This is a genomic window from Citrobacter sp. NCU1, from assembly GCF_010231475.1.
Taxonomy (GTDB): domain Bacteria; phylum Pseudomonadota; class Gammaproteobacteria; order Enterobacterales; family Enterobacteriaceae; genus Citrobacter_D.
This window is the reverse complement of record NZ_NRDO01000013.1, coordinates 56138-138537: the sequence shown is the minus strand read 5'-3', so window position 1 is coordinate 138537 and position 82400 is coordinate 56138. Positions and strand designations below refer to the sequence as shown.

The following is an 82400-nucleotide window of genomic DNA, read 5'->3' as shown; positions in this document are numbered from 1 at the left end:
TCATCATCACGTTCTCCGGATTTAGGTCAGGAACGTGTCAACGCTATTCAGGATGGGTCACAGTTAAAACAAAAGCCCCGCAAATGCGGGGCTTTTTGTATCGATGTGGTCAATGTGTGGACATTGATAGAAATAAATCCATTTATTTCATTAAGTTAGAACAAAAAAATACGCCTGCGTAAGGGAGATTACGCAGGCTAAGGAGGTGGTTCCTGGTACAGCTAGCATTTATGGGTTATGTTTTTCAGCGGATGGATAATACCCTTAATAAACGAAGCGGTATGTGATCGGTTTCTAAAAATCATTCCATCATGAAAAAATAACATGAATTAATTACTTAGCATGCGGGTTACGTGTGGATTCACCGGCAAAATTACGCATTAACAATGCATAGTTAAGGTCGATATCCTGCGGGATTGGCATCCAGACCGTGTAGCCGTCACCCGGTGCAACAGGCATTGCTTCGCCTTTGGCATTTTCCAACTGCTCAAGGTTAAAATTCACATTGCCTTGTGGCGTCATCAGTTCGAGGCTGTCGCCGACGGTGAATTTATTCTTCACGAGTACCGCTGCCAGTTCACCTTTACGCTCGCCCGTAAACTCACCGACAAATTGCTGACGCTCCGAAACGGAGAATCCATACTCGTAATTCTGGTAATCATCATGCGTGTGGCGACGCAGGAAACCTTCGGTGTAACCACGATGCGCCAGGCCTTCCAGCGTTTCCAGCAGTTGCGGGTCAAATGGCAGACCAGCTGCGGCATCATCAATGGCTTTGCGGTACACCTGTGCGGTGCGCGCGCAGTAGTAATAAGACTTGGTACGACCTTCGATTTTCAGCGAATGAACGCCCATCTGCGTCAGGCGTTCAACGTGGGCGATGGCGCGCAGATCTTTCGAGTTCATGATGTAGGTGCCGTGTTCGTCTTCGAACGCCGTCATGTACTCACCCGGGCGCTGAGCCTCTTCGATCATGAATACTTTGTCTGTAGGCGCGCCAATACCCAGCGTCGGTTCAACGTTCTGGACAGGGATCGGTTCGTATTTGTGGACGATATTGCCGACCGCATCTTCTTTCCCTTCCTGCACGTTGTATTCCCAACGACAGGCGTTGGTGCAGGTTCCCTGGTTCGGGTCGCGCTTGTTGATGTACCCGGAAAGCAGGCAGCGGCCAGAGTAGGCCATGCATAACGCGCCATGAACGAAGATTTCAATCTCCATTTCGGGCACCTGATTGCGGATCTCTTCAATCTCTTCCAGCGACAGCTCGCGGGAAAGGATCACGCGGGTCAGTCCCATCTGCTGCCAGAATTTTACCGTCGCCCAGTTGACGGCGTTCGCCTGAACCGAGAGGTGAATAGCCATTTCCGGGAAGTGCTCACGAACCAGCATGATGAGCCCAGGATCGGACATGATCAGAGCATCCGGCCCCATTTCCACCACCGGCTTCAGGTCGCGAATAAAGGTTTTCAGCTTCGCGTTATGCGGGGCGATGTTAACAACCACGTAGAATTTTTTGCCAAGCGCATGGGCTTCATTGATGCCGAGCTGCAAATTTTCGTGGTTGAATTCATTGTTGCGCACGCGCAGTGAATAACGCGGTTGACCCGCATAGACAGCATCTGCGCCATAAGCGAAAGCGTAACGCATATTTTTCAGCGTTCCCGCCGGGGAAAGGAGTTCCGGTTTAAACATAGTGTTCTCGTTCTGATGACAGGTCAGATCCGTCCCAGCGAGTGAGACGGTTAGGGGAGTGCCCCCACTTTAAGGGCGGGCATTGTATCGCTAGCGGGCGTGCGAGTAAACGGCTACACCATCGGGTTAACCTGGCCTGGCAATTCCGAGGCCGGGATACGCACGGTGTGCCAGGTATAACGCATGCGTTTCCAGCGCGTATCGAAATGCACCTTGTAGAGGCAATCTCTGACTATCTCATTATCGGGATACAGCGTGTCGGCAAAGTAGGCCCAGCGAGCACTTTGCTTTATATTAAACAACCGCTTATCTTGCTTGTTACCGTACAATCGCGCGAGCGTCACCATTGCCTGAAGCGTGCCTTTGTTCGCTTCCTCCAGGAGCAGATCTAAATAAGAATGCGCCAGCGTCAGATCGGTAGCTTCAAAAATGTTGAGCAGGAACAAATCTTTAGCCTGTTCGTGGCCCAGTTGATGCGCCTGCCAGAGATTATCGAGGAGATTTTTTTCGTAGACTGCCCATTTTGCGGGATCGTCATCTTCCATGCACAGTCGCTGATGACAAATCGCGAGACTGAAATAAATATCGCGTAAATCTGCTTCGTACTCGCTATATCCACCATTGGCGATCAGACGCCAGGGCGCGCTGTCGCGCTGGGCGATGTGGTCGAGCAGAATCTGTGCGGCGTGCTGATAATGCTTTAGCGCTGTGCGGGTTTGATAAGGCACAAGGGTGCCGTTGTCCCGATTGTTATATTCATCCGCCAGCCATTGAAGCGTGCCGGGAATATTACGCTCTGCGCCAACTTCCGCCAGCGGTACGCAATATTCAGGACGGTTGAGCCAGCCGAAGGAGCGTATGGTCCATTTCCAGGTCGCGCTATGTTGTATCGATGAAACCCGATCCAACCATGCAGCGCCTGATTCTGGATTTTTCTCAAAGCCAAACAGTCCCGCATACTGGAAATAACCGCGATAAATCACGGCGGCCCAACCTTCAGCGCACTCTGAATTCTGACAAATAAAATTATAGATCCAGTGGCTGTTGGGAAATTCACGTAGCGCAAACTTCAGGGCCTGATAAGTGAAGTAATTGTCTAACTTCTTTTTCTCCATGACTGCGTGTTGAATGCAGCCCCAGAGCGCCTCTTCATCGTCTAAATCGTCATAGCAGTTAAGCAGCCACCCCAGCGCATTGTGGCGATCTTCCTGATTCCGGGCATGGCAGGCCACGGCTTGCGCTTTCGCGAGGGTTTTGGTTCTGATCTCAAGCTCTTCAATCTCTTTGATGCTCAGGTCGCGATACTCATCCCACCAAATCAGCAGCTCCAGGTGTTCGCGCTCGCTATCCGAGAGATGAGCACAGGCCGCAGACGCCAGAAACGCATGAATCTCTTCATGGGTGCCGTTCCAGCGTGGCATGCGAAACGGAAGATACTCGTCCAGCGCAGAGTACGCTGTTGGGAAAATCTTCAGACATACCGTGATCCAGTATTTGAGGCTGAAGTCATCCTCGGCGGTCAGCAGCACGGACGGTCGCGGCAAAGAAGGGCAAACGGCGTTATCCAGCGACAAACCGGAATGGGCCATCAGTGCATCAATTTCCTGCGGCGAGCGCTGATGGTATGTGGCAAGTTTCGGAACGCCTGGGGTGCCGACGGTCTCGTTACCTTGCAGATAATCCGCCATCCAGTCGGGGAAACCGAATACCTGCGCGTTGGTGTTGGCGAGTGAGGCGGCCATCCACTGGCGCGGATCGCAGTCGATGGCGTTGATTGCGGCGATCATCATCTGTTCATTGCAGGCACTGGCGCACACCCACATGGCGTGGGTCGTGTCGCGCGCCCAGCCGTAGCTACGGTACAACCAGGCACGGTGGTTCCAGTATTGTGCTTGCGCAAGCCAGGCGTGCGTGGAACGCGGGCGCGCGTTTTGCCAGGCTTTGATAAGTGCGAGGCCTTCCGGTCCGGCTTCAACGAGCGGTTCCAGATCATAGCGGGGGTTACACATCTGCGTCCAGGCGAGGAAATAGCGTTTTTCTGCGTCGCGGGAGGTGAAGCTTTCCGTCAGCGCATCGTTGAACAGCGCGTCCAGCTCATCGTAGCGCGCATGGCGCAGGTAGCTGGCGATATCGGCGATGAACCACTCCCGTTGCCCGCTGTTTTCCGCCATTTTCTGGTAACACATTGTCGCGGTAGCATTGAGTACGCGATCGTTCAATTCCATATGTTCGTCTCTCAATTGAGTTCAAAAATTTTAAAGGTATTCCACGGCAATTCTCGCCAGTGGCTAAGTGGATCGTCCAGATATTGCATGACTTCCTGGAGATCGCGTCCCGCGATTGTCGTCGGTGTGTGGTGGAGTTCCAGCCATATCTGGCGCGCGCGAACGTAAGCGGTAGCGTAATCTTCCCAGCTGTGAAAACAGTCCTGGGCGCGCTGGGCGTTGAGGAATAAAACCAGCCATGCTTGCTCGCTGCTGCACCAGCCGAGTCCGGCGATGCAACGCGTTAAAAAGGCCGTTCGCGCGCAGTCGAAAGCCAGCGCGTCACGCACCTGTCCCCGGGCGGCTAACTGATCATAAAACCCGCGTGGCGTTTTACCGACACCGGCAGGCCAGCGCTGTAAAATATCGGCAACCTGCTGGTGTAGCGTCTCTTCGCGCAGATTTTCCGCCAGTCCCAGCTCTTTTTTCACCTGTTGCGCCAGGTGTTGGCGTTGATGCTCATCAATTGGCAATGCCAGCGTGACGTCTTTCGTTTTCAAACCGTTGCGTAAAATAAGAATGTCCGCCAGCGCCAGCGCCCATTTGCGTCGACGGGTGTCGCGGCGTCGTTCTGCCAACCGCGCGTGTTCTTGCGCCTGCGCGGTGGGGGCTTTTCTTCGCGCCGCTTTTTTGCATTTCCAGAGAATCACCAGGATCGCGACCAACAGTGAAAGGAGTAGATGCAATGTCATTTCCTCTCGTCGGTGGTTAAATAGCGGGTGGTTTGCAGCGTGACGCTTTCAATTTCAAACGGTTCGCAGGTGGTGTTTTTTCCGGCAATGGTGGGATGCCACAGTTGCTGTGGGTACAACATTTCGGCTGCTGTTGCGACCATCGGGTCGATCGTCCGTAGCTGGTGCAGTTCGCCCGGCGCGCTGTGTAGCAGCAGCCACTGCAGCGCGATAGGCGGGTCCGGGACGTGTCTCAGTAAATGGAAATTGTTATGTAACACGCTGAGCAGAAAACCTTCATCGTGGATATCGGTAATGAATTTCCAGCCTTCATGGTCCGGCGTTTTTTCGTAAACAATCCCCATGCCTTCGCAGTCGGCATGGCGTATCGGTTGCGGTGCGACGTGTCGCAGTAAACGCAGAACATCGGTGGCGTATTTTTTCACCGGATGGCGGTTTTGTTTGCCTTTGATCTGCTCGATTTCCAGTCCGTCACGCTTTACCTGCATGCTAATGGTGACATGAGGAATATTATTTTCGTCGCGCAGGCTAAACAGGCGCATTGCCCCCTGTTCAATTTGCCTGGCGTAGTAGTCACCGTAGCCGCCGGCCAGGGTGTTGTTATCCTGAAATTGCCCCACGCAGTGCTGCATGTGCCAGGATTCATAGGCCATTTCGCAACGTAGCGCCGGATGCATAGCATCAAATTCAACCAGCGTCCCGCAGGTCACGCTGAGCACTTTTTTTAGCACTTCCTGGGTAGCAGGATGCCAGCCTTGCTGACGGCGGCGCTGCATTTTTGCATGTTCCGCTTCGCGCATCGCCAGGGCGGTAAAACAGTTGATACGCTGCAACTTGCCTGCCAGTCGGGTCTCATTTTGACGGGAGAGAGACTCCACCAAATTACGCTCCGTGGCGTGCAATTGTGGATGTTGCGGGTCGAGGTAGTAGAAGGTTGCGCCGCCGGTAAGTTTTGGCGGCAACCAGTCGGGCATGTCAGTTTGCGCACCGAACCAGGTGGCATAATCAAGCGCGTTTCGAATGGGGGAAACGAGGGGAAAACTGCCGATAGCCCAGCGATAAAAGTGGTTGGTCAACCAGCGGCGAATGTCTTCGCTGTCACCGCGCTGTTCACTGCGCGAAGCAATGGTCGCCATCACATCGGTGGAATTGATGACATTGCGGGGCTGGTATGTTTTAACGCTATCTGCACTCATGGCTTTCCCTGCCTGGTTTGGGAAGGTCAGTCAACGCGCAGATAACGCCCGTCGGCGCTGACGTTAGCACCAAAACCGCATTGGATGGGATCGTCTGTTTTCACGTCGATCGTGTCGGGCGAAACGGTTAACGAGATGTCACAATGGATATAATCGCCTTCTCTGAGCGCGATGACGCCGGCATTGTTTTTTAACGTGACCTTCTCTGAGAACTCGCCCATATTGGGACCGTAATATATCGCCATCATGCCAAAATAATAGCCCTGAAAATCTACCTGGTAGTCGGATTTATTTTTCAGCGGTTTTATGCTAAGCGTTTCCCAGGTGCTCAGCCCTACGTAATTCCAGTATTCGCCCGCTGCAGTTGAGGGGGTGGGCAGCGCCGCCAGTTTGTCTTTGATCAGTCCCAGATTGTAAACAGACTTGCGATCGTCAGGTTTGATCATCAGCCAGGCCCGGGCTTTACGCCACTCGCCCTCGCGCATCCAGGTGAGCGCAACGTTGTTGTAGGCTGTGGCTCTGGCTTTGTCGTCAAGTTGGCAGCCTTCGCTCCAGATCACCTGCTTTTCAAACGCGGCACGCGCGTTGGCGTAGTTTTTCGCTTTGTAGAATTGTTCGCCCTGACGGGCATAGTCGGGGATTTTTGCGCAGTCGGCGGCAAATTGTTGCTCGGAGATTTCTGCGTGAGCGATGCCGGAGATCAGCAGAAGCAGTAAGGCGCTATTTCTTATACCCATGATATCTATGACAATCCCTTCGTCCGGGTGAATGATATTATGCAATCCTACAGGCATCCGCTTCCCAGCGATAGCCAACACCATAGACGGCGCGAATAAATGACTGCTCGGCGTCCAGAGATTCCAGCTTACGGCGAAGGTTTTTGATGTGACTGTCGATGGTACGATCGGTCACCACACGATAATCGTCATAGAGATGATTAAGCAGTTGCTCGCGAGAAAAGACCTTGCCCGGCTCGTGCGAAAGGGTTTTCAGTAAGCGGAATTCGGCAGGCGTTAAATCAAGCATTTTACCGCGCCAGGAGGCCTGAAAGCGGCCTTCATCGACAATCAGCGGGCTGTCGGCGTCCAGTTGTTGCATCTCTTTGTGCGGGCGACAACGGCGAAGAATGGTTTTGACGCGGGCGACGACTTCACGCGGGCTATAGGGTTTGCAGATGTAATCATCGGCGCCAATTTCCAGCCCCAGCAGTCTGTCTATCTCTTCAATTTTGGCCGTCACCATGACGATCGGAACTTCAGAAAAACGACGGATTTCCCGACACAGGGTTAAACCGTCGGTACCGGGTAACATGAGATCCAGCAGGATTAGATCGGGCGGTGTTTGATGTACGTAAGGCAGTACCTGATCGCCGTGACCGATCAGGGTCGGCGCATAACTTGCGGCGCGCAGATAGTCGATCAGCAGTTGCCCCAGTTTGGGTTCATCTTCCACAATCAAAATACGTGGCGTGTTTTCATCAATGGGTAACTCAGTCATACATCCCTCTGTATATCGCGTTCCAGCGGTAATTCTACTGTAATGCTCACCCCGCCAAAAGGCGAATGGGCGGCGCGGATGTGGCCATTATGCGCCTGCACAATGTTGACGCAAATCGCCAGTCCCAGCCCCGAACCGCCACTGGCGCGGTTGCGGGAGCCCTCCGTTCGGTAAAAACGTTCAAACAGCTTCTGCAACTGTTCGTCGCTGACCCCGGGGGCGGAATCCGCAAAGGTCAACAGCAACGACTTGTCGTGTTGCTCAGCGGAAATATGCAGACCACCACCGCTATCGGTGTAACGCAGACTGTTTTCCAGTAGATTATTGAACAACTGCATCAGGCGATCCCGGTCGCCAAACACGTAGACGCTGTCTGGTAAAGAGAGCTGTAACGTCAGCCCCCGACTGGCGAAACGCTCGCGAAACGCACCGCCTGCGACTTCCAGAAGCGTAATAAGATCAACCGGGGTTTTCTGGTACGCCAGTGCGCCTTCATCAGACATCGACAGCTGATGCAGGTCGTCTACCAGTTTAGTTAATGTGCCGACTTCGGCCTGTAACGACGCCACCGACTCCGGCGTGAATTGCCGCACGCCATCCTGAATCGCCTCCAGTTCACCACGCAGAACGGCCAGCGGTGTGCGCAGTTCGTGAGAGATGTCGGCCATAAAATCGCGGCGCATCTGCTGATTTTTTTCCAGCGTGCTGGCGAGCTGGTTAAAGTCCTGCGCCAGTTTGCCCAGTTCATCTGCGCTGGTGGAGGCTACGCGGGTGGTGAAGTCACCGGCAGCCAGCTTGTGCGTGCCTTCCACCAGCCGTTTCACGGGCGCCAGCAGTCCGCGCGCCAGTGAAAAGGTCGCCAGCGCTGCCAGCAGAGTGGATAACGCCACAATCAGCCAACTGGTTCGCCGCTGTTGCTTATCAAAATTAATGTCGGTATTGCGCGTTAAGCGTTCGACAGGGGAGGCGATGACTGCGCCAACCTCCATCCCATTCACAAGGATGGCCCGCCGCGTGCCGTCGGGGGGAACGGGCGCTCTGGGGCCGACCAGAACTCTGGCATTTTGGTCGACGACCCAAAACTGGGTGCGCCAGCCGTGTGGGGGCATACCTGGGCCGGGTTTGTCATCGTCATTATCATGTTCTAAAGAGCGCAGGATCTGGAACACAAAACGATCGTTGTTGCGTAAAAATCGCCAGTTGCCATGTAACTGGTATTGCTCGCCCAATGCGTCGCTCAGCAGTTGCAAACGTTGCTCATTGCCCTGTTTGATGTAGTCAATAAATCCGCGCTCGAAGCTAATGCGTACGGCCCAGTGCATGGTGATGAGCAAAACAATGCAGGTGGCGAAAATAGCCAGAAACAGTTTGCCGGTGATACCGGGTCGCCAGAATTTCATTACAGACTCCTTTTTCGCCGCGAAATGACCGTGTTTTTGTGTGTGTCGTCAGGTACCCTGGAAAAAATAATCGCCGGGAGTGCAATGATGAACGCCATGCAAATCCAGCTGTACATAAAGACGGTTTGCGTTGCGCCAGCCTCTACGGTGAGGTGTTGTTGACCGAACATTCCCAGCAATAACCCGGCAATGGTTACGCCAATACTCATCGACAACTGCATGATCATTGACAACAAACTGTTACCGCTACTGGCTAAATCGTCCGGAAGATCTTTCAGCGTCAGGGTGTTCATCGAGGAGAAACGGGTTGAGTTAACCATCCCTTGCAGGAACAGGACAAACGGCAGGATGTAATACCAGCCCAGCATCGCCGTGGTCATAAACAGCAGACTGACCAGTGCCAGGCCGAGCGTGGTGGCGACCAGTACGCGGCGGTAGCCAAAGCGGTTGACCACCTGCACCACTACCCGTTTCATCCCCATACTGCCCAGCACCATTGGGATCATCATAAGCCCGGCATGGAAGGGCGAGAAGCCCAGACCAATCTGTAAAAATACCGGGGTCATGAAAGGGAGCATGCCACTGCCGATGCGTCCGGTGAAACTGCCAAGCAGACCGAGTGAAAAGGTGTTCGTGCGGAATAAGTCGAGACGAAACAGGGCGCGCGCATTGTTCTTTGCATGTCGAAGATACAGCAGGATGGCCACAATACCGGTGGCGATGAGTCCCGCCAGCGCGGCGTGAGAGATCCCCGAGCCTTTGCCGCCATCAAGCGCCAGGGTGAGGAGCGCCATGCCGACGGCCAGCAGAAGAAATCCGGAGAGATCAAAACGCCGCGTTTGCATTGTATAGTTTGGCATCAGCAGCAAGGTGGCGATGGCACCGGCGATCCCAACGGGAATGTTGATCAAGAAAATCCAGTGCCAGGAGGCGTACTCCACCAGAATGCCCCCTAATGCCGGGCCGAGCAGCGGTCCAATTTGACCGGGCAACGTCACGAAGGTCATGGCGGCCATGTATTGTTCGCGCGGGACGATTTTCATCACCGTTAACCGACCGACGGGCACCATCATTGCGCCGCCAACACCCTGTAGCACACGCGCCATCACCAGTTCATTGAGGGTGTTGGAAGCCGCGCAAAACAGCGATCCCAGCGTGAACAGGATGATGGCGGAAAAGAAAATGTTACGTACGCCGATTTTGTCCGCCAGCCAGCCACTGGCGGGGAGCATGACGGCGACGGTCAGCACATACGACACGACAACCATGTGCATATGCAACGGGCTTTCCCCAAGGCTTTTCGCCATTGAGGGCAGCGCGGTGTTCACAATCGTGGTATCCAGCGACTGCATAAAAAAGCCGAATGCCACAATCCAAAGTTGCCAGCGAGTGCTGTCAGGAAGTTCAGTCATGTTGCTCTGCCGGGACGGTGTTACTGTTTCTGCGCAAAAAACGCAGCCGCAGGCGGTCAAAAAAGAGATACACCACTGGGGTGGTATAGAGCGTCAGAAGCTGGCTCATGATAAGCCCCCCCCACAATCGTAATCCCCAGCGGCTGGCGCAACTCTGAGCCGTCTCCGCCTGATAGCACCAGCGGCAGTGCGCCAAATAACGCCGCCAGGGTGGTCATCATGATCGGGCGAAAACGGAGTAAACAGGCCTGAAATATCGCCTGCTCCGGCGTCAGATTGCCGTTTCTTTGCGCTTCCAGCGCAAAATCGACCATCATGATGGCGTTTTTCTTCACAATACCAATTAACAGCATGATCCCTATCAGGGCAATGAGGCTGAACGGGGCATCAAAAAGTTCCAGCGCCAGCAGCGCGCCGACGCCAGCGGAGGGGAGTGTGGAGAGGATGGTCAGCGGGTGAACATAGCTTTCGTATAACATCCCCAACACAATGTAGACCGTGGCGATCGCCGCCAGGATCAGAATCAGCTGAGCGTTCATGGTGTCCTGGAACACCTGTGCTGTTCCGGCAAAACTGCCGCGAACCGTGGAGGGCACACCAAGCTGTGTCATGGCGCGGTTGATTGCATCGGTAGCCTGGGAAAGCGACGTCCCGGTCGGCAGGTTAAAAGCAATGGTCGAGGCGGCAGATAATCCCTGATGATTGACCGACAGCGGCGCGTTAGCGGGCTGCCATTTTGCAAAACTCGAGAGCGGGATCGCTTTCCCGTCGTTGTTAATCACGAACATTTTATCCAGCGCGCTGATGTCCTGGGTATAACGCGGGTCTACTTCCATCACGACTTTATATTGGTTCATCGGCTGATAGATGGTCGAAATTTGCCGCTGACCAAAGGCATTGTTCAGTAAACTGTTCGCCGCCTGAACGTCGATACCCAGCCGTGACATTGTGTCGCGATCGTAGACAAGCGCCATCTCTGCGCCGTTGTCCTGCTGGTCGGAGTTAACATCAGCCAGTTGCGAAAGTGAGGAAAGCGATTTACGAATTTTGGGCTCCCATTCGCGCAGCGCCGCCAGGTCATCGGATAGCAACGTGTACTGATAGCTGGCGTTGGCCTGACGTCCCCCGACGCGGATATCCTGCACCGCCATCAAAAACAGATTGGCGCCGGGCTCTTTTGCCAGTTTGACGCGCAGCCTGTCGATGACCTGCTGAGCGGTTTCATGCCGATCATCGCGTGATTTCAGCGTGATAAACATCATGCCGCTGTTGACTCGCGAACCGCCGGTAAAACCGGTGACGTTATTCACCGCCGGATCGTCGCGGATGATTTTCATAAAGTCTTCGAGTTTACCGCGCATCGCCTGGAACGAAATGCTCTGGTCAGCCTGAATGCCGCCCATCAAGACCCCGGTATCCTGTTCAGGGAAAAAGGTTTTCGGGATCGAAATATAGAGCCAGATATTTAGCGCGATGGTGCCAAGCAGAACAACGCCCACCAGACGGGTATGTTTTAACACCCACTTCAGCGAGTTGCCGTAGCCCTGTTGTAACGCGACCAGCAGACGTCCAAAACCTCGCTTACGCGTCTGCTCGCGCGCTTTACCTGATGTGAGCATCCAGCCGCACATCATCGGGGTCAGGGTCAGCGAGACGAGCAGTGAAATCCCGATAGCCACCGACAGCGTAACGGCAAATTCGCGCAGCAGCCTGCCGGGTAATCCGCCCATCAACAGCAGCGGTAGAAAAACCGCCACCAGCGAAAGACTCATGGAGAGCACCGTGAAGCCCACTTCCCGCGTTCCCTGTAGCGCCGCCTGTAAGGGTTTCATCCCTGCTTCAAGGTGACGGGAGATGTTTTCCAGCACCACGATGGCGTCATCGACAACAAAACCGGTCGCAATGGTTAACGCCATCAGTGACAGATTATTCAGACTAAATCCGCACAGATACATGGCGGCGAAGGTGCCAATCAGCGAAACCGGTACGGCGACGGCAGGGATCAGGGTTGCACGCCCGGAACGCAGGAATAAAAACACCACCAGTACCACCAGGGCGATGGAAATGATGAGCGTCTGTTCTACCTCTTCCAGCGAGGCCCGAATGGTCGGAGAGCGATCCTGGGCGATGTGTAAGTCGATGGAGGCCGGGATCAGCGTTTGCAGATCAGGAATTTTCGCCCGAATACTGTCCACCGTCTGAATGATATTGGCTTCCGGCAGTTTGCGGATCATCAGCAATATCGCCGGTTTCGCGTTGGTCATCCCGGCATTACGCACATCCTGTACCGAGTCGGTGACCGTGGCGACATCCCCCAGGCGCACGGCCGCGCCGTTGTTGTAATGAATGATCAGCGGTTGGTATTCCGCGGCTGTTTTCAGTTCATCATTGGTCTGTATCTGCCAGCGCTGGTGCTTACCGTCGAGCGCGCCCTGGGGTTTTCGCACATTGGCATCACTGATGGCGGTACGTACATCGTCCAGCGAAACGCCCTGATTGAACAGCGCCTGTGGATTCAGACCAACGCGCACGGCGGGTAACGAACTGCCGCCAACGTCCACATCGCCCACGCCGTCGATTTGGGCGATGGTTTGGGCAAGCTGCGTTGAGGCGAAGTCATACAGTTCGCCCTGGGACCAGGTATCCGATGTTAGCGTCAGGATCATTATCGGCGCATCAGAGGGATTGGCCTTGCGGTAGGTCGGGCGGCTGGGCATGCCACTGGGGAGTAAACTTTGTGCCGCGTTGATCGCCGCCTGCACGTCACGCGCCGCGCCGTTGATATCCCGGTCGAAACTAAACTCAAGAATAATGCGCGTGCTGCCCAGTGAGCTACTGGAGGTCATTTCAGTAACGCCGGCAATGCGCCCCAGCGAGCGTTCCAGCGGCGTGGCGACAGAGGAGGCCATTGTCTCCGGCGAAGCGCCCGGCAACGAGGCGCTGATCATAATCACCGGGAAATCGACCTGCGGCAACGGCGCCACCGGCAACAGCCGGAAGCCCAGCACGCCGCACAGCGTAATTGCGACAGCGATCAAAATGGTGGCAACCGGCCGATAAATGAAAAGGGCGAAAAATTTCATTTACGCTTCCTCTTCCCGGCGCGAAAAGCGGTTTTTCATCGACAGCGATAAGCGGTCAAACAGCAGATAAATGACGGGCGTGGTGAACAGCGTCAATACCTGGCTGACCAGCAGACCGCCCACCATGCCAATGCCCAGCGGACGGCGCAATTCCGCCCCGACGCCGGTACTTAACATTAACGGCAATGCCCCTAATAATGCCGCCAGCGTTGTCATCAGGATCGGGCGAAAACGCAGTAAACACGCCTGGAAGATGGCGTCCTGTGGTGTCATGCCCTGTTCGCGCTCAGCGGCCAGCGCAAAGTCGATCATCATGATGGCGTTTTTCTTGACGATACCAATCAGCAAAATGATGCCAATGATGGCGATAACATCCAGTTCACTGCCTGCAATCATCAATGCCAGTAGCGCGCCGACGCCTGCCGTTGGCAGCGTGGAGAGAATGGTGATGGGGTGAATAAAACTTTCGTACAACACGCCGAGCACGATGTACATCGCCACCACTGCCGCCACTATAAGCCAAACGGTATTGCCCAGAGCTGCCTGGAAGGCGAGGGTGCTGCCCTGGAATTGGGTGGTGATATCCGCAGGCAGATTGAGCGTTTTTTCGCTGTCCAGAATCGCCTGTACCGCATCGCCGAGCGCATAGTCGTCCGGCACGTTAAAGGAGATGGTGGTGACCGGGAACTGATCGAGATGGTTAATGGAGAGCGGAGCAAAACGCTGGCCGATACGGGCGATAGCGCTGAGCGGCACAATACCGCCGTCGCGACTGGTCAGACGCACGGAATCTAACGCCGCTAACCCCGGCGTGTTTTCAGTGTCGTGTTCGAGGACCACGCGATACTGGTTTGCCTGGGTATAAATTGTCGAAATCAGTCGTTGGCCGAACGCGTTATACAGCGCGTTATCGACATCCGCCATGCTGATCCCCAGGCGGCTGGCGCTGTCGCGGTCGACATTGACATACGCCACCAGGCCTTTGTCCTGCCAGTCGCTGCTCACGTCTGAAAGCTGCGGCAACTGCTGCAGTTTCGCCACCAGCGGCGGGACCCAGGTACTTAGCGCATCCAGCGATGTCGCCTGTAGCGTGAATTGATACTGCGTGCGGCTCACCTGGGTATCAATGGTGAGATCCTGCGTCGGCTGAAGATAGAGATCCACACCCGGCATAGTGTCGACCGCTTGCTGCAGGCGTGAAATGACCTGCGAAACGCGATCGTCACGCTCATCCAGGGGCTTCAGGTTGATTTGCAGACGGGCGCTGTTCAGTGCCGGGTTGGTGCCATCCACGCCGACAAATGCGGTCAGACTTTCGACGGCAGGGTCTTTGAGAATGAGGTCGGAAACCTGCCGCTGGCGTTGCGCCATGTTGGCGAACGAGCTGGATTGCGGTGCCTGCAGCGTTCCCTGAATAATGCCGTTATCCTGGATCGGGAAGAAACCTTTCGGGATAAACACCCACAACATCACGCTCAGTAGCAGCGTGCCCAGGGAGACGCTGAGCGTCAGCCAGGGATGATTGAGCACTTTCGCCAACAGATGACCATAACCGGCAATAATGCGGTCAAACAGTCTTTCTGAGGCGCGGGAGAAACGGTTTTGCTTACGCAATGATTCCTGGCTCAGCATCCGCGCGCACATCATTGGGGTGAGCGTTAACGACACCACGGCGGATATCAGAATGGCGACCGCCAGCGTCACGGCAAATTCGCGAAACAGTCGCCCGACAATATCGCCCATAAACAGCAGCGGGATGAGTACCGCAATCAGTGAGAAGGTTAACGAGATAATGGTAAAGCCGATCTCGCCCGCCCCTTTAAGCGCGGCGGCCAGCGGTTTCTCGCCTTTTTCGATATAACGCGAAATGTTTTCGATGACCACAATCGCGTCATCCACCACAAAACCGGTGGCGATAGTGAGTGCCATCAACGTCAGGTTATTGATGGAAAAATCGAGAAAGACCATCACGGCAAAGGTACCGATCAGCGACAGCGGTACGGCGACGCCGGGAATAATGGTGGCAGGAATATTGCGCAAGAACAGATAGATAATCATCACCACCAGCGCAATGGCCAGCATCAATTCGAACTGGGTATCGGTTACCGAGGCGCGAATATTGGTGGTGCGGTCAGAAAGTACCGTCACCTTGACCGATTTCGGCAAACTGTTGGTCAGTTGCGGCAACATCTGGCGAATACTGTCTGCGGTTGAGATAATATTCGCGCCTGGCTGACGCTGCACATTCATCACGATGGCTTGTTCTTTATTGGCCCAGGCACCGAGCCAACTGTTTTCTGCACCCTGTTCAACGGTCGCGACATCGCCCAGGCGTACTGGCGCGCCGTTTTGATAAGCAATGATCAACTGGCGATACTCATCAACGGACTGCATCTGATCGTTGGCGGAGAGCGTGACCGCGCGAGTGGGGCCGTCAAGACTGCCTTTCGCCGAATTGACGTTCGCGCCGGTGATGGCAGTGCGGATGGTCTCGCTGGTCAGCCCCAGCGCGGCAATAGCCTGAGCATTCAGTTTCACGCGGACGGCCGGGCGTTGTCCCCCTGAAAGCGTGACTAAACCAACGCCGGAAACCTGCGAAATTTTTTGCGCCACCCGTGTTTCGACCATGTCTTCTACCTGCGTCATCGGCATGGCACCAGAGGTCACGGCCAGGGTCATAATGGGCGGGTCTGCCGGGTTAACTTTGCTGTAAACCGGTGGGTTAGGGAGATCGTCCGGCAGCAGATTGGTCGCGGCGTTAATGGCGGCCTGGACCTCCTGCTCGGCGACATCCAACGGCAGTGAAAGCTGAAACTGTAGTGTCACTACCGATGCGCCGCCTGAACTCTGCGACGACATCTGTTTCAGCCCCGACATTTGCCCGAACTGGCGCTCAAGGGGGGCGGTGACGGCGGAGGTCATCACATCGGGGCTGGCGCCAGGATAAAGCGTCACTACCTGAATCGTCGGATAATCCACTTCGGGCAATGCGGCAACGGGCAAGAACCGATAGCCGATAATCCCGGCCAGCAGAATCGCCACCATCAATAACGTTGTGGCGACGGGGCGCAGAATAAACAGGCGGGAAGGGCCGCCCGTTCTGCCTGGCGGTAACACCTGCATCAGGAGTTCGCTCCTTTTTTGCCATATTCTCGCGTGGTGGCTTTGCCGTCAGTTGCGGTTGTGGATTGCGCGTCCACCACTTCAACTTTCGCCCCTTCCGTCAGACGGTCAATTCCGTCGGTGACGACACGATCGCCGACGGACAATCCGGCGCTAATTACTACTTTCTGGCTGTCCTGAATACCGGTTTTCACCTGATGTTTGCTGACCTTGTTTTCGTCATTCAATACCCAGACAAAATGGCCTTCGTTACCCATTTGTACGGCGGCAGTGGGGATCACCACTGCATTGTGCTCGGTATCTACCAGCATTCGCGCATTGACAAACTGATTTGGGAACAACGTATCATCCTGATTTTTAAAGCGTGCTTTAATTTTAATGGTGCCGGTGGTGGCATCAATCTGGTTGTCCAGACTCAGCAATATCCCTTCGCTCAGCTTGTGTGAGTTGGTGCGATCCCAGGCCTCAACCGTGACGGGTTTCCCCGCTTTTTGCGCCTGCATCACCGTGGCGATATCGCTTTCCGGCAGGGTAAAAATCAGATCGATAGGGTGTGTCTGAGTGATAACGACGATCCCGGTGGTGTCGCTACTGGAGATCTGATTACCGATATCCACTTGTTTCAAACCGACGCGACCGTCAACCGGTGCCGTAATACGGCTCCAGTCAAGCTGGAGTTGCGCGCTGGCAACGCTGGCTTCATCAGCCTTAATTGTTCCCTGCGTTTCACTGACCAGCGCCTGCTGGGCGTCCAGCTCCTGACGGGAAACGAGATTGGTTTTCGCCAGTTGTTGAAAGCGCGCCAAATCACGACGGGCATTCGCCAGAGTGGCGTTGTCTTTTGCTAACTGTCCTTGAGCCTGCGCTAACGCAACCCTGAACTGGCTGGGATCAATTTCCGCCAGCAGATCGCCGGCTTTGACTTGTTGTCCTTCCTGAAAGTGTAGCGCTATCAGTTGTCCGTCCACGCGGCTGCGCACTGTCACCGTATTGGCTGCTGTCACAGTTCCCAACCCGGTCAGATAGCGTGGCACCGCTTGTTCTACGGCAATTGCCGCCTGAACCGGCGCTAATGGGCCAGAGCGCATACCGCGTCGGCCCTGGCCTGCGGGGTGCTGTGTGTGGCCGGTGGCGCCCGGCGTGGTTCCCGTTGTTTCGCCACGGTTGTGCCAGAACCAGACTGCGGAAATGGCCGCCACAGCGACCACCATAGCTATCACCCAGCGGGATGTGTTACTGCCTTTCATCGTTATAAGTTTTTCATCCTGAAACGTTTCGCGGAATGATACTAGTTTAGCTATCCAACAAGGGAGAATAATGGAGGAATTATGAAACACGGTCTGGATTTGTCTGAATGGCGACGGGCTTTGCGAGGGGTTACGCAACAATTATCGGCAAAAATAGAGGGCGTAGGATATTACGTTAAAGTGACGGCACGGCGAAGGAGGTAAGCCACTCATTTCAGCAGGACGCTGAAACGGGAAAGCCCCTCCCGAGGAAGGGGCCTTAAATAAGGAAAGGGTTATGATGCGGCTAGTCATCATACTGGTGATACTCTTAGTTATCAGCTTGCCAGCATACTAAGACACCAGGGGGAGGGGGAAAACCTCTCCCTTACCCTCACTCCTGACGTTAAGCGTTGGCAACGATAAAGTCAATCCACTCGCGGTTGAGCTTGCGAGACAGTTAGCGAAAAACCACGTCCGCCCAGCGCGCCAGACCGGCGGTGACAGAACCAAAATCATCGCCCCCGGCAATCGGAATTCCCGGTAACTGTTCGGCCAGTGCTTTCCTGAGCAGCGGTGAACGTGCGCTGCCGCCGGTCAGGTAAATCACATCCGGTTTTTCCTGTGCGTTATCCAGCGCCAGTTGAACCTGTTCCAGAATCCTTGCCAACGGTTGATTCAGCGCCGCTTCCAGCCCTTGTTGGCTGATCGCCGCTGCGAGTTCGTCGCTGATGAAAGGCAGCGACGTGGTGACATGGGGCTGTTCGGAAAGCGCAATTTTGCTCTCTTCCGCACTGCGTACCAGGCGATAGCTCAGACGCTGACGCCAGACTTTGAGCAGCAGCGCGACTTTGTCTGCGTCACGCGCGTCACGCACCAGATCGTTAAGTAAGCGACCGTTGGCGGTGCTGTAAAAATCACTTTGCGCAGGGACATCGTTGATGGCGACGGCATTCCACCACGGCAGAATCGGCAGCGCGATGCCTTTTTCTGTTTCTCCCCCCATACCGAGCAGCGGCATCAGGTTTTTAAACGCCAGTGCAATATCGAGATCGTTACCGCCAACGCGACAGCCGCTGTGGCCGAGCAGGCTGGTTTCACGATCGGCGCGTTGATGCCACTGTGGGCCCATCAACAGCAAGGAGCAGTCCGTGGTACCGCCGCCGATATCCACAACGAGAACCCGTTTTTCTTCGGTCAGTGTGGCCTCATAATCCAGCCCTGCGGCAACAGGTTCGTACTGAAAAACGACCTCCTGAAACCCTGCACGTTTTGCCGCACGTTCCAGAATCCCTTGCGCCTGGGCATTGGCGTCGTCCCCGCCTAACCCCTGAAAGTTGATCGGGCGACCTATGACCGCCTGCGTGATCGATTCCGGCAACTGATGCTGTGCCTGATGACGGATGTGCAGCATCATGGCGCAAACCAAATCCTCGAACAGCGCAACCTGCTGCGGCTTAAGTCCGCTGGCACCTAGGAACGATTTGGGCGATTTAACGAAGTAAACTTCTTCAGGATCGTCAATGTACTGGGCCAGAGAGCCGAGTCCAAACTGTACGCTTTCCGGGTGGACATCAATGTCTTCTTCACGGTTATAGCGCATCGCGCGACGCAACAAGGCCTGCGTTTCGGTATCCGTTGCCGGGACATCGTGATGGCGGTACAACCATTCACTCACCGCTTCGCGCGTCGGGGCGCAAAGCATCGAGGGCAATAGCGTGCTGTTATTTTCCATCCGGAGCAGGCGTGGTTGCCCGTCTTGCATAACGGCCACTGAACAGTTCGCCGTACCGTAATCAAAACCAATGAACACTGAAAAATCCCCATGCCAGTGAAGAAGGGGCGTGACTTTAACGAAATGTTGCCGTCCCGACAACTGGAATATGAAAGCAAGGCGTAACGCGGATAAACCGTTTATGCTGAAGACTCACGATTAGAGGAGTCGCAATGTATACCCTGAACTGGAAACCGCCGTATGACTGGTCCTGGATGTTGGGTTTTCTCGCCGCGCGTGCGGTTGATGGCGTGGAAACCGTGGGCGCGTCGTCCTACGAGCGAAGTCTGGCTATTGGAGAGCATCGGGGGTTGCTGACCGCGCTGCCTGACCTTCAGACACATACGTTGCAGATTACCCTGAGTCCGGGTTTACAGCCCGTCGCAGCGGAATGTCTGGCGAAAATCGAGCGACTCTTCGATCTTCGCTGTAACCCATTACTGGTGAGCGATGCGCTTGGCGAACTGGGGGCTGCTCGCCCAGGGTTACGCCTGCCTGGCGCGGTTGATGCGTTTGAGCAGGGCGTGCGGGCGATTCTGGGACAACTGGTCAGTGTGGCGATGGCCGCTAAACTGACCGCGAAAGTGGCCCGCCGTTATGGCGAGACGCTGGAAGATGCTGCGGAATATGTCTGTTTTCCCGGTCCTGAAACGCTGGCTGCTGCGGATCCGCTCGAACTTAAAGCTCTGGGGATGCCCCTCAAACGCGGTGAAGCGTTGATCCATCTGGCTCAGGCGACGCTGAATGGCGCATTAGCGGTCACGCCGCCCTCTGACATCGAACTCGGCGTCAAAGATCTACAAACGTTTCCCGGTATTGGTCGCTGGACCGCCAGTTACTTCGCGCTGCGCGGCTGGCAGGCAAAGGACATTTTTTTGCCAGACGATTATCTGATTAAACAGCGCTTTCCCGGCATGACGCCCGCTCAGATTCGGCGTTATGCCGAGCGCTGGAAACCCTGGCGCTCCTACGCGTTGTTGCATATCTGGTATACAGAGGGCTGGCAGCCGTCAATTGATGGCGAAATAGCTGGTGTTAAGTAGTTGATCCAATGGCTGAGCGTTGGCAATGATATCGCCATAAATCAGGTCAATCCCGATGCCGGAAAGCGCATCCATGATAACGGGCGTCTGAACCGGGCCGACAAGCGTTTTGATTCCCAGCCGCTGTGCATTCCCCTGGATGATTGAAACCAGCATTTCGTCCATCAAATTACCGTGCAGGCTGGTTGCGAGTTCGCTTTCAAGCAGCAGATAGTCCGCCATGTGCGCAGTCAGATGGCTGAAGATCTCCAGATCACGACCGACCTGGCTGAACATTATCCGGCATCCCGCCTGGCGCAGTTTTTGAATCGCAGAAGCGGTCTGTGTTGGATGTGTGATCATAACATCGGCTGGCACAACCAGATGCAGCAGACGCGCCGGGAGCGGGCTGTGTTCAAGGTGGGTCAGCAATTCATCGATTAAGCTCGTGCTGCTTAACCCGGCTGCGGAGAAGGGGAGGGCGACGCTCAGCCCCTTGCGTGCAATCGCCGGGGCCGCATGATGGAAAAATTCATGCAGTACGCGGCGATCCAGCGCATGATTGAGTGCCGGGTCGACCAATCCCGCGCGGAAGGCCTGCTCTTCCACGACGTCGCCTTCACGGGTGTGCAGGCGTAGTGAAATCAACCAGAAACTGCATGTTTCAGGGATCCGCGGTGATGCCACTCCCTGTGCAATCATCAACAAAGGATGGTCTTTAATCATTTGCGACTGCTCATCCAGCGACATCATTCCCCGTTCTTTATGCGTCTCTTGTTGCTGAGGTTCATACACGGTGACGCGACCACGACCATTGTTTTTGGAGGCGTAACAGGCGATATCCGCCTGTGACATGACGTCCGTTACCAGATAATTGCGTTCGTCAATCCGCGTTATCCCGGCGCTGGCGCCTATACGGTGTAAACGCCCTTCCCACATAAAGTGGTAATCGTTGATGGCGTTAATCATTCGCGTTGCGATGAAACGGGCGCTTTCGATATTACAGTCAGGCAGTAACAGTCCAAACTCATCTCCGCCCAGACGCGCCAGCATGTCGCTGGAACGGATCATACTGAGCATCAGCGCCGAGATTTCACGTAATAGCGCGTCACCGGCGGCATGGCCTGCACTGTCGTTGACGGCTTTGAAACGGTCAAGGTCAATAAAGATCAGGGCGTGACGTTGGTGGGCATCGCGAACGGTTTGCAACAAACGCTTCAGGTGGTTTTCGAAGCTGACCCGGTTCGCCAGGTGGGTCAGGGCGTCATGGGATGCGCTGTAACTGAGCTGGCGCAGCATTTTACGCGATTCAGTGACGTCCTGAATAACCAGTACTGACCCAATATTGCCGCCGTCCAGCGTACTGAGTGGGGTAATGCTGTAATGGATATCGTAGTTGCCGCCGCTACGACAATGCAGCACCACATCCTGCTCAATCGCGGAGCGGGACATATCCGCACTGTAGATGTTTTCCATTAATGGGCCGTTGTCGCCAAAGGTAATGCGCAGCACGGTCAGTAACGGCACACCCATTGCGTCATTTTGCTGCCAGCCGCTCATCTTCTCCGCCACCGGGTTCATAAAGGTAACGTTCATGTCGACGTCAATACAGACAACGGCTTCTCCGATGGAGTCCAGCGTAATGTGAAGGCGCTCCTTTTCCTGGTATAGCGCTTCGTTCAGTTGCTTCACTTCGGTCATGTCCATATTGATGCCGAGTAAGCGTTCCACTTCGCCGTCTTTATTCAAGACCCGGTTTGCCAGTGAGCGGATATGCCGGATTCCGTCTTTTACCGTAATACGGAACTCCAGTTTGAAGGGGCGACGGGCAGCAAGCGCATCGCGGATCTCTTTTTCAGCATGATCGCGATCTTCAGGCAACACGCAGTCATACCAGACTTGCCAGGTGGGTTTTACGTGTGGAGGAATTTCATACAGTTCAAACATCCGCTTATCCCAAAGGTAGACATCAGACTGCAATTCCCACTCCCAGATACCAATACCGCCCGCTTCATTTGCCAGGGTAATCCGTTCCATCAGGCGCTTGTTGACCCATTCGGTTTGTTTCAGGTCGTTGATATCTTCAATCTGCGCAATAAAGTAAAGCGGAGTGGTATCGCTATGGCGAACCAGCGAGACCGTCAACAGCGCCCAGACCACTTCTCCCTCTCGGGTGTAGTAGCGTTTTTCCATCGAGTAGCTGTTGATCTCGCCGCGAACCAGCATGTTGAGCTGTTCAAGATCGTTATTGAGATCTTCCGGCCAGGTCAGTTGCTGGAAAGTGAGCGCGCGTAGCTCATCCTGGCTATAGCCAAGAAACTGGCACAACGCTTTGTTCGCTTGTAGCCACTGGCCTTCAGTACCCACCAGTGCCATGCCGATGGCGGAGTATTCCATGGCGTTGCGAAAGCGCGCCTCGCTTTCAGAAATGTGTTTACGCTCGGTGCGAAACGCATACATCACCATGGTCATTACATTGGCAGGAATCAGAATCATGACAAACGGCAGCCAGGGGACGTTCGCCATGATGTGGGCTTTGGGCGTTGAGAGCAGCGATGGATCGACGGCCATCATTAATGACACCATCATCACCGTCGCGAGAAAGATCAAAAAGGCTTCCACACGTGGCAGACGTACCGCGCTCCACATCAGCAACACGATGACGCTGGTAAACGGCCACGGCAGATACTGCATTGAGAGCCAGCTCAGCACCAGCGTGACGGCCAGCGTCAGCAACGTTTCAAGCAATACGCGCGGATCCCGGTGGCGCAGCAAGTAATGCAGTTTAAACAGCAAACCCAGGGGAACCAGCGCCAGAGCACCGATTGATTCAGAAAGAACCCAAATAAGAAATGCTTCCAGGTGCGCGCTTTCAGGCACCAGCAACCAGACAAGGAGTCCACCCACCAGAGGCGGAATCACCGCGCTGCCTATCGCCAGACGGATCCAGTCGCTCAGGTTTTGTAATGGGTTATACCAGGGCAGGAGTTTACGCAGCAATATTGCGCCGATAACGGCTTCGAAAATGTTAATTGCGGTATAGGTAAAGTTCAGCGAAACGTTAGGGAAAAGCAGTAATGCCGCGCCGAGACTGCCAAGCGAACAGGAGAGAGCAATACCCGGCCACATGCGCCCCGCGTGACGGTAAAACGCCACTGTCATAATAGAGGTGGGGAACCACAAAGGGGCCAGCTGTGTACCAAAACGCGATAATTCGAGCGAAAACAGCGTAAAGATAAAGGCCACCAGGCCTAAACTGATCAGATGCAGTATAGGATGAGCCAGGGTAACTAAAACATGTTGGAATTGTTTACTCATTACCACGTTATCCGAATAGCCCGTACCGTCACGGAACACCCGGACGCGTCAGTTGTTATCTGTGGTTATGCTAGTACAAACAATTCACCTTTTATAGGTCAACTGTTCATAAAATGACGCGATTAAGTTAATAATTCCTTACTGTTGGAAATAATTTTCCAGCCTGATTTAAAGTTGACCGTTTTAATTTGCGAAAGGGAAAGCGCGGGGGGTAATTTAGCAGCCGCTGCGCCATCTGCTATCTCGACTGGTATCGCGCGCCTGAAATCCCTATAATTGCCGCGTTTGGCGTTTCTACGCCGCCCTCCCTAACATCCAGGTTAATCAGGTCGCTAAATTTATGACTGATCAGTCTCATCAGTGCGTCATTATCGGTATCGCAGGCGCGTCCGCTTCCGGTAAAAGTCTCATTGCCAGTACCCTTTATCGTGAGTTGCGTGAACAAGTCGGTGATGCACATATTGGCGTTATTCCCGAAGACAGCTATTACAAAGATCAAAGCCATCTGTCGATGGAAGAGCGCGTAAAAACCAACTATGACCATCCGAATGCGATGGATCACAGCTTGCTGTTTCAACATCTGCAAACGCTCAAACGCGGCTGTCCGATTGAACTGCCAGTGTATAGCTATGTTGAACATACCCGTATGAAAGAAACGGTTCGTGTTGAACCGAAAAAAGTCATTATTCTGGAAGGCATTTTGCTGCTGACGGATATGCGGTTACGTGAAGAGATGAACTTCTCTATTTTTGTCGATACCCCGCTGGATATCTGTCTGATGCGCCGCATCAAACGCGACGTCAATGAGCGCGGTCGTTCTATGGATTCGGTCATGGCGCAGTATCAGAAAACCGTACGTCCGATGTTCCTGCAATTTATCGAACCGTCTAAACAGTATGCCGATATTATCGTGCCGCGCGGCGGTAAGAACCGCATCGCTATCGATATTCTGAAAGCGAAAATCAGTCAGTTCTTTGAATAAGCCCAGCGAATTGTGTACCGTTCAGTGATAACCTGGTTCGCCCTTGATGCACCAGACGTCAAGGGATTGATGCTCAAAAGGAGAAAGCACCATGCGTTTGTGTGACCGAGATATTGAAGCCTGGCTGGATGAAGGCCGTTTGTCGATCAACCCGCGTCCTCCCGTAGAGCGCATCAACGGCGCGACAGTCGATGTGCGCCTGGGCAATAAGTTTCGCACTTTCAGCGGCCATACAGCCGCGTTTATCGACCTGAGTGGTCCTAAAGCTGAAGTGAGCGCCGCGCTGGATCGTGTGATGAGCGATGAAATCGTGCTGGATGAAGGCGAGGCCTTTTTCCTGCATCCTGGCGAACTGGCGCTGGCCGTGACCTATGAATCTGTTACGCTACCGCCGGACCTGGTGGGATGGCTGGACGGTCGTTCTTCGCTGGCGCGTCTGGGGTTGATGGTGCACGTGACTGCGCACCGTATCGATCCCGGCTGGTCGGGCTGTATTGTGCTGGAATTCTACAATTCCGGGAAATTACCGCTGGCGCTGCGCCCTGGCATGTTGATTGGCGCACTGAGCTTCGAACCGCTTTCCGGTCCCGCGGCACGCCCTTACAATCGTCGTGAAGATGCGAAATATCGCGATCAACAAGGCGCTGTTGCCAGCCGGATTGATAAAGACTAAGCCTGTTCCGTTCCATTGAGGATAGCATGAGACGATTTCTGACGACGCTGATGATCTTACTGGTCGTGCTGGTGGCCGGTTTTTCTGCGTTAGTTATGTTGGTCAATCCAAATGATTTCCGCGCGTATATGGTGCAGCAGGTTGCTGCCCGTAGCGGATATCAACTTGAACTGGATGGTCCACTGCGTTGGCATGTCTGGCCGCAGCTTAGCATTCTCTCCGGGCGGATGACCTTAACGGCGCCGGGTGCAAGTGAGGCGTTAATTCGCGCTGACAACATGCGTCTTGACGTCTCTTTGTGGCCGCTTCTGAGTCATCAGCTCAAGGTTGAGCAGGTGATGCTGAAAGGGGCGGTGATCCAACTGACCCCGCAATCGGAAGCGATGCCCATTAAAGACGCCCCGATTGCACCAAAAGACAATACATTACCGGATATCGCCGAAGATCGCGGCTGGTCGTTTGATATCGCCAGTTTACGCGTGGTAGACAGCGTACTGGTTTTCCAGCATGAGAACGATGAGCAGGTCACGGTGCGCGATATCCACCTGCAAATGGAACAGGATACCCAACATCGCGGTTCGTTCGAGTTTTCCGGACGCGTCAATCGCGACCAGCGCGATCTGAACCTCGCCCTCAATGGTACGGTTGATGCGTCTGATTATCCGCATAATCTGGCGGCTTCAATTCAACAGTTTACCTGGCAATTGCAGGGGGCCGATTTACCGAAACAGGGGATTCAGGGGCAGGGGCAATTACAGGCACAGTGGCAGGAAGAGGAAAAAAGACTCTCTTTTAGCCAGCTCAATTTGACCGCTAATGACAGCACGCTGACCGGAAAAACAGAGATTACACTCAATGATAAACCGCAATGGGTGATTGACCTCCAGTTTGGCAAACTGAATCTTGATAATCTTCTCCCGCCCACTGAAGAGGTGGTGGGTGCAAATGGTATTACGCAGCAAGGGCAGAGCCAGCCAACGCTCGCGAGACCGGTTATCGCATCGCGAATTGATGAACCGGCTTACAGTGGCTTGCACGGTTTTTCTGCTGACATTTCGTTGCAGGCTGCCGATGTGCACTGGCGGGGGATGGAATTTACCGATGTCGCTGCCAAAATGTCGAATCAGTCAGGGCTGCTGAATATCGAAACGCTACAGGGGAAACTTGATGGCGGACTGGTTTCGCTACCGGGTGAACTGGATGCACGGGAGCAAGAACCGCAGGCAGTGTTTCATCCCCGTCTTGAGAATGTTGAGATTGGAACCATTCTTAAGGCCTTTAATTACCCCATCTCTCTGACCGGGAAGATGTCGCTGACCGGGGAGTTTTCCGGCGCGGATATTGATGCGTGGGCATTTCGTCACAGCTGGCAGGGTCAGGCGCATGTCGAAATGAACGACACGCATATGGAAGGGATGAACTTCCAACAGCTGGTGCAACAGGCTGTGGAGCGGAACGGGGGCGATGTACAATCACAACAAAGCTTCGATAACGCGACGCGTCTGGATTACTTCCAGAGTGATGTCACGCTCAGAAAGGGTGAATTGACGCTCGACGATATGCAGGGGCAATCTTCGCTTCTGGCGCTTTCCGGGAAAGGGATGGTGGATCTTATCGATCAGACCTGTGACACGCAGTTCAACATTCAGGTACTCGGCGGCTGGACAGGGGACAGTAAACTGGTCTCGTTCCTGAAAGAGACGCCGGTTCCGCTCAGGGTTTACGGGAATTGGGATTCACTGAATTACACCCTGCAGGTAGACCAGGTTTTGCGTAAACATATGCAGGATGAAGCGAAACGTCGTCTCAATAACTGGGCGGATCGCAATAAAGATAGCCGCAACGGTAAAGACGTGAAGCAGTTGCTTGATAAGATGTAACCCTTAACCGGATGGCCCCCATTTTGCGGGCCATCCGGTTTCCATCACACCTCGTAGTCCAGATCGTCCTCATCATGGCGCAGTGGAATCAACTGAACCTTTTGTACCCGATGGCTTTCAACCTGTAGCGTTTTCAACAGATAATCGCCAACCTGAACTTCTTCACCGGGTTTCGGTACTCGTTGTAGATATTCCATCAGCAGCCCGGCGATAGTGTGATATTCACGTTTTTCGTCCAGCGGCAACGGGACATATTGCACAAGGTCTTCCAGCGGCATATGACCATTGGCGGTCCAGGAGCCGTCCGGGTTCTTCTGAATGTCGTGACGGGCGTCGATCTCCTCGACTTCATTGGGCAGGTTTCCGGCAATCGTCTCCATGACATCACTGAGCGTGACAATCCCTTCGACAGAACCAAACTCATCCACCACAAAGGCAAAGTGAGTACGCGCGTTACGGAACTGCTCCAGGGCGGGAAGCAACGGCAGCGTTTCCGGGAACACCAGCGGCTGGCGGATCAGCACCCGCAGGTCGAGCGGCTCGCCACGCAGCGATTGCTGCAACAGATCGATGACATGCACCACGCCAAGTAGATCTTCTTGCTCATTTTCTGCGGTGACCACCAGACGGGTATGTTGATTTTTTTCCAGCAAGGCGCGGACTTCTGCTTCGGGCGCGCTGAGATCAATATGCTCAATATCGTGACGCGAGGTCATGATACTGCTGACCGTACGTTGGTTCAGGTTCAGTACCCGCTCAATCATCCGCCGCTCTTGCGGATTGAAAATTTGTTGGTTGCCGTGATCTGCCAGCATTGAGGCGGTTTGCGCATCCAGTTCGGCGTCTTCTTTTTGTCCGCTCAGCAGGCGCATGACCGCCTCGGTGGTACGTTGGCGCAAGGTATGGTTCGCAGAGAGAAAGCGACGGCGGTTAAAAATAGCCAGTTGGTTAAGGGCTTCAATCATCACCGAGAACCCGATGGCGGCGTACAGATAACCTTTCGGAATGTGGAATCCAAACCCATCAGCCACAAGGCTGAACCCGATCATCAACAAGAAGCTGAGACACAGAATAACGATAGTGGGGTGGCTGTTCACAAAGCGCGTCAGGGACTTGCTGGCGAGCAGCATGAGACTTATGGCGACAATCACGGCGGCCATCATGACGGCAAGGTGATCGACCATTCCCACGGCGGTGATGACCGAATCGAGCGAGAAGATGGCGTCCAGTACCACGATTTGCGCCACCACGCCCCAGAATTTCGCCCCCTTCCGCTGCGTGGGATTATCGCTGTCTTTCCCCTCCAGCCTTTCGTTCAGCTCCATCGTGGCTTTAAACAGTAAGAAGAAGCCGCCAAACAGCATAATCAGGTCACGAGCGCTGAAACTCAGCTCATGTATGCTGAAGAGTGGGGTGGTCAGCGTGACCAGCCATGAGATTGACGCCAACAACAGCAGGCGCATGGTCATTGCTAACAGCAGCCCGGTGACGCGCGCGCGGTCACGCTGCGCAGGAGGCAGTTTTTCTGCGAGGATAGCAATAAAGACGAGGTTATCAATGCCGAGGACTAACTCAATCACTATAAGCGTGACAAGTCCGGCCCAGATTGACGGATCGGCAATCCATTCCATAGTAAACGTAATACCCCTGGTTATATGACAATTGTCACAATTCGATCATGGATAAAGCTGGGCCAAATTGCAATGCCGTAACGCGATTTCTCTTCCTTTATATCTAAGGGCGGCAGCGAAAAATTGACGTCAAAATAACCATCCTATTTTTACGGAGAAAGCATAGAGTACGGAATTATATTTAGGAAATATCGCAGGTGGCTGGTCGAAATTAATATTGTCAACATCAATAAAATCCTAAAATTATAAAAATTAAGCCTTAATATTAATCTTAAAAAGAGTGAGGTACAGACTAGTTACCTTGCCTGCTATTACGTTAGCTGCAACAATTCCAGCAACATTAGCAATAAGCAATAAAAATATTCTTCAGCGACGAAGCAGATGCTGTCGGGTGTTTATTATTTTCCGCGCAGCTGTTCCGTTGGCAAGAATTTGAAAATAAAGAGGATTGTAAAAAACCAGGTGAATCAGTGTATTGGTAGCTAAAAAGCCAGGGGCGGTAGCGTGCCTGGTTGCCTGAAGACGCGCCTCAATTATTCTGTCAATAGCCTGTGGACGAAAGCCGATTTTTTAGGACTGATGCCAGTTAAATTTTTATTCAATTAACTGCAATGTAAATATGAACAGGTAACGTCGCTATTTAAATTGCACAGGATAATTACTCTGCCAAAGTGATAAATAATCAATGATGAAATCCAAAATGAAATTGATGCCATTATTGGTGTCGGTAGCCCTGATAAGTGGCTGCACAGTACTTCCGGGCAGCAATATGTCTACGATGGGTAAAGATGTCATCAAACAACAGGACGCTGATTTTGATCTCGACCGAATGGTGAATGTCTATCCGTTAACCCCGCGTTTGGTTGAACAATTACGCCCGAGACCTAACGTGGCGCAACCCAATATGTCGTTAGACCAGGAGATCGCCAGCTACCAGTACCGGGTCGGTCCTGGTGACGTGCTGAATGTCACCGTCTGGGACCACCCGGAACTGACCACGCCAGCAGGGCAATATCGCAGCTCCAGTGACGCCGGTAACTGGGTGCAGCCGGATGGCACCATGTTTTATCCCTACATTGGCAAAGTCAGCGTGGTTGGAAAAACGCTGGGAGAGATCCGCAGTGATATTACCGGGCGCTTAGCGAAGTACATTGCTGACCCGCAGGTGGACGTTAATATCGCCGCTTTCCGCTCGCAGAAGGCGTATGTCTCCGGGCAGGTGAATAAATCGGGTCAGCAGGCGATCACCAACGTTCCTCTGACCGTCCTCGACGCCATTAACGCTGCGGGAGGGCTGACGGACGCCGCCGACTGGCGCAATGTGGTGCTGACTCATAAAGGGCAGGAACAGCGCATTTCCCTGCAAGCGCTGATGCAAAACGGCGATCTCAGTCAAAACCGACTGCTTTACCCTGGAGACATCCTGTTTGTACCACGCAACGACGATCTGAAAGTCTTCGTGATGGGCGAAGTGAAGAAACAGAGCACGCTCAAAATGGACTTCAGCGGTATGACGCTGACCGAAGCGCTGGGCACTGCTGAAGGCATCGACCTGACGACCTCCAACGCCAGCGGCATCTTTGTGATTCGTCCGCTGAAAGGTGAGGGCGGGCGTAACGGCAAGATTGCCAATATCTATCAGCTTGATATGTCCGATGCCACCTCGTTGGTGATGGCGACGGAATTCCGTCTGCAACCGTACGACGTGGTGTATGTCACGACCGCGCCGGTGGCCCGCTGGAACCGTCTGATCAATCAGTTGCTGCCGACCATTAGCGGTGTCCGTTACATGACGGATACGGCCAGCGACATTCACACCTGGTAATCGTCATGTTTAACAAAATATTAGTGGTTTGCGTGGGGAACATTTGCCGTTCCCCAACAGCAGAACGTTTGCTGAAAAGTTATCACCCCGCGTTGACGGTGGAATCTGCCGGTTTAGGGGCGTTGTCTGGCCACGGCGCCGATCCGTCGGCATTCAGTGTCGCGGCGGCGCATAACCTCTCTCTGGACGGGCACTGCGCGCGTCAGATTTCCGGGCGCATGTGTCGTGACTACGACCTGATTCTGACCATGGAGAAACACCATATTACCCGGTTGTGCGAGATAGCGCCGGAGATGCGCGGCAAAGTGATGCTGTTTGGTCATTGGGATAGTGAACGTGAAATACCCGATCCGTATCGCAAAAGTCGTGATGCGTTTGAAGCGGTGTACTCACTCCTTGAACGGTCTGCCCGCCAGTGGGCGCAGGCACTGAATGCAGAGCAGGGAAAACAATGACAGAAAAAGTAAAACAGTCTGCGGCGCCGGTCACGGGCAATGATGAGATTGATATCGGTCGTCTGGTGGGGACCGTGATTGAGGCGCGCTGGTGGGTTCTTGGCATCACGGCAGCGTTTGCGCTGTGCGCCAGCATCTACACCCTCTTCGCCACGCCTATCTACAGTGCCGATGCGCTGGTACAAATTGAGCAAAATAACGGCAACTCACTGGTTCAGGATATTGGCTCGGCGCTGTCAAATAAACCGCCAGCGTCAGACGCCGAAATCCAGCTTATTCAGTCGCGCCTGGTACTGGGAAAGACGGTGGACGATCTGGATCTTGATATCGCCGTCACCAAAAACAGTTTTCCGCTGTTTGGCGCCGGGTGGGATCGCCTGATGGGGCGTCATAATGACACGGTAAAAGTGACCACGTTCACCCGCCCAAAGGAGATGAATGAGCAGGTATTTACCCTGCACGTACTGAGTGACAAAACGTACGAACTGACCAGTGACGGCGGTTTTAGCGCCCAGGGCCAGGTGGGGGAGTTGCTGGGCAAAGAGGGGGTTACCCTGAACGTTAGCGCGATTCAGGCCGCGCCAGACAGCGAATTCACGGTGACGAAATTCTCTACCCTGGGGATGATCAATACGCTGCAAAACAACCTGACGGTGACGGAAAACGGCAAAGATACGGGCGTGTTAAGCCTCAGTTTTACCGGGGAAGACAGAGAGCAGATCCGCGACATTCTCAACAGCATCACCCGCAACTATCTGCAGCAAAATGTTGCGCGCAAATCCGAAGAGGCGGCCAAAAGCCTGGCGTTTCTGGCAAAACAGTTACCTGAAGTGCGTGGTCGTCTGGATATTGCTGAAAACAAACTGAACGCCTTTCGCCAGGATAAAGATTCGGTCGATTTACCGCTGGAAGCGAAAGCGGTGCTGGATTCGATGGTCAACATTGATGCCCAGTTGAACGAACTGACGTTCAAAGAGGCGGAAATCTCCAAACTCTACACCAAAGCGCATCCGGCTTACCGCACACTGCTGGAAAAACGCAACGCGCTGGAAGAGGAAAAAAACAAGCTGAATGGCCGCGTGACGGCGATGCCGAAAACGCAGCAGGAAATTGTGCGTCTGACCCGTGACGTGGAGTCCGGTCAGCAGGTTTATATGCAACTGCTGAACAAACAGCAGGAGCTGAAAATCACGGAGGCCAGCACGGTAGGCGATGTCAGGATTGTCGACCCGGCCATCGCGCAGCCCGGTGTGCTGAAACCGAAAAAAGCGCTGATTATTCTCGGCAGTATTATTCTCGGCCTGATGCTTTCCATCGTTGGCGTTCTGCTGCGCGCACTGCTTCATCGTGGGATTGAAAGCCCGCAGGTGCTGGAAGAGAACGGGATCAGCGTCTATGCCAGTATTCCGCTATCGGAGTGGCAAAAAGCACACGATAACGTCAAAACCGTGAAAGGCGTTAAGCGCTACAAGCAGAGTCAGTTGCTGGCGGTGGGCAATCCCACTGATCTGGCGATTGAAGCGGTGCGTAGCCTGCGTACCAGTCTGCACTTCGCCATGATGCAGGCACAAAACAATGTGCTGATGCTGACCGGTGTGAGTCCTTCCATCGGCAAAACATTTGTCTGCGCCAACCTTGCGGCGGTCATCAGCCAGACTCATAAACGCGTACTGCTGATCGACTGTGACATGCGCAAGGGCTACACCCATGAGCTACTCGGTACCCATAACACGAATGGGTTGTCCGATATTCTGGCGGGAAAAGGGGAGGTAGCCAGCAGCGCGAAACCGACCTCCATCTCCCATTTCGATCTTATTCCGCGCGGACAAGTCCCGCCGAACCCCTCCGAGTTATTGATGAGCGAACGTTTTGGCGAGCTGATTCGCTGGGCCAGCGCGAACTATGACCTGGTGCTGATTGATACGCCGCCCATCCTCGCGGTGACTGACGCTGCGATTGTGGGGCGTCATGCCGGTACCACGCTGATGGTGGCGCGTTACGCCGTCAACACGCTGAAAGAGGTGGAAACCAGCCTGAGCCGCTTTGAACAAAATGGGGTTCCGGTCAAAGGCGTGATCCTCAACTCCATATTCCGCCGGGCGTCCGGATACCAGGATTACGGTTACTACGAGTACGAATACACATCGGACTCAAAATAAAAAATCGTGAGTGGCCTGCTAATTCAGTAGGCCTGATAAGCAAAGCGCCATCAGGCATAGCTGCCGGATGGCGGCGTAAACGCCTTATCCGGCCTACACGCTGTGCCGTCAGGTAATACTTCTTGGAAAATGAGCATGAAAACAGACAACCCATTGATTTCAATTTATATGCCAACCTGGAACCGGCAACAGCTCGCCATCCGGGCGATTAAATCGGTATTGCGCCAGGATTATCGTCACTGGGAGATGATCATCGTGGATGATTGTTCCGCCTCGTGGGAACAGTTGCAGAAATTTGTGGCAGGGTTGAACGATCCGCGTGTGCGTTATATTCACAACGACGTCAACTCCGGTGCCTGCGCGGTGCGCAACCAGGCCATCATGCAGGCTCAGGGTGCCTACATTACCGGGATTGATGATGATGATGAATGGACGCCGAACCGTCTGAGCGTCTTCCTTGAACACGCGCATCAACTGGTGACGCACGCCTTTTTATATGCCAACGACTATGTCTGTGAAGGGGAGGTCTACTCACAACCTGCCAGCTTGCCGTTGTACCCCAAATCGCCGTACTCGCGCCGCTTATTCTACAAACGCAACATTATTGGCAACCAGGTGTTTACCGGGGCGTGGCGTTTTAAAGAGTGCCTGTTCGATACGTCGCTTTCGGCAGCGCAGGATTACGACATTTTTCTGCGCATGGTCGTCGAGTATGGCGAACCGTGGAAAGTGGAAGAGGCGACGCAAATTCTGCACATCAATCACGGCGAGATGCAGATCACCTCATCGCCGAAAAAATTCTCCGGCTACTTTCACTTTTACCGCAAGCACAAAGACAAATTCGACAAGGCCAGCAAAAAATACCAGTTGTTCACGTTGTATCAGATCCGCAACAAGCGCATGACATGGCGCACGTTGCTGACGCTCCTTTCCGTGCGCAACGGCAAACGTCTGGCTGACGGACTGCGGGGGCGCTAAGCATGCTGGAAGATTTACGCGCAAACAGCTGGAGTCTGCGTCCGTGCTGCATGGTGCTGGCGTATCGTTTCGCCCATTTCTGCTCCGTCTGGCGCAAAAAGAATGTACTGAACAATCTGTGGGCAGCCCCGGTACTGGTGCTGTATCGCATCATCACCGAAGGTTTTTTCGGTTATGAAATACAAGCTGCGGCCACCATCGGCCGCCGATTCACCATCCATCATGGTTATGCGGTGGTGATTAACAAACACGTGGTCGTGGGCGACGATTTTACCCTTCGCCACGGTGTCACTATTGGTAATCGCGGTGCTGACAATATGGCTTGCCCGGTGATTGGCAACGGCGTGGACCTGGGCGCCAATGTCATTTTGCTCGGCGGCATCACCATTGGTCATAACGTGACGATTGGCGCAGGCAGCGTTGTGCTGGACACCATCCCGGACAATGCGCTGGTGGTGGGGGAGAAAGCACGCGTGAGGGTCATTAAATGAAGATTCTGCAATTTAATGTTCGACTGGCGGAAGGCGGTGCGGCGGGCGTGGCGTTGGATCTTCACCAGCGCGCGCGGCAAAAAGGGCTGACCTCTCGCTTTGTCTATGGTTATGGCAAAGGCGGCAAGAAAAGCGTTAGCCATCACAACTACCCGCACGTCATGCAGCACACTCCGCGTCTGACCTCAATGGCGAACCTCGCGCTGTTTCGTTTGTTCAATCGCGACCTGTTCGGCAATCTGAATAATGTGTACCGCAGCGTCATCCGCACCCCGGGTCCTGTGGTGCTGCATTTTCATGTGTTGCACAGCTACTGGCTGAATCTTGCTGAGGTGGTGGCGTTTTGCGAAAAGGTCAAACACCACAAACCCGACGTGACGCTGGTGTGGACGCTGCACGATCACTGGAGCGTCACCGGGCGTTGCGCGTTTACCGACGGTTGTGAGGGGTGGCGGTCAGGCTGTCAAAAATGCCCAACACTCAGTAACTATCCGCCGGTCAATGTCGATCGCGCGCACGAACTAATCGACGAAAAGCGCCAGTTGTTTCGCGAAATGCTGGCGCTGGGCTGCCAGTTTATTTCTCCCAGCCAGCATGTGGCAGAGGCCTTCAGTAGTCTGTATGGCGCAGGACGTTGCCGGGTCATCAATAACGGTATTGATGTGGCAACCGAAGCGATTCTCTCAACGTTGCCCCCGGTCGTTGAAACCCAGGGGCGTCCGAAAATTGCCATCGTCGCGCACGACTTACGTTATGACGGCAAAACAAATCAACGGTTGATACGCGAGCTGATAGCGCTGGGCGACAAGGTGGAACTGCACACCTTCGGTAAGTTTTCGCCGTTTGAAGGGGCAAACGTCATCAACCACGGTTTTGAAACGGACAAAGGGACGCTGATGAGCGCCCTCAACCAGATGGATGCGTTGCTGTTCAGCTCCCGGGTCGACAACTATCCGCTGATCCTCTGCGAGGCGCTGTCCATCGGCGTCCCGGTTATTGCGACCCACAGCGAGGCCGCGCGGGAAGTCTTGCAAAAATCAGGGGGGAAAACCTTCTCTGAAGAGGAGGTAATGCGGCTGGCGCAACTGAGCAAATCCGCGATCGCGAAGGCGGTATTCGGGAGCACGCTGGCCGCGTTTCGTGAACGCAGCCGTGCGGCGTACAGTGGAAACCAGATGCTGGAGGAGTATGTCTCGTTCTATCAGAATCTGTAGTTATCTGCTGCTGCCGCTTATCTATCTGCTGGTTAACGTCAAAATTGCGCAGCTGGGTGAAAGTTTTCCCATTACTATCGTCACCTTTTTGCCGGTTCTGCTGTTGTTGTTTGTGGAACGCATCAACATAAAAAAATTGATGATCGCGTTAGGCGCAGGGGCAGGGCTGACGGCGTTTAACTATCTGTTTGGTCAGTCGCTGGATGCCAGCAAGTACGTGACGTCAACCCTGCTGTTTGTCTATATCGTCATCATTATTGGCATGGTCTGGAGCATTCGCTTCAAAACGATTTCACCGCATAACTACCGTAAGATCCTGCGCTTTTTCTACCTGGTGGTGGCGCTGGTGGTACTGCTCGCCGCGGCTGAAATGGCGCAGATCATTCTCACCGGCGGCAGCAGTTTAATGGAAGGAATTTCGAAATATCTTATTTACAGTAATAGCTATGTTCTGAACTTTATTAAATTCGGGGGCAAGCGAACCACAGCACTGTATTTCGAACCCGCATTTTTTGCTCTGGCGTTAATCTCAATTTGGCTCAGTATCAAACAGTTTGGTATCAAAACACCTAAAGCTGATGCTATGATTCTGGCAGGGATAATATTATCAGGATCGTTTTCAGGAGTAATGACGTTTATTCTATTTTACTTACTGGAGTGGGCATTTCAGTATCTGAATAAGGACGCGATAAAGAAAAAATTACCACTGGCGATAATCTCATTAGCCGTGTTTTTGGTCGGTTTGATATTTGCATTTCCTTACATCTCGACCCGCCTCGGTGATTTAGGTACTGAAGGCTCATCATCCTATTATCGTATTATCGGTCCGTTAGTGATGGTGGGTTATTCGTTAAGCCATATTGATGGTGTTATCAGATTTGGCTCACTTTATGAATATGTTGCATCATTCGGAATTTTTAACGGTGCAGATGTCGGTAAAACAATAGACAATGGGTTGTATCTGCTGATTATTTATTTTTCCTGGTTCGCAGTGTTATTGACGCTGTGGTACATGTGGAAAGTCTTAAAAATGACATTAAATGCGTTTGGCGATAATCAGAATTTTCGGGTGCAGCTTTATCTTTTTACGCCGGTGTCGCTGTTTTTTACCGGTTCGATATTTAGTCCGGAATATGCATTTTTAATTGTGTGTCCGTTTATTTTGCGCAAAGCGCTTAGCGTCTGAGTCATCGGGCGCAATGTTACGAGGTCATTCACATGTTGCTCAGTATTATCACCGTCGCCTTTCGTAATCGGGAAGGTATCGTCAGAACGCATGCGTCGTTAGCGCATCTGGCACAGGCGAAGGAGCTCAGCTTCGAGTGGATCGTGGTGGATGGCGGTTCCAACGACGGAACCCGGGAATTTCTCGAAAATCTGAACGGGGATTACCACTTACGCTTTGTCAGCGAGCCGGATAACGGTATCTATGATGCGATGAACAAAGGGATTGAGATGGCGCGTGGTCGCTTTGCGCTGTTCCTCAACTCTGGCGATATCTTTCATCCACAGGCCGCCCGTTTCGTCCGCCAGCTGCAATCACAAAAAGATGACCGGATGATTACCGGTGATGCGCTGCTGGATTTTGGCGACGGTCATAAAATAAAACGTAGTGCGAAACCCGGTTGGTATATTTATCACAGTTTACCGGCGAGTCATCAGGCAATATTTTTTCCGGTGAGCGGTCTGAAAGTCTGCCGATATGATCTGCAATATAAGGTTTCCTCCGATTATGCGCTGGCCGCCAGGATGTATAAAAACGGATACCCCTTTAAAAAATTGAACGGTCTGGTGTCTGAATTTTCAATGGGTGGGGTGTCCACGACGAACAATCTGGAATTATGCCAGGACGCGAAAAAAGTGCAGCGCCAGATATTACGCGTGCCGGGTTTTTGGGCCGAATTATCATGGCACTTACGCCTGCGCACAACGGGTAAAACGAAGACCTTATATAACAAAACGTAAATATAAGGAGATGTGATGCAGGATCTCAGTGGTTTTTCTGTACCAAAAGGGTTCCGGGGCGGCAATGCCATCAAAGTGCAATTATGGTGGGCGGTACAGGCGACATTATTTGCGTGGTCGCCACAGGTGATGTATCGCTGGCGTGCTTTTTTATTACGCTTATTTGGCGCGAAAATCGGAAAAAACGCAGTAATTAGACCGTCAGTGAAAATTACCTACCCGTGGAAATTAACCCTGGGCGATTACGCCTGGGTTGGGGATGACGCAGTTTTATATACCCTGGGTGATATTACGATAGGTGCGCATTCTGTTATTTCGCAGAAAAGCTATTTGTGCACCGGGAGTCACGATCATCGCAGTCAACATTTTGATATTAACGCCACACCGATTGTGATTGGCGAGAAGTGCTGGCTGGCGACGGATGTTTTCGTTGCCCCTGGCATCACCATCGGCAACGGCACCGTGGTTGGTGCGCGCAGCAGTGTTTTTACGTCGCTACCGGCAAACGTGATTTGTCGTGGCAATCCGGCAGTGGTGATACGCGAACGCGTTCAGGCTGAATAATTTCTACTAAGTACAGAAGGAAAACAGACATGTCAAAAGTCGCTCTCATTACTGGCGTCACCGGGCAGGACGGTTCTTACCTGGCGGAGCTTCTCCTGGAGAAAGGTTACGAAGTGCACGGTATCAAGCGCCGCGCTTCGTCGTTCAACACCGAGCGTGTGGATCACATCTATCAGGATCCACACGCCAGCAACCCAAAATTCCATCTGCACTACGGCGATCTGACGGACTCCTCCAACCTGACGCGCATTTTGCAGGAAGTGCAGCCCGATGAAGTCTACAACCTGGGGGCGATGAGCCACGTCGCGGTGTCCTTTGAATCGCCAGAATATACCGCTGACGTCGATGCGATGGGGACGCTGCGTCTGCTGGAAGCGATCCGCTTCCTCGGTCTGGAAAAGAAAACGCGTTTCTATCAGGCCTCCACCTCTGAGCTGTATGGCCTGGTGCAGGAAATCCCGCAGAAAGAGACCACGCCGTTCTATCCGCGTTCGCCGTATGCGGTCGCCAAACTGTACGCCTACTGGATAACCGTCAACTACCGTGAATCCTACGGGATCTACGCCTGTAACGGCATTTTGTTTAACCATGAATCGCCGCGCCGTGGCGAAACCTTCGTGACCCGCAAAATTACCCGCGCGATCGCCAATATCGCCCAGGGGCTGGAGTCGTGCCTGTACCTTGGCAATATGGACTCCCTGCGTGACTGGGGCCATGCCAAAGACTACGTCAAAATGCAGTGGATGATGTTGCAGCAGGAGAAACCGGAAGACTTCGTGATCGCCACCGGCGTGCAGTACTCCGTTCGTCAGTTTGTTGAAATGGCGGCAGGACAATTGGGGATCAAACTGCGTTTCGAAGGGGAAGGTGTGGACGAGAAAGGCATCGTTGTCTCGGTGACCGGTCATGATGCGCCGGGCGTTAAGGCCGGTGATGTGATTGTGGCGGTTGACCCGCGTTATTTCCGCCCTGCGGAAGTGGAAACCCTGCTGGGCGATCCTTCCCGCGCACACCAAAAACTGGGCTGGAAGCCGGAAATTACTCTGCAGCAGATGGTGTCAGAGATGGTCGCAAACGATCTGGAAGCGGCGAAGAAGCACTCACTGCTGAAATCTCATGGTTACGAGGTTGCCATCGCGCTGGAGTCCTGAGGATGATGAAACAACGTATTTTTGTGGCGGGCCATCGCGGGATGGTGGGCTCCGCCATTGTCAGACAACTGGAACAGCGCGGCGATGTGGAACTGGTATTGCGCACCCGCGACGAGCTGAATCTGCTGGATAGCAAAGCGGTGCAGGCGTTCTTTGCCGACTCGCGCCTCGATCAGGTGTATCTGGCGGCGGCGAAGGTGGGCGGTATTGTGGCGAACCACACGTACCCGGCGGATTTCATTTATGAAAACATGATGATAGAGAGCAACATCATCCACGCCGCGCATTTGCATAACGTCAATAAGCTGCTGTTCCTCGGCTCATCCTGCATTTATCCAAAACTGGCGACACAGCCGATGGCGGAAAGCGAATTGTTGCAGGGGACGCTTGAGGCGACTAACGAGCCGTACGCCATCGCCAAGATTGCCGGAATCAAGCTGTGCGAGTCCTATAACCGCCAGTATGACCGTGACTATCGTTCGGTAATGCCGACCAATCTGTACGGTTCGCATGACAACTTCCATCCGAGCAATTCGCACGTGATCCCGGCGCTGCTACGTCGTTTCCATGAGGCGACCATGCAGAATGCGGCGGATGTGGTGGTGTGGGGCAGCGGTACGCCAATGCGTGAGTTTCTGCACGTGGATGATATGGCGGCGGCCAGTATTCATGTTATGGAACTCGACCGCGAAGTCTGGCAGGAGAATACCCAGCCGATGCTGTCGCACATCAACGTCGGTACCGGCGTGGATTGCACCATTCGCGAACTGGCGCAAACCATCGCGAAGGTGGTGGGCTACAAAGGCCGCGTGGTGTTTGACGCCACGCAACCGGATGGCACCCCGCGTAAACTGCTCGACGTCACCCGTCTGCACCAGCTTGGCTGGTATCACGAGATCTCGCTGGAAGCGGGCCTTGCCAGCACGTACCAGTGGTTCCTTGAGAACCAGCACCGGTTTCGGGGGTAAGCATGTTTTTACGTCAGGACGATTTTGCCACCGTGGTGCGTTCCACACCGTTGATTTCCATTGATTTGATTGTGGAAAACGCGTGGGGAGAATTTCTGCTGGGCAAACGCCTCAACCGGCCCGCACAGGGCGACTGGTTTGTGCCAGGTGGTCGGGTGCAAAAAGATGAGCCGCTGCACGCGGCCTTCGAACGCCTGACGCAGGCTGAACTGGGCTTACGTTTACCGATGTCCGCAGGCGAATTTTATGGTGTCTGGCAGCACTTCTATGACGATAACTTCTCGGAAGAGGCCTTCTCGACCCATTACGTTGTGCTCGGTTTTCGATTACGCGTTCAGGAAGCCGACCTTCCGTTACCGGATGCCCAGCACGATGCATACCGTTGGATGACACCCGCGGCGCTGCTGGCAAGCGATGACGTACATGACAACACTCGCGCCTATTTTATGCCGGAACGCCAGGCCGGGGTGCCGGGCTTATGAAAATTTTGGTGTACGGCATCAACTACTCGCCAGAACTGACCGGCATTGGTAAGTACACCGGCGAGATGGTGGAGTGGATGGCGCGTGAAGGCCATGAGGTACGGGTGATCACCGCACCGCCTTACTATCCACAATGGAAAGTCGGCGAGCGTTACTCCAGCTGGCGTTACCGCCGGGAAGAGGGCGATGCCACCGTTTGGCGCTGCCCGCTGTACGTGCCAAAGCAACCGTCAACGCTGAAGCGCCTGCTGCATTTGGGTAGCTTTGCGCTGAGTAGCTTTTTCCCGTTACTGGCGCAACGGCGCTGGAAGCCGGATCGCATCATTGGCGTGGTGCCCACGCTGTTTTGCACGCCGGGAATGCGTCTGCTGGCGAAACTCTCCGGCGCACGCACGCTGTTGCATATTCAGGATTACGAAGTGGACGCGATGCTAGGACTCGGTCTGGCGGGAAAAGGTAAAGCGGGGAGAGTGGCGAAACTGGCGACTGCTTTCGAACGCAGCGGCCTGCATCATGTTGACAACGTCTCCACCATCTCCCGCTCAATGATGAATAAAGCGCAGGAGAAAGGGGTGGCGGCGGAGAAGATCATTTTCTTTCCAAACTGGTCGGAAGTGGCCCGTTTTCGCGACGTTTGCGACGACGATGTTCGCACACTGCGCGCACAGCTTGAACTGCCGCGTGATCGCAAAATCATTCTCTACTCCGGCAACATTGGCGAAAAACAGGGGCTGGAAAACGTGATTGAAGCCGCTTTTCGTTTGCGCGAACAGCCGCTGATGTTTGCGATTGTCGGTCAGGGCGGCGGCAAAGCGCGGCTGGAAAAAATGGCCCGCGAACGCGGCCTGAAGAACATCAAATTCTTACCGCTTCAGCCTTACGCCGCGTTACCTGCGCTGCTGAAAATGGGCGACTGCCATCTGGTGGTGCAAAAGCGCGGCGCGGCGGATGCGGTTCTGCCCTCCAAGCTCACTAATATTCTGGCGGTGGGCGGCAATGCGGTGATTACCGCAGAAGCCCAGACCGAACTGGGTCAGCTCTGTGACAGCTATCCGGGCATCGCCGTTTGCGTGGAGCCCGAATCGGTCGACGCGCTGGTGAGCGGCATTACGCAAGCACTCGCGATGCCTGAAAACAACACGGTGGCACGTGACTATGCCGAACGCACGCTCGATAAAGAGAACGTGTTACGTCAATTTATTGCAGATATTCGGGATTAAATAATGAATCAGACCAAACTCTATCCGGTCGTGATGGCGGGTGGCTCCGGTAGCCGCTTATGGCCGCTTTCCCGCGTACTTTATCCAAAACAGTTTTTATGCCTGAAGGGCGATCTCACGATGTTGCAAACGACCATTTGTCGTTTGAACGGCGTGGAGTGCGAAAGCCCGGTGGTGATTTGTAATGAACAACACCGCTTTATCGTCGCGGAACAACTGCGACAGCTGAACAAGCTGACCGAGAATATCATTCTCGAACCGGCAGGGCGTAACACCGCCCCTGCAATTGCGCTGGCGGCGCTGGCGGCAACCCGCCACAGCCCGGAGAACGACCCGTTGATGCTGGTGCTGGCGGCCGATCATGTGATTGCCGATGAAGAGGCGTTCCGTACAGCGGTGCGTAATGCCATGCCGTATGCCGATGCGGGCAAGCTGGTGACGTTTGGGATCGTGCCGGATCTGCCGGAAACCGGCTATGGCTATATTCGTCGCGGCAATGTCACTCCGGGTAAGCACGATGCCGTCGCGTTTGAGGTCGCGCAATTTGTCGAGAAACCCGATCTCAAGACCGCGCAGTCGTGGGTGGCGAGCGGTGACTACTACTGGAACAGCGGGATGTTCCTGTTTCGCGCAGGGCGCTATCTGGAGGAGTTGAAAAAATACCGTCCCGATATTTTTGACGCCTGTGAGAAAGCGATGAGCGCCGCTGATCCCGATCTTGATTTCATCCGCGTGGAGGAAGAGGCGTTCCTCGCCTGTCCGGAAGAGTCGGTGGATTACGCGGTGATGGAACACACGGCGGATGCCGTTGTTCTCCCTATGGACGCGGGCTGGAGCGATGTGGGGTCGTGGTCTTCGCTGTGGGAAATCAGCGCGCATACGGCGGAAGGCAATGTCCACCACGGTGATGTGATCAGCCACAAAACCGAGAACAGCTATGTGTATGCCGAATCCGGCCTGGTCACCACGGTGGGCGTGAAGGATTTGGTGGTTGTACAGACCAAAGATGCTGTGCTGATTGCTGACCGTAACGCGGTACAGGATGTGAAAAAAGTGGTGGAACAGATCAAAGCCGACGGGCGGCACGAGCACCATATTCACCGCGAAGTGTACCGTCCGTGGGGCAAATACGATTCCATCGACGCGGGTGACCGCTACCAGGTGAAACGGATCACCGTGAAGCCGGGCGAAGGGCTTTCCGTTCAGATGCACCATCACCGCGCCGAACACTGGGTTGTGGTGGCGGGTACCGCAAAAGTCACCATTGATGGTGATATCAAACTGCTCGGTGAAAACGAGTCTGTCTACATTCCTCTGGGCGCGACCCACTGCCTGGAGAATCCGGGAAAAATTCCGCTCGATTTAATCGAAGTGCGCTCCGGTTCGTATCTCGAAGAGGACGACGTGGTGCGGTTTGAGGATCGCTACGGGCGGGTGTAGGCCTGATAAGACGCGTAGCGTCGCCATCAGGTAATGACCGACGGATAGCGCCGGGTCACTACCCGGCAAATAACGACAAAGATAATTTTTGGCCATTAACGGGTCAGGGCTAACTGTTGCCTGAAGAAGGGTAAAAACATGACGAAATTAACCTGTTTCAAAGCCTACGACATTCGCGGCAGGCTGGGCGAAGAGCTTAACGACGAGATCGCATGGCGCATTGGTCGCGCATATGGCGAATTCCTGAAACCGAAAACGGTCGTGTTGGGCGGTGACGTCCGTCTGACAAGCCAGGCGCTAAAGCTGGCGCTGGCAAAAGGGTTGCAGGATGCCGGCGTTGACGTACTGGACATTGGCCTGTCCGGCACCGAAGAGATCTATTTTGCCACTTTCCACCTCGGCGTGGACGGCGGTATCGAAGTGACGGCCAGCCACAACCCGATGGACTACAACGGCATGAAGCTGGTGCGCGAGGGCGCCCGGCCAATTAGCGGCGACACGGGGCTGCGCGATATCCAGCGTCTGGCCGAGATCAATGACTTCCCGCCGGTGAACGACGCGAAGCGCGGCAGCTACAAACAGATTTCCCTGCGTGACGCTTATCTCGATCACCTGTTTGGCTATATCAATGTCAACAACATCACTCCGCTGAAGCTGGTGATTAACTCCGGCAACGGCGCGGCGGGGCCGGTGGTGGATGCCATCGAAGCCCGTTTTAAAACGTGCGGCGTGCCCGTTGAGTTCATCAAAGTCCACAACACGCCGGACGGTAACTTCCCGAACGGGATACCGAATCCGCTGTTGCCAGAGTGTCGTGCGGATACCCACAACGCGGTGATTGAGCATGGCGCAGATATGGGCATTGCGTTTGACGGCGATTTCGACCGCTGCTTCTTCTTCGACCAGACAGGGCAGTTTATTGAGGGCTACTACATCGTTGGCCTGCTGGCAGAGGCGTTTCTTGAGAAGCATCCGGGCGCAAAGATCATCCACGATCCACGCCTTTCCTGGAACACCGTTGATGTGGTGACGGCGGCGGGCGGCACGCCGGTGATGTCGAAAACCGGTCATGCGTTCATCAAAGAACGGATGCGTCAGGAAGATGCCATCTACGGTGGTGAGATGAGCGCCCATCACTATTTCCGTGATTTTGCCTATTGCGACAGCGGGATGATCCCGTGGCTGTTGGTGGCTGAACTGGTGTGTCTTAAAGGACAGTCGCTGGGCGAAATGGTGCGCGACCGGATGGTGGCGTTTCCGGCAAGCGGGGAGATCAACAGCCAACTGGCAGAGCCGGTATCGGCGATGGGCCGCGTTGAACAGCACTTTGCGGGCGAGGCGCTGGCGGTGGACAGAACCGACGGCATCAGCATGTCGTTTGCCGACTGGCGTTTCAATTTGCGCTCGTCAAACACCGAGCCGGTGGTGCGCCTTAACGTTGAATCGCGTGGCGATATACCGCTGATGGAAGCGCGAACGCGCACTCTGCTGGCGTTGTTGAATCAGTAATGTCAGTGCGTCTCTTATCCAGTCAGGGAATGGCTGGATAAGAGCTAAGAACAGGAACAACGATGACAAATCTAAAAAAGCGCGAGCGAGCCAAAACCAATGCATCGTTAATCTCTATGGTGCAACGCTTTTCAGATATCACCCTCATGTTTGGCGGGCTGTGGGTCGTCTGCCAGGTGAGCGGCTTGCCATTTCTGTATATGCACCTGTTGGTGGCCTTAATTACGCTGGTGGTGTTCCAGATGCTGGGAGGCATCACGGATTTTTACCGCTCCTGGCGCGGGGTCAAAATTTCGACGGAACTGGCGCTGCTGCTGCGCAACTGGACGCTGAGCCTGGTGTTTAGCGCCGGTTTAATCGCTTTCAATAACGACGTTGAGAACCGTCCTGCCGTCTGGCTGGCGTGGTATCTGCTCTCCAGCGTTGGGCTGGTGGTCTGTCGTTCGTTGATTCGTTACGGGGCAGGCTGGTTGCGCCATCGTGGTTACAACAAACGGCGGGTGGCGGTGGCGGGAGATTTGCCTGCCGGTCAGGCGTTGCTGGAGAGTTTTCGTAACGAGCCGTGGCTGGGTTTTGAGGTGGTCGGCGTATATCACGACGCGAAACCGGGCGGCGTGTCATCGGACTGGGCGGGCAATCTGCGACAGCTGGTGGACGATGCCAAAGCGTCACGCATCCATAACGTTTATATCGCTATGTCGATGTGTGATGGCGCACGGGTGAAAAAGCTGGTGCGAGAACTGGCCGACACCACCTGCTCGGTGATTCTGATCCCTGACGTTTTCACTTTCAATATTTTGCACTCCCGCATCGAAGAGGTGAGTGGCGTGCCGGTTGTACCGCTGTATGACACGCCGCTCTCGGGCATCAATCGGCTGCTTAAACGTGCCGAAGACATTGTGCTGGCGTCGCTGATTTTGCTGTTGATTTCTCCGGTGCTGTGCTGCATTGCGCTGTCGGTCAAGCTGACGTCTCCCGGCCCGGTTATTTTCCGCCAGACGCGCTACGGCATGGATGGCAAACCAATCAACGTGTGGAAGTTCCGATCCATGAAAGTGATGGAAAACGATGCGGTGGTCACCCAGGCAACGCAAAACGATCCGCGCGTCACCCCCGTGGGTAACTTTCTGCGCCGCACATCGCTGGACGAGTTACCGCAATTTATCAACGTGTTGACGGGCGGCATGTCTATCGTGGGGCCGCGTCCCCATGCGGTGGCGCACAACGAGCAGTATCGCCAGCTTATCGAGGGTTACATGCTGCGCCACAAGGTGAAACCGGGCATTACCGGCTGGGCGCAAATCAACGGCTGGCGCGGTGAGACTGACACCTTAGAGAAGATGGAAAAGCGGGTTGAATTTGATCTTGAGTACATCCGCGAATGGAGCCTGTGGTTTGACATCAAGATCGTCTTTCTGACCGTGTTTAAGGGCTTTGTTAACAAAGCGGCTTACTGAGGAACGATCATGAGTTTACGCGAAAAAACCCTCAGCGGCGCCAAATGGTCGGCGATGGCTACCGTGGTCATTATCGGGCTGGGACTGATTCAGATGACGGTGCTGGCGCGGATAATCGACAACCATCAGTTTGGTCTGTTAACCGTTTCACTGGTGATTATTGCGCTGGCCGACACCCTCTCGGACTTTGGCATCGCCAACTCGATTATCCAGCGTAAAGCGATAAGCCACCTCGAACTGACCACGTTGTACTGGCTCAATGTCGGTCTGGGAATAGTGGTGTGCGTGGCGGTGTTTCTGCTTAGCGACGTGATTAGCAATGTGCTGAATAACCCCGATCTGGCGCCATTAATCAAAACCTTGTCGCTGGTATTTGTGGTTACCCCTCATGGGCAGCAGTTCCGTGCGCTGATGCAAAAAGAGCTGGAATTCAACAAGATTGGCATGATCGAAACCAGTTCGGTGCTGGCGGGGTTTACTTTTACGCTGGTCAGCGCCCATTTCTGGCCGTGGGCGTTAACCGCGATCCTCGGTTATCTGGTCAACAGCGCGGTCCGTACGCTGCTGTTTGGCTATTTTGGCCGCAAAATCTATCGTCCCGGACTGCACTTTTCGCTGGCATCCGTCTCGTCGAACTTACGTTTTGGCGCGTGGCTGACGGCAGACAGCATCATCAATTATGTGAATACCAATCTCTCAACCCTGGTGCTGGCGCGCATTCTTGGCGCAGGCGTGGCGGGGGGATACAACCTGGCGTACAACGTGGCGGTTGTTCCGCCGATGAAACTCAATCCCATCATCACCCGCGTGTTGTTTCCCGCATTTGCCAAAATTCAGGACGATACCGAAAAGCTGCGGATTAACTTCTACAAGCTGCTGTCGGTGGTGGGGATCATTAACTTCCCTGCGTTACTTGGCCTGATGGTGGTGGCGGACAATTTTGTGCCACTGGTCTTTGGCGAGAAATGGCGCGGTATCGTTCCGGTACTGCAACTGTTGTGCGTGGTGGGATTGCTGCGCTCCGTTGGTAACCCGATTGGCTCGCTGCTGATGGCGAAAGCGCGCGTCGATATCAGCTTCAAATTCAACGTGTTCAAAACGTGCCTGTTTATTCCGGCGATTCTCGTCGGGGGGCATCTGGCAGGCGCTATTGGCGTCACGCTGGGCTTTCTGCTGGTGCAAATCATCAACACGGTGCTGAGTTATTTCGTGATGATAAAACCGGTGCTGGGCTCCAGCTATCGTCAGTACATCCTGAGCCTATGGCTACCGTTTTATCTCTCTTTACCGACGCTGGCGCTGAGTTATGGCCTGGGCGTTGCGTTGCAGGGGCATCTGCCGCTCGGCGTATTGCTGGCAACGCAAATTGCGGCGGGCGCGCTGGCCTTTGTCGTGATGATCGTGGCGTCGCGCCATCCGTTAGTGGTGGAAATAAAGCGCCAGTTTTGTCGCAGCGAAAAAATGAAAACACTGCTACGCGCAGGATAAAGCTCAAACATGATTAATGGGATACAAATGAAACTACTCATACTTGGCAACCATACCTGCGGCAACCGTGGCGACAGTGCGATTTTACGCGGCCTGTTGGATGCGGTTCATCGGCTGGAACCCGACGCGGACGTCGACGTGATGAGCCGTTATCCGGTGAGCTCTTCCTGGTTACTCAATCGTCCGGTGATGGGCGATCCTATCTGGTTGCAAATGAAGCAGCACAACAGTGCGGCAGGCATGATGGGACGGGTGAAAAAAGTGCTGCGCCGCCGTTATCAACATCAGGTTCTGCTTTCGCGCGTCACGGATACCGGCAAGTTGCGTAACATTGCGATTGCCCAGGGCTTTACGGACTTTGTCCGTCTGCTGTCGGGCTACGACGCGATTATCCAGGTTGGCGGATCGTTTTTTGTCGACCTCTACGGCGTACCGCAATTTGAGCATGCGCTGTGTACCTTTATGGCGAAAAAACCGCTGTATATGATGGGTCACAGCGTCGGCCCGTTCCAGGACGAACAGTTCAACCGACTGGCGAACTATGTTTTTGGACAGTGTGACGCGTTGATCCTGCGCGAAGCGGTAAGCCTTGAACTGATGAAGCGTAGCGACATCACGACGGAGAAAGTGGAGTCCGGCGTGGACACCGCGTGGCTGGTGGAGCGCCACCATGAGGATTTTGAACCGGCCTACACGGTGCAACACTGGCTGGATGTAGCTGCGACGCAGAAGACGGTGGCTATCACACTGCGCGAACTGGCGCCGTTTGATAAACGTCTGGGCACCACTCAGCAGGCCTATGAGCAGGCGTTCGCCGGGGTCGTGAATCGCATTCTGGAGAAAGGGTACCAAGTGATTGCACTCTCAACCTGTACCGGGATCGACAGCTATAACAAAGACGACCGTATGGTGGCGCTGAACTTACGCCAGTATGTCAGCGATCCGTCGCGCTACCACGTGGTGATGGACGAACTGAACGATCTGGAGATGGGAAAAATTCTTGCCGCCTGCGAACTGACTGTGGGAACACGTCTGCACTCCGCGATTATCTCGATGAACTTTGACACCCCGGCGATTGCCATCAACTACGAACATAAGTCGGCGGGGATCATGCAGCAACTGGGGTTGCCTGAGATGGCCATCGATATTCGCCATCTGCTGGATGGAAGCCTGGAAACAAGGGTTGCCGATACGCTGGGGCAGTTGCCGGAGCTGAACACGCGCGTTTCTGCCGCCGTGACGCGTGAGCGTGAACAGGGGTTGCGCATGGTCGAATCGGTGCTGGTGCGCATCAGGGAGGGAAAATGAAGGTCAGCTTCTTTTTACTCAAATTCCCGCTGTCCTCGGAGACGTTTGTGCTTAACCAAATCACCGCGTTTATCGACATGGGGTTTGAGGTAGACATTGTCGCGTTGCAGAAGGGCGATTTGCGCAATACCCACGCGTCATGGACGAAATATGGCCTGGAAGCCAAAACCCGCTGGTTGCAGGATGAACCGATGGGACGCCTCGCAAAACTTCGCTATCGCGCAATCAAAACGCTGGCGGGACTGCATCGTGCGCCGACATGGAAAGCGTTAAACGTTTCCCGCTACGGTGCCGAGTCGCGCAACCTGATCCTTTCCTCTATTTGTGCTCAGGTCACGACACCGTTTGATGCCGATGTCTTTATCGCCCATTTTGGGCCTGCCGGGGTAACGGCGGCGAAACTGCGGGAACTTGGGGTACTCAAAGGCAAGATAGCCACCATATTCCACGGCATTGATATCTCGAGCCGGGAAGTGCTTAACCACTATACGCCCGAGTATCAGCAACTGTTTCGGCGCGGTGATGTAATGCTGCCCATTAGCGATCTCTGGGCTGCGCGCCTGAAAGGGATGGGTTGTCCGCCGGAGAAAATCGCGGTTTCACGGATGGGCGTGGATATGGCGCGGTTTACCCATCGACCGCTTAAAACGCCCGGTATGCCGCTGGAGATTATCTCCGTTGCCCGCCTCACCGAGAAAAAAGGGCTGCATGTCGCCATTGAAGCCTGCCGTCTGCTGAAAACGCGCGGCGTGGATTTCCGTTATCGCATTCTGGGGATCGGTCCGTGGGAAAGACGCCTGCGCACACTGGTCGAACAGTACCAACTGGAGGATGTGATTGAAATGCCCGGTTTTAAACCCAGTCATGACGTAAAAATAATGCTGGATCAGGCCGATGTTTTTCTGCTGCCTTCGGTCACGGGGGCAGACGGGGATATGGAAGGTATTCCTGTGGCGTTGATGGAAGCGATGGCGGTCGGTATTCCGGTTATCTCGACGGTGCATAGCGGGATCCCGGAACTGGTGGAAGCCGGGAAATCCGGCTGGCTGGTGCCCGAAAACGATGCCCCGGCGCTGGCCGAACAACTGGCCGCATTCAGCCGAATCGATGGTGATGCGCTCCGACCGGTGGTGCAACGCGCTCGTGAAAAAGTTGAGTCTGATTTTAACCAGCAGGCGATCAATCTTCAGCTCTCCAGTCTGCTGCAAACGCTATAAATTGAGGTTGTATGCCAGAGAAGACACTCTCCCGACGTACCTTTCTGACGGCAGGCTCCGTTCTTGCCGCACTCCCCATCCTCCATACTCCGCTTGCCCGCGCCGTTGAACCCCGAAAGACCGTCAATATCCAGGAATATAATCCGCAGGACTGGGTGGCTTCGTTCAGACGCGCGTTCGACGACGCGCAAACTGTCGTGGTGCCTGCCGAAATGGTCTGCAAAAACATCAATACGGGGATTTTTATCCCGGCCGGTAAAACGCTGCATGTGGTTGGTCGGCTAAGCGGCAACGGCAGAGGCCGGTTTGTGCTACAGGATGGCTGCCAGGTCACAGGGGAAGGGGGCGGTAGCCTGCATAATATCACGCTGGATGTGCGCGGTTCGGACTGTGTAATCAAAGGGATTGCCATGAGCGGCTTTGCGCCGGTAACCCAGATTTATATTGGTGGCAAAAAAACGCGGATTATGCGCAATCTGCTCATTGATGACATCACGGTGACGCAGGCGAACTATGCCATTCTGCGCCAGGGATTTCATAACCAGGTTGACGGCGCGCGGATCACCCACTGCCGTTTCAGCGACCTTCAGGGCGATGCGATTGAATGGAATGTGGCGATCAACGATCGCAATATTCTGATTTCGGATCATGTCATTGAACGTATCAACTGTACTAACGGCAAGATTAACTGGGGGATCGGCATTGGGTTAGCGGGAAGCACCTACGACAACAGCTACCCGGAAGAACAAACGGTGAAAAACTTTGTGGTGGCGAATATCACCGGCTCAGATTGTCGGCAGCTGATCCATGTTGAGAATGGCAAACATTTTGTCATTCGCAATGTGAAATCCCGGAATATCACACCGGATTTCAGTAAGAAAGCAGGGATAGATAATGCCACTGTGGCAATATATGGTTGTGATAATTTTGTAATCGATAATATTGATATGGTGAATAGTGCTGGAATGCTAATTGGCTACGGTGTGGTCAAAGGTCGATATTTATCCATCCCGCAAAATTTCAAATTGAATGATATTCATCTCGATAATACTCATCTTGCCTGGAAGCTACGCGGAATCCAAATCTCTTCCGGAAACACGACCTCGTTTGTGGCGCTCACTAACATTGTGATGAAGCGGGCGACGCTGGAACTGCATAATAAGCCGCAGCATCTTTTTTTGCGTAATATCAATGTGATGCAGACGTCAACCATTGGGCCGGCGCTGAAAATGCACTTTGACCTGCGCAAAGACGTGAGAGGGAAGTTCATGGCCAGGCAGGACACGCTGTTGTCGCTGGTCAACGTGCGTGCGGTGAATGAAAAGGGGCAGAGTTCGGTAGATATCGACAGCATCGATCACCAGGTGGTCAATGTTGAGGAGATCAATTTCAGATTACCGGAGAAGGCGCGGTAGTTTTATGTACATTCCTGAAAACACATCTCTATTCTTCAGATTATGGCTACTGCATTCTGTGGATAAGCGGCGTAACATCTGCAACAGAGCTGCCATGTAATTCATGCTGGCTAAAACATGTCAAAGAGCTATAATTCAGCAACCATTTTACAGGTGGATGAAATAATGATTAATTTGAAAGCAGTTATTCCGGTAGCGGGTCTGGGTATGCACATGTTGCCAGCCACCAAGGCAATCCCCAAAGAGATGCTGCCGATTGTCGACAAACCTATGATTCAGTACATTGTCGACGAGATTGTGGCTGCTGGGATCAAAGAAATCCTCCTGGTCACTCACGCGTCCAAAAACGCGGTCGAAAACCACTTCGACACCTCCTATGAATTAGAGTCGCTGCTTGAGCAGCGTGTAAAACGCCAGCTGCTGGCGGAAGTACAGTCCATCTGCCCTCCGGGCGTGACGATCATGAACGTGCGCCAGGCTCAACCTCTCGGTTTGGGTCATTCCATTTTGTGCGCACGCCCGGTTATCGGCGATAACCCATTTGTCGTTGTATTACCTGACATTATTATCGATAACGCCAGCGCTGACCCACTGCGTTATAACCTTGCTGCTATGGTGGCCCGCTTCAATGAAACCGGTCGTAGCCAGGTACTGGCGAAGCGCATGAGAGGTGACCTTTCAGAGTATTCTGTTATCCAGACGAAAGAAGCACTGGATAATGAAGGTAAAGTGAGTCGCATCGTTGAATTCATCGAAAAACCGGATCAGCCGCAAACGCTCGACTCTGACCTGATGGCGGTGGGACGCTATGTCCTCTCTGCGGATATCTGGGCGGAACTCGAAAAAACTGAACGAGGTGCCTGGGGTCGCATTCAGTTGACTGACGCCATTGCAGAACTGGCGAAAAAACAGTCTGTTGATGCAATGCTGATGACCGGTGACAGCTATGACTGCGGCAAAAAAATGGGTTATATGCAGGCATTTGTGAAGTATGGACTGCGTAACCTGAAGGAAGGACCAAAGTTCCGTAAGAGCATTGAGATGTTGCTGAGCGAATAAAACGCGTCGGTCTTTTGGGCGTAGCTAAAAGTATAAAATGATAACGGCAGAGAACATCCCAGGCAGCGGTGCTGTTGCTAATTGGATGTTTCTGCCGTTTTGCTTTATGAAAACAAAGTAAAATCAATGAGTTAAACGGTAAAAAATCATCAGGAATTTGTCGAATTTTCCTTGTTTCCGAATGCGTTTGGTAAGACAATTAGTGTTTAAATTTTTGAGAGCTCTGTCTGAAACGGCGCGGCTTGTAAACGTCATTTTGAATGTACGCAGTGCGCTGGTAGCTGTTAAGCCAGGGGCGGTAGCGTGCATAAATACCTCGCAATTTAATCCTGGATCAGCAGATTGAATGCGTATCTACAAATGCAATTCGGAATAAAACGTGAAAATACTTGTTACTGGTGGCGCAGGTTTCATTGGATCTGCCGTTGTTCGTCATATAATTAAAAATACGCAGGATACCGTCGTTAATATTGATAAGTTGACCTATGCCGGTAATCTTGAATCACTTACTGATGTTTCAGATAGTGAACGTTATTTTTTTGAACATGCGGATATTTGCGACTCAGTTAAGATGGAACGTATATTTGTGGAGCATCAGCCCGACGCCGTAATGCATTTGGCTGCAGAAAGTCATGTTGACCGCTCTATTACAGGCCCGGCTGCATTTATTGAAACGAATATCGTGGGTACCTATACATTACTGGAAGCCGCGAGAAAATATTGGTTTTCATTAACCAGTGAGAAAAAAGCGGCTTTCCGTTTTCATCATATATCTACTGATGAGGTGTATGGCGATCTTCCGCACCCGGATGAGTTAGCTCACAACGAGAAACTTCCACTGTTTATGGAAACGACGGCCTACGCGCCAAGCAGTCCTTATTCTGCATCGAAAGCCTCCAGCGATCATTTGGTTCGTGCGTGGATGAGAACCTATGGCCTGCCGACTGTTGTCACTAATTGCTCAAATAATTATGGTCCTTATCATTTTCCGGAAAAATTGATTCCGTTAGTCATCTTAAACGCGTTGGAAGGTAAGTCCTTACCGATTTATGGCAAAGGTGATCAGATTCGCGACTGGCTGTATGTCGAAGATCACGCCCGCGCGCTCTATACCGTGGTGACTCAAGGTAAAGCGGGGGAGACCTACAATATCGGGGGACATAATGAGAAGAAAAACCTTGATGTTGTACATACCATCTGCGACCTGCTGGATGAAATAGTGCCGAAGGATGCGTCCTATCGTGAACAAATCACCTATGTTGCCGACAGACCAGGCCATGATCGTCGTTATGCTATTGATGCTGATAAAATTAGTCGCGAATTAGGCTGGAAACCCGAAGAGACGTTTGAGAGCGGCATCCGCAAGACAGTGGAATGGTACCTTGAGAATACACAATGGGTCGCGAATGTTAAAAGTGGCTCATATCAGACGTGGATTGAGCAGAATTACGAGGGGCGTCAGTAATGAACATCCTTTTGTTTGGTAAGACAGGACAGGTGGGGTGGGAATTACAACGTGCCCTGGCGCCTCTTGGCAACCTGATTGCCCTTGATCTTCATTCAAAAGATTTTTGCGGTGATTTTAGTAATCCAGAAGGTATTGCTGAAACAGTCCGGAAAATTAGTCCCGATGTGATTGTTAATGCGGCGGCCCATACTGCAGTTGATAAAGCTGAAACAGATCGCGAGCTATCCGAGTTATTGAATGCGCGCAGCGTAGAAGCGATTGCAAAAGCGGCTGCCAGCATTGGCGCTTGGGTAGTACATTACTCTACCGATTATGTCTTCCAAGGTAACGGCGAAACGCCATGGCGTGAGACCGACGCGACAGCTCCACTGAATGTGTATGGCGAAACTAAACTTGCGGGTGAACAGGCCCTGCAAAAGCATTGTGAAAAGCATCTTATTTTCCGTACCAGTTGGGTATACGCAGGTAAAGGCAATAACTTCGCCAAAACGATGTTGAAACTGGCAAAAGCGCGTGAAGAACTTTCTGTCATTAACGATCAGTTTGGTGCGCCTACTGGCGCAGAACTGCTGGCGGACTGTACGGCGCATGCGATTCGTGTGGCATGGACTAAACCTGAAGTGGCAGGGCTTTATCATCTGGTTGCAAGCGGTACGACAACGTGGCATGACTATGCGGCGCTGGTATTTGAAGAAGCACATAAAGCGGGTATTGAGCTTGCGTTGAACAAGCTGAATGCCGTGCCAACAAGTGCTTATCCTACCCCGGCGAAACGTCCGGCAAACTCGCGTCTGAATACAGAAAAATTCCAGCATAATTTTGGCTTAACGCTACCTTCCTGGGAAAAGGGCGTTAAGCGCATGCTGGAAGAGCTGTTCACAACAACTTCAATCTAACATATTACTTTTAATGCCCCTCTGAGGGCATTTTCTGTTTGAGAAAGCAAAATGAAAACTCGTAAAGGTATTATTTTGGCTGGCGGTTCGGGTACGCGTCTTTATCCGGTAACGATGGCGGTAAGTAAACAGCTGCTGCCGATCTATGATAAACCGATGATTTACTACCCGCTGTCTACGCTGATGCTGGCTGGCATTCGCGATATTCTAATTATCAGTACGCCACAGGATACGCCTCGCTTTGAGCAGTTGCTCGGTGATGGCCGCCAGTGGGACCTTAACCTGCAGTATAAAGTTCAGCCAAGCCCGGATGGTCTTGCGCAGGCCTTTATCATTGGTGAAGAGTTTATTGGTCAAGATGATTGCGCTCTGGTCCTGGGCGACAATATCTTTTACGGTCACGACCTGCCTAAACAACTGGCAGCAGCAGTTAATAAAGAGAGTGGGGCCACAGTATTTGCCTATCATGTTAACGACCCAGAACGTTACGGTGTGGTTGAGTTCGATAAAAACGGCACGGCAATCAGTCTGGAAGAGAAGCCTCTGGAGCCGAAAAGTAATTATGCGGTAACCGGGTTATATTTTTATGACAATGACGTTGTAGAAATAGCGAAGAGCCTGAAACCGTCACCGCGCGGTGAACTCGAAATCACGGATATTAACCGTATCTACATGGAACAAGGCCGTATGTCTGTTGCCATGATGGGACGCGGCTATGCGTGGCTAGATACGGGCACACATCAAAGCTTGATTGAGGCAAGTAATTTCATTGCCACCATTGAAGAACGCCAGGGGCTGAAAGTTTCTTGCCCGGAAGAGATTGCCTACCGTAAAGGGTTCATTACGGCTGAGCAGGTAAAAAAACTAGCAGAACCGCTAAAGAAAAATGCGTATGGACAGTACCTGCTGAAAATGGTCAAAGGTTATTAAGCATGAATGTTATAAAGACTGATATTCCGGATGTTCTGATTTTTGAACCAAAAGTATTTGGTGACGATCGAGGTTTTTTCTTTGAGAGCTTCAGTCAAAAAATTTTTGAAGAGGCTGTAGGTCGTAAGGTTGATTTCGTTCAGGATAACCACTCGAAATCAAGCAAAGGAGTACTGCGTGGTTTGCATTACCAGAAAGCGCCGCATGCTCAAGGGAAACTTGTTCGCTGTGTAGTAGGTGAGGTTTTTGATGTTGCGGTGGACATTCGTAAGGATTCTACGACCTTTGGCAAGTGGGTTGGAGAGAATCTTTCTGCTGAGAATAAACGGCAATTGTGGATTCCGGAGGGGTTTGCTCATGGTTTTTTTGTATTGAGTGAGACAGCAGAATTTGTATATAAAACTACTAATTACTACCATCAGCAAAGTGACTGTGGGATTCGTTGGGATGATCCTAACATTAGCATTGAGTGGGGCAATACAGGCAATGTTATTTTATCAGAAAAAGATAAAAAACATAAGTTCTTAACGGACCTGTATTAATTGTAAAAAGAGTGCTTTAAATGAATAAAAAAATTATTGCGTATTACTTACCTCAATTCCATGAAGTTGCAGAAAATAACAAATGGTGGGGAGTTGGATTTACCGAGTGGACTCTCCTAAAGAGAGCAAAAAAATATTATAGCAAACAAGTAATCAGGAAGCCTACAACATTAGGCTATTATGATTTATCTGACCCGGAAGTTATTGAAAAACAGTTTTCATATGCTAAAGAGCATGGTGTGAGTGCTTTTTGTCTGTGGACCTATTGGTTTGGTAATGGTGATATGTTATTGCAAAAACCATTGGAAAATATCTTAAAATATAATTCCAATGTTAAATATTGTATTGCGTGGGCAAATCACACATGGTGGAACAAAACCCTAGGTCGATTGTTAAAAGAGCAAAAATATCTTGGGGAAAATGATTATGAAAGTTTTTTTAAATATATGCTGCCCCATTTTAAATCTGATAATTACTATAAGGTAAAAAATAAACCTCTCGTCACAATATTTGATCCTAAATCTATCCCTGATTTGGGGGGGTTTATTTCATTGTGGAATAAATTAGCGATCCAAAATGGATTGGATGGTATATATTTCATCGCAGAGCAAATGAACGAAGAAAGACCTGAGTTAAAGTATTTCGATGCTTATTTAGACTCTTCACGAATGTTTGAAAATCGATCATTTATACAAAAAGTTCGCGAAAAATTAGTTAGGCGCCATAATTTTACATTTTTAGGGCCTATCAAATATAAATATTCTGATATGATCGAAGGAAAATGGAGGAACAAAAATCCAAAATCGAGTAAGGAAATTCCAGTCATTTTTGCTGGATGGGATACCACCGTTCGTCATGGTAACAAAGGTGTTATACTTGATCGTTTTAGCTGTGAGAATTTCAGAGAAAACGTTAATGGTGCTCTAAATTATAATAAAAACCAACAATTTGTTTTTTTAAAATCATGGAACGAATGGGCTGAGGGGAATACAGTTGAGCCTGATGATTACTTTGGGGAGGATTTGGCTGGCATCATTAAAAATGAAGTAAGTCGTTTAAAATGAGAAAGAATATACTGTATCTTTATTTAGTTCAAATATCAAATTATGTTATTCCTATTTTAACTTTGCCATATCTACTCAGGGTTCTCGGTGCTGATGGATTTGGAAAGCTAATGCTGAGTCAGGCGCTAATTCAATACTTGATCCTTATTACGGATTTTGGATTCAACTTCAGTGCAACAAAAAAGATAGCTCAGTCGAAAAATCAAAAAGAAATAGATAAAATATACACAAATACATTAACTGCTAAAATTATCCTTCTGGCCCTATGTTTCATAGTGTATGCCATATCAGCATGTTTTATAGAGCTATTTGATGGAATAAGATTCGTAACATCAATATTATTTCTCATGGTAATTGGTAATGTTTTTTATCCTATATTCTTATTTCAGGGTATAGAGAGAATGAAGAGTATCGCTTGGGTTAGCATTGTATCTAAGATATTTATGTTCATCGGGTTGATACTTTTCGTACATCATGAGAATGATTTATTGTCGGCTGCGCTGGTATTTGCTGTTGGAGGTTTGCTACCTGCAGCTTTCAGCTTAAGTATCATAAAAAAGAAACAGTATGTAAAATATAATGGGTTCAAACTTAGAAAAGGAATAAAAGAGCTTAAAGACAGTTGGCCATTGTTTATATCCCAAATATCAATTACTTTTTACTCAACCTTTAATATCATTCTTCTCGGCTATTTGTTTACGCCTACAGTTGTAGGCTATTATGCAGCAGCTGATAAACTGAGAAATGCAGTGCAATCAATATTTCAACCAGTGCAACAAGTTGTATTTCCGAGAATTAATAAAGAAAGAAATGAATATAAAAATAACATCATGAAATTTGGATTAGCCTTTGTATTGTTTTCATTTTTTATAGCATTGAGCATTTTCTTTTTAGGAAAACCAATATCGTTGGTGTACTTTGGTTCAGCATATGAAACTTCTGCTACATTATTTAAATGGATGTCTATTCTCGTTCTTGTAATTTCGGTTGCAATTGTTGTGGCTCAGTGGGGATTGATTAGTTGTGGGTATGAAAGAGTACTTACAAAAATTTATATTTTTGGGGCGGTCATTCATCTCTGCTATTCACCATTTATTGTTAAAACATATGGTATATACTCTATGCTAGGCTGTGTTATCTTTACTGAGACTATTGTTACAATGCTCATGATTACTTTTTTCATTAGTAAATGGAAAGATATAAAATAGTTAATATTTGGAGTCGTCGTGATATCTATCATTATTCCATGTTATAATACTCTCCAGTTTCTTGAAGTTAACTTGGAACGTGTTATTGATTTTGCAACTTTTTGTCGTGGTGAGATTATAATTATCGATGATGGAAGTGAACAGGATATTCAAGGCTTTATTAAACATAAAAATAATGCTGCACTGATCTATCATAAGCAGAAAAATAAAGGGGTTGCATCGGCCAGGAATAAGGGTATTTGTTTGGCAAAATATGAGACACTACTTTTTTTAGATAGTGATGATACTTTAGATTTCGAATTATTAAAAAGCAAGACTCACGAGTTGTTATGTAATGACTTTTCTTACTGGGGTGCAAAAAAAATATTCCCGAACGGTGCGGATAAATTGTATCCAACTAAGAAAAAAGACTCGGTATTTGAATTGTTACGCTCACTCTTACAGCGCGAGCAGCAAATATTTATGGGTGGTTTTTCTGTTTCCAAAAAAATTGCTGAAACTGTGCTTTTTGATATTAAGTATAAATACGGTGAAGATCTGAAATTTATTTTTGAATCTATTGTGAAATCAAAGACGATATTTATGATTGACGCTCCCTTGCTAAATTATGTTCAACACGCTGCCTCTGCGATAAATAATTTTAATGATCAGCGATTTGATAGTCTACACGCAATCTCCTCCATAAACTTTGGCATTTTTTCTGAAGAACTAAATGATTCTATCGAGTATTTATTAAAAAAAGACAGGATTGTAATACTTAGAACGCTATCAATTAGTAAACCTTTAAAGGAAATTATAAATTACTCTCGCCACAATGTTGATATGAAAGAGGTTGTCAAACAACACTTTGGAGGGGGGGCTGCGGCAGTTGTCCGAATGCTCATATATATTATTTCATATAAATTCTATGTTTTTATGCGTGATAATTGCAAAAATAAGATATCTCTAATCAAGGGATCAAAAGTGTGAGTGTATATCTTATATTTTTATTTTTTGCTATGTCCCTTTGTGGTTTTCGAATCAAGCATTATGCCACAAATAGTTATTTTCACCCCTTTGAGTTACTAGGATGGGTTACGATAATTTGTTTCTCTGGTTTTAGGTATGGGATTGGTACAGATTATTATAGCTATGAGTCAATATTTTATTCCATAGAAAGAGGTGGTGCGTATAATGAATCATTGGAATTGGGATTTAAGTTATTAGGGGCTTTATTTCCGAATAGCCAAGATGGTTTTTTTTGTTTTTTATTTGTGTTATCGTTGATCACTAATATTGTATTTCTTATAGCGCTATATAGAGAAAATAAAAAGTTATCTGAGAATATTAAATTATTGGGACTGTTGTTGTTTTTCCTGAGTAGCACTTATTTTTGGCCATTTAATGGAGTTAGACAGGGGATAGCATGTGCTTTTGTTGCTTATTCATTAAAATACATTTATGCAAGAAGCTTTATTAAATTTGCTATATGTATTCTTATTGCATCGCTTTTCCATAAATCTGCATTGTTGGTTGTTGTTATTTATTTTTTGTACCCAATACGTATACCACACTTATTTTATTTGTTTGCAGTATTGACATCAATTATTATTCACCAAGTTGGTGTTGTTAGTTTTATTGGGGAAATACTGCTGCCTTATTTAGGTGATAAATATGCAAGGTATATTTATAACCCTCTCGATTTTGGCGGCTCAGGCTTAGGTGTTTATGTTTATGTCCTAATATTTCTAGTTCTATGGAGTGCGAGAGGTATTTTGAGCAAAAACCTACATAAGCATTATGATATTTTGAGGCGGATAGATTTTTATTTACTTTTATATACCATAGGGATAATATTAAGGATATTTGCTTTGGATAACCTCATTTTTGTAAGGTTTGCATATTACTTTACTATTTTTGATATGTTTTTTATTCCTTATCTAATATCTCAATTTAAACGACCTTCGAACCGAATAGTGTTATCTATATTCTTTTTATTTGTGTATTTTATATTATTTTTAAATTCAATAATGAATTCTAATGATTTATTGCCGTACGAGAGTATTCTCTTAAGATAATCAGGATCAGGAACGTTTCATGAAAAAAATTGCCATAATCTTTCCTTTTGCCAGAGAAAATGGAGCTTGCCGTGTGCCATGTGAACACTCTCAAATGTTTGTAAACGCTGGTTATCAAGTGGACTTAATCGTTCGTGACTCTGATTCTGTTTTCCCATTTGCAGGCAATTTGATTAACTTAAACATCAAATCACGAAAAGGCATTTTAAAAGCAGTTACTTATATTGAATTATTATATAAAGTAAATAAAATAAAAAAACAAAATAATTACGATATCTCAATAAGCCATATCCCTCATTGTGATCTTATAAATGTATTAACTAAAAGAAAAGAAAAAACAATTACGACAGTTCATATTAATAATGAAAGAAGATATTCATTTATCTCGAATGGTTTATTGGGATTCATTCTTTCACGTTCTGATCATGTAGTTGCAGTTTCGAGTAAGTTAAAATTAAATTTGTCCTTGAAATATGGTAAATATAAAAATAAAATCGTAAATATTTATAATCCAGTCAATATAAGAAAAATAAAACAACTATCTGAATTACCAATTGATGATAATTTACCTTCTCCGGGCTTTATAATTAATATTGGACGCTTAGATGTTCAAAAAGGGCAGTGTTACCTTATTAAAGCTTTTGCAACTTTACTTCATAATTATCCTAGATTCGATAATCTGAAGCTTATAATCATAGGTGATGGACCATTGAAAGAGCAACTGACTAATCTTATCAAAGAAATTGGGGTTGAAGATAAGGTACTTTTAGTTGGTTTCAAAGAAAATCCTTATAACTACTTAAAAAACGCAAAAATGTTTGTACTAACCTCATTATATGAAGGTTTTCCTTTGGTTCTTCTTGAAGCTATGGCATGTGGTACTCCTATCATTTCTGCTGCGTGCGAAACGGGGCCGTATGAGCTCCTGCATGAATCAGATGATAGCCTTTCCTGCGGTGTTTTAACTCCTGACTTTGCTGTTGCTGAGAGTGGTAAGGCGTTTGAAGTAGATGACTTGGTTAACAATCTATCTGACAAGATGGCTGAGTTGCTCAACTCACCTGTTTCTTCAAGCCAACTGGTTTTAAATGCAACGGCCAAAGTTCAAAGATTTGCACCGGAGGAAATTATGAAGTATTGGGAAAATCTGTTTGGTGATAATAATGGAAAATAAAAACAAATATCTTCTGTATCGAGCTGTTCGTGTTATTAGAGGTGTAATGAGTTCTATTTATTACTCATTTTTTAGTATTAGCCGAACTAAGACGATTATATTTAATTCTGCATGTAATGAAGAATTTACATGGAATGCAAAAAGTCTTTTTCTTAATGGTATGCAACGATTTCATGAGCTAGGGTATAAAACTTATTTTGTAATCGATAACGACAAAGAAAGATTAAAACTTAAAAAACTATATGGTGATTATTTTATAACATCTAAGAGTAAAACTGATAATAAAATAATATTAAAATCGGCTGTATGGGTTTTAAGTACTCTTGAAACGCCTTCTTCTGGTGTGTTTTTGAATCGTAACCGCTTCGTTTATCACTTGGGGCATGGTACACCGATAAAAAATATTGGATTGATGGAGAGGAATGTATCCACCCCCAAAAGGATATTTTATTTTCTGAATAAATCTAACATTAGTGTTTTTTTGAGTACTTCATCGTTTTTTTTAGAATATATGTCTAAGGCTTTTGGCGTTAAAAAAGAACGAATAGTTATTGCTCCTCAACCCCGTATAGATGACTTCATTTCGAAAAGAGAACGTGGTTTAATAAAAAAGGTCACAGGCTATAAATATATTCTTTACGCTCCTACTTGGCGGCATTACTCAGACACAAAACTTTTTCCATTTCCCGATTTTGATTTGGACTCCTTTTCAGAAAGATTAAAAGCAAATAAAATTATTATTCTGCTACGTTTGCATCCTCGTTTCGAAAATGATAGTAAGCCTTATCTTTGCGATAATATTATTTCTTTTGATTCTAAAAAATGCCCTGATGTTTCTGATTCGCTTTGGGAGGTTGATGGCCTGATTACTGACTATTCAAGTATATATTGTGACTATTTAATATTAAATAAACCTGTTGCATTTATACCCTACGATAGAGATTTGTATGAAAAAGAAATAGGTTTTTCAACAGATTACGATGCTATTACCACTGATATGAAACTCAAAACCGTTGATGATTTTTTTAATTTCATTTCAAGGTTCGATTCTTTTGATTTTGAAAAGTATCAGTCAACCCTTAGCGGAAAAATAAATTTTTGCCCTGATGGTGTTAGTGCAACTGAATACAATGTTCGATTTATTGACGGAGAATATAAAAAAAGATGGTTAATGTGATTACTTTTGGCACGTTTGATGTTTTCCATATTGGGCATGTTAATATCTTGGAGCGTGCTGCGGCATTGGGTGACCGGCTGATCGTGGGAGTTTCTTCAGATGATTTAAACTTTTCTAAAAAAAATAGATATCCTATTTATAGTGAAGTGGAAAGAATTAAAATTATTTCTTCGCTCAAATTTGTGGATGAGGTTTTCTTAGAAGAGTCCCTTGAGTTGAAGGAACAATACATAAAAGAAAAGAATGCAAATATACTAGTGATGGGGGATGATTGGAAGGGGCGTTTTGATCACTATAATAGCATCTGCCAGGTAATTTACTTCCCACGAACACCGTCTATATCTACCACTGAAATCATTGAAATTGTCAAAAGCAGTCGATAGCACCATGTGGTAATACATTTTACTTTATGCTCTCAGTCCATCTGAGTTAACATCTAGGCCACGTTCAAGCCGCGCATACGTCGCGTGGTGACCACACCTGACAGGAGTATGTAATGTCTAAGCAGCAGATTGGCGTCGTCGGTATGGCAGTGATGGGGCGCAACCTTGCGCTCAACATCGAAAGCCGTGGTTATACCGTCTCCGTTTTCAACCGCTCCCGTGAAAAGACCGAAGAAGTAATTGCCGAGAACCCAGGCAAGAAACTGGCGCCTTACTACACGGTGAAAGAGTTTGTTGAATCCCTTGAAACGCCTCGTCGTATCCTGTTAATGGTGAAAGCCGGCGCGGGTACTGATGCCGCTATCGATTCACTGAAACCGTATCTGGACAAGGGCGACATCATCATTGATGGTGGCAACACCTTCTACCAGGACACCATTCGTCGTAACCGCGAACTTTCTGCCGAAGGTTTCAACTTCATCGGTACCGGTGTTTCCGGTGGTGAGGAGGGCGCACTGAAAGGGCCTTCTATCATGCCCGGTGGTCAGAAAGAAGCCTACGAACTGGTTGCACCGATTCTGACAAAGATCGCAGCCATTGCTGAAGATGGTGAGCCTTGTGTAACTTATATCGGTGCTGATGGTGCGGGTCATTATGTGAAGATGGTGCATAACGGCATTGAATATGGCGACATGCAGCTGATCGCTGAAGCCTATTCCCTGCTGAAAGGCGGTCTGAACCTCAGCAATGAAGAACTGGCTAGCACCTTTACCGAGTGGAACAATGGTGAGCTGAGCAGCTACCTGATCGACATTACAAAAGATATCTTCACCAAAAAAGATGAAGAAGGTAAATACCTGGTTGATGTGATCCTCGATGAAGCGGCTAACAAAGGTACCGGCAAATGGACCAGCCAGAGTTCACTCGATCTCGGCGAACCGCTGTCTCTGATCACCGAGTCAGTGTTTGCGCGCTACATCTCCTCGCTGAAAGATCAGCGTGTGGCGGCGTCTAAGGTTCTGACAGGACCGAAAGCGCAACTGGCTGGTGAGAAAGCGGAATTTATCGAGAAAGTTCGTCGTGCACTGTATTTGGGGAAAATCGTTTCCTACGCTCAGGGCTTCTCTCAGCTGCGTGCTGCCTCTGACGAATACAACTGGGATCTGAACTACGGTGAGATTGCGAAAATCTTCCGCGCAGGTTGTATCATTCGTGCCCAGTTCCTGCAGAAGATCACTGATGCCTATGCAGAGAATGCAAACATTGCAAACTTACTGCTGGCACCGTACTTCAAGAATATTGCTGATGAATACCAGCAAGCGCTGCGTGACGTCGTGGCTTATGCGGTTCAGAACGGGATTCCTGTGCCGACCTTCTCCGCTGCTGTTGCCTACTACGACAGCTATCGTGCCGCAGTTCTGCCTGCTAACCTGATCCAGGCGCAGCGTGATTACTTTGGCGCACATACTTATAAACGCACTGATAAAGAAGGTGTTTTCCATACCGAATGGCTGGAATAATACTGAAATTATGTATGCGTGAGCCCGGTTTATAGCCGGGCTTTTTTTTGTCTTTAATCTGATTGATTTATTTTCATTCCTTAATACTAACTTAATAAATACCGTTTATTCTGATAAAGAAAATCCGAAATGTTTTCGCCTTCATTGACACAATATTCACTCAGGCGTTAAAACTTTTAAATCTTATCAGGGTGTCAAACATCGTGATTCATATATTAAGTTAATTCTGAGAGTATGAAATGAATATCACCATTTCTGGTACCGGGTATGTTGGCCTGTCTAATGGTCTACTTATCGCCCAGCATCATCAGGTAATCGCATTAGACATTATCCCTTCACGTGTCGAAATGCTAAATGATCGGACATCTCCTATTGTTGATAAAGAAATTCAACATTTTTTGCAGTCTGTTGATATTCACTTCGAAGCTACACTGAATAAAATATATGCCTACCAAAATGCTGATTATGTCATTATTGCCACACCGACTGATTATGATCCCAAAACAAATTATTTTAATACATCCAGTGTAGAGTCTGTTATCCAGGATGTCTTAGATATTAACCCGGATGCTGTTATGGTCATTAAATCAACAGTGCCTGTTGGTTTTACAGCAGCAATGTCTAAAAAGTTTAGTACTCAAAATATCATTTTCTCTCCCGAATTCCTGCGCGAAGGCAAAGCCCTCTACGATAACCTGCATCCTTCACGGATTGTGATTGGTGAACGCTCAGAACGTGCAGAACGGTTTGCAGCGTTGTTGCAGGAAGGAGCTATCAAACAGGATATCCCCACGCTTTTTACCGATTCTACAGAAGCAGAGGCAATTAAACTGTTTGCCAATACCTATCTGGCTATGCGTGTGGCTTACTTTAACGAGCTTGATAGTTATGCAGAAAGTTTAGGTCTTAACACGCGACAGATTATTGAAGGGGTGTGCCTGGATCCCCGAATTGGCAACCATTACAACAATCCATCATTTGGTTATGGTGGCTATTGCTTGCCGAAAGATACCAAACAACTTTTGGCGAATTACCAGTCGGTGCCAAACAATATCATTTCTGCCATTGTGGATGCCAACCGCACACGTAAAGATTTTATCGCTGATGCGATCCTGGCAAGGAAACCGAAGGTGGTGGGGATTTATCGACTGATAATGAAGAGTGGTTCCGACAATTTCCGTGCATCCTCTATTCAGGGGATCATGAAGCGCATCAAGGCCAAAGGGGTCGACGTCATTATTTACGAACCGGTCATGCAGGAAGACGCATTTTTCAACTCCCGACTTGAGCGAAATTTAACCACCTTCAAACAGGAAGCGGATGTGATTATTTCTAATCGCATGGCAACTGAACTTCAGGATGTCGCGGACAAAGTGTATACCCGCGATCTTTTCGGCAGCGATTAACTCAATTTAATCAGGGCTAAAACAGCCCTGATTGCCTATCAAAAACATTCAAATAATATGAAATTTTTATCAATTATCCTATGGCTTTCACGATGTTTATGACTACACTATTTCGAGCTTAAGCCTTTTCTCGTTAGGATATTGATAAGAGTGGATAATCACAACCTCGCTGGGCGCAGTAACGATCCGGAACAAATTGATTTAATTGACTTAGTGATGCAATTGTGGCGCGGGAAGGTAACGATCATCGTTTTTGTGATTGTTGCTATTGCGCTGGCTGCGGGTTATCTGGCCGTAGCGAAGGAGAAATGGACGTCGACAGCGATTGTGACTCAACCCGAAGTGGGGCAAATTGCCAGTTATAACAATGCGATGAACGTATTGTATGGTAACAATGCACCTAAAGTCAGTGAGATTCAGAGCGGATTTATCGGTCGTTTTAACACGACTTTTTCAGCATTGGCAGAAACGTTAGACAACAAAGAAGAACCAGAAAAATTGACCATTGAGCCTTCGGTGAAAGGTCAATCGTTGCCGCTGGTTGTCTCTTATGTGAGTGATTCTGCTGAAGGTGCCCAACGTCAACTGGCGGAGTATATCCAGCAGGTTGATGAGAAGGTGGCGGAAGAACTGGACGTTGACCTGAATGACAACATTAAATTGCAGACAACGACCTTACAGGACTCGCTGAAGACACAGGAAGTGGTGTCTCAGGAGCAAAAAGAGTTACGTATTCAGCAAATTAAGGAAGCGCTCAAGTTTGCGACTCAGGCCAATATCGCCAAACCGCAAATCCAACAGACTCAGGATGTCACACAAGACAGTATGTTCCTGCTGGGCAGCGATGCGCTGAAGTCAATGATTGAGCATGAAGCGACACGCCCGTTGGTCTTTTCGGCAAACTATTATCAGACGAAGCAGAACCTGCTGGATATTGAAAAGCTGAAAGTAGACACTTCCGCAATTCATGCCTACCGCTATGTGATGAAACCGACGCTGCCGATTCGTCGCGACAGCCCGAAACGTGCAATTACGCTGGTGTTAGCTGTGTTGCTGGGCGGAATGATTGGTGCGGGTGTCGTTCTGGGGCGTAATGCGCTGCATAACTACAAGCCGAAAGCACAATAATTTACAGCTATGTCGGATAGTGTTGAGCTTAGTCCTGATCGCTTGCCAATATCAGAGCCTGGTTAAATCAAGATCTTTATCTTTCTGGTGACTTTAACCTGAGCCATGTCATTTAATGACGGATATTATGCCCTCTCATGATGATATTCTCTGAACCAGATGTTGAGTTTGCCCTGTGCATCTTCCAGCGATTGGACTGACCCACCTCAGTAGACATTTCCTGTCCTCACGACAAGGCCTGTTCAAAGGCCTCCGGACTGACGCCGTCGAGATGAGTGTGGCGCCGGACCCGGTTGTAGAAGACTTCAATGTAATCGAAGATATCGGCCCGGGCCAGATCCCGGGTTTTGTCGATCCGTTTTCTGATGTGTTCTTTTTCAGTGAACTGAAGAACGATTCGGCCACCGCATTTTTCCAGCAGTTGCCACGCCGGCTCATACTCGGGGTCAGGTTATTGGCCCGGCAGAAGCGCTGCCAGTCATAACTGCCGTACTGGCGGTGTAAACACACCACTTTTAATTCACGCACTTTTTGAGATCCCGGCCAATTGACCCTGGCCCAAAATTAGTGCAGCGCTAAATCAGAGATCTTCGCCTTTCAGGAGACTTCGGATGAATTCAGCCGGAGTCATGTCATTTAATGATGAATGCGTCCTTTCATGATTGTATTCCCTGCACCAGCTTTCGAGTTTGTCCTGCGCATCTTCCAGTGGCATTCACCCCGCAGACTACCGTTAAATGATTCAATAGACGGGTTATCCGTTGGCTTTCCGGGGTGGGAGAAGTCGATGATCACCTCATGTTCGTACGCCCATTTATCCAGACTTTTCGAGATAAACTCGCTGCCGTTATCCGTCTGAATATGCACCGGTAAGCGCTTATCCAGCACCCGCAGTGCTTCCATTACGCTGACCACATCTTCACCCTTCAGTGATTTCCTGGCATGGATAGCCAGGCACTCCCGACTAAAATTATCCACTACAGTCAGCGCCCGGAAACGCCGTCCGTTAAACAGATTATCCGACACGGAATCCATACCCCAGCACTGACATGCCTGCGGGGGCGTTTTCTGCGCAGATTGATACCTTCTGGGCAATAAATTCGGTGGGTTTTATTGTGGTTAACAAGCCAGCCCTCCCGCCGCAGCTGGATATGAATGCGCGGACAACCATACCGTATCTAGGTTTCCGCGATTTCCCGGATACGCAGGGTTATCGCCCGACCGTCACGCCGGCTCTGCCAGTGGTAGACAGTTCTGCTTTGCACCAGTAACCCGCATCCCCGGCGGACGCTGATACGGTATGCTTCCTGCAGGAAATGCACCGCCTAGCGCTTCTGAGCCGGCCTCAGAACTTTTGCTTCAGCACCTCCTGAAGCATCTCCTTGTCCAGACTCAGGTTAGCCACCAGTTTCTTCAGCCGCTGATTTTCATCCTCCAGTTGCCGTAGACGTCGCAGTTCCGTCACGCCCAGGCCGGCAAATGTCTTTTTCCAGTTGTAAAAGGTGGCTTCAGAAATACCCATCTTTCTGTAGACTTCCCTTACGCGGGTGCCGGTTTCGGCCTGTTTCAGCGCAAACGCAATCTGTTCTTCGGTATAACGGGTCTTTTTCATGGCGATGTGCCTCCCGGTGGATGGAAGAAAGACCGGATACTTCAGTTTAGACTGGCTCTGTTTTCAGGGAGGAGATCAAGATAGAGACAAGACACTCAGAAAATTCTTTTTAAGGTTTACTTGTGATATCCTCGCGAAAATCCAACATGTTAACCTGCGGATACTTAAAATGGATATCAATAACCCATTAATAATATTAATATTTTCTATGGTTGCTCTTACAACAGTGAGCATTACACATAAGTTATCTCCAATATCTCTCGATGACAGTGGCAGAAATATAACTATAGATGGGTTGCGCGGATTTCTTGCGTTATTTGTTTTTATTCACCACAGCAATATATGGTATGCATTTCTACATAATAATGTATGGAAATTACCAGACAATGCTGTGTTTGCAAATATCGGTAAAACAAGCGTAGCAATGTTTTTCATGATTACTGGATATTTATTTTATGGAAAAATACGAAAATCAAAAGAAATAAATTGGAATCAGCTGTATATTAGTCGTTTTTTTAGATTGTATCCCTTGTATTTTTTGATTATATGCGTAATGCTGGTAATTGCTGGAATACAAACAAATTGGACTCCAGTAACTTATTTCAGTAATCTAATGGTCCCTGTTTATAAATGGTTTTCATTATCGGCATATGGCTCTCCAAACATAAATGGCTTAAGAGATACGTTATCCATAGTATCAGGGGTAACATGGACACTTGTTTATGAAGTGTTTTTTTATCTTTCTCTACCATTGGTTTGCGTTATCACAGGAAAAAAAACACCTGTTATTTATATTTTAATATCTCTTAGTGCAATGATCGCATTTTATCTTCACCCACTCAATAAAATCTACATCATCTTTTTTGTGATTGGTTTTATAGCATCATATTTGAAAGATATCAAATTGCTTATGAGTTTTGCAGATACAAAAGCATGCTCTATTTTAATTTCAATTATATATATTATTTTAATATCAAATTTTCATGGTATTTATGAATGGCAGTCAATGTTATTATGTGGAGTTATATTTATACTTATATGTAGTGGCTGTGATATATTTGGAATATTAAAGATTAAATCTGCAAGACTACTTGGTGAGGCCACGTATAGTATTTACCTTCTACATGGCCCACTAATTTACATAACATTTAGAATGATGCTGGATAATAGTATAAAAAATTTTTCCATAGTTGAGTATACAATGATCTGCACATTGATATGTGTGGTGCTTGTTTCTTTATCATACCTGACATTTAAATATATTGAGAGCCCAATGATTAACTTTGGGAAGTCTGTTAGATTTCAAAAAACTATTGTTGAAAAATGATAACTATCAATGGTGTCCCTGTAAAGGGGATTAGTTTTATTTCTAACTGATGACCACACATCATAGGCGTGGTCATCTACGTGCTGGGTCTACCTTATTGTCTTTGGATTTGTAAATAGACCCGTTTTAGTTCCACGCACTTTTTGAGATCCCGGCCAGATGATGTCGTAGTCGGTATTCCTCCGGTGTCAGGTTGTTCAGTGATTCATGCGGACGTTCACAGTTATATTCTGACAGCCACCGCTCCGTGATTTCCCGCACTTCACTCAGTGTTCTGAACAGATAAAAATCGAGTACTTCTGTACGGTATGTCCGGTTAAAGCGTTCAATAAAAGCATATTGAGTCGGTTTGCCCGGTTTGATAAATTCCAGCTTCACTTCATGCTTTTCTGCCCACTCAGCCAACGTCAGAGAGATAAATTCCGGGCCATTGTCCATACGGAGCATAACCGGATATCCCCGGTTTGCCGCGATCCGGTCAAGTACCCGAACCACTCGCTGAGCTGGCAGGTTCAGGTCTAGTTCGATCGACAGAGCCCCACGATTAAAATCATCAACGACATTGAACGTGCGAAAAAGATGACCGCAAATCAGGGCATCATGCATGAAATCAACAGACCAGCTCTGGTTCAGCGTCTCTAGGATAGCCAGAGGCAATGGGTTACGTACCGGCAGTCGTTGCTTGCCCTTACGACGAAAATTCAGCTTCAGCAGGTAGTAAATTCGATGGACCCGCTTATGGTTCCATGGGTATCCCTGCCGCCGCAGTATCTGGAACAACTTTGGAAAACCATATCGCGGATACCGTTCGGCGGCAGCCTGTAATGAGAAAATAGCAGGTTTGTCACGCGTGGTATCGGGGCGGTAATGGTAAACCGCTCTGCTCAGGTTCAGGCTTCAACAGGCCTGACGAATACTGAGTCCGAATGTTGTTATCATATGTGTTACCAGCTCATGCTTAAAGGCTGGTTTTAAAGCTTTTTTTCGATAACATCTTTCAGCGCCCGGTTCTCAAGGCTGAGATCGGCAAACATCTGTTTGAGACGTCGGTTCTCATCCTCAAGGTCCTTTATCTTTTTAATATCAGATGATTCCATACCACCGTATTTGGACTTCCAGTTGTAGTAAGTCGCTACAGAGATACCGGCTTCCCGACAGACATCTTTAACAGTGCGTCCGGCTTCAACCGATTTAATGACGGTGATGATCTGATGCTCAGTGAAACGGGCTTTACGCATAACGATCTCCTTCGTTGGCAGAATGAGTATGCCGGAAGATCTCTAAATATGAATGGTACGATTATGCGGGATACTTACATGGTTTCCGCCAGACCACGCCATCCACGGCAAGCAGGTTCAGATCGTGCCACTGCGGATGGACTGCCTGCTGGTTCCAGTGTTGTTGTGTGATATCGAACAGCTCTCTTACAGCATCTTCTCCGAGGGTTTTTCTGCGCTGGATAACAGAGCTTCTCGCGGTGAGAGGTGTGCCAGTGCGGTCGACAATATCCATCAGATTGACGATTTCAGTCATGGGGTGGTTGCAGAAGACGGACATCACCACGACCAACCAATTAATGGATTCGAGGGGGAGTTTGCGTTTACGCAGCGTGACGGTGTCGGTCAGCGTAAGCGCCTGCCGGATAAGGTCAGTGGGAATGAGGTCGGAGAGACTGCGGGCCTCTTCCGGAGAGGTGATATTGATAATGCCCAGGGCCTGTGAAAGTTCCATTTAAAAAGGGTCCATGTAGAGACTGAACCCTTTTTACGCCAGCCACCGGATCGGTCAACCGATCCTTAAACGATCGGCATTAGGCATCGCCCGGTTTTTTAGTTTCTGAATCTACTGATGCCGCTGACGTAAATTCTCAATAACTGTCGTCAGGTCGAGATCCTGATCCTGCAGCAGTACCAGCAGGTGGTACATCAAATCTGACGCTTCATTGGTTAGTTCAGCACGATCGTGAACCGTTGCAGCCAGCGCAGTTTCGACACCTTCTTCACCGACCTTTTGCGCGATGCGCTTGGTACCACTGGCGTAAAGCTTGGCGGTGTAGGAGCTTGCCGGGTCGGCAGTCTTACGCTCAGCCAGCAGTTGTTCAAGCTGGTAGAGGAACAACCACTGGTGGCTGGTTTCGCCAAAACAACTGCTGCTGCCTGTGTGGCAGGTTGGCCCAACCGGATTGACCAGCACCAGCAGCGTGTCGTTATCACAATCCGGTGCAATGCTGACCACATTGAGGACGTGACCGGATGTTTCACCTTTGGTCCACAGACGCTGTTTGGTGCGTGAGAAGAAGGTGACTTTGCCACTTTCTATCGTTTTATCCAGCGCTTGCGGGTTCATATACCCCAGCATCAACACTTCACCGGATACCGCGTGCTGCACAACGACAGGCATCAGTCCGTCGGTTTTTTCCCAGTCCAGTTGGCTGCGCTGTTGTTCTGTTAACATATCCTGATCTCCACGCCCTGGGCTGCCAGGTACGCTTTTAATTCACCAATATTAATGATCTGTTTATGGAAGACGGAAGCGGCAAGCGCGCCGTCAACATCGGTATCGCGGAAGGCTTCCAGAAAGTGTTCCATGGTGCCTGCGCCACCGGAGGCGATCAGCGGTACGCGGCAAACCTCACGCACTTTCTTAAGCTGCACCAGATCGTAACCGTTACGCACGCCGTCCTGGTTCATCATATTGAGGACGATTTCACCAGCACCGCGTTTTTGTACTTCCTGAACCCAGTCGAGGGTTTCCCAGGTCGTGACGCGGGTACGGCTCTCATCGCCGGTATACTGGTTAACGTGGTATTTGCCGGTTTCAGCGTCATACCAGGTATCAATTCCTACAACGATACACTGCACGCCAAAGCGATCGGCCAGGCGGGTGATCAACTCTGGATCTGCGAGAGCCGGGGAGTTGATGGATATTTTATCCGCGCCGAAGGAGAGAATTTTCGCGGCGTCCTCTGCCGACTTAATCCCGCCCGCCACGCAGAACGGAATGTCGATCACTTCCGCTACGCGGGAGACCCAACTCTTGTCGACGACACGACCATCGCTGGAGGCGGTAATATCATAGAACACCAGCTCGTCGGCGCCTTCTTCGGCATAGCGCTTCGCCAGAGGAACGATGTCGCCGATGATTTCATGGTTGCGAAATTGCACGCCTTTGACGACCTGACCATCACGAACGTCCAGGCAAGGGATTATGCGTTTTGCCAGCATTGGATCGCCTCCTTAACGGTAAATTTGCCTTCCAGCAACGCGCGCCCGACGATAACACCGCGTACGCCGGTTCCGCGAAGCGCGGCAACGTCATTGATGTCGCCAATTCCACCAGAGGACTGAAACGCCACCTGCGGGTATTTGGCGCACACCTCTTCATACAGTGAGACGTTGGAGCCTGCCAGTGTACCGTCGCGGGAAATATCGGTGCACAGCACGTGCTTCAGGCCGACCGGCAGATACATGTCGACCAACTCTTCCAAAGATACGCCGGAGTTTTCCTGCCAGCCGCTGACAGCCACCTGCTTATTGCCCTGATCGTCAATGCGCACATCCAGCGCCAGTACCAGTGCGTCGGCGCCAAAGCGTTCGAACCAACGTTTAACCACCTCAGGGGATTTTACCGCCGTGGAGCCTACGACTACGCGCGCAACGCCAGCCTCAAGCAACGCCGCCACATCGTCTTCGCTGCGTACACCGCCGCCAACTTGTACAGGCACATTAACGCCTGCCACCAGAGCTTTAATCAGTGGAATTTGTCGTTTTGCCGGATCTTTTGCGCCGGTCAGATCGACCAGATGCAGCACTTCTGCTCCCTGGGCCGCGTAATCCTGCAAACGAGGCAGGGGATCGCTTCCGTAATCGCGCTGTTGGGCGTAATCGCCCTGATGCAGACGTACCACGGTACCGTCGATTAAATCTAATGCCGGAATAATCATCACATCTCCAGGAAGTTTTTCAGCAACTGTGCACCCGCGGCGCCTGAACGTTCCGGGTGGAACTGCACGCCAAAGAAATTATCTTTTTGCACGGCGGCAGTGAACTGTTCGCCGTAATGGCACTGGGCGATGGTCCACGGGTTCACCGGCATTGCGTAGCTGTGAACGAAGTAAAAATACGCGCCGTCTTCAATGCCCTGAAACAGGCGATTCCCGGCCTGTGGGTAGACGCGGTTCCAGCCCATATGCGGTAGCGGCAGACCAACGTCAGTCATTTTAGGAACGTCCTGGTCGATAATGCCCAGCAGGTCGACCCCGTGGGTTTCTTCGCTGCGGCGTCCCAGAAGCTGCATACCTAAGCAAATACCCAACACCGGCTGGGTACAGGCTTTGATAAGCTCAATCAGTTCTCGCTGGTGCAACTGCTCCATCGCCGCTTGCGCGGTCCCCACGCCCGGAAGAAACAATTTGTCTGCCCGCAGAACAATATCCGGGTCGCGACTGACCAGCGGATCGTATCCGTGGCGCGCCACGGCGGATTTCACGGAGTTCAGGTTGGCGCAGCCAGTATCGAGGATCACCACGTTCATCACAGCACTCCTTTCGAGGAAGGAAGCGTGTCACCTTCCACGCGAATCGCCTGACGCAGCGTACGACCAAACGCTTTAAACAGGCTTTCCACGCGGTGGTGGTCATTTTTGCCTTTGGTTTTCAGGTGCAACGTCACACCCATGGTGTAGGAGAGCGAGCGGAAGAAGTGCTCGATCATCTCGGTACTCAGATCGCCGACACGCTGGTAGGTAAACTCGGCGCGGTATTCCAGGTGCGGACGCCCGGAGATGTCCAGCGCGCAGCGTGCCAGGCATTCGTCCATCGGCAGAACAAAACCAAAACGGTTGATGCCGCGCTTGTCGCCCAGCGCCAGTTTTAACGCTTCGCCCAGCGCCAGACCGGTGTCTTCGACCGTATGGTGATCGTCGATGTAGAGGTCGCCCTTAACGGCAATCTCCATGCGAAAGCCGCCGTGGGTGGCGATTTGATCCAGCATGTGGTCAAAGAAGCCGACGCCCGTGTTGATCTTGCTGCTGCCTTCGCGGTCGAGCCATACTTTGACGTCAATCTGCGTCTCTTTGGTGGTGCGCTCTACGTGGGCGTAACGATCGCGTTTCGTCAGTTGTTCGCCAATCATCGCCCAGTTCAGGTTTTCGCGATGGTAGCGTAAGCCGGTGATCCCCATGTTTTCAGCCAACTGGATATCAGTGGCACGATCGCCAATCACATAGCTGTTAACGCTGTCGATTGCCTGTTCGGCCAGATAGTGTTCAACCAGTTTGACCTTCGGTTTACGGCAGTCGCACGTATCCGCGGGCAGGTGCGGGCAGATCAGAACTTCATCAAACTGCACGCCCTGAGAGGTAAAAATCTGCATCATCAGGTTGTGGGGGCCCTCGAAATCCGCCTGCGGGAAGCTCTGTGTTCCCAGCCCATCCTGGTTGGTTACCATCACCAGTTTAAAGCCTGCTTTTTGCAGCGTTAGCAGAACGGGGACAACGTCAGGCTCAAACGCCAGTTTGTCGAAGCGATCGACCTGAAAATCACTCGGTGGTTCAGAAATCAGGGTTCCATCACGGTCAATAAAAAGATACTTCTGGCTCATACTTGCTCCGCACGTAAGGCGTCAATGACGCGCTGGCTCTCTTCGCGGGTTCCCACAGTGATCCGCAGACAGCCGCTTAAGGAAGGTAGTTTATTCTGATCCCGTAAGATAATGCCCTGATCCCACAGCGATTTAAACACGCTACTGGAGGCGGTGAACCGCGCCAGAACGTAGTTGGTTTCGGAGTCGAAAACCTGTTCGACGCAGGCTGTCTCTTTCAGTGCATTGACCAGATACTGACGCTCGACCTGGATCTGCGCCACACGCTCGCGCATGGCGGTAATGCCCTGCGGGCTTAAGGCCTGGGCGGCGATGTCGGCGACGGGAGTGGAGAGTGGGTACGGGGCGATGACTTTCAGTAGCAGAGTGATGACCTCTTCGCTGGCCAGCGTAAATCCGCAGCGTAATCCAGCGAGGGCAAACGCTTTAGACAGTGTCCGTAAGATAACCAGGTTGGAGTATTCACTGAGCCAGCCTGCAAGCGTCGCCTGCGGGCAAAATTCAATATACGCCTCATCGGCAACCACAATGGCTTTTCCGCGGGTCAGCTCCAGCAATGTCCGCAGATCCTGCGGATTGATCAGTTGCCCGGTCGGGTTGTTCGGGCTACAGATGTACACCACTTTTACGCCCTCAAGCTTGTCCGAAATGCCCTGCATATCCAGCTGCCAGTTTTCACGCGTAGGCACTGTACGGCACTCCACGCCAAGCGTTTCAGCGCTGACGCTGTACATACCGTAGGTGGGTGGGCAGTAAAGAATCGCATCTTTGCCCGGCTCACAAAACGCGCGAACCAGTAATTCGATACCTTCATCTGCGCCACGGCTGACCAGTACCTGTTCTGGCTTCACCCCCGCATACTGGGCATAGTTGGCAATGACCGCTTTTGGCTGACATTCAGGGTAACGATTGAGCGTCTGCTGGGTAAGCTGAAAATTGACCGCTGTGGGAAATTCATTGGCGTTCAGCCAGACATCACCGTTGCCGCCCAGACGGCGTGCTGACTGGTACGGTATGAGTTTGCGGACGTTTTCACGGGCTAAGTCGGTGACGTTGAGGGTGTTTTCGGTATTCATGCTTGCTCCTTCAGGGCGTTAACGCGCAGGGTGACGGCATTTTTATGGGCGCTCAGGCGTTCGGCGGCCGCCAGCGTCTCGATGGTAGAGGCCAGGGCGGAGAAACCTTCACGTGACAGTTCCTGTACGGTCATCCGTTTCTGGAAATCTGCCAGCCCAAGGCTGGAACAGGTCGCTGTAAAACCATAGGTCGGCAACACGTGGTTGGTACCGGAAGCATAATCGCCAGCGGATTCGGGTGACCAGTCTCCCAGGAAGACGGAGCCTGCGCTGGTGATTTCATCGACCAGTTCGCGCGCATTGCGGGTCTGAATGATCAGGTGCTCCGGTCCATACCGATTAGAAATGGCCACACATTGCGCCAAATCGTTCGTCACAATCAGTCGGCTGGCGCTCAGCGCCTGACGCGCCGTTTCTGCTCGCGGCAGTTCCGCTAACTGGCGTTCAACGGCGTCGGCTACCCGACGGGCGATATCGGCATCTGGCGTTAACAGAATGACCTGCGAGTCAGGGCCATGTTCCGCCTGGGAGAGCAGGTCGGAGGCAACGAAATCGGGGGTTGCGCCGCTGTCGGCAATGACCAGTACCTCTGACGGTCCTGCAGGCATATCGATGGCCGCGCCGTCGAGACGCTGGCTGACCTGACGTTTGGCTTCGGTGACAAAGGCATTGCCGGGACCAAAGATTTTATCCACTTTGGGGATTGATTCGCTGCCAAAGGCCAGCGCGGCAATCGCCTGCGCGCCGCCAACGTTGAAGACTTCCTGCACGCCGCACAGTTTTGCCGCGTAGAGAATTTCGTCGGCAATTGGCGGCGGAGAGCAAAGCACCACTTTTTTGCAACCGGCAATACGTGCTGGCGTGGCAAGCATCAACACTGTCGAGAAGAGCGGGGCGGAACCGCCGGGGATATACAGGCCGACAGAGCCCACCGGGCGGGTCACCTGCTGGCAGCGTACGCCGGGCAGGGTTTCCACATCCACCGTCGGAAGTTGTTGCGCGGTGTGGAACGTCTCAATATTTTTTACCGCAACCGCCATGGCCTGTTTGAGTTCGTCGCTCAGTCTGTCGCTGGCTGCGGCTATCTCATCGGCAGTGACTTTCATTGCGCCGACGTCCGTTTTATCAAATTTGGCGCTGTATTCCCGAAGGGCGTCGTCACCGCGTGATTTTACGTTATCCAGAATTTCCGCAACGATACGGGTAATGCTGTCAGAGGCGGATATGGCCGGGCGCATCAGCAATTCTCTTTGCTGCGCTTCGCTACAATTATTCCAGTCGATGATGGTGTTAAAGCTCATAATCGTCTTCCTTTTTTCCGGATGGCGCATTGCTTATCCGGCCTACGAGGTTTGTAGGCCCGGTAAGCGAAACGCTACCGGGCAACATTAAGTGGAATTACTCCATCATCTTCTCAATGGGCAGCACCAGAATCGAACTGGCACCCAGTGCTTTTAGTTTTTCCATGGTTTCCCAGAACAGGGTTTCGCTACTGACCATGTGCATCGCGACGCGTTGCTGATCGCCTGCCAGCGGCAGAATGGTTGGGCGCTCGGCGCCCGGCAGCAGGGCGATGACTTCATCCAGACGCTCGCTTGGCGCATGCATCATGATGTATTTGGATTCACGGGCCTGAATAACGCCCTGGATACGGGTCAGTAATTTATCAACCAGTAGTTGTTTGGCATCGGCCAGTTCGCCGTCTCGCTGAATCAGACACGCTTTAGATCGGTAGATAACCTCAACCTCACGCAAACCATTGGCTTCAAGCGTCGCGCCGGTTGACACCAGATCGCAGATTGCATCAGCCAGACCGGCACGCGGGGCGACTTCAACAGAGCCATTAAGCAGACAGGATTTAAACGAAACGCCTTTCTGATCCAGATAACGTTTCAACAGATGTGGATAAGAGGTGGCGATGCGTTTGCCATCCAGTCCGGCAGGGCCATCCCAGGCTTCGTCGACAGGCGTTGCCAGCGAGAGGCGGCAACCGCCGAAGTCGAGACGACGCAAGGTAAAATAGCGAGGATCTTCACCCTGCGCGCGGCGGTTCAGCAGTTCCTCTTCGAGAACGTTTTCACCGATAATTCCCAGATCGACGACGCCGTCCATGACCAGTCCGGGGATGTCGTCGTCACGCACGCGCAGAATATCGATAGGCATATTCTCTGCCATCGCAATCAAACGCTGAGTATGTAAATTAATTTTAATCCCGCAGCGGGCCAGTAATTCGCGTGAGTCATCGCTTAAACGGCCTGATTTTTGAATAGCTATGCGTAAACGAGTGTTATCTAACATCTTTTAATCCTCTTATCCTGTCTGAACCGAGCTGAGTCACGCACAAAAAAAAGCCCCCGGAAGAAATCTTCCGGGGGCTTTCTCATACGTTCATGCACCACTGGAAGATCTGAATGTCTTCCAGCACACATCGCCTGAAAGACTAGTCAGGATGATGGTGATGATGGTGTTTAAATTGAACGCGTGTCATAAAATTCTCGATGAATGCTTATTCATTTGATGTCTTTTAACCTAAACCACTTTAGCGCAGGAAAGCAAGGGCTTTTTTTGTACATTAATTCATTTCATATTAACGGTATGAATTGTCAGTCACACCATGCTGGCGTAGCCTTATATAAATGGTGCCAGATTCAGGAGAAAAGGGATGAAAAAGGTCGCGATTGTCGGTTTAGGTTGGTTAGGCATGCCGCTGGCGATGTCTCTGGCCGCGAAGGGCTGGCAGGTTATCGGCAGCAAAACCACTCAGGATGGGGTGGACGCGGCCCGCATGAGCGGTATTGAAAGCTATCCGCTGCGCCTGGAGCCGGATCTGATTTGTGAAACGGATGACCTTGATGCATTGATGGATGTGGATGCATTGGTGGTCACGCTGCCTGCGCGTCGAAGCGGTCCCGGTGAGGATTTTTACCGGCAGGCGATCCAGGAACTGGTTGATAGCGCGCTGGCGCATCGTATCCCACGTATTCTTTTCACCAGTTCTACCTCGGTCTATGGCGATGTGCAGGGCACGGTCAAAGAGAACATGTCGCGCAATCCGGTGACGGCAAGCGGGCGGGTGCTCAGGGAACTTGAAGACTGGCTGCACAATTTGCCTGGCACCTCCGTGGATATTCTGCGTCTGGCGGGTCTGGTGGGACCGGGAAGACATCCTGGGCGTTTTTTTGCCGGAAAAATAGCGCCAGATGGCGAGCAGGGGGTGAATTTGGTGCATCTGGAGGATGTGATCTCTGCTATCACCCTTCTGTTACAGGCACCTAAGGGAGGACACATCTATAATATATGTGCGCCCGCGCACCCGGCGCGTAATGTGTTCTATCCGCAGATGGCCCGTTTATTGGGAATGGAACCGCCGAAATTCCGGGAAACCCCGGAAAAGGGGAGAGGTAAAATTATAGATGGCAGCCGGATTTGTAATGAACTTGGATTTGAGTATCAGTATCCTGATCCGCTGGTGATGCCAATGGAATGACGCGAACGGCCAGCAGGTGATCGCCATACACCCTGAGGGGGCGAGCATGAAACCACTGCTGGACGTTCTGATCATTCTTGATGCTTTAGAAAAAGAGGGCAGTTTTGCGGCGGCGTCGGCAAAATTATTTAAGACGCCTTCTGCTCTCAGTTACACCGTCCACAAACTCGAAAGCGATCTGAATATTCAGTTACTGGATCGCAGCGGTCACCGGGCCAAATTCACCCGTACCGGCCAAATGCTGTTGGAAAAAGGCCGGGAAGTCCTGCACACCGTGCGCGAGCTGGAAAAACAGGCGATCAAACTACATGAAGGGTGGGAAAACGAACTGATCATCGGTGTGGATGATACATTCCCTTTTTCACTCCTGGCGCCACTCATTGAATCTTTCTATCAACATCACAGCGTTACCCGCCTTAAATTTATCAATGGCGTACTGGGCGGCTCCTGGGAAGCGCTCGCGCAGGGACGGGCGGATATCATCGTGGGGGCAATGCATGAACCGCCGCCTTTAAGCGGTTTTGGTTTTGTGCGGCTGGGGTATCTTGAGCAAGTCTTTGCTGTTGCGCCACACCACCCTTTAGTGCAGGAACAAGAGCCATTGAGCCGCCGTATCATTAAACGGTTCCGCGCCATTGTGGTTGGCGACGTAACTCATCCCGCGTTTTCGTCTCAACTGCTTGAAGACCAGGAAGCGATAACGGTGTTTGATTTTAAAACCAAACTGGAGCTGCAAATCAGTGGGCTGGGATGCGGCTATTTACCGCGCTATCTGGCGCAGCGGTTTCTGGAAAGTGGCGCGTTGGTCGAGAAGAAAGTGGTGGCGCAAATCCTCTTTGAACCGGTATGGATTGGCTGGAACGAGCAGACGGCGGGGCTGGCCAGCGCCTGGTGGCGAGATGAAATTTTAGCAAATAGTGCTATTGCTGGTGTCTACGCAAAAGAGGCTGTTGATAAATCAAACGATTAGAAAAATTAAATTGGGACAGCCGTCTCATTCTCTTGTTATTTCGCCTCAATTTAGTGCAAAATACGCCGCTTGCAAAAAATGACATTAACCGACGTTTTCATACGCGTCGGTTATTTTTTTGCATCAAACCAATCATTCATAA

At 50.8% G+C, this 82400-nt stretch carries 64 protein-coding genes, 6 pseudogenes and 1 other annotated feature; of the genes and pseudogenes, 43 read left to right on the top strand and 27 right to left on the bottom strand.

Annotated features, from left to right (window positions below):
* Positions 1-333 precede the first annotated feature (333 nt).
* From trhP to CJP72_RS05925, 11 genes and pseudogenes are all read right to left on the bottom strand, one after another.
* Entirely contained in the window at positions 334-1695 is a 1362-nt protein-coding gene (gene trhP, locus CJP72_RS05975; RefSeq protein ID WP_162379976.1) for a prephenate-dependent tRNA uridine(34) hydroxylase TrhP, read from the bottom strand.
* Positions 1696-1808: 113 nt separating this feature from the next.
* Positions 1809-3920 carry a DUF4034 domain-containing protein gene (locus tag CJP72_RS05970; protein WP_162379975.1) on the bottom strand — a complete coding sequence of 704 codons (2112 nt, stop codon included), beginning with the start codon at positions 3918-3920 and terminating at the stop codon, positions 1809-1811.
* A gap of 11 nt (positions 3921-3931) precedes the next feature.
* Positions 3932-4651: a DUF1266 domain-containing protein gene (locus tag CJP72_RS05965; protein ID WP_162379974.1), complete on the bottom strand. Its 720-nt coding sequence runs from the start codon at positions 4649-4651 to the stop codon at positions 3932-3934.
* On the bottom strand, positions 4648-5847 hold the full coding sequence (locus CJP72_RS05960) for a PcfJ domain-containing protein (protein ID WP_162379973.1): 1200 nt from the start codon (positions 5845-5847) through the stop codon (positions 4648-4650). Before CJP72_RS05960 ends, CJP72_RS05965 begins: the two co-directional genes overlap by 4 nt.
* A 26-nt stretch (positions 5848-5873) precedes the next feature.
* Positions 5874-6584: a tetratricopeptide repeat protein gene (locus CJP72_RS05955; protein WP_162379979.1), complete on the bottom strand. Its 711-nt coding sequence runs from the start codon at positions 6582-6584 to the stop codon at positions 5874-5876.
* 37 nt (positions 6585-6621) lie between these two features.
* Positions 6622-7344, bottom strand: a complete 723-nt coding sequence (baeR, locus tag CJP72_RS05950) for an envelope stress response regulator BaeR (RefSeq protein WP_162379972.1) — start codon at positions 7342-7344, stop codon at positions 6622-6624.
* The gene (gene baeS, locus CJP72_RS05945; protein ID WP_162379971.1) at positions 7341-8744 is read right to left on the bottom strand and encodes an envelope stress sensor histidine kinase BaeS; all 1404 of its coding nucleotides are present in this window, start codon (positions 8742-8744) and stop codon (positions 7341-7343) included. The genes baeR and baeS overlap by 4 nt, the downstream gene beginning before the upstream one ends.
* Positions 8744-10156, bottom strand: coding sequence for an MFS transporter (mdtD, locus tag CJP72_RS05940; RefSeq protein ID WP_162379970.1), 1413 nt, complete (start codon positions 10154-10156; stop codon positions 8744-8746). Before mdtD ends, baeS begins: the two co-directional genes overlap by 1 nt.
* Positions 10149-13239: pseudogene (gene mdtC / locus CJP72_RS05935) on the bottom strand (multidrug efflux RND transporter permease subunit MdtC). Before mdtC ends, mdtD begins: the two are co-directional and overlap by 8 nt.
* Positions 13240-16362, bottom strand: coding sequence for an MdtB/MuxB family multidrug efflux RND transporter permease subunit (locus CJP72_RS05930; RefSeq protein WP_162379969.1), 3123 nt, complete (start codon positions 16360-16362; stop codon positions 13240-13242).
* Entirely contained in the window at positions 16362-17609 is a 1248-nt protein-coding gene (locus CJP72_RS05925; RefSeq protein WP_162379968.1) for an MdtA/MuxA family multidrug efflux RND transporter periplasmic adaptor subunit, read from the bottom strand. The genes CJP72_RS05930 and CJP72_RS05925 overlap by 1 nt, the downstream gene beginning before the upstream one ends.
* 277 nt (positions 17610-17886) lie before the next feature.
* Between CJP72_RS05925 and CJP72_RS26265 the strand changes: the two genes are divergently transcribed.
* The gene (locus tag CJP72_RS26265) at positions 17887-17946 is read left to right on the top strand and encodes a type I toxin-antitoxin system Ibs family toxin (protein WP_112919032.1); all 60 of its coding nucleotides are present in this window, start codon (positions 17887-17889) and stop codon (positions 17944-17946) included.
* 102 nt (positions 17947-18048) lie between these two features.
* Here the strand turns inward: CJP72_RS26265 and yegD are convergent, their stop codons facing one another.
* The gene (gene yegD / locus CJP72_RS05915; RefSeq protein ID WP_162379967.1) at positions 18049-19401 is read right to left on the bottom strand and encodes a molecular chaperone; all 1353 of its coding nucleotides are present in this window, start codon (positions 19399-19401) and stop codon (positions 18049-18051) included.
* A gap of 134 nt (positions 19402-19535) precedes the next feature.
* Between yegD and alkA the strand changes: the two genes are divergently transcribed.
* Positions 19536-20405, top strand: coding sequence for a DNA-3-methyladenine glycosylase 2 (alkA, locus tag CJP72_RS05910; RefSeq protein ID WP_162379966.1), 870 nt, complete (start codon positions 19536-19538; stop codon positions 20403-20405).
* Here alkA and CJP72_RS05905 read toward each other — a convergent pair.
* On the bottom strand, positions 20373-23702 hold the full coding sequence (locus CJP72_RS05905; RefSeq protein ID WP_162379965.1) for a diguanylate cyclase: 3330 nt from the start codon (positions 23700-23702) through the stop codon (positions 20373-20375). The genes alkA and CJP72_RS05905 overlap by 33 nt on opposite strands.
* 340 nt (positions 23703-24042) lie before the next feature.
* On the opposite strand from CJP72_RS05905, the gene udk reads away from it, so the two are divergent.
* The 3 genes from udk (at position 24043) to asmA (ending at position 27237) form a co-directional block, all read left to right on the top strand.
* Complete coding sequence (gene udk, locus CJP72_RS05900) at positions 24043-24684, top strand: uridine kinase (RefSeq protein WP_162379964.1); 642 nt, start codon at positions 24043-24045, stop codon at positions 24682-24684.
* A gap of 91 nt (positions 24685-24775) precedes the next feature.
* Entirely contained in the window at positions 24776-25357 is a 582-nt protein-coding gene (dcd, locus tag CJP72_RS05895) for a dCTP deaminase (protein WP_162379963.1), read from the top strand.
* 26 nt (positions 25358-25383) lie between these two features.
* Positions 25384-27237, top strand: coding sequence for an outer membrane assembly protein AsmA (gene asmA / locus CJP72_RS05890; RefSeq protein ID WP_162379962.1), 1854 nt, complete (start codon positions 25384-25386; stop codon positions 27235-27237).
* 44 nt (positions 27238-27281) lie between these two features.
* Here asmA and CJP72_RS05885 read toward each other — a convergent pair whose 3' ends face one another.
* Positions 27282-28868: a TerC family protein gene (locus CJP72_RS05885; RefSeq protein WP_162379961.1), complete on the bottom strand. Its 1587-nt coding sequence runs from the start codon at positions 28866-28868 to the stop codon at positions 27282-27284.
* 685 nt (positions 28869-29553) lie between these two features.
* Here CJP72_RS05885 and CJP72_RS05880 point away from each other — a divergent pair.
* The 35 genes from CJP72_RS05880 to wzzB all read left to right on the top strand — a co-directional run bounded on the left by CJP72_RS05880 (position 29554) and on the right by wzzB (position 68186).
* Positions 29554-30693, top strand: a complete 1140-nt coding sequence (locus CJP72_RS05880) for a polysaccharide export protein (RefSeq protein WP_162379960.1) — start codon at positions 29554-29556, stop codon at positions 30691-30693.
* 5 nt (positions 30694-30698) lie between these two features.
* Complete coding sequence (wzb, locus tag CJP72_RS05875) at positions 30699-31148, top strand: low molecular weight protein-tyrosine-phosphatase Wzb (RefSeq protein ID WP_162379959.1); 450 nt, start codon at positions 30699-30701, stop codon at positions 31146-31148.
* Positions 31145-33307 (top strand): tyrosine-protein kinase Wzc, encoded by a 2163-nt coding sequence (wzc, locus tag CJP72_RS05870; protein ID WP_162379958.1) that lies wholly within the window; start codon positions 31145-31147, stop codon positions 33305-33307. The genes wzb and wzc overlap by 4 nt, the downstream gene beginning before the upstream one ends.
* Before the next feature lie 135 nt (positions 33308-33442).
* Positions 33443-34285, top strand: coding sequence for a colanic acid biosynthesis glycosyltransferase WcaA (gene wcaA, locus CJP72_RS05865; RefSeq protein ID WP_162379957.1), 843 nt, complete (start codon positions 33443-33445; stop codon positions 34283-34285).
* A 2-nt stretch (positions 34286-34287) separates the two neighbouring features.
* Entirely contained in the window at positions 34288-34776 is a 489-nt protein-coding gene (wcaB, locus tag CJP72_RS05860) for a colanic acid biosynthesis acetyltransferase WcaB (RefSeq protein WP_162379956.1), read from the top strand.
* Entirely contained in the window at positions 34773-35990 is a 1218-nt protein-coding gene (wcaC, locus tag CJP72_RS05855) for a colanic acid biosynthesis glycosyltransferase WcaC (protein ID WP_162379955.1), read from the top strand. Before wcaB ends, wcaC begins: the two co-directional genes overlap by 4 nt.
* Positions 35965-37176 carry a colanic acid polymerase WcaD gene (wcaD, locus tag CJP72_RS05850; RefSeq protein WP_162379954.1) on the top strand — a complete coding sequence of 404 codons (1212 nt, stop codon included), beginning with the start codon at positions 35965-35967 and terminating at the stop codon, positions 37174-37176. The genes wcaC and wcaD overlap by 26 nt, the downstream gene beginning before the upstream one ends.
* Positions 37177-37208: 32 nt before the next feature.
* Positions 37209-37955 (top strand): colanic acid biosynthesis glycosyltransferase WcaE, encoded by a 747-nt coding sequence (gene wcaE / locus CJP72_RS05845; RefSeq protein ID WP_162379953.1) that lies wholly within the window; start codon positions 37209-37211, stop codon positions 37953-37955.
* A 15-nt stretch (positions 37956-37970) separates the two neighbouring features.
* Complete coding sequence (gene wcaF / locus CJP72_RS05840) at positions 37971-38519, top strand: colanic acid biosynthesis acetyltransferase WcaF (protein ID WP_162379952.1); 549 nt, start codon at positions 37971-37973, stop codon at positions 38517-38519.
* 29 nt (positions 38520-38548) lie between these two features.
* Positions 38549-39670, top strand: a complete 1122-nt coding sequence (gene gmd, locus CJP72_RS05835) for a GDP-mannose 4,6-dehydratase (protein ID WP_162379951.1) — start codon at positions 38549-38551, stop codon at positions 39668-39670.
* 2 nt (positions 39671-39672) lie between these two features.
* Positions 39673-40638, top strand: coding sequence for a GDP-L-fucose synthase (gene fcl / locus CJP72_RS05830; protein WP_162379950.1), 966 nt, complete (start codon positions 39673-39675; stop codon positions 40636-40638).
* Between the two features lie 2 nt (positions 40639-40640).
* Positions 40641-41120, top strand: coding sequence for a GDP-mannose mannosyl hydrolase (locus CJP72_RS05825; RefSeq protein WP_162379949.1), 480 nt, complete (start codon positions 40641-40643; stop codon positions 41118-41120).
* Complete coding sequence (gene wcaI, locus CJP72_RS05820) at positions 41117-42340, top strand: colanic acid biosynthesis fucosyltransferase WcaI (RefSeq protein ID WP_162379948.1); 1224 nt, start codon at positions 41117-41119, stop codon at positions 42338-42340. The genes CJP72_RS05825 and wcaI overlap by 4 nt, the downstream gene beginning before the upstream one ends.
* A gap of 3 nt (positions 42341-42343) precedes the next feature.
* Complete coding sequence (cpsB, locus tag CJP72_RS05815) at positions 42344-43780, top strand: mannose-1-phosphate guanyltransferase (protein ID WP_162379947.1); 1437 nt, start codon at positions 42344-42346, stop codon at positions 43778-43780.
* A 138-nt stretch (positions 43781-43918) separates the two neighbouring features.
* Positions 43919-45289 carry a colanic acid biosynthesis phosphomannomutase CpsG gene (gene cpsG / locus CJP72_RS05810; protein WP_162379946.1) on the top strand — a complete coding sequence of 457 codons (1371 nt, stop codon included), beginning with the start codon at positions 43919-43921 and terminating at the stop codon, positions 45287-45289.
* A gap of 62 nt (positions 45290-45351) precedes the next feature.
* A complete protein-coding gene (gene wcaJ / locus CJP72_RS05805) occupies positions 45352-46746 on the top strand; it encodes an undecaprenyl-phosphate glucose phosphotransferase (protein ID WP_162379945.1) in 1395 nt (464 codons plus the stop codon).
* Positions 46747-46755: 9 nt separating this feature from the next.
* The gene (gene wzxC, locus CJP72_RS05800; protein ID WP_162379944.1) at positions 46756-48234 is read left to right on the top strand and encodes a colanic acid undecaprenyl disphosphate flippase WzxC; all 1479 of its coding nucleotides are present in this window, start codon (positions 46756-46758) and stop codon (positions 48232-48234) included.
* 27 nt (positions 48235-48261) lie between these two features.
* Entirely contained in the window at positions 48262-49542 is a 1281-nt protein-coding gene (wcaK, locus tag CJP72_RS05795) for a colanic acid biosynthesis pyruvyl transferase WcaK (protein ID WP_162379943.1), read from the top strand.
* Positions 49539-50759 carry a colanic acid biosynthesis glycosyltransferase WcaL gene (wcaL, locus tag CJP72_RS05790; protein ID WP_162379942.1) on the top strand — a complete coding sequence of 407 codons (1221 nt, stop codon included), beginning with the start codon at positions 49539-49541 and terminating at the stop codon, positions 50757-50759. Before wcaK ends, wcaL begins: the two co-directional genes overlap by 4 nt.
* An 11-nt stretch (positions 50760-50770) precedes the next feature.
* Positions 50771-52174 carry a colanic acid biosynthesis protein WcaM gene (gene wcaM, locus CJP72_RS05785; RefSeq protein ID WP_162379941.1) on the top strand — a complete coding sequence of 468 codons (1404 nt, stop codon included), beginning with the start codon at positions 50771-50773 and terminating at the stop codon, positions 52172-52174.
* A gap of 165 nt (positions 52175-52339) precedes the next feature.
* On the top strand, positions 52340-53233 hold the full coding sequence (gene galF / locus CJP72_RS05780) for a GalU regulator GalF (RefSeq protein ID WP_162379940.1): 894 nt from the start codon (positions 52340-52342) through the stop codon (positions 53231-53233).
* 379 nt (positions 53234-53612) lie between these two features.
* A complete protein-coding gene (rfbB, locus tag CJP72_RS05775; protein WP_162379939.1) occupies positions 53613-54698 on the top strand; it encodes a dTDP-glucose 4,6-dehydratase in 1086 nt (361 codons plus the stop codon).
* Positions 54698-55597: a dTDP-4-dehydrorhamnose reductase gene (gene rfbD / locus CJP72_RS05770; protein ID WP_162379938.1), complete on the top strand. Its 900-nt coding sequence runs from the start codon at positions 54698-54700 to the stop codon at positions 55595-55597. The genes rfbB and rfbD overlap by 1 nt, the downstream gene beginning before the upstream one ends.
* Before the next feature lie 51 nt (positions 55598-55648).
* A complete protein-coding gene (rfbA, locus tag CJP72_RS05765) occupies positions 55649-56527 on the top strand; it encodes a glucose-1-phosphate thymidylyltransferase RfbA (protein WP_162379937.1) in 879 nt (292 codons plus the stop codon).
* A 2-nt stretch (positions 56528-56529) separates the two neighbouring features.
* Positions 56530-57069 carry a dTDP-4-dehydrorhamnose 3,5-epimerase gene (gene rfbC / locus CJP72_RS05760; protein ID WP_162379936.1) on the top strand — a complete coding sequence of 180 codons (540 nt, stop codon included), beginning with the start codon at positions 56530-56532 and terminating at the stop codon, positions 57067-57069.
* Positions 57070-57089: 20 nt separating this feature from the next.
* Positions 57090-58133 carry a glycosyltransferase WbsX family protein gene (locus CJP72_RS05755; RefSeq protein ID WP_162379935.1) on the top strand — a complete coding sequence of 348 codons (1044 nt, stop codon included), beginning with the start codon at positions 57090-57092 and terminating at the stop codon, positions 58131-58133.
* The gene (locus CJP72_RS05750) at positions 58130-59341 is read left to right on the top strand and encodes a flippase (RefSeq protein ID WP_162379934.1); all 1212 of its coding nucleotides are present in this window, start codon (positions 58130-58132) and stop codon (positions 59339-59341) included. The genes CJP72_RS05755 and CJP72_RS05750 overlap by 4 nt, the downstream gene beginning before the upstream one ends.
* 18 nt (positions 59342-59359) lie before the next feature.
* Entirely contained in the window at positions 59360-60310 is a 951-nt protein-coding gene (locus CJP72_RS05745; protein ID WP_162379933.1) for a glycosyltransferase, read from the top strand.
* Positions 60307-61398 carry an EpsG family protein gene (locus CJP72_RS05740; protein WP_162379932.1) on the top strand — a complete coding sequence of 364 codons (1092 nt, stop codon included), beginning with the start codon at positions 60307-60309 and terminating at the stop codon, positions 61396-61398. Before CJP72_RS05745 ends, CJP72_RS05740 begins: the two co-directional genes overlap by 4 nt.
* A gap of 19 nt (positions 61399-61417) precedes the next feature.
* Positions 61418-62572: a glycosyltransferase gene (locus CJP72_RS05735; RefSeq protein ID WP_162379931.1), complete on the top strand. Its 1155-nt coding sequence runs from the start codon at positions 61418-61420 to the stop codon at positions 62570-62572.
* The gene (locus tag CJP72_RS05730; RefSeq protein WP_162379930.1) at positions 62562-63749 is read left to right on the top strand and encodes a CDP-glycerol glycerophosphotransferase family protein; all 1188 of its coding nucleotides are present in this window, start codon (positions 62562-62564) and stop codon (positions 63747-63749) included. Before CJP72_RS05735 ends, CJP72_RS05730 begins: the two co-directional genes overlap by 11 nt.
* Positions 63737-64132, top strand: coding sequence for an adenylyltransferase/cytidyltransferase family protein (locus CJP72_RS05725; RefSeq protein WP_162379929.1), 396 nt, complete (start codon positions 63737-63739; stop codon positions 64130-64132). Before CJP72_RS05730 ends, CJP72_RS05725 begins: the two co-directional genes overlap by 13 nt.
* Before the next feature lie 113 nt (positions 64133-64245).
* Positions 64246-65652 carry an NADP-dependent phosphogluconate dehydrogenase gene (gene gndA / locus CJP72_RS05720; protein WP_162379928.1) on the top strand — a complete coding sequence of 469 codons (1407 nt, stop codon included), beginning with the start codon at positions 64246-64248 and terminating at the stop codon, positions 65650-65652.
* Between the two features lie 239 nt (positions 65653-65891).
* On the top strand, positions 65892-67058 hold the full coding sequence (ugd, locus tag CJP72_RS05715; RefSeq protein WP_162379927.1) for a UDP-glucose 6-dehydrogenase: 1167 nt from the start codon (positions 65892-65894) through the stop codon (positions 67056-67058).
* Positions 67059-67202: 144 nt separating this feature from the next.
* Complete coding sequence (gene wzzB / locus CJP72_RS05710) at positions 67203-68186, top strand: LPS O-antigen chain length determinant protein WzzB (RefSeq protein WP_162379978.1); 984 nt, start codon at positions 67203-67205, stop codon at positions 68184-68186.
* A gap of 226 nt (positions 68187-68412) precedes the next feature.
* On the opposite strand, the pseudogene CJP72_RS05705 reads toward wzzB, so the two are convergent.
* Positions 68413-68681 (bottom strand): annotated as a pseudogene (locus CJP72_RS05705) (IS3 family transposase); the annotation flags it as partial.
* 85 nt (positions 68682-68766) lie between these two features.
* A pseudogene (locus CJP72_RS05700) lies at positions 68767-69798 on the bottom strand (IS3 family transposase).
* Between the two features lie 169 nt (positions 69799-69967).
* Here CJP72_RS05700 and CJP72_RS05695 point away from each other — a divergent pair.
* Positions 69968-71125: an acyltransferase family protein gene (locus tag CJP72_RS05695; RefSeq protein WP_162379926.1), complete on the top strand. Its 1158-nt coding sequence runs from the start codon at positions 69968-69970 to the stop codon at positions 71123-71125.
* Positions 71126-71251: 126 nt separating this feature from the next.
* On the opposite strand, the pseudogene CJP72_RS05690 reads toward CJP72_RS05695, so the two are convergent.
* From CJP72_RS05690 to hisL, 11 genes and pseudogenes are all read right to left on the bottom strand, one after another.
* Positions 71252-72363 (bottom strand): annotated as a pseudogene (locus CJP72_RS05690) (IS3 family transposase).
* An 88-nt stretch (positions 72364-72451) separates the two neighbouring features.
* A pseudogene (locus CJP72_RS05685) lies at positions 72452-72856 on the bottom strand (transposase domain-containing protein); the annotation flags it as partial.
* 111 nt (positions 72857-72967) lie between these two features.
* Positions 72968-73579, bottom strand: a complete 612-nt coding sequence (gene hisIE / locus CJP72_RS05680) for a bifunctional phosphoribosyl-AMP cyclohydrolase/phosphoribosyl-ATP diphosphatase HisIE (protein WP_162379925.1) — start codon at positions 73577-73579, stop codon at positions 72968-72970.
* A complete protein-coding gene (hisF, locus tag CJP72_RS05675; protein WP_162379924.1) occupies positions 73573-74349 on the bottom strand; it encodes an imidazole glycerol phosphate synthase subunit HisF in 777 nt (258 codons plus the stop codon). Before hisF ends, hisIE begins: the two co-directional genes overlap by 7 nt.
* Positions 74331-75068, bottom strand: coding sequence for a 1-(5-phosphoribosyl)-5-[(5-phosphoribosylamino)methylideneamino]imidazole-4-carboxamide isomerase (gene hisA, locus CJP72_RS05670; RefSeq protein WP_162379923.1), 738 nt, complete (start codon positions 75066-75068; stop codon positions 74331-74333). Before hisA ends, hisF begins: the two co-directional genes overlap by 19 nt.
* Complete coding sequence (gene hisH, locus CJP72_RS05665) at positions 75068-75658, bottom strand: imidazole glycerol phosphate synthase subunit HisH (RefSeq protein ID WP_162379922.1); 591 nt, start codon at positions 75656-75658, stop codon at positions 75068-75070. Before hisH ends, hisA begins: the two co-directional genes overlap by 1 nt.
* On the bottom strand, positions 75658-76725 hold the full coding sequence (gene hisB / locus CJP72_RS05660) for a bifunctional histidinol-phosphatase/imidazoleglycerol-phosphate dehydratase HisB (protein ID WP_162379921.1): 1068 nt from the start codon (positions 76723-76725) through the stop codon (positions 75658-75660). Before hisB ends, hisH begins: the two co-directional genes overlap by 1 nt.
* On the bottom strand, positions 76722-77801 hold the full coding sequence (gene hisC / locus CJP72_RS05655) for a histidinol-phosphate transaminase (protein ID WP_162379920.1): 1080 nt from the start codon (positions 77799-77801) through the stop codon (positions 76722-76724). The genes hisB and hisC overlap by 4 nt, the downstream gene beginning before the upstream one ends.
* Positions 77798-79102, bottom strand: a complete 1305-nt coding sequence (gene hisD, locus CJP72_RS05650; protein ID WP_162379919.1) for a histidinol dehydrogenase — start codon at positions 79100-79102, stop codon at positions 77798-77800. Before hisD ends, hisC begins: the two co-directional genes overlap by 4 nt.
* Before the next feature lie 97 nt (positions 79103-79199).
* Complete coding sequence (hisG, locus tag CJP72_RS05645; RefSeq protein WP_162379918.1) at positions 79200-80099, bottom strand: ATP phosphoribosyltransferase; 900 nt, start codon at positions 80097-80099, stop codon at positions 79200-79202.
* 44 nt (positions 80100-80143) lie between these two features.
* Positions 80144-80266 (bottom strand) — a sequence feature (His leader region).
* The gene (gene hisL, locus CJP72_RS05640) at positions 80242-80289 is read right to left on the bottom strand and encodes a his operon leader peptide (RefSeq protein WP_001375657.1); all 48 of its coding nucleotides are present in this window, start codon (positions 80287-80289) and stop codon (positions 80242-80244) included. Its footprint overlaps the feature before it by 25 nt.
* Before the next feature lie 174 nt (positions 80290-80463).
* Here hisL and CJP72_RS05635 point away from each other — a divergent pair, with 174 nt between their 5' ends.
* Both CJP72_RS05635 and CJP72_RS05630 read left to right on the top strand, forming a co-directional pair.
* Positions 80464-81288: an SDR family oxidoreductase gene (locus tag CJP72_RS05635; RefSeq protein WP_162379917.1), complete on the top strand. Its 825-nt coding sequence runs from the start codon at positions 80464-80466 to the stop codon at positions 81286-81288.
* A 46-nt stretch (positions 81289-81334) separates the two neighbouring features.
* Positions 81335-82312, top strand: a pseudogene (locus CJP72_RS05630) (LysR substrate-binding domain-containing protein).
* Positions 82313-82400: the final 88 nt, after the last annotated feature.

Coding starts and splice junctions, on each gene's coding strand:
- trhP (WP_162379976.1), bottom strand. CDS start 1,695: ATGTTTAAACCGGAACTCCTTTCCCCGGCGGGAACGCTGAAAAATATG.
- CJP72_RS05970 (WP_162379975.1), bottom strand. CDS start 3,920: ATGGAATTGAACGATCGCGTACTCAATGCTACCGCGACAATGTGTTAC.
- CJP72_RS05965 (WP_162379974.1), bottom strand. CDS start 4,651: ATGACATTGCATCTACTCCTTTCACTGTTGGTCGCGATCCTGGTGATT.
- CJP72_RS05960 (WP_162379973.1), bottom strand. CDS start 5,847: ATGAGTGCAGATAGCGTTAAAACATACCAGCCCCGCAATGTCATCAAT.
- CJP72_RS05955 (WP_162379979.1), bottom strand. CDS start 6,584: ATGGGTATAAGAAATAGCGCCTTACTGCTTCTGCTGATCTCCGGCATC.
- baeR (WP_162379972.1), bottom strand. CDS start 7,344: ATGACTGAGTTACCCATTGATGAAAACACGCCACGTATTTTGATTGTG.
- baeS (WP_162379971.1), bottom strand. CDS start 8,744: ATGAAATTCTGGCGACCCGGTATCACCGGCAAACTGTTTCTGGCTATT.
- mdtD (WP_162379970.1), bottom strand. CDS start 10,156: ATGACTGAACTTCCTGACAGCACTCGCTGGCAACTTTGGATTGTGGCA.
- CJP72_RS05930 (WP_162379969.1), bottom strand. CDS start 16,362: ATGCAGGTGTTACCGCCAGGCAGAACGGGCGGCCCTTCCCGCCTGTTT.
- CJP72_RS05925 (WP_162379968.1), bottom strand. CDS start 17,609: ATGAAAGGCAGTAACACATCCCGCTGGGTGATAGCTATGGTGGTCGCT.
- alkA (WP_162379966.1), top strand. CDS start 19,536: ATGTATACCCTGAACTGGAAACCGCCGTATGACTGGTCCTGGATGTTG.
- CJP72_RS05905 (WP_162379965.1), bottom strand. CDS start 23,702: ATGAGTAAACAATTCCAACATGTTTTAGTTACCCTGGCTCATCCTATA.
- udk (WP_162379964.1), top strand. CDS start 24,043: ATGACTGATCAGTCTCATCAGTGCGTCATTATCGGTATCGCAGGCGCG.
- dcd (WP_162379963.1), top strand. CDS start 24,776: ATGCGTTTGTGTGACCGAGATATTGAAGCCTGGCTGGATGAAGGCCGT.
- asmA (WP_162379962.1), top strand. CDS start 25,384: ATGAGACGATTTCTGACGACGCTGATGATCTTACTGGTCGTGCTGGTG.
- CJP72_RS05885 (WP_162379961.1), bottom strand. CDS start 28,868: ATGGAATGGATTGCCGATCCGTCAATCTGGGCCGGACTTGTCACGCTT.
- CJP72_RS05880 (WP_162379960.1), top strand. CDS start 29,554: ATGATGAAATCCAAAATGAAATTGATGCCATTATTGGTGTCGGTAGCC.
- wzb (WP_162379959.1), top strand. CDS start 30,699: ATGTTTAACAAAATATTAGTGGTTTGCGTGGGGAACATTTGCCGTTCC.
- wzc (WP_162379958.1), top strand. CDS start 31,145: ATGACAGAAAAAGTAAAACAGTCTGCGGCGCCGGTCACGGGCAATGAT.
- wcaA (WP_162379957.1), top strand. CDS start 33,443: ATGAAAACAGACAACCCATTGATTTCAATTTATATGCCAACCTGGAAC.
- wcaB (WP_162379956.1), top strand. CDS start 34,288: ATGCTGGAAGATTTACGCGCAAACAGCTGGAGTCTGCGTCCGTGCTGC.
- wcaC (WP_162379955.1), top strand. CDS start 34,773: ATGAAGATTCTGCAATTTAATGTTCGACTGGCGGAAGGCGGTGCGGCG.
- wcaD (WP_162379954.1), top strand. CDS start 35,965: ATGTCTCGTTCTATCAGAATCTGTAGTTATCTGCTGCTGCCGCTTATC.
- wcaE (WP_162379953.1), top strand. CDS start 37,209: ATGTTGCTCAGTATTATCACCGTCGCCTTTCGTAATCGGGAAGGTATC.
- wcaF (WP_162379952.1), top strand. CDS start 37,971: ATGCAGGATCTCAGTGGTTTTTCTGTACCAAAAGGGTTCCGGGGCGGC.
- gmd (WP_162379951.1), top strand. CDS start 38,549: ATGTCAAAAGTCGCTCTCATTACTGGCGTCACCGGGCAGGACGGTTCT.
- fcl (WP_162379950.1), top strand. CDS start 39,673: ATGATGAAACAACGTATTTTTGTGGCGGGCCATCGCGGGATGGTGGGC.
- CJP72_RS05825 (WP_162379949.1), top strand. CDS start 40,641: ATGTTTTTACGTCAGGACGATTTTGCCACCGTGGTGCGTTCCACACCG.
- wcaI (WP_162379948.1), top strand. CDS start 41,117: ATGAAAATTTTGGTGTACGGCATCAACTACTCGCCAGAACTGACCGGC.
- cpsB (WP_162379947.1), top strand. CDS start 42,344: ATGAATCAGACCAAACTCTATCCGGTCGTGATGGCGGGTGGCTCCGGT.
- cpsG (WP_162379946.1), top strand. CDS start 43,919: ATGACGAAATTAACCTGTTTCAAAGCCTACGACATTCGCGGCAGGCTG.
- wcaJ (WP_162379945.1), top strand. CDS start 45,352: ATGACAAATCTAAAAAAGCGCGAGCGAGCCAAAACCAATGCATCGTTA.
- wzxC (WP_162379944.1), top strand. CDS start 46,756: ATGAGTTTACGCGAAAAAACCCTCAGCGGCGCCAAATGGTCGGCGATG.
- wcaK (WP_162379943.1), top strand. CDS start 48,262: ATGAAACTACTCATACTTGGCAACCATACCTGCGGCAACCGTGGCGAC.
- wcaL (WP_162379942.1), top strand. CDS start 49,539: ATGAAGGTCAGCTTCTTTTTACTCAAATTCCCGCTGTCCTCGGAGACG.
- wcaM (WP_162379941.1), top strand. CDS start 50,771: ATGCCAGAGAAGACACTCTCCCGACGTACCTTTCTGACGGCAGGCTCC.
- galF (WP_162379940.1), top strand. CDS start 52,340: ATGATTAATTTGAAAGCAGTTATTCCGGTAGCGGGTCTGGGTATGCAC.
- rfbD (WP_162379938.1), top strand. CDS start 54,698: ATGAACATCCTTTTGTTTGGTAAGACAGGACAGGTGGGGTGGGAATTA.
- rfbA (WP_162379937.1), top strand. CDS start 55,649: ATGAAAACTCGTAAAGGTATTATTTTGGCTGGCGGTTCGGGTACGCGT.
- rfbC (WP_162379936.1), top strand. CDS start 56,530: ATGAATGTTATAAAGACTGATATTCCGGATGTTCTGATTTTTGAACCA.
- CJP72_RS05755 (WP_162379935.1), top strand. CDS start 57,090: ATGAATAAAAAAATTATTGCGTATTACTTACCTCAATTCCATGAAGTT.
- CJP72_RS05750 (WP_162379934.1), top strand. CDS start 58,130: ATGAGAAAGAATATACTGTATCTTTATTTAGTTCAAATATCAAATTAT.
- CJP72_RS05735 (WP_162379931.1), top strand. CDS start 61,418: ATGAAAAAAATTGCCATAATCTTTCCTTTTGCCAGAGAAAATGGAGCT.
- CJP72_RS05730 (WP_162379930.1), top strand. CDS start 62,562: ATGGAAAATAAAAACAAATATCTTCTGTATCGAGCTGTTCGTGTTATT.
- CJP72_RS05725 (WP_162379929.1), top strand. CDS start 63,737: ATGGTTAATGTGATTACTTTTGGCACGTTTGATGTTTTCCATATTGGG.
- gndA (WP_162379928.1), top strand. CDS start 64,246: ATGTCTAAGCAGCAGATTGGCGTCGTCGGTATGGCAGTGATGGGGCGC.
- ugd (WP_162379927.1), top strand. CDS start 65,892: ATGAATATCACCATTTCTGGTACCGGGTATGTTGGCCTGTCTAATGGT.
- CJP72_RS05695 (WP_162379926.1), top strand. CDS start 69,968: ATGGATATCAATAACCCATTAATAATATTAATATTTTCTATGGTTGCT.
- hisIE (WP_162379925.1), bottom strand. CDS start 73,579: ATGTTAACAGAACAACAGCGCAGCCAACTGGACTGGGAAAAAACCGAC.
- hisF (WP_162379924.1), bottom strand. CDS start 74,349: ATGCTGGCAAAACGCATAATCCCTTGCCTGGACGTTCGTGATGGTCAG.
- hisA (WP_162379923.1), bottom strand. CDS start 75,068: ATGATTATTCCGGCATTAGATTTAATCGACGGTACCGTGGTACGTCTG.
- hisH (WP_162379922.1), bottom strand. CDS start 75,658: ATGAACGTGGTGATCCTCGATACTGGCTGCGCCAACCTGAACTCCGTG.
- hisB (WP_162379921.1), bottom strand. CDS start 76,725: ATGAGCCAGAAGTATCTTTTTATTGACCGTGATGGAACCCTGATTTCT.
- hisC (WP_162379920.1), bottom strand. CDS start 77,801: ATGAATACCGAAAACACCCTCAACGTCACCGACTTAGCCCGTGAAAAC.
- hisD (WP_162379919.1), bottom strand. CDS start 79,102: ATGAGCTTTAACACCATCATCGACTGGAATAATTGTAGCGAAGCGCAG.
- hisG (WP_162379918.1), bottom strand. CDS start 80,099: ATGTTAGATAACACTCGTTTACGCATAGCTATTCAAAAATCAGGCCGT.
- CJP72_RS05635 (WP_162379917.1), top strand. CDS start 80,464: ATGAAAAAGGTCGCGATTGTCGGTTTAGGTTGGTTAGGCATGCCGCTG.